The following is a 108,033-nucleotide window of genomic DNA, read 5'->3' as shown; positions in this document are numbered from 1 at the left end:
CCAAAAAGCCACTAGACATCCCGTCCAAAAACCTCCTGGACTCCGCGTCCAAAAAGTCCCTAGACATCACATTCTTTGGCTAAACGTTCTTTGGCTAAACGCGGTTTTAGGCCGAATTTCGGCTCTCGACCACGAGCTCTAGGCCACGGGCTTCGTCCTCGTTTGAGAACCAGCCGGTGGCCTTGGTCGGGCTACGCCGCAAGCGGTGGCGCGTTGGGGAAAGCGTCGGTGCTAGTCTCATTGCGTCCGCGGGTGAAATTGGATAGCCGAAAGTTTAATTGCTGGGATTCTGTAAACTCTGTGTGATTAGATTCACACGCCCCGACAGCGCTTCAAAAAGACCTTCCGGGCGTTATAGGAGCCACCGATAACGCCCGGTCGGGGCCGTTTGGAACACTGCTGCTCCGTCAGAGCCCGAAGGCTCCGCCACTGACGAGGATCACGATACCGAGGCCGATGAGAACGATGGGAAAGAGGATGCCCTCCCAGCGTTCGAGCACTTCCGCGATCGGGGGGCGGGTTGCGACGAACTTTGCCAGGGCCACCAGGACCGCAACGAGCGCGAGGAAAATAACGCAGTAGGCGACTACTGCGAGAGGTTCCACGCTGAGGAATACAGGGGTGTAGACGCCGATGTTGTCGCCACCGTTGGCAAAGGTGACGCCTGCGACTGTCCCCACGCCAACCTTCTTGCCGGCAATCTTGGCCTCGTCGTCATCGTCCTCATCGTCTCCGCGCCAGGCCTCCCATGCGGCCCAGAGGCCGAGGCCCAGCGGGATTAGACCGAAGTACGGGATGGCTGTCGAGGGCAGGAATGCTCCGGCGCCCATGGTCACTAGAACCGCGGCACCGAGGATGCCCGCGAATCCGAGGTACTGGCCGGCCAGAATGCGGGCGGTAGTGCCGCGCTGGCCTGCCCCTCGCGCGAAGAAGAGGGAGAGCACGATGATGTCGTCGATGTTGGTAGCTGCGAACAGGCCTATCGCCTGCAAGACCGAGGTGAGGATCATGCGTCCTCCCCAGCTGCGTAGCACCCGGGAAGCGAGCAGGCGGGATCGATGCACGGGGCGTCTTCGTCTACTGCCAAGGTGGCATCGACCAATGTGGTCAGCGCCTGCGCCAGGTGCGGATCGGCGATCTCGTATCGTGTCCGACGCCCCTCGGGCTCGGAGACGACAATCCCACAATCGCGCAAGCATGTCAGGTGGTTGGACACGTTCGGGCGTGTCAGGTCCAGATCTCGGGATAGTTCCGCCGGGTAGGCGGGATGGTCGAGCAGGGTCAAGATGATCCGGGATCGAGTGGGGTCGGCCAGTGCACGACCCAGGCGGTTCATCACGTCGAGACGCGAAGCAATAGTCAGCATGCGCTGAACTATACAGCGATCGCTGAACTAGTCAAGTTCCGGGTAGCGGTGCAGCTGTGTGCGCTGCTGAAGAGACAGTGAAAGTAGCAGAGATGGCGCAGATTCCGGCAAAGTTGCGAAAACAGCTGAACCACGCTCGTTTCTGATGATCGGCCCATGTGCGATTTGTGCCGCGCCGAAGGCAACCGAATTGGCTCGAAGTGGTGCTGTTGCAAAGTTGGGGCAGTAGAAAGACCGACGTGAAATAATCAGAGCCATGGGCATCTTCTCCGGTCGGCATTTCCCCCGTGACATCATCCTGTGGGCGGTGCGGTGGTACTGCCGCTACGGCGTGAGCTACCGCGACCTCGAAGAAATGATGACCGAGCGGGGTGTGCCAGTCGATCACACCACGATCTACCGCTGGGTGCAGAAATACGCCCCTGAGCTGGATAAGCACACTCGCTGGTACCGGCAGGTACCCGACTGGCAGGCCCGGTCCTGGTGGGTGGATGAGACCTATATCCGGGTCGGCGGCACGTGGTGCTATCTCTACCGGGCTATTACCGCCGGTGGGCAGACCTTAGACTTCTACCTCTCACCAAAACGGAATGTGGCTGCGGCCAAGCGTTTCCTGGCCAAGACGCTACGATCGAATACGACAGCCGGGTCCCCGCGGGTCATCAACACCGACAAGGCACCAGCTCTGGCCAAGGCAATATCCGAGCTGAAGGCGGAGGGAATCTGCCCTCAGACGGTGGAGCACCGGCAGGTGAAATACCTGAACAACGTTCTCGAGGGAGATCATGGCCGACTTAAAAGAATCCTGGGACCGAAGGGGGCGTTCAAAAACCGAATTTCCGCCTACCGGACGTTGAAAGGGATGGAAGCGATGCATTCATTACGGAAAGGTCAGGGCACGATGTTTGCTTATGGGCACCCCAATCCGGACGCGGTGATCGTCAACCGGGTCTTCGAGACGGCCTGAGAACGCCAGCACGCAGCGGCCATCAGGAAATGAGAAACTGGGTCGTCTCGGCTCTCCGCCCAACTTTGCAACAGCACCTATCATATATAGTACATGCCAGCTAAAGGCTTTCATCTTTACACAGCGTTGGATTTGTACTCGCGCAAGGTTGTGGGATGGACTGTCCAACACCGACAGGAAAAGACCATCGCTACACGCCTGATTGAACAAGTCATTGCTGACCAGGAGCTCAACGGTCACAGCGTTGAAGTCGTACACACCGACAACGGCAAAGTCATGACCTCACACATGATGAAGGACATGCTGGATGAACACGGCGTGCAGCTGTCATTAATTCGGCCGAATGTTTCGAATGACAACCCATTTGAAGAGTCATCACATCGCACAATCAAGCATCACCGCTATGCGTTAGAAACCTATGATGATATCCAGCATGCGCAGAAAGTCATCGGCAGGATTATCGACGAATACAATAACCGTGACCGCCACAGCGGGCTGAATGGATACACACCTAGTGAAGTGTATTCAGGCACGTGGCGTGACATCCTTGAGCATCGCCGAGCAAAGGAAACCGTCTACTACGCGACGCACCCGCACCGCAGACCCAGACCCCGGAAATCCGTCTACAAGCCACCACCTAAAACGGTAGAAATCAACAACGGCAAACCCCTAGCGCCCGAGACATCGAGCGCGTAAAGTAACAACCACGTCAAACAGGGGGATGTTCACAACTCAAAGGCAGGCGCCGATCGAGGGCAAAGGGACCAAAGTAAGAGGACCAAACTAGAAGGACCACCAAGCGAGCCTTTCCACATCCCCGGCCGGCTGGTTACTTATAGGCCGAGAAGCCCGTAATCTTCTTGCCCATGATGAGGGACTGCACAGTGTCGGTGCCCTCGTAAGTGTGCATGGCCTCGATGTCCGCGAAATGGCGAGCAATATCATTTTCCAGCAAAATGCCGACACCACCGAGCATGTCACGGGCGTCGGCGGCGATGCGGCGAGCAGCGCGGGTGTTGTGGAGCTTCGCCGCCGAAGCCTGTTCCGGTGCCAACGTGCCAGCATCCTCGCGCTGGGAGACCTCGCGGCAGGTCAGCATCATCTGGCTCAAATCGAGCACCATATTGGCCAAGCGCTGCTGAATAATCTGCGCCTTCGCCAACTCCCGACCAAATTGCACTCGCTCCAGCACATACGAGCGGGCAATCTCGTAGCAGGCCACCGCGGAGCCAAGCGCCATCCAGGACACACCAATGCGAGTCGCAGTCAGAACACGCGACACATCCTTGAAGCTGCGGCAGCCCGGAAGCTGGTTGGCGGCGGGAATGCGGCAATCAGTCAAGGTGATGTGCGCCTGGTGGATGGCGCGCAGGGAAAGCTTTCCCTCAATGACAGTCGCCGAGTAGCCCTCCGTCTCCTGCGGCACGATGAAGCCACCCACGTTGCCATCCTCCATGCGCGCATAGATGATCGTGATGCCGCCGGAAGCGCCGTTGCCGATCCACTTCTTTTCGCCGTTGAGAACCCACTCATCGCCGTCACGCACCGCGGTGGTCTCCAAAGCGATGGAATCCGAACCGTGCGCGGGCTCGGTCAACCCGAAGGCACCCAACAAAGAGCAAGCAGCCATCTGCGGCAAGTACGAAGCCTGCTGTTCCGGAGAACCAAGCATCGAAATTGAGCGCATGGCCAGCCCCGCCTGCACCGCAATCACCGTGCCCATCGAAGCATCGGCACGCGTGACTTCCATGAGCGTCAAGCCAGCGCCAAGCGTGGACATCTGTTCATGGCCTTCCACCGAAAGCCCATCGGTCATCACGTCCAGCTCCCCCAGACGCTGAACCAAGTCCAGCGGATACTCCGCGGCCTGCCAGTGCCGGTTAATCACCGGGTAGGAGTAGTCGCGGAACTGCGCCGCGCGCTTCCACCCCGCAGCATCGGCCTCAGAAAGGCTGTCAAAGACACCCAGGAAATCAGTGGTGGACTCGAAGAGGTTGTGGGACATGGTCAATTCTCCAACTAACAGGCAATACGAATGGCGATTAGCGTTAATTGTGACCTGACTCTCCCCAGGCTGTCAAGTGTCTCATCACAACGCGCGGCACAGCCGGGATTCGGAACGATAACCAGACTTCAGGGCCAGTATCTCCCCCAGCCAACCTTCACCCTGCCCCCGCAGGTATACTAACCGCCATTAGCTCATTGAGGAGGACGCCCGCCATGGCCAACCAGAGACGCCGCGACCAAATCGCCGCCGCCGCACTCGACCTCTTTGACCAGCGCGGTTACCACGCCACCGGCATGGAGGACATCGCCAAAGCCGTCGGCATGCGCGCCTCCAGCCTGTACAACCACTTCTCCTCCAAACAGGAACTCCTCGCCGAAGTCACCATCACCGCCATGGAGGACCTCCTGCGCGCCAACGCCGCTTGCCTCGCCGGGCTGAACGATCCCCGCGACAAGCTCGTCGCCACCATGAAAGCCCACGTCATCTACCACGCCACCCACGCCCGGCGCGTCCGCGTGGTCAACAACGAGCTCACCAACCTCGAAGAGCCCCACAAATCCGTCGTCCTGCAGCTGCGCCGCGATTATGTCGCCCGCTGGATGGCCGTGGTCAACGAGGGCGACTTCCACGCGGAAAACCTCAAAATCGCCTGCTGGGCGCTCATCGACATGGGCATCGGCGTCGCCCAATGGTTCAGCCCCGACGGTGATTACACCGCCGAGGCTTTAGGTGACATGTACGGTCAGTTCGCCCTGCGCCAACTTACCTAAGAGCTTACCTAGGGCGCGCAGCCAATCTGCTGCTCTTCCTCACGCCCATCCGGGTACTGCACGCGCACGCGGGAGTAGACCTCGGCGTGGTATCCACACGCCACGCGCTTGTCGACGACCACCTTCACCCGATCCTCATTGAACGTGCCTTCCGCACAATTGGGGTCACAGTCATTCTCGATGGCCACGCCATCCGCCTCCGCAGAATCGTCTCCCCAGCGCTGCCAGTCCAACTCGTTGACCAGGTAGTTATTATCCGCGCACGCTAGTGAGATGCGGTCCGGGCCCTCCAGACCCGTCACGGACACGCAGTCCAAGATGGCGGTGGCATCGATGGTGGTTTCCACGTCCGGCCCCACCAGGCCCACCACGCGCACCAGCTGACCGGTGGCGGGCAGGACGGAGAAGGAGACGCGGTCGGAATCGCGAATCACGGTGACCAGCTGGTCCTCGCCTTCGCCCTCGACGGTGCCGACCTCGTTGCCGTCGGCGTCTGCCAGCATGTCATAGGCAATCTTTTGCTGCTCGCTGCTCAAGCCCGGCTGGAGCAGCAGTTCCAGCGCGCCCAGCGCGCGGTTCGGGAAGGAATCCGCCAGCTTCTCCAGCCCGGCGCGGTCGGACGCGATGACGAGGTCCTCCGGGTTGATGGAAGGTTGCGGGTCAAAGCCCGGGACCTCTCCTTGCGAGGAGACCTCCACGGCGCCGCCGGCATCCACCGCATATTCGGTGATTGCCGTGGCATCGCCGAGGGTATCGACGCGCTTCATGTATTCCTTCGCGGTCACGCCCTTATCCACAGCATCGGGCTGGGTTGCGGCTGCCTCGCCGGCCTGGGTCAGAATCTCCGCGGCCGAGGCCACGGGCTCCGAGTTATTGAGCAGCGGGAAGGCACCTCCGACAAGCACGAACACCGCCACGACAGCCGCGGCAATGGTCCACGTGGGCCGGCCCTTCGTTATCTTTGCGAGGGTCTCTTCGGAACGGGCGAGGGAGGCGTCGTCAAGCGCTGTGTCAGGAACGGGGTTGGCGGCGCGGAGCATATCGAGAGAGCTAGGCATCGGTTTCTCCTGTGAGTTCGGAAAGGTGGGTACGCGCGCGGTGCAGGCGAACGCGCACGTTATTGCGGGAAATGCCGAGGACCTCGGCGATATCGGGGTGGTCGAGGCCCTCCCAGGCGTGGAGCGTGAGAATCTCGCGCTCCGCGTGCGGCAGCTGCATCAGCGCGCGAGTGATGTCGAGGTTGGCATCGACGGCGTCATAGCCCGCGTAGGATTCCAGCTCATGATCATCGAGGTTCTCTGTCTCCCGGCGGGTGCGGTAAAACTCGCGCATCACGTTGCGGGCGATGCCATAGAGCCACGGCAGCGGCGTGCCGCGCAAAGAGTCGAACCCGGACCAGGCCCGCTCGAAGACGTCGGCAGCCAGCTCTTCGGCGTGGCTCGGTGGGACGCGGCGGCGCAGATACGCCAGCACCGCCGGGTAATGCTCGCGAAACAGGCGGGAAAACTCCCGCTTGCGCGAACCAGGCAAGGTAAGGACAGACACTAATAAAACTCCAGAATGCTAATGGGCTCACTGAGTATGTTGCACTAGACGCCCGAGCGTTACAGGGAAGCGGTGAAATGGTTTACTAAAGGGGATGGAACCACTCGAGCTCTCCGCCCTGACGGGCACGCAATCGCGCACCTACGGCACGCGCAAGATCACCAAAGACATGATCTCAGCACCCGTGCATGTGGCTATTGCGCTGTGGGATGAGCGCTGGGATTCCGCCGAAAACGGAACTGTCGACGGCTGGGTCATCGCCGTCAACACCAAGAAGACGCGCTTCGTGCGCAAGGGCCAGATTAAAAAGGGCGACATCGTTGAGGTGGCCGTCCGCGAATTCGAAAAGGCCACCAAGGGGCTCCGAGGACGCAGGTGGATCGTCACCGGGCGCCGGCAGGCGGGGTTGCGGGCCGCGCTGGAAAAGCGTGGCTATGCCGTAACAGGGAGTTTTGCGGAGGAGAATAGGGCGTCGAAAAGCGCCAGCTCCGTGCGGCGCAAGCAGGCCGGAATCACCGCGCGCCGCGCAAAGAAGGAAGGCGAGGCCCCGCGCAAGAAGCAAGTAGTAAAGGTGGACACACCGAAGGCGCACTGGTGGCCGAACTTCTCGACGGCCTCCTCCTGGCCCGAGGGGGCCACCGTGCGCATCGCCACGGATGCTTCCTCGGACACGGTGTTCAAGGGCTCGATGTGCTTCGTGGCCAGCAACGGCGACTACCGGTTGCGCACGCGCGAGACGACGGCCAGCACCGATGAGCTCGAGCTCGAATCCCTCACCTTGGCGCTGAAATACCTGCTCAAGGTCGGTGCAACCAAGGCGATCATCGAGTCGGACTCAGTAGCTGCTCTGGAAGCGGTGGAGCAGATTCGGAAGAAGGGCTCGAAGGCGGTGCGCTCGCGGGGCATGTGGCGCGGGCTGTCCTCGGGCTCGCGCTCGCGCTTCCAACAGGCGTGGCATGACGTGGAGGGAGTCTGCGAGGTGACCATCCGCCGCGTGTTGGGGCATGCGGGCGACCCGCTGAACCGGGCGGCGGACCAGATTGCGTACATGGGCCTGCGGGCGATTGCGCATCCAATGAAGCAATCGCAGGCAACGCTCAAGGAAGGAATCACGAAGGCGTTGGCCAAGCTCTAATTCGGGCTTTGGCTCACTGGTGACATAGGCTAAGCCACATGAGCAATCCCTTTGACTCCAACCCTTTTGAGGAGCCGGACAAACCTCTCCCCGGCCGTGGGTCGAATCCTTTCGCGGAACCCGCGCGCGAGTCAGACGCGAAGCCTTCGGCGAACCCTTTCGTTGACTCGCATGAGGCGCCGAGTGTGGAGCCCTTTGCCGAACCTATCGCAGAGCCCTTTGCCGAGCCGGAGCGCGCCTACGCCCCAGCTCCGCTGCCTGACCATGCCCCTGCCCAGCAGCCAATGGAAGGCACGATCCACAGCTTCTCCTTTTTCAAGGGGCTGTTGAGTCTGTTCTCGCTCCTCGTAGGCTTCACCGGAATTACTGACGGCGATGTGGCAATGGGCATCGGCTTCGCCTTGCCCGGCGCCTGGTACTTCATCAAGTCCCTACAGCAGAAGGCCAACCCAACCACGCCGCAAAAGCGCCACTGGTTTGTCATTTGGCTCATCGCCATCGTGCTCATGTTCTTCGGTGCCTAGTCCATAGGCCACTACGCGACGACCCGCCGCCACACGATGCGCAGCAGCGAATGCGGAGTCGCCACCACCTCGCGCAGGTAATTCCACAGGCGGTCTTTCCGCGGAGTGCCAACACCATGCATGCGAACCCGAATCCCCAGGTGCCAGGCCCACAGGCGGGTGCGCAGCACGTGGAAGTCATTGGTCACGACGCGGAAATAGTCATAGTCCGGGCACAGCGCGTGGGCGCGCTCAAGGTTTTCGTTGGTGCTGGTAGCCAGCGGCTCCACACGGATCCGCTCTGGGTCCACGCCCCGCTCGATGAGGTAGCGCGCCATCGGCTCCGCCTCCCCGAAACCGGACACGATGATCGGCTCCTCCGGCAGCACGCGCGCCAGCACCCCCGCGCGGTCCAAGCGGCTGCGCAGCAGCGAGCCGGGCTCGCCGCCCTCCACGCGCGCGCCCAACACCAGAAGCGGAAACTGCATGCCCGCTAGCTTAGCGTGCATACTAGTCAGCATGAGCATGTGCGTAGTCGGTTCCATCAACGCTGACCTCGTGGTCCACACCGCGCGGCACCCGCAACCGGGCGAAACCCTCTTAGGTAGCGGCGGCACCATCACCGCGGGCGGCAAGGGAGCGAACCAGGCGGTCGCTGCCGCCCGTCTGGGTGCTCAGGTCAGCTTCGTCGGCGCGGTGGGCAGCGATGCCTACGCCGCGCCCGCGATGTACTACTTGCAGGCCAGCGGCGTGGACCTCACGCACGTCGAAGCCAGCGAGGAGGTGACGGGCTTGGCGGTCATCACCGTGGATAAGCAGGGAGAAAACACCATCATCGTGGTGCCGGGGGCCAATGCGCTTGTCGACGCTCCCTTCGTCACCACCCACTCCTCCCCCATCACCGAATCGGAACTCATTCTGCTCCAAGGCGAGGTTCCGGCGGAAGGTTTTGCCAAGGCCATAGAGCTGGCGACGGGGCGCGTCGTGGTCAACCTCGCACCGGTCATCGAGGTTGAAAAGGAAGCGCTCCTGCGTGCCGATCCACTGCTAGCCAACGAGCACGAGGCCGGGCTCATCCTGGAGCAGCTGGGCCTTAGCGGCGAGGGCGCGCCGGAGGAGCTGGCGCGGCGCCTCACGGAGGCCGGCTTTGCCTCGGTGGTCCTCACGCTGGGCGCGCGGGGAGCCCTCGTGGCCGAAGGGGCTGAGCTTGTCGACGTCCCCTCCCCGCAGGTCACCGCCATCGATACTACCGGCGCGGGCGATGCCTTCGCCGGCGCGCTGTGCGCGAGACTACTCCACGGCGACGACCTCGTGGAGGCCGCCACCTATGCCGCTCGAGTTGGGGCTTACGCCGTCACCGGAGAAGGAGCGCAGGCGTCCTACCCCGATCTCAAGAGCAAGCTTCCCAGCTAATTACTCACCGAGGAGCTGGGAGCGCAGGTTCTCGTCCTTCTTCTCCACTTCGGCGGCCATGTTCTCTTGGTAGGCCACCATCTTGTCCACCAGTGCCGGGTCACCCGCGGAGAGAATGCGCACGGCAAGCAAGCCGGCATTCTTCGCTCCGCCGATGGAGACGGTGGCCACCGGCACGCCGCCCGGCATCTGCACGATGGAGAGCAGCGAATCGAGCCCATCAAGATCCTTCAACGCGCGCGGGATGCCAATCACCGGAAGCGGCGTGGCCGCGGCGACCATGCCCGGCAGGTGAGCCGCGCCACCGGCGCAGGCGATGATGGCCTTGAGGCCGCGCTCGTGCGCGGACTTGGCATAAGCCAGCATCTTCTCCGGGGTGCGGTGCGCGCTGACAACGCCTACCTCGAAGGGCACGCCGAACTCAGCGAGCACCTCTGCGGCGGGCTTGACGGTGGGCCAATCGGAATCAGAGCCCATAATCAGGCCGACGAGTGGTTCCATAAAACTCTCCTTAGTAGATAGGTTTCACGCTCGCTGCGGGCTTAAGCCCACTGCGCGTGGACGAGGAAGTGGGCGGCATCGTGGGCGATGCGGCGGGTTTCCGCCACGTCCTCACCGACTACGTTGACGTGGCCAATCTTGCGGCCCGGCTTGTGGTCCTTTCCATAGAGGTGGACCTTCGCCTCTGGGTAGCGCTCCATCACTTCGCGAACGCGCTGCGGCATGGGCATCTGCGGATCTTCTTCGGCGCCCAGCACATTAGCCATCACCGTGACCGGAGCCAGGGCTGCGGTAGAGCCCAGCGGCAAGTCCAGTACGGCACGCAGGTGCTGCTCAAACTGGGAGGTCACGCAGCCATCCTGAGTCCAGTGGCCGGTATTGTGCGGGCGCATGGCCAGCTCGTTGACGGCGATATCCTCCTCAACAATCGCGCCCGGCGCGCCGGAGGCGGAAGCAATGATGGAGCCGGCGTCTTGCTGCGTGGCGAAGGCAAAGAGCTCCACCGCCAGCACGCCGGTAACGCCAAGTTCGGTGGCCACCTTGATGCCCACCTGCATGGCGCGCTCGGTCAACTCCGGCGAAAGGTTCGGGGCGGGGGCAAAAGCCTCGGCGCAGATGCCGTCCCGCTGCACGGATTCGGTGACCGGCCAGACCTTCACCTCGCCGGAGGGGCGGCGGGCGACGAGCACGGATAGCTCGCGGGTAAGGGCAACTTTTTCCTCAGCCATCAGCGGGGTGCCTGCCGCGAGAAGATCTTCTACCAGCGGCTCCAGCTCCTCCGCGGAGGGGAACCACACGCCATGGCCGTCGTAGCCGCCGCGGCGGGCTTTGAGGCACACATGACCGTCGACAAGCGCGGCGAAATCCCGTGCATCCTCCACCGATTCGATGGCGGCAAAGCGCGGCACTGGGGCGCCCAGCTCGGCCAGTTTCTGGCGCATGAGCAGCTTGTCCTGCGCGTAGAGGAGCGCGGAAGGCTGGGGCTGGACGTTGAGGCCGTCGGCGATGAGCGCCTGCACGTATTCGGTGGGTACGTGCTCGTGCTCAAAAGTGATTGCATCCGCGCCTTCTGCGGCGGCGGTGAGCACGTCGAGATCGTGGTAGTCACCGAGCACCACGTCCGGAATCACCTGTGCGGCGGACTTGTCTGGCGCGGAGGCCAGCACGCGCAGGTGGATATCGAGCTCAGCCGCGGCCGGCTGCATCATGCGTGCAAGCTGGCCGTCTCCATAAACAGTAACGAGGGGTTTGTGTTGTTCACTCACTCTTTCAATACTAGCCTTGGGGCCATGATCGTCCGGCATACCATCTTTCAGAACTCCCTCATGACCGCGCTGTTGGATGGCATTTACGACGGCGAAATGACCATCGGCGAGCTCTTGGGCAAGGGCAATTTCGGCATCGGCACCTTCGATGCGCTGGACGGGGAGATGATTATCCTCGACGGCGTATGCTACCAGCTGCGCGGCGATGGCACCGCGACGGTGGCTGACTTGGACCAGGGAACCCCCTTCGCGGTGGCCACGAACTTTGTCCCCCGTATTAAGGTGGCCGCGCCCAAGGGATTGAAGTGCGAGGAGCTATCGGCCTTCATCGATGAGGTCGAGCCTTCCGCCAACTACATGTACGCGGTGCGTATCACCGGACGCTTCAGCAATGTGGTCACCCGCACGGTGGTCAAGCAGAGCAAGCCTTATCCACCGATGGCTCAGGCAGTGGGCGGCGATAAGGAGCTGCGCTTTGACGACGTCGAGGGCATCATCGGCGGTTTCCGCACGCCGGTCTTTGAAAAAGGAATTTCCGTTCCCGGATGCCACGTGCACTTCATCGACGCTGCGCGTACCTCCGGCGGGCACGTGTTGGACTACACGGTGGATGAGGCCACCATTGAGCTCTGCCCCGGAACGGACCTCGATCTGCGCTTACCACTGACCCATGAGTTCCGCTCCGCCAACCTGGCCCCTGATGACTTGGACCAACAGCTGCACACGACGGAGATTAAGGACTAACCCCACACCGGTTGCTCGTTGAGAATGTCCTCGACGCGCTTTGCTTTGGGGATGGAGGGGAAATACATCGGCTTGTCATAGCCGTGGAGTGCCAATGAGATCCCGCCACGGCGACGGCGGGCACCACGAATATCGGTGAGCGGGATCGAATCAACGCGCTTGCCTTCGCGGGCGATGACGCGCAGGTTGGTCACGATGAAGCGCTTACGGCGGGCTTTCACCAAGGGAAGGACGAAGCGCCAGGCAGCAAGCAGGGCCCATATGGCTACCAGACCATTGCGAAGCGCCAGGTCAATGCCGTTATAGTCACACCAGCCGATGGCGATCCAGCACACCCCGGTAATCACGACGAGCTCTAGAAAAGGAAAGAGCAGCGTGCGAAACGGGGCGGTCATGTCCGCGCGAACAACTTCGCCGCGGCCCATCTGCATGAGGTTCATGGGGCTCATGGTACCTACTGCCCCGGAAACACCGTTCTTTGCCGAGGCCTCCCCTGCCCACGGCAGGCTCTGGGGTGCTTTAGAGCCGAGCCCCACAAATGGCATCTCACAGAAGGCATTAGTCAAAAGGTGTCTTTGGGGTCAAAGACACCTTTTGCGGGCCTGTAGATGGCGTTTTCAGGGGCAAAGACGCCTTTTGACTAATGCCATTTGATAGATGCCATGTGGAAAGCACCGTAGCTGAGTGCCCTTGTTGAGTGCAGCGCCTTCTATGGTGCTTCGCCGGTAGATGCCAAGACGCAATGCAGCTCGGACGGCTAATTATCAGCTGGGCGCAGGTGGATGACATCACCCGCGGAGTAGTACTCACCGCCGACGTTGATGCGGCCATCATCGGCCACGCCCTCGACGGTGCCAATGACGTCGCCGGTCGGGGCTTCGAGGCGGACTTCCTGCCCGATGGAAGAACAGACCTTACGGTAATCAGCCATTAGCTGTGGGTCCTGCTGCTCCCACTGGGTAATGCGGCGACGCAGGTTCTTCAGCACGGTGACCGCCAGCTGCGTGCGGTCGGTCTCAAGGCCTTCGAGCGCGAGCGATGTCGCGGCCTCGATGGGCAGTTCCTCGCGGGTCAGGGTGACGTTGATGCCCATGCCCACGACCACGCGAGCTGAAGGCGGGTTCGCAGACTGCGTCTTGGGCGCGACCTCGGCCTTGTTGATCTCGGCCTTATTAACTTCAGCCTTGTTGATCTCAGCCTTGTTCACCTCGGCCTTGTTGATTTCAGCCTTGGAAACTTCCGTCTTCGGAGCAGATTTGAAGGCCTCGCCCACCGGGCCGGCTTCGGCGAGTATGCCGCACAGTTTCTTGCCATCAATCTGCACGTCATTCGGCCACTTGAGTACTGCTTTCTCCACCGAGTCAGTCACCGCCAAGCCGGCGGCCAAGGGCAGGGTGCCAAGGTGATCAAGCGAATCCGGGAGAATCAGCACGGAAAAGATAAGCTGCGCCCCCGCCGGGCTCGCCCACTGGCGACCCAAACGGCCCTTGCCGGCAACCTGTTCGTTGGCCAGCAGTACGGTGCCATCAGCCACCTTCTCCGCCTGCATGAGATCGGTATTGGTGGAGCCAGTGGACTCGGTGTAATCGATAACAGCGAAGTCGCCGCCCAGCGCCTCGCGAATTCGGTCCATATCAAGTGCAGTCATGCACCCTAGGTTACCCGCCGAGCAGTGGCCTTCTAGAAGTAACTAAAAGTAATCCGGGTTGGCCAGAATTGTGCGAGCGGTGGCATCGTCAAGACAGGTAGTCAGCACCGCCTGGGGCAACGCGTGAGTAACCTGCTCAGGTGTCACGGTGATCTGCCGCGTATCCGCCAAGAAAGAAACAGTATCCCCAATCAATTTGTCATAGTCCGCGCGGTCTTGCGCCCCGAGGCTATCCGGCTTTCCTTCAGTTACCAGCACATAGCGGGTTGCTGGGGTGACCCACTCACAGACCCACTCGCCATATTCCTGCAATTCCGAGTCCGAGACCTCCAGCCCCATCCCTTTCATGCTGGCGCGCATGGTGGAGCGATCTACACGGCCATTGTCCACCAACTGTGAACGGACTTCAGATGCGTCGACAGTATCGGCAAAAATAGCGCGGAACACGGTATCGCGCTGCGCCTCTGCAGCCGAGGTGGTCGGCGATGTCGCGGACTCCTTCGAGGGCATCGTCGGGGAAGGCTCTTCCGAAGAAGATTTGGTAGTGGAGGTCGATGACTCCGTAGTGGTCTCTGAAGATGCCGAAGACGCATCAACGGTCCCAATAGAAACGGTTGTCAGTGGCGCAAAGGACTCAGTGGATTCCGTACTGGAGCAACCGACCAAGAGCAGCGCGAGGAGAGGGGCGAACTTCTTCATAGCGAATTCCAGCCTAATGCACCTGCCGCCAGGTGCTAGTGTGAATCCATGGCAAAGGTCACTTTTGAGAACGTCGGCATCACCTATCCCCGTGCCGAGAAACCCACGGTCAAAGACCTCAACATCGAGATTGCGGATGGCGAGTTTCTAGTCCTCGTCGGCCCGTCCGGCTGCGGTAAGTCCACCACCTTGCGCGCCCTCGCGGGGCTGGAGCCGGTATCCAGCGGCCGCATCCTTATTGACGGCAAAGACGTCACGGGACTGGAGCCCGGCGAGCGCGATATCGCCATGGTCTTCCAGAACTACGCGCTCTACCCGCACCTCACCGTGGCCCAGAACATGGGGTTTGCCCTCAAGCTGGCCAAGAAGCCCAAGGCTGAAATCACAGCCAAAGTAGAGGAAGCCGCGAAGACCCTTGGGCTCACGGAGTACCTGCAGCGCAAGCCCAAAGACCTCTCCGGTGGTCAGCGCCAGCGCGTGGCCATGGGCCGCGCCATCGTGCGCGAGCCGAAGGCCTTCCTCATGGATGAACCCCTGTCCAACCTCGACGCCAAGCTGCGCGTACAAACCCGTGCGGAGCTGGCCAGCCTCCAACAGCGCCTCGGCACCACCACTGTCTACGTCACTCACGACCAGGTGGAGGCCATGACCATGGGAGATCGCGTCGCCGTGCTCAAGGACGGTGAATTGCAGCAGGTCGCGCCACCGCGCGAGCTGTACGACGCTCCTGCTAACGAATTCGTCGCCGGCTTCATTGGCTCCCCTGCGATGAACATCTTCGACTACAACGGCGGACGCGTCGGCGTACGCCCAGAGAAGATGTTCATTAACAAGGGGCCGATTGGCTTCCAGGGCACGGTGGAGTTCGTGGAAGAGCTGGGCTCCGAATCCTTCGTCTACGTCATGGTGGGCGAGCAGCGCTTCGTGGCTCGCGCGAGCGACGACGTTCCGCAACGCGGTGAGAACGTCGTGCTGACCTTTAACCCCCGCGAGGCACACCGCTTCGATCCGGAGACCGGCCAGCGCATCGAAACTTAAGCAGCAACACAAACAGGGGTGATTTCACCCCCGCTTGGAGTGAATTAAAAGCCAAAACCACGTGCGATGTGGGGATGATCCCCTATTTTGTAGTCATCAGAAGTTTTCCGAAAGGTGAATATTCAATGAAGAAGCCGTTTCTCCCCAGCTCGCTGCGTTCCGTCCGCCGCGGCGTTGTCGTCACCACCGCTGCCCTCGCACTGACCTTGGCAGGTTGCTCGTCGAGCGACGAGGGATCGTCGTCAAGCACTGGCTCCGATGCCTCCTCGACTGATGGTGACGGCCGCGGCCCCATCACCTTTGCCATGGGCAAGAACGATACCGACAAGATCACGCCCATCATCGAGGCATGGAACGCCGAGCACCCGGACGAGAAGGTCGAGCTCAAGGAGCTCGCCGGCGAGGCCGACGCTCAGCGCGAGACCCTCGTACAATCCCTGCAGGCGGGCAACTCCGACTACGACGTCATGGCGCTGGACGTGGTCTGGACCGCGGACTTCGCCGCTAACCAGTGGCTGGCACCGTTGACCGGTGACCTCGAGGTGGATACCTCCGGGCTGCTGGAGCCCACCGTGGAATCCGCCACCTACAACGACACCCTCTACGCGCTGCCGCAGAACACCAACGGCCAGCTGCTCTTCCGCAACACCGAGTTGGCGGACAAGGCTCCGGAGAAGTTCGAGGACATCGCGTCTGCCTGCGAGGCCATCAAGGACGATAGCTCCTGCCTGACCACCCAGCTCAAGCAGTACGAGGGCCTCACCGTCAACACCGCCGGCTTCATCGAGGGCTGGGGCGGCTCCATCTTGGATGACGAGGGCAACGTGACAGTTGACTCGGACAAGTCCAAGGAAGGCCTGCAGGCGCTTGTCGACGCCTACGAAGACGGCACCATCTCCAAGGACTCCACCGCCACAACGGAGGAGGAGACCAACTTGGCCTTCACCGAGGGCAAGACCGCATTCGCCATCAACTGGCCGTACATGTACACCAACGCTGAGGAAAAGGGCGTCAAGTTCGAGGTCCAGCCGCTGGTGGGCAAGGACGGCGTCGGTGTTTCCACTCTGGGTGGCTACAACAACGGCATCAACATCAATTCCGAGCACAAGGCTACGGCCCTGGACTTCATGAAGTTCATCATCAACGAGGAGAACCAGAAGTCCTTCGCTGAGGCTTCCTTCCCGCCGGTACTGGCTTCCATCTACGACGATGAGTCCCTGGTGGAGGAGTTCCCGTACCTTCCGGCTCTGAAGGAATCCCTGGAGAACGCCGCACCGCGTCCGGTTTCCCCGTTCTACACCGCCATCTCCAAGGCCGTGCAGGATAACGCTTACGCGGCATTGACCGCGGGCAAGTCCGTCGATGACGCAACGAAGGACATGAAGGCAGCCATCGAGGCAGCCGCGCAGGGTTAATGCTCCCAGCGTGAATGGGGCGCGAGTAAGTCCACGAGACTTGCCCGCGCCTCTTTCTTTGATCTGGGTCTCGTGCACAGAGGATGTCTCGGCCACCCGCTATGATTTTCCCCAACCCCCGATAAACCCCTCCCCCTATTAATCAGAAAGGCAGGCACCGCATGGCTGGAGCACCGGCTACCGCGCAGCCCCGCAGACAGTATCTGCGCGTCGCTGCGCTCATCGCACCGGCGCTGATAGCGCTGGCCGTGGTCATCGGCTATCCCATCGTGCGCGCTGTGATGTTGTCCTTCCAGGGCAACAAGCGGCTTAACCCGACTACGGGTGTATTCGAGGAAGGCTCATTCGCAGGCCTCGAAAACTACCTGTACTGGCTCACCAATAAATGCATGTCTGCCACCGGCCAGGCCACCACATGCCCGGACGGCGTCATCGCCACCGATTTCTGGCCGGCGCTCAAAATCACGCTCTTCTTCACCGTGGTCACGGTGGCACTGGAGACGATCTTGGGCATGTTCATGGCGCTGGTGATGAACGGCGAGTACCGCGGGCGCGGCCTCGTGCGCGCGGCTGTGCTGGTTCCCTGGGCCATTCCCACCGCGGTTACTGCGAAGCTGTGGCAGTTCATGTTCGCGCCGGACGGCATCATCAACGCGCTCATCGGCTCGAACATCGCGTGGACCACGGACCCGTTTTATGCCCGCCTCGCGGTCATCATCGCCGATGTGTGGAAGACCGCCCCGTTCATGGCGCTGCTCATCCTGGCCGGTCTGCAGATGATTCCGCGCGATGTCTATGACGCCGCCCGCGTCGATGGCGCATCGCGCATCCAAACCTTCTTCACCATTACCCTGCCGCTGGTGCGCCCGGCGCTCATGGTGGCCATCCTCTTCCGCACGCTGGACGCGCTGCGCATGTACGACCTGCCGGTCATCATGATCTCCGCCTCCTCCAACTCCCCGACGGCCACCATTTCCCAGTTGGTGGTGGAGGACATGCGCCAGGGCCACTTCAACTCTGCCTCCGCGCTATCCACCCTCATCTTCCTGCTCATCTTCACCGTCGCGTTCATTCTCGTTCGCTTCCTCGGCGCTGATGTGTCCGGTACTGCTCGCCAGAAGAAGGAGAAGAAGTCATGAAAAAGCTCGGACACTACCTTGGCATCCTCTTCATCATGTTCTGGGGGCTCGCGCCCTTCTACTGGATGGTCGTCACCGCCCTGCGGCACAAGTCCCATACTTTCGACACCACCCCGTGGCCCACGCACGTAACCCTGGATAACTTCCGGGACGCCCTAGCCACGGACAAGGGCAATGACTTCCTCAATGCGCTGGGGAACTCTTTGATCATTTCCTTGGTCACGACCGCGGTGGCGGTCCTTATCGGCGTGTTTACCGCCTACGCCTTGGCACGCTACGACTTCCCAGGCAAAGGTATTGTCACCGGCATCATTCTGGCTGCCTCGATGTTCCCGGCCATCGCGTTGGTGACCCCGCTGTTCCAGCTCTTTGGAAACCTCGAATGGATCGGCACCTACCGCGCGATGATCATCCCGAACATCTCCTTCGCGCTACCGCTGACGGTCTATACGCTGCTGAGCTTCTTCCGCCAGCTTCCCTGGGAGCTGGAGGAGGCTGCCCGCGTGGACGGCGCTTCCCGCGGTCAGGCCTTCCGCCTCGTGCTCCTGCCCTTGGCCGCGCCCGCGCTGTTTACCACCGCCATCATCGCTTTCATCACAACGTGGAACGAGTTCATGCTGGCCAAGCAGCTATCCACCACCGCCACTGAGCCGGTGACCGTGGCTATCGCGCGTTTCTCGGGCCCCTCGGCCTTCGAGTACCCCTACGCCGCCACCATGGCCGCGGGCGCACTGGTGACGATTCCGCTGATCATCATGGTGCTCATCTTCCAGCACCGCATCGTTGCCGGCCTCACCGCCGGCGGTGTTAAGGCCTAATGCGCCGCGCTCTGCTGTGGGACACCGCGCTGGGTTTCGTTGGTTTCTTTGCGTTCCTGGCGCTGGTGCAGGCAGTCCTCAACCTTTTTCACCCCTCCCCCGCTATCTGGCCGGGGCTCCTCGCGGGCGCGCTGTGCCTGGCGGAGTTTCTGCTGTGGCGGGCTAAACGGAAGGATCTCCGATGACCTGGCACGACAACGCCATTTTCTACCAGGCCCTCGTGGGCTCGTACAAGGACACCCGCGGCGAAGGCGTCGGCACGCTGCGCGGCGTTATTGAGAAGTTGGATTACCTCAAGTGGCTCGGCGTGGACTGCCTGTGGCTCTCCCCGTTCTATGCCTCCCCGCTGCGCGATGATGGCTATGACATTGCCGATTACTACTCCATCCACCCTGATTACGGCACGATGGAGGACTTCGAGGAGCTCGTCACCGAGCTCCACGCGCGTGGCATGCGGCTGATGACGGACCTGGCGTTCAACCACACCTCCACCGATCACCCGTGGTTCCAGGCCTCGCGCACCGATCCGGAAGGGCCGTACGGTGACTACTACGTGTGGGGCGATGATCCCCTGCGCTACCCAGAGATCCGCATCATCTTCACCGATACGGAAACCTCGAATTGGGCGTGGGATCCGGAGCGCAAGCAGTACTACTTCCACCGCTTCTACTCGCACCAGCCGGACTTGAACTATGACAACCCGAAGGTCCGCGAGGAAGTGTTCAAGATCCTCTCCTTCTGGCTGGACAAGGGCGTGGACGGCTTCCGCCTCGATGCCATTGCATACCTCTACGAGCGCGATGGTCTGGGTGGCGAGTCCCTGCCGGAAACAGTCGAGTTTGTGGAAAGAATCCGCGCTTTCATCGACGAGAACTATCCCGAGGCCATCATGATCGCGGAGGCCAACCAGCCGCCGCAAGACACCATGGAGTTCTACGGCACGGGCAATCGCTTCCACATGGTGTTCAACTTCCCCGTCATGCCGCGGCTCTACCAGGCCCTTGCACTGGGTGACGCCACACCGGTCTACGAGATCATGGCGGAGCTTCCGGAGCTGCCCCAGGGATGCCAGTGGGGCACCTTCCTGCGCAATCACGACGAGCTAACGCTGGAGATGGTCAACGAGGACCAGCGCGCCATCATGTACGAGCACTTTCTGCCGGATGATCAGATGCGCGCTCACGTGGGTATCGCGCGGCGGCTCGCCCCGCTGTTGGGCAACGACTACCGCAAGATTGAGCTCTTCTATTCCCTCCTCATGACGCTACCGGGCGCGCCTTTCTTGTATTACGGCGATGAGATTGGCATGAACGACGCCCCCGAGCTGCCCGACCGCGATGCTGTCCGCACCCCTATGCAGTGGGAGCCGGGCGAGGGCGCAGGTTTCAGTACATCCGCTCAGACGCGCCGCCCCATCGTTGGCGGGATTGGTATTTCGGTGGAGGAGCAGCTTGCCGACGACTCCTCGATCCTCCACCGCATTCGCAGCCTCATCCAGCAACGCAAGGCGCATCCGGAACTCGGCACCGCGCCTTTCGAGGCGGTGGAGACCGGCCACGCGGGCGTGCTGGGATTCCAGCGCGGTGAATTATTGTGCTTGCACAACTTCACCGAAGAAGCCGTAGACTTAGGACCAGTCGAACTGGGACCCTTCGGTTATGCCTGGCTTCCGGTGGAGGCTTAACGGTCTTTTAACGAAAACGGTAAACAGAACATGAACAGTCGATGTATTGTGCTGTAACTTTTGAGGTTTTTTAGCGTTTTATGACCAATTAAAGATACATAATGCCTGTTTGCCGAGGTCACCGGCCTTTAGCGCACAATTGGCACCATTACCTTTCGGGACTATCGTCAACCGCGGTTAGCTCGCAGTCGTCGCGCCACCCCTTTGGCCCCGACACGCTGACCCCTCTTTGCAGATTATTGCCCTAGTCCTGAAAGGGATCACGCTCGTGTCAGCGACTCTTATCATCTTGGCCATCGTGGTCATCACGGCACTGGCCTTCGACTTCACCAACGGTTTCCACGACACAGCCAACGCTATGGCGACGTCGATTGCCACCGGCGCACTGAAGCCGTTCACCGCCGTTGCCATTTCCGCCGTCCTCAACCTCATCGGCGCATTCCTCTCCGTCAATGTGGCCGCCACCGTGGCCAAGGGAATCGTCAACCTTGACCAGTACGATGTCTCCGTCCCCGCCGACGGCGACGCCCTGCTCATGGTCGTCTTCACCGGCCTCATCGGCGGCATCACCTGGAACCTATTTACCTGGCTCCTTGGTATGCCGTCTTCATCCTCCCACGCCCTCTTTGGTGGCCTCATCGGCGCTGCCTTCGCAGCCCTGGGCACCGGCGGCGTGGCGTGGTCCTCCATTGCCGGCAAGATCATCATCCCGGCTATTGCCTCCCCACTCATCGCCGCTCTGGTTTCCGCCTGCGGTACCGCCCTGGTGTACTGGGTGACCAACACCATCCCGAGCAAGGTCAAAAACGAGCACTTCCGCCACGGCCAGATCGTGACCGCCTGCCTCGTATCCCTGGCCCACGGCACCGGTGACGCACAGAAGACGATGGGCGTTATCTTCCTTGCCCTCGTTGCCGCTGGCGAGGCCAACTCCGATTCCCGCATCCCGACCTGGGTCATCGTGGCCTGTGCCGTCGCGATTGCCGCCGGCACCATGTCGGGCGGCTGGCGCGTCATCCGCACCCTGGGCAAGGGGCTGGTTGAGATTGAGTCCCCGCAGGGCATGGCCGCTGAGGCCACCTCCGCCGCCATCATCCTAACCTCCGCCACCGGCGGTATGGCGCTGTCCACCACCCACGTGTCCACCGGTTCCATCCTGGGTACCGGCCTGGGCCGCAAGGGGGCGAAGGTTCGCTGGGGCGTCGCCATGCGCATGGTGGCCGCGTGGCTCATCACCCTTCCGTGCGCCGCCTTCGTCGGCTTCGTTACATGGTGGATTGCCAACGGCGTTGGCGCAGCCACCAACACCATGGTGGGTGCCATCGTTGACCTGATCATCCTGCTGGGAATGGTCGCCCTCATCCTCCTGCGCGCTCGCCGCAACCCGGTTGACGCTAATAACGTCAACGACGACTGGGACGAGGACTCCGAGTCCGTCGACTCCTCGATGTCTCACCGCGAAAAGGTCGCCGCAGGCGTTTCGACCGGCAACGCCCCCGGCGCCGCAGACGCCGTCAATGATGTGGTCAAGTCCCACACCGCCAACAAGGACAACTAAGGATTCCAATCATGACCGCAATGGAAATCGTCACCGCCCTCATCCGTGTGGCTGCACTAGCTCTCGCCTTCGGCGCGGGCATCCCGCTCCTCTTCGCTTTGGGCATGCGCTGTATGACCGGCGACCCCATCCGCAACGCCGAAGGCGTCGTCGTTGATGACACCGCAGCCTCACCCCAAATGAAGATGCTTGGCTGGACGGTATACGCCGTTCTTGGCTTCGTCATCCTTATCGCTATCACATGGATTGCAAAGGACTCCATCGCCCACTACTTCGGCTGGGAGCCTTTTGCCGGAATCGCTGGCGGACACTAAGCCCCTAACACCCCTCCCACCGACAGCCCCGTCGCCCTACACGGCGGGGCTGTCTTTTTGTCTTTATTAATTCTCCCCCGCGGTGGGAAGCTCATGAGTGTCCCTGGTCACACATCAGCCAAGGTAAACAAAAAGTTAACTTAACTTGAAATCTATGTAGCGTTTTGGGCGTTTACGCGATATAGTTGGTGAATCCCAACGGTACGGTACCCCGTACCTTTACTACGAGAGGCAAAAAAGGGGCGAGCAAGAATGAATACTATTTCCGGCTTTATTTCCACCATTGCTAACACATTCAAGACCGCCACCGGCACCGGTCTTGACACCATTACCGCTGCACCCATTGCAGCACAGGTGGCAGAAGATCTACTCAAGCACGATCTCATTCCGGCAACCCATACCGACATCGAGGAAAGCTTCGCCGCCCTCACGGGCGACTTCCCCCGGGAAGGCGACCTTGCCGAGGTAGAACTTTTCCTCGACAGCTTCGGATGGCTTGCATAAAATCCTTCACCAAACCCCGTCCCCATGGGCGGGGTTTTCTCATGCGACCACCCTTCAAACGGCGCATTTCGCGCCCACTACACTGTCAGCCATGCACCCAACACGCCGTTTGCGAGGATTCCCTCATCTTTTCCACCGCCCCTCACCTGCCCGAACGTAAAATGTGAGCGAAATCACCCGTGCGCCGCTATACATTCCCATACAAAACTTCTCTACACTGCCAAACATGACTATTTCCTCACATTTGTCGGAGCTTGACTCCCTGAGCGCCGACACCACCGCAGGCAAGATCGCTGAACTGAAGAGGCGTCGCGAAGCAGCGGCGCAGCCCATGGGCGAGAAAGCCCACGAAAAGGTCCACGCCCAAGGCCGCCTCACCGCACGTGAGCGCTTGGACTATCTCCTCGACGAGGGCTCCTTCGTCGAGACCGATATGCTCGCCGTGCACCGCACCACGGACTTCGGCATGGGCAAGAAGCGCCCACTGACCGATGGCATCGTCACCGGCTGGGGCACCATCGACGGCCGCGAGGTCTGCATTTTCTCCCAGGACGGAACCGTCTTTGGTGGCGCACTCGGTGAGGTCTACGGCGAGAAGATGATCAAGATCATGGAGCTTTCCATCACCACCGGCCGCCCGCTCATCGGCCTATACGAGGGTGCCGGCGCCCGCATCCAGGACGGCGCCGTGTCCCTGGACTGGATTGCCAAGACCTTCTACCAGAACGTCAAGGCTTCCGGCATCGTCCCGCAGATCTCCGTCATCATGGGCGCGTGCGCCGGCGGCAACGCCTACTCCCCTGCCCTGACTGATTTCGTGGTGATGGTGGACAAGAAGTCCAAGATGTTCGTCACCGGACCAGACGTCATCAAGACCGTCACCGGCGAAGAAGTCAGTCAAGAAGAACTCGGCGGCGCGGGCGTCCACATGCACAAAGCAGGAACCTCGCACTACACCGCCGCCAGCGACGAGGAAGCCCTGGATTGGGTCCACGACTTGCTGACCTACCTTCCCTCCAATAACCGCCAGCTGACCCCGGTTGAGCCCTACGAAGACCTGGGCGAAGAAACCGCCGACGACCTCATGCTGGATGAGATCATCCCGGATTCCCCAAACCAGCCCTATGACGTCAAGGAGGTCATCGAGGCCCTCACCGATGACGGTGACTTCCTGGAGATCCAGGCCGACCGCGCCGATAACGTGGTCACCGCCTTCGGACGCATCGAAGGCCGCACTGTTGGTTTCGTTGCTAACCAGCCCCAGGTCTTCGCCGGCTGCCTCGACATCGATTCTTCCGAGAAGGCCGCCCGCTTCGTGCGCACCTGCGATGCCTTCAACATCCCTATCATCATGCTTGTCGACGTCCCCGGCTTCCTCCCCGGCGCCGACCAAGAACACGACGGCATCCTGCGCCGCGGCGCCAAGCTGCTCTACGCCTACGCCGAAGCCACCGTTCCCAAGATCACCGTCACCCTGCGCAAGGCATACGGCGGCGCCTACTGCGTGATGGGCTCCAAGGGGCTGGGCGCGGACATCAACCTGGCATGGCCCACCGCCCAGATCGCGGTCATGGGTGCAGCAGGTGCCGTCGGTTTTATCTATCGCAAAGAGATCAAGGCAGCCCATGAGAAAGGCCTCGACGTGACGGAACTGACCAAATCCTTCGAGCGCGAATACGAAGATCACATGCTCAACCCGTATAAGGCAGCAGAGCGCGGGCTTATCGACGCCGTCATTCTCCCCTCCGAAACCCGCAGTGCAATCGCTAAAAACCTGCGCTTCTTCACGGACAAGAATGTCGCGCGCCCATCGCGCAAGCACGGAAACATCCCGCTCTAGGCCGCGCTCGTTTCAGCACAAATCAGTGCAGCAGAAGCACTGTATTACACTAGTGTTCCATGACTGACTTGAAGACGACCGCTGGCAAGATCGAGGACCTGAGCGCCAAGCTCACCGAGTCCCGGGCGCCGCAGGGAGAAGTCCCGGCAGCCCGCAGCGCCATCGAGGCGCTCTTTGACGCCGGCTCCTTCGTGGAGACCGACGCCCTTGCTCGCCACCGCTCCACCGAGTTCGGCCGCGAGCACATCCGCCCCTACACCGATGGTGTCGTCACCGGCTTCGGCACCGTCGATGGCCACAAGGTCTGCGCCTATGCGCAGGACGCCTCGTTGTTCGACGGCACCATGGGCGAGGTCTATGGCGAAAAGGTCACCAAGCTCTATGACCTGGCCATTAAGACCGGCGTGCCCATCGTCGCGCTCGTTGCCAGCGATAAGCCCCGCGCCCAGGAGGGCATCGTCTCCTCCGCCATGCAGGCCCGCATCCTCGCCCGCGCCACCACCGCCTCCGGCCTCATCCCGCAGATCACGGCGGTTTACGCGGAGTCCAAGGAGGCCTCGCTCGTGGCCGCGCTGTCCGATGTCGTCATCGCCCCCGACGGCGACGTGCAGGCGGACGGGGAGCACGAGGTGAGCGTCGCCAAGCGCGTGCTCTCCTATCTGCCCTCCAATAACCGTGCCGCCGCGCCCCGCACCGAGGCCACCATCGTTGCGGGTTCGGTGGAAGACAACATCAGCGAGGCCGACCACGCGCTCGATACCCTCGTGGGCGATGACGGCGCCGTGGATCTCGCCGACGTGGTCACCGCTACCTGTGAGGATGTTTTCGAGCTCGGCGCCTGGGTGCGCGGGGTCTTCACCGGCTTCGGCCGCGTGGAGGGACGCACGGTGGGCATCATCGCCAACCGCGACTCTCTCGATGCCGCAGCCGCCGCCAAGGCCGCGCGTTTCATTCGCCTGTGCGATGCCTTCAACACCCCCATCGTCGAGTTCGTCGACTCCCCGGCTCTGGATGTGGAGAAGGCAGCGTTGGCCAAGCTCGTGCATGCTTATGCTGCGGCGAGCGTGGGCAAGATCAGCGTGATCGTGCGCCGCGCGCACGGCACCGGCTACATCGCTTTCGGTTCCAAGGAGCTCGGTGCGGACCTGTCCTATGCGTGGCCGACGGCCGAGATCGCCGTGGCCGATGCCCCTGAACTGGCCGCTGAGCTGGAGCTGAGTGAGGACGAGGCCGCAGCCTACCTCACCCCGTACCAAGCCGCTGAGCGCGGTCTCGTCGATTCCGTTATTACCCCGGCAGCCACGCGCGGTTCCCTCATTGAGGGACTGCGCCTGCTGGATCGCAAGATTATTCCGACCCTGCCGAAGAAACACGGCAATATCGTTTTGTAGAGGTTTCCCCATGACCGCTTCCCTGTTTACCGTTCTCAACGGCAACCCCACCGACGCTGAGGTGGCGGCCCTGACCACGGTGCTCAGCCAGCTCGACTCCGAGGCGCGTGCCAAGGCCGCCGATACCCGCTCCGAGCGCGACCTGTGGGGCCAGCCGGGCGACGTGTTTAACCCGTCCGCCTTCCGCAACGTCCGCTACTACTAAGCACATGCGCCTGGTTCTGGCTTCTCAGTCCCCGTCCCGCCTGTCCATCCTGCGGGGTGCGGGCGTGGAACCCGTCATTGCCCCGGCCCACGTGGATGAGCGGGCCATCGAGGAGCGCCTGGCGGGTGCTGAGCCCGCCGAGATCGTCTGCGCACTCGCCACGGCCAAGGCAGAGGCCATTGCCCCGGACTATCCCGAGGACGTCGTGGTGGGCGGGGATTCCATGCTGCTTCTCGACGGCTCCCTCCAAGGCAAACCCCACACCCCCGAGGCCACCGTGGAGCGCTGGCACGCGCAGGCCGGCCGCGCCGCGGAGCTCATCACCGGCCACTGCGTGCTGCGCGGCGAGGAGCGCTTCGTGGAGGCCTCGCGCACGACGGTGCACTTTGCGGAAGCTACTGCCGCCGATATCGAGGCCTATGCTCGCACCGGCGAGCCGCTGGAATGCGCCGGCGCCTTTACCCTGGAGGCCCTCGGCGGTTGGTTCATCGACCGCATTGAGGGCGATCCTTCCTCCGTCATCGGCCTTTCGCTGCCGGTGCTGCGCCGCGCTCTGTATTCCTTTGGACTCAACGTTTCCGACTTCTGGGCCCAGCCCTAATTCGGGGCGAGCCCTTCTAGTTGCGGGTGAATCCATCCAGCTGCGGGCGAACCTTTCTAGGTTCGCCCCCTCGCTGCCACATGGCTAGAGTGGGACGGCATGGAAATGAAAGATATGCTCGCTCCCCCGCCCATCAAGCTGCCGGCCGATCCGGGTGCTGACAGCACCTCCGATCTCACCGCAGGAATTGTCGCCCACCCGGATTCCCCGCTGCTGTGGGCACTGCTGGCGGAGCAGGAACTAGACAAGCACAAGGGCGCTGAACCCACCGCTTTCATCACCGCCTACGCTTATGCGCGTACCGGCTACCACCGCAGCCTCGACCGCCTGCGCGGCAATGGATGGAAGGGCTGGGGCCCTGTCCCCTTCTCCCATGAGCCTAACCAAGGCGTGCTGCGCGCGATTGCCGCACTGGGCCATGCTGCAAAGGCCATCGGTGAGGACGCGGAGTATGACCGCATCCGTCAAATGCTTTCCGACGCCGACCCCGAGTCCGTCGCCACGCTGCTGGACTAAGCAGCCAGTAGCGCCGTTGCGCGCTATCCCGCCTACCCCGGTCCGCCACATGGTTCTAGTCAACTGGTTCTACTCAAAAGGTTTAGCTGGGGGCAGGTGAACCATCTAGGTGCCCACAGATGGTTTGTTTAGGGGCACACGAACCTTCTGACCCGAACCATATGACTGGAACCATCCGTGGCGGCTAACGGGCCTCTCCGACGGGCATAGGGCTTTAAATACAAAAATCCCGCGGACCTCAAATAATGAGGCCGGCGGGATTAGTCTGTCTGCCCTAAAGCAGCGCAGGGATTGGTATGCGATTAAGCCTTGTCGCCGTCTGCCTTAGCAACAAGATCACCGGTGTTCTGCGCGGTGCGGATGTTTGCCACGAAGAACTCCAAGATCAAGCGGAACTGGATGACATAGAAAAAGAACGCGATTCCGCCAAAAATGACAGCGCCCAGGAACGCCAAGATTCCGCTGACAAAGCTGTCAGCAAAAGCCACGAAAGAGAAGAGGATCAATCCTGCCCAGGAGAGTCCTGCCAAAATGACGAGCAGAATGTAGATGAAGGAGGAGAACTTCAGGGTGACAAAGCTGCTGAAGGAGAAGTCAAACAGCGCCTTGAAGAAGCCCGTGCTCTTAGAAGAACCACCGTTCTGTGCGGCCTGCTGCGGGTACTGATTGTTCTGTGGAGAGGCAGCAAAGGGCGAGTTCTGCTGACCGAAGCCCTGCTGTTCCTGCGTACCAAAGCCCTGCTGGCTTTGGGAGCCGAACCCTTGCTGCTCCTGTCCACCAAAGCCCTGGTTCTGCTGCTGGTAGCTACCAAAACCGGACGTGGAGTTGGAGTGAGAAGCCTGGGCGCCGAAGCCATCACCAGACTGCTGCCCAAAACCCTGGCTCTGGTTGGATTCTGCCTGCGCACTGCCGCCAAAGCCTTCGCTGCCAAAGCCGCTGTTGCCGTAACCGTGGTTGCCGTAGCCCTGATTCGAGTTCGTCGCCTCAGCGGAGTGCTCGGCGCCAGCACTGCTATCGGAGTTGTAGGAAGCGTAGGAGGCGCCAAAAGAGTCATGGTTAGCGCGGGTGTCATGGCTTTCAGACTTGTTGTCAGATGACTCCGTGTTGGCAGAACCAGAGGCGGACTCAGACGCAGCAAAGCTGGAGCCAAAAGTGCTGTCCTTGGCCTCACCTTCAGACTCCGGCTGCGAATTCTGGGAAGACGCACTTCCGAACGAGGAGGTCTCAGCGGAGCTCTCGGAGTAATCGCCGTAGCCGGCCTGGCCGCCCCAGCCGAAGTTGGAGTTCTGTCCCTGGCTGTTCCACCCAGAAGCAGAATTATCGCTGCCGGACTGAGAGCTACCGTAGCCGCCAAAGCTACCGAAGCTGTTGTTCCCAGCGTTGTCGCCGTGGGAACCGTGAGCGTTGTAGTCGCCAGCGTTGTTATCGTTCTTGTCGCCGTTCTCACCAAACTGGTTGGGGTTCGTCATAGTTTTTAGACCTTTCGGAGAATCATTGATTTTCGCAGTGCGCTACAGCACGATACTGTCATAAATTTTTTACCCCACCGAACGTACCTGAGATCTTGCTCACCGGCAGCGCGAGTTAGGCAAATGCACCCCAGAAAACGACAGTTTCCCCCGCCACGGCAGGGGAAACTCAACAGGATTAGTGCGAAATAAATCGCTTAAGCGTGCTTGGCCTCCACGCGCTTGATGGCCTCAGCAGCCACCTTCTCCTGAATGCCCATGTCCAGCTCAGAGGTGAAGCCCACGCAGGAGCAGTTGATCTCACCAAGGACGTAAGTATCTTCGCCGTTTTCGCCGTCAGCCAGCATGAAGTCCGCGGTCCAGATCAGCGGGATGTTGTCACCGCCGAGCTTCTCTGCGATGACCGGGCGAACGTCAGCGAACATATCGACGAGCTCCTGCCACTCCTCCGGCTTTTGGTAGGTGTACTTGGCGCCGGAGAACAGGGTGGCGGAGAAGGCATCGCCGCCCTCGGCCGGCTTCTTGTGCACCACGAAGACCGGGTCCGGGCCCACGAGAAGAATACGAATCTCACCCTCAACGATGCGCGGCATGAAGCGCATGTCCACGAGCATGCCGTTGTCACCCACGATGTACTGATCGCAGAAGTCCATGAACTCGCCCAGCTCGCGCTCCTCGGAGTGGTTGTCCACAGCCTCGGTGCACTTGATCTTGGTGTCGAGCGACAGAGCCGTGCCCGGCTCGACGGACTCGGCCAGCTTCTCGTCGGCAAGGCGCACGCGCCAGATGCCGGAGCCGGTGGAGCCACGGTTCTGCTTAAGCACGCGCTCGCCGTAGGACAGGGAGGTCGGGAAGGTGTTGTGGAAGGACTCGACGTCGTAGTAGGCGGCGGTATCGGACGGGACCAGGTCGGTGTCGTTGAGCTTGACCAGGGCATCCTTAGCGCCGTAGGCCATCATCTCGTACGGGGTGGACATGCCGACCAAACCAGCGTCGGACAGCTTGGAGAGCAGGTCAAAGTAGCCCTTTTCACCGCCCGGGATGTTGCCCGGGTTCACGCGGGAGATGTAGGCATCAAAATTCTCGGATACATACTCGAAGAGCTTCTCGGACCACTCAGGGCGGTAGAACACGACCTCTGCATGCCAGCCTGCATCCTTGATGCAGTCGACGATTGGCATGGTGTCCTTACGGTGTCCGTTGATCTGCTTGTCTGATCCGCCCTCAACCTCGAAGACGACGATTGCCTTGTGCACAGTAATTCCCTTTCGCTAGGGGGTTGATGAGTGTCACTACTTAAAATAACCCAGGTTTGGCCCGCGCGCTCCCCTACAAAATCGGCCCAACAGAAGGTTAAAAAGCGAGCTTAGCGCACTTTTCAGCCCCTGACCTGCATACTTGTTATAACCAGTAAGTGCGAAGCGGCACAACCCGCCCAAGAAATGTATCCAACACCACAAAAGGCTCTCCCCCGTGACCACTTTTCGGCCAAGCACGCTAGAGTTGAAGCGAACGTTCCCCCTTAACGAGAAAGGCAGGTGGACCGTGGCCGAATTCGACCCGAATCCCCCTTTCCAGGAATACGCGCACCCCGAGCGTCTCGTGTCCGCACCGTGGCTATCCGCGCGACTGGGCATTAACGGCCTCCACGTGATCGAGGTCGATGAGGATTCACTCCTCTACGATATCGGCCACATCCCCACCGCTATCCGTATCAACGTCCAGACGGAACTGCTCGATAGCACAACGAGGGACATCATCAGCGCCGAAGACTTCACCGCCCTCCTTCGCTCGAAGGGCGTCGAGCGCGATGACACCGTCATCCTGTACGGAGACAAGTCCAACTGGTGGGCCGCGTTCGCCCTGTGGATCTTTGAACTGTACGGCCACGAAGACGTGCGGCTTCTCGACGGCGGCAGGGACGCCTGGATGTCCGAAGAACGCGATACTTCCTTCATGGTTCCCGAACCATCCGTTTCCTCTTATCCGGAGGTTTCCCGCGAAGAATCCTCTCGCATCTTCGTCGATGAGCTGCGCGGATCCACCGCCACCGTTGTCGACACCCGCAGCCCAGACGAGTTCTGCGGCGAAGCCGCCTTCAAGAACGGAACCGGCGAGTCTGCCTACGGCACCACCTTGACGCACGGCCATATTCCCGGGGCCATCAACTTGGAATGGGATCGCGCGGTCTACCCCAACGGCTGCTTCCGTACACTCAGCGAGCTCAAGGTCAACTATGGTGAGCTAGAGCCCGCAACGGAAACCGTCCTTTACTCGCATGTCGGCGCTCAGGCCGCGCACACCTGGTTTGTGCTGAAGTACCTGCTCGGCTTCGACACCCCGCGCGTCTACGATGGCTCGTGGGCAGAGTGGGGCAACATGGTTCGCATGCCCGTTGAGCGCTAGCAACACGCCGAAATAAGCCCGCATCCTCGCTGGTGCGGGTTTATTTTTTGACACGAAACCAAGACGTGACGGTATCCTCATGTTTTGGTGTGCAAGAATAGTACGCAGTCCTATCAGAAAAATTGGAGGAGGGTTCCTGCCGTGGCAGTTGAAACCAAGAACATCACCAAGGTCCTCGTGGCCAACCGCGGTGAGATTGCGGTCCGCGTCATCCGTGCGGCTCGCGATGCCGGCATCGCATCCGTAGCGGTTTATGCCGAGCCCGATGCTGACGCCCCATTCGTCACGCTTGCCGACGAAGCCTTCGCACTCGGCGGCCAAAACTCCGCTGAGTCTTACCTCGATATCAACAAGATTCTCGACGCCGCCTCCAAATCCGGCGCCGACGCTATCCACCCCGGCTATGGCTTCCTCTCCGAGAACGCCGACTTTGCCCAGGCCGTCATCGACGCCGGCCTGATCTGGATCGGCCCCTCGCCGCAATCGATTGCGGACTTGGGTGACAAGGTCACCGCCCGCCACATTGCCGAGCGTGCCGACGCGCCCATGGCACCGGGTACCAAGGATCCCGTCGCCAGCGCCGAAGAGGTCGAGGCCTTCGCCGACGAGCACGGCCTGCCCGTTGCCATCAAGGCTGCCTTCGGCGGCGGTGGCCGCGGCATGAAGGTCGCTCACACCCGCGAGGAGATCAAGGACCTCTACGAGTCCGCCACCCGCGAGGCCACCGCAGCCTTCGGCCGCGGCGAGTGCTTCGTTGAGCGCTACCTGGATAAGGCCCGCCACGTCGAGGCGCAGGTCCTGGCTGACCAGCACGGCAACGTCGTCGTCATGGGCACCCGCGACTGCTCCCTACAGCGCCGCTTCCAGAAGCTCGTCGAAGAGGCCCCTGCCCCCTTCCTCACCGATGAGCAGCGCGCCTCCATCCATGAATCCGCCAAGCGCATCTGCCGCGAGGCCGGATACTACGGCGCTGGTACGGTGGAGTACCTCGTAGGTGCGGATGGACTCATCTCCTTCCTCGAGGTCAACACGCGCCTCCAGGTGGAGCACCCCGTTACCGAAGAAACCACCGGCTACGACCTCGTTCGCGAGCAGTTCCGCATCGCCGAGGGCCGCGAGCTTTCCATCGCCGAGGACCCGACCCCGCACGGCCACGCCTTCGAGTTCCGCATCAACGGCGAGGACGCCGCTGCGGGCTTCATGCCGGCTCCTGGAACCATCGTCTCCTACTCCGAGCCTTCCGGCCCGGGCGTGCGTATGGATTCCGGCGTGCGCGAAGGTTCCGTCATCGGCGGACAGTTCGATTCCATGCTGGCCAAGCTCATCGTCTGGGGCCCGGACCGCGAGACCGCCATCGCGCGCGCACGCCGCGCGCTGTCCGAGTACCGCATCGAAGGCCTGCCCACGGTTATCCCCTTCCACCAGGCAATCCTCACCGATCCTGCCTTCACCGCCGAGGACGGCAACTTCACGGTCTACACCAAGTGGATCGAGGAAGAGTGGGTCAACGAGCTGCCCGAATACACCGACACCGCCGAAGCACCTGAGGATGAGGACCAGGAAGCACCCCAGAAGTTCGTCGTCGAGGTTGGCGGCCGCCGCATCGAGGTTGCCCTGCCGGGCAACTTGCTCTTGGGTGGCGGCAACAAGCGCAAGAAGTCGAAGAAGCGCCGCGGTAAAGGCGCAGCAGCCAACGTGTCCGGTGACGCCGTGACCGCACCGATGCAGGGCAGCGCCATCAAGGTCGCCGTCGAAGAAGGCCAGGAAGTCGAAGAGGGCGAGGTCGTCGTCGTCCTTGAAGCCATGAAAATGGAGAACCCCGTCAAGGCCCACAAGTCCGGCACCGTGACCGACCTCAAGGTGTCCACCGGCACGCAGATCAACAAGGGCGAGCCGATTCTGGAGATCAAGTAATTTGCCGATGCTTCCTTACGGCCAGGGAGCACTGCAATAACCTTGCTTCAGTCAGCAACGTTACATACTCTTTGTACGTGATACCCCGGTGGAGCTCTGCTCCGGGTCACTGACTCGCTGAGTACAACTTACCGGGGTGCTGACTTGTCGCTCTGAGGGGATGCAACAGTGGCGCATCAGGATAGCGCCACCAACTCCACTCGAACCACTCAGTGAGTAGCTAGATTCAGAGATCAAGTAGCCTCGAAAGGCATGAGCGTTAACGATTCTGAGTTCGGTGTACGGTTGGCCAAGGAGCACGACCGTACCTACCTCTCCCGTCTCCTTTTCCTCGCCGATGTCCTCGGTGACGAGGACGCCCATATCGGGGATTTCCACACGCCTGACGTGGGGCTGTACATCGACGAATGGTCGCCCCATGTCGACGGCGGCGTCATCGCAGTCTCCAGCCATCGCGTCCCCGTCGGTGGTGCGTGGCTGCGCTACTACACCACTGAAGCGAAGGGTGCCGCCTACACCGGCAACCCCGAGGCCGATCCTTTTGATGAGTCTCAGTGGGCCACCGACCTAGATCCGGAGGAAATCCCCGAGCTCTTCATTGCTGTGGAGTCTCGCTACAGGGGCCTAGGCGCTGGGCGACGCCTCCTGCGCAACGCCTGCGACCTCGCCGAGGCGCAGCAGGCTCCCGCCGTATCGCTGTGGATTGAGCCGGAGAACACTGGCGCCCGCAAGCTGTATGAATCCGAAGGCTTCGTCGACATCGACGTGCCCGGCCGCCCGGATGCTCACGTGATGCTCAAGCGCTTCTAGTACGCAAACCGACAAAAGGTGTCGACTATACTCGACACTTCCTCGGTTTCTTGTAAAAGTGTCGACTATACTCGACGCCTTCGGCGGCGCGCCGACGACAGCGCCAAGAGCGACGTTGCTCACCCACCCATGACCCAAGTCGGGTGACAACGACCGTTTCCGTAGAACGCTGCACGTATCTTCGCGAAACGGATTACCTTCTTCGCACCCCTCGCAACGCACAGCATCTGCATGCCTCCATCGACATGCTGGAGACATCTGCCAAAAGGCGTCTGGTAAAAGGCATCTGCCAAAAGGCGTTTTCACGGCTAAAAACGCCTTTTACTCATTGCAGATGGCGTTCTTGGACCCAAAGATGCCTTCTGCCAGATGCCTTTTACGAGGCACGCCCTCCTGACTTAGGCCAATGCAGTGCGGAAAAATCCCACCCCACCGCTGAAAACCACCGGTGAGCAGCGCCAAGAATGACGCTGCTCACCCATCCATGACCTAAGTCGACTTTTAGTTGATAACGGCGATGAGGTCGCCGCCCTCCACCTTGGTGGCGGCGCCAATGGCGACGCGCTCGATGGTGCCATCCTTGGTGGCGGAAATAGAGGCTTCCATCTTCATGGCCTCGATGACGGCGATCTGGTCGCCGGCCTTGACCTCGTCGCCAGGCTTGGCGGTCGGGTTCACCACGCCGGCGAACGGTGCGGCCACGTGGCCCTCGTTGGACGGATCGGCCTTCTCCACGGTGGCGACGGTGGACTCGACGTTGTTGTCGCGCACCTTGAGCGGGCGGATCTGGCCGTTGACGTTGAGCACGACGTTGCGGATGCCCTTCTCGTCCGGCTCACCCATCGCGTCAAGACGCACGGTGATGGGCTTAAGATCCGCGCGGTCGTTGGAGCCCTCCGGGAAGTGGTGAACAATGTAGTCCTTACCTTCTTCCAGACCGTAGAAGAAGACCGTGTCCGTCAGCGCCTCGGTGTTGCCGTAGGTGCGGCGGAACTCGTTGAACTCCTCGAACTGCTTCGGGAAGAGCAGGCGGTTGAGGGAAGCGCGGCGCTCGGTGGAATCATCCGAAGCCAGGTGCTTCTTCTCATCCTCCGGCACGGGCTTGACGGTGACGTCGCCAGGCGCGCGGCCCTCCAGGACCTTATCGCGCAGCGGCGGCCAACCACCCGGAGGCGTACCGAGCTCACCGCGCAGGAAGGCGATGACGGAATCCGGGATGTCGTACTTGGTCGGGTCGGCCTCAAAGTCAACCGGGTCTACGCCAGCGCCCACAAGGTGCAGGGCGAGGTCACCGACCACCTTGGAGGACGGGGTCACCTTGGTCGGGCGGCCGAGCATCTCATTCACCGCAGCGTAGGTGTCCTCGATGATCTCGAAGCGATCCTCCAAGCCCAGAGCGGTAGCCTGCGCGCGAAGGTTGGACAGCTGGCCACCTGGAATCTCGTGGCGGTAGACGCGGCCGGTCGGTCCAGGAATACCCTTCTCGAAGGGCTGGTAGAGCTGGCGGACGGCCTCCCAGTACGGCTCAAGGTCGGAGACGGCCTTGAGGGAGATGCCGGTATCACGAGAGGAGTTCGAGAATGCCGCGATGATGGCGGACAGCGAAGGCTGGGAGGTAGTGCCCGCCAGCGGCGCGGAAGCACCGTCGACGATGTCGGCACCAGAAAGCGCTGCCGCGTAGTAGGTGGCCAACTGACCGCCAGCGGTGTCGTGCGTGTGCACGTGAACCGGCAGGTCGAACTCCTTGCGCAGAGCCATAACCAGCTTCGATGCGGACTCCGGACGCAACAGGCCCGCCATGTCCTTGATGGCCAGGACGTGAGCGCCGGTGTTCACGATCTCCTCGGCCAGCTTGAGGTAGTAGTCCAGCGTGTAGAGCTTCTCATCCGGGGAGCACATGTCGCCCGAGTAGGCCATAGCGACCTCGGCCACGGTGGTGTTGGTCTCCAGGACGGCGTCGATTGCCGGGCGCATCTGGGTGACGTCGTTCAGCGCATCGAAGATGCGGAAGACGTCCACACCAGACTTGGCGGCCTCCTGCACGAAACCGGTGCACACATCGTTGGAGTACGGCGAGTAGCCCACGGTGTTGCGGCCGCGCAGCAGCATCTGGATGTTCTGGTTCGGCATGGCCTCACGCAGCAGATCCAGGCGCACCCACGGGTCTTCCTTGAGGAAGCGCATGGCGACGTCGTAGGTCGCACCGCCCCATGCCTCCACCGAGTACAGCTCCGGGGTCATGCGGGCGACGGCTTCAGCGGCGGTGACCAACGCGGTACCGCGCACGCGGGTGGCCAGCAGGGACTGGTGGGCGTCACGGAAGGTGGTATCAGTGACGGCCAGAGCGTCCTGCTTGCGGATCTTCTCCGCCCACTTCTTCGGGCCCAGCTCCAACAGTTCATCGCGGGAACCGCGGGGCAGCTCAGAGTTAAAGTCCAGGTCCGGCAGCTTGTCGAAGGGGCGCAGGGTGGTCGGGCGCTCGCCGTTCGGCTTGTTGACGGTCACATCAGCGATGTAGTCGATGATACGGCCAGACTCATCCACGGCCGGCGGAGCCTTGAGCAGGTCCGGGTGCTCCGGAATGAAGCTGGTGTCCACGCGGGTGTTGACGAAGTCCGGCTCGCGCAGCAGGGCGCGCAGGAAGCCGATGTTGGTGGCCACGCCGGCCACGGTGAACTCGTTGAGCGCGCGCTGTGCACGTGCCACGGCCTGCTCAAAGTTGACTCCACGGCAGGTCATCTTCACCAGCAGGGAGTCGAAGTTCGGGGAGACCTCAGCGCCGACGGCCGTTGCGCCGTCGAGACGCACGCCTGCGCCGCCCGGCGAGCGGTACTGGGTCAGCGTGCCGGTATCCGGGCGGAAGCCATTGGAGGGATCCTCGGTGGTGATGCGGCACTGGAGCGCCGCGCCGGTGATGTGGATGTCCTCCTGCTTCAGGCCCAACTCCTCGAGGGAGAAGCCCGCCGCAATCTGCATCTGGGACTTCACGATGTCCACGCCCGTGACCTCCTCGGTCACGGTGTGCTCGACCTGCACGCGGGGGTTCATCTCGATGAAGACGTGGTTGCCCTTCTCATCGACGAGGAACTCGACGGTGCCGGCGCCTTCGTAGTTGATGTGCTTGCAGAACTTCACGGCGTCCGCACAGATGCGGTCACGCAGCTCTGGGTCCAGCGTGGGTGCCGGGGCGATCTCGACGACCTTCTGGTGACGGCGCTGCACGGAGCAGTCACGCTCAAACAGGTGCAAGACGTTGCCGTGGGAGTCAGCCAGAATCTGCACCTCGATGTGCTGCGGACGAATCACCGCGGTCTCGAGGTAAACGTTGCCATCGCCGAAGGCTGCCTCAGCCTCGCGGGAGGCCTCAGCACACTTGGTCTTCAGCTCCGCCTCGTTCTCGATGAAGCGCATACCGCGGCCGCCACCGCCGGCCACTGCCTTCACGAAGACGGGGAAGTTAAAGTCCTTGGCGTATTCCGCCAGCTTGTCGACGTCCGTCGAGGGCTTCGAGTCCTTCAGAGTCGGCAGCCCCGCCTCCTGGGCAGCGGCAACCGCGGCGGCCTTGTCACCGGTCAGGTCCAAGGTCTCCGGGGTGGGACCGATGAACTTAATACCGTTGTCACGGCAGGCACGCGCCAAATCGGCACGCTCCGATAGGAAGCCGTAACCAGGGTAAATGGCATCCGCGCCGGACTTCTTGGCGGCGCGAATGACCTCATCGATGTCGAGGTATGCCTTGACCGGCTGGCCCTCGGTACCGATGCGCACTGCCTCATTGGCAAAGGCGCGATGGAAGGAGTTGCGGTCTTCCTTTGGATAAATTGCAACGGTCTTGGAGCCGACCTCAAAGGCAGCGCGGAAGGCGCGCACGGCAATCTCACCGCGGTTGGCCACCAAGATCTTAGAGAAGGACTTGTGGGCGGTATCAGACACTGGGAGTGATCCTTTCAGATAAGCACAATACGAACTTAAGGATAGTGTCCGAGGCGACAACGCGCGCGGAAATCGACATATCGGTCAACAGATTTCGAATAGGTTCTCGCCAGACTCCTAGGCACACCCCTAGAAGACTCACCCCTTCATGAACAGCTCCCCTTCCCCCCCCCCTTTAAACATGCAGCGGCCAAATAGGAGAAGAGTTACTTCGCTTTTAAAAAAATATAAACCTATTGACATGTTCTACCCTCCGTTTCTATCCTTCAATCAGGTTCATAAGAACCAACTTCATCCTTCACTTCCAAAGACCGCACGGTGAAGACAGAAAAGAGCTTATGAACTCAGTCACCATTTCTAACGTCCACAAGTATTTAGGCGAAGGCGCCCAGCGCACGCATGTTCTCAAAGGCGCAAGCCTAGAAGCTGGTGAAGGCGAGTTTCTCGGCATTTCAGGAAAGAGCGGCTCCGGTAAAACAACTCTCCTGCGCGCGGTTGCAGGTCTTCTACCTATCGATGAAGGCTCAATCTCGGTCTTCGATACCTGTGTATCCACCGCTGCTCCCAAGAAACTACTCGCCTTGCGCCGCAACACAATCGGCTTCGTCCATCAAGACGACCTGTTGATGAATGAACTCACAGCGCTCGAAAATGTCATGCTTGTGCTTGCCGCAGCGGGATTCGACGAGACGACGGCACACGACAAGGCTTGCGAGGCCTTAACCCAGGTAGGACTTGCAGAACTCGCTCAACGATTTCCCGCAGAGATGTCGCGCGGCCAATGCCAAAGAGTAGGAATCGCCCGAGCACTGTCTGGGAAACGGCGAATTCTCTTGGCTGATGAGCCGTCTGCTGCGCTCGATTCTGAAAACTCGCACGGCATTTTTCGACTCTTCAAGAAGCTGGCATCAACTGGCACAACCGTGATAGCGACCAGTCACGATCCCATCATGTTGGACTATTGCGGCACGGCCTACACGCTGATCGACGGCCAGCTTGGGAAAGCAGCCCCGAATGCTCAATGAACTAATCACGAAAGTCGTGCATTCTTCGAAACGGTATCGTTTCGGCGCAGCGGCAATCGCAGTGTGCTTAGGATTATTCGCATTTGCTGTCTCGGCTGATCTCTTCATGACGTTGTCCCCGCAGCAGAAGGCGCAGTCAGAATTGGGAAACAACGCCGTGCGGGTGGACGTGCCTGTGTACACGCGGGCGGGCGTGGTTGAACAGACGCTGCCGCAACTTGATTCCCCAGAGAGGGGCTTTACTACCCAACTCGAGACTTACGATCTCTATGTCGATAGCAATCCATCAGCTTCCCTTGTCTACAAGGAGTCTCACTGGGAAGAGCAAGCTCCCGATTTTGGGTTGGCATTGGTTCAGGGCCATTGGCCCAGCGCTCCTGGCGAGGTAGTAGTTACCGAGGACGTGAACTTCAACGTCGGAGAACACACAACCGCATTCAACGGCACGCTACCGCTCCGCATCGTTGGCGTTGTATCGAATTCCTTCCACAGCCAGGAGAAAGCGGTGTACGGCGCATCGGGAACATGGAACACCATCGACGCCGACGCTTATTCCATGACCTCCGCTTCGGTCCGGCCGATTGTGTTCGGTTCCGAAGGAACGACTCCTGCCGAGCTCACCGACTTCATTAGCAGTCAGCTCGAAACTACAAACCTCGTTGATCGCGCCGCGCTTGACGACGCCTTTTCGACCTCACTCCTCACCCGCGAAAGCCTGCTCGCCACGCCGCCTTCAGGGTTCGCCGATAGCTATTCTTTCTTCTTCGGCCTGTTCGCCATTGTCATACCGTGTGCTTTGATCCTCTTTTTGTGGCGAGTCACGTACCTAGTTCTTCACCCGTTGAACCGGCGGTTCTTCGAGCTAGGAATCTCGCCCTTCCTGTTGTGGAAGTCCAGCACATCCACCCTGCTTCGTTCAGCCCTGATGTACTCCGTCTTAGGCCTCGTTGTAGGTGCAGGCCTGGCGCAATGCGTGCGCCCATTCATTTCGGGACTTGCAGGGTTGCCTGATCCTGGAGTCCTCATTCCGTGGAAATGGTTAGTGCTTCTTCTCGCTAGCTCGCTTGCAGCACTCCTGATTGGCGGTATTACCACCGCGCCGTCGACCCAGCCGCATCCGTTCTGGAAAGATATCCCGCTGCCGGCCCTATCGGCATCATTCTTGCGTTGGAGTGCTATAGCTATTGTCCTTGTGGCCGCACTCTTTACGGTCGCTTCAGCACTGCTGGGGCCAGACGTGTTCGAAACTTGGGCGCCATTGCCAACCGTGGCATTGTGCATCGTCTTTTCTCTTCTTCTCGCACGCTGTCCGCGAACCAGCCGGCCCTACACTCCAGCAGGCGTGGCCCTGAGACTTGCAGAGAAGCACCGGCAGCTTATTGGCACGGGTCTGACGTTGTTGGTCCTGTGCATGGGAACCGCAGTGTTTAGCAGTTCGATGTCAGCCAGCTTCACAGCCAGTGAGAATGACAGCTTGATGTCAACGATCGCCCCAAACCAGGCACACATTTTAGAGAAGACAGATGACGGGCTTTCCACGCGTGCTGAATCCGTTCAGCACGTAGCCACTGCGTTGGATGTGCCCGCCCCAGTTCGTGTTTCTTATGTCCAAGCCACACTGGACATGCCCACGGAGATGTCGGGGACCTTTGGCGTACTGAGCGTCGAATCCGTTCATGACGTAGAGCAACTCTTAGATCGAGAGCTTACTGCCTCAGAAAAAGAAGTCCTTAAGACTGGAGCATTAGTCCGTGATCACAGATTCATCAACCAAGACCACGTTTCAATCAGCACAAGCAAGAACTCAGGCCCCACATCACTTTCAGCGCTGAGTATGGACTTCGGGCCACACTGGGAGAAGCTAGCTGGAGGATTTATCCTTGCATCCACGGCGCAGAAACTAGATGCATCGGCAGGTAGGACACAATGGGTCTTTACGGGTCTCCAGGAAGACCAAGAAAAGCGCTTTCTTGATAGCGCTGCACAAGCCCATATCCCCCACGAGCTCGTACTACTGCCGCTGATTCAAACCTCTTCGACACCGCGGGCATTCTATATCAGTTTGGCAGCCGCGCTGCTCAGCGCGTTAGCCGTAACCTTTGTTTTCTCGCGGCAACTTGCTTGCGCCACCGAAGCAATCGAGACCACCTTCAAAGTACTAGGCCTCGATTCTTCCTGGCACCTAAGAATCGTTGTACTCACTACGGCCACACTGGCATGTGCCGCGATCATTACTGGCTGTCTCGCTGGAATCCTCCCGCTTGCCGGAATGGTCTACGCAATGGGAGATGGCCTCACTTTTGCCATCGATTGGAATGCACTTCTTGTTGCCGCAGGCGCAATAGCATTAGGCGCTGCATGTGGCGTCGGCATGTCATGCCTTCGCCACATGCAGCGCCCGTCGTCAAGCGCAACCGCTAATTAGATCTGCTTCGGCGGAACGGAGCGCTGCTCCTTGCCGTTGTAGGCAGACAGCGGGCGGATCAGGGAGTTGTTCTCGTTCTGCTCCACGATGTGTGCGGTCCAGCCGGTGATGCGGGCCATCACGAAGATCGGGGTGAAGAACTCAATGTCGAAACCAAGGATGTGGTACGCGGGGCCAGCCGGGAAATCCAGGTTCGGCTGAATCTTGATGGAGGTGTTCTCGTACATGGTCTTCGCCATGTTCTCGTACATCTCCACCCACTGCTCCTGGCCGTGGTCCTTGGCCAGCTCGCGGAAGGCAGCCTCCATGGTCGGAACACGGGAGTCACCGTTCTTGTACACGCGGTGACCGAAGCCCATGACGAGCTCCTTGTTCTTGAGCTTGTTGAGCGTCCACTCCTCTGCCTTGGCCGGGTCACCGACCTCCAGGAAGTTCTTCATCACGGCCTCGTTAGCACCACCGTGCAGCGGGCCCTTGAGGGCGCCAATGGCGGCGGTGACGGCGGAGTAAGTATCGGACATCGTGGAGGTCACCACGCGGGCGGCGAAGGTGGAGGCGTTGAAGGAGTGCTCGGCGTAGAGGATGAGGGACTTATCAAAGGCCTCAATATCGGAGCGCGACAGGGCCGGCGAACCTTCCTCCTCACCGAAGACCATCCACAGGAAGTTCTCCGCAAAGCCCTTCTTGCGGGAAGGCTCGATGTAGCCCTCACCGCGGCGACGGCGGATATCGAGGGCGACGATGGTCGGCAGCTTCGCCATGAGCTCCAGCGCGGTGCGGCGGATGTGCTCAGAATCCTTGGTGTACTCCTCCGGGTCCTGGGAACCAATGAAGGAGACTGCGGTGCGCAGAACGTCCATCGGGTGGCAAGACTTCGGCATGGAGGTGATCAGGTCAATGAGGTGGCGGTCCAGGTGGCGCAATGCCTTCTCACGAGCGGAGAAACGAACCAGCTCATCCTGGGTGGGCAGCTCGCCGTTCCACAGCAGGTAGGCAACCTCCTCGAAGGAGCAGTAGCGTGCCAGCTCCTGGACCGGGTAGCCGCGGTAGGTCAGGGAGTTGGTCTCCGGGACAACCTTGGACACGGCGGTCTCATCGACGACAACGCCGTACAGGCCCTTGCGGATTTCTGGGGTTTCAGACATGGTGTTTTCTCCTTTTATTGGGTTCTAGTGTGAGTTTCAGGCCGTGTGCCCTAGTCGAAGGTGGGCTTGTAGCTGTCCTTGGAGTAGGTGAACACGCTCTGGTCGAAGGCGTTGTACTCGTCGTAGCGCACCAGCTCATACAGGCGGGAGCGGTGCTGCATGCGGTCGAGCCATTCCTCGGATTGCAGGCCGGTTTCCTGCATGTCGCGGAGGAATTCTTCGGTAGCGCCCATGGCCACGCGCAGGGTGGATACCGGCCAGATGACGGCGTTATAGCCCAGCTCCTCGATGCGCTTGGCGGACAGCAGCTCGGTCTTGCCGAACTCCGTCATGTTGGCCAGCAGCGGGGTGTCCACGGCGGCGCGGAACTTTTCAAAGTCCTCCGGCGAGTACAGGGCCTCAGTGAAGATGAGGTCCGCGCCGGCGTCGGCGTAGGCCTTGGCGCGCTCGATGGCCTCATCGATGCCGTGGATGCCGGCGGCATCGGTGCGCGCACAAATGATGAAGTTCTCATCGCGGCGCTCGTTGACCGCGGCGGTGATGCGGCGAACCATAAGGTCCGTCGGCACCACTTCCTTGCCATCGAGGTGACCGCAGCGCTTCGGGTTGACCTGGTCTTCCAGGTGGCAGCCGGCCAGGCCGGCGTCCTCCAGCGCGGCAACCGTACGGGCGGCGGACATGGGCTCGCCGAAGCCCGTGTCGGCGTCGACAAGCACAGGCAGGTCCGTGGCGCGGGCAATGTGCCCGGCGCGCTGCGCCACCTCAGTGAGGGTGGTGAGACCAATGTCCGGCAGACCCAAATCATTAGCCAGCACCGCGCCGGAGACATAGACGCCGCCGAAGCCGCCGATGTCCTGGATGAGCCGCGCGGTCAACGGGTTGAAGGCGCCCGGCAGCGTGGTAATTCCCGGTGCGTTCAGCGCCTCGCGGAAGCTCTTGCGCTTGTCTGCATTGCTGGTAGTAGAGCCAAATAGGCCAGCCATTTAGAACAGTCCCTTCGGGGTCTCGGGTGCGGTGGCGATAGCCTCGTCGGTGAGGCGAACGTTGAGCTCGCTCAGGTCGGTGAGGTTTTCCAGGTTCTGGGCGGCAGCGAGGAAGCGCTCCTGTTCCTCCTCCGATACCTTGCCGGCGGCGAGCTTCTTGAACTTGTTGATGTACTCCTCGCGGCCGAAGGGGCGGGCGCCGAGCGGGTGGGCGTCGGCCACCGCGCGCTCATCCTCAATCACGGTGCCGTCCTTGAAGGTAATGACAGCCTTGCCGCCGAAGGCCTTCTCCTCCAGGTCGTTGGAGTGGTAGCGGCGGGTCCACTCGGGGTCCTCGACGGTGGAAATCTTGTGCCACAGGTCGATGGTGTCCTGGCGGTGCTTGCGCTCGTCGGAGTAGGAGGTCTCGTAGTCCCACTCGCCGTCCTGCAGGGCCACGGCGAAGATGTACATGATGGAGTGATCCAGAGTCTCACGGGAGGCGTTCGGGTCCATCTTCTGCGGGTCGTTGGCGCCGGTGCCGATGACGTAGTGGGTGTGGTGCGAGGTGTGCAGGACGATGGACTCGATGTCCTCCACCTTCAGGCCCTTCTCAGCCAAGGTCTTCTTGAGGGCAAAGGCCATGTCAATCGGGGCCTGTGCCTGGTACTCCGCGGAGTGCTCCTTGGTGTAGGTGTCCAGGATGGCGCGCTTTTCCTCGCCCTCAGCCGGGAGAGGGACGGTGTAGGTGCGCTCCGGAGAGTGGAGCATCCAGGCGATGAAGCCGTCCTCGCCTTCCCAAATCGGGGCCGGGGCACCCTCGCCGCGCATGGAGCGGTCTACTGCTTCGATGCCCATCTTGCCGGCAAACGCCGGTGCATAGGCCTTCCAGGAGGAGATGAGGCCCTTGCGGGACTGGCGGGTGGCGGTGGTGGTGTGTAGCGCCTGGCCGATGGCCTGGTAGATGGTGTCGACGTCGAGGCCGAGCATGGTGCCGATGCCCGCGGCGACGGAGGGGCCGAGGTGCGCCACGTGGTCGATCTTCCACTCGTGAAGGCAAATGCCCTTGACCAGGTTGACCTGGATTTCGTAGCCGGTGGCGATACCGCGGATGAGCTCCTTGCCGGTCAGCCCCTTGTGCTGTGCCACGGCCAGGATTGGCGGGATGTTATCGCCCGGGTGGGAGTATTCGGCGGCGAGGAAGGTGTCGTGGTAGTCCAGCTCGCGCACGGCAGTGCCATTGGCCAGGGCTGCCCACTCGGCGGAGTAGGTGCCGTCAACACCAAAGATGGTGGCTCCGCCTTTTTGAGCCGGGTGGGCCTGAGCGATGACTCGGGCGGAGGTCACCGGGCGGCGGGTGGCAGAGGCCACGGCCACGGAGGCGTTATCGATGATGCGATTGATGATCATCTCGGTGGTCTCGGCCGGAACCTCAACGGGATCTGCTGCGACCTTGGCAATCTTGTACGCCAGGTGCTCTTCGATGGGGAAGTTCTCAGCGGACTTGTGGGTACGTACTTCGTGGTTAATCAACGGGGTTTTCCTCCTAGACAACAACGGCTGCGATAGCCATCACACTATCCCCCGCCCGTGTGGCCTGCCACATGTGTAAACTGTGTTTATCTGTTGCAGGGTTTTGCGTTGTTTGCAAACCTTGTGTAATTACCTGTTGGGGCGGCTTTTTGGGAGGACGCACACAATGAGCAAGCACTACGCGGGGGCAAGAATCCACGCACTACGCAAAGAACGCAAACTCACCCAAGCGGCCATGGCACAACAACTGGGGATGTCCACCAGCTATCTCAACCAGCTGGAGAATGACCAGCGCCCCCTCACCGTCACCGTCCTCATGCAGCTGACACAACGCTTTGGCGTTGACGCCACCTACTTCGCGGGAGACCGCGACCTGCGCGCGCTCGCCGAGCTGCGTCAGCTCTTCCCCGAGGCCTCCGACACCACACTCACTGACTTAAGCGGGCGCTTCCCCGAGCTACTCCCCAGGCTTGTCGCCGCCGCCGCACACACCCCCGCGGAAACCGGCCCTTTCGAAGCGGTCCGCGACTTCTTCTACGACGCCCACAACTACATTCACAGCCTGGACGTCGCCGCCGAGGAGCTGTCCGATTCCCTCGGTGACCGCGTCCTGCGCCGCGGGCGCTTGGCCTCAGTCCTGCAGGACGAGTTCGGCGTTACGACACGATTCTCCTCAGCCTCACCGCGCCGACGGACCTTCCACGACCGCGAGCTGCACCTGCGCGCAGGACTCACGGAAGCCCAGCTCGTCTTCGAGATGGCGCTCCAGTACTGCCTCCTGGCCTACCCGGAGCATTGCGCGGAACTCGTGGCTGAACTCCCCAGCGCCGAAGCCCGCTCCATCGGCACCTATGGTCTGGCCCAATACTTCGCGGCGGCCGTCACCATGCCCTATACGCAGCTCCTCACCACCGCGGAGGAGACGCGCTACGACATTGATGTGATCGCGGCATCCTTTGGCACTGGTTTCGAGACCACCGCGCAGCGCTTGTCGACGCTTCAGCGGCCCCACCACCAAGGTGTCCCTTTCTCCTTCATCCGGACCGACCGCGCGGGCAACATTTCCAAGCGCCAGTCCTCCACCGCCTTCCACTTTGCGCGCAGCGGCGGCTCGTGCCCGTTGTGGGTGGTCCACCGTGCTTTTGAAACGCCAAACCGCATCACGCGCCAGGTGGCTTCGATGCCCGATGACCACACCTACCTGTGGATCGCGCGCTTCGTCCAAGGCCAGGCTCAGGCTTGGGGCACGCCGCGCAAGGAATTCGTCGTGGGGTTGGGCTGCGATATTGCGCAGGCGGATCGCGTGGTTTACGCCGATGCGCTCAACCTCTCCCCTTCCGAGGCAACCCCCATCGGCCCCGGTTGCGCCGCCTGCCCACGCCCGGCCTGCCCGCAGCGCGCCTTCCCACAGGCGGGGCGCTCCGTCAGCCTCGACCTCAATGCCACTCCGGTTTCGGCTTACGCGACCTCGTAGTTTTCACCAATTCGCCCACGCTTTCGAATTTCCTGCAGCAATGTCCAGGTGGCTTGCCAAGATAGGACTCGCTCGGCACCACGCCGGGCTCTCGTCTCTCACCTAAGCAGGAGGTTCTCTCATGTCCAACCCCTATGCAGCTCACCAGCGACTACGGCGAGCGGTTCACCATGGAAGAAGCCCAGCATGCGGTGAGCACACTGGGCTTATAAAACCGAGCTGAAGCTAGAACAGAGCTGGAGCCTGCCTACTCGAGGTCGTCGTGGGCAACGAGGCGGCGGGCTGCCTCGGTGATGGTGCCGGACAGCGACGGGTAGACCGCGAAGGAATCCGCCAGCTGGTTCACGGTGAGCTGGTTGGTTACCGCCACGGCGATGGGCAGGATGAGCTCGGAAGCGGTCGGGGCGACGATGACGCCGCCGATTACGCGGCCGGAGGTCGCGCGGCAGAAGAGCTTGACAAAACCGTGCTGGAGAGAGCGCATCTTGGCGCGCGGGTTGGTGTTCAGCGGCATCGTGATGGTGCGCGCGGCGACCTCGCCCGCCTCAATCTCCGCCTGGGTAAAGCCCACGGCAGCGATCTCCGGGCGGGTAAACACGGCGGTGGCGACCGTCTTCAAGCGCAGCGGGGATACACCCTCACCCAGGGAGTGGTACATGGCGATACGCCCCTGCATCGCGGCAACGGAGGCCAGTGGGAAGAGGTCGGAGCAGTCACCCGCGGCGTAGATGCCGGCAACGTTGGTGCGGGAAACGCGGTCAACCTCGATGTGACCGGACTTCGTGGTAGCCACGCCAACGTGCTCGAGGCCCAGGTTCTTCGTATTCGGGATGGAACCGATGGACATGATGACGTGGGAGCCGTGGATCTCGCGGCCGTCCTGGGTCTTCACCACGACGTTTCCGTCCTCGGTGCGGGAGACCGTTTCGACGCGGCAGTTCTTTTCCAGCTCCACGCCGCGCTCAGCCAGGACGGTCTCGAGGACGTCGGCAGCATCGGCGTCATCATGCGGCAGAATGCGGTCGCGAGAAGCCACCATGGTCACGCGCACACCCATCTCCGCGAAGGCGGAAACGAACTCGGCACCGGTCACGCCGGAGCCGACGACGATGAGGTGCTCCGGCTCCTCCTTGAGGTCATAAACCTGCTGCCAGGTCAGGATGCGCTCGCCGTCCGGCTGAGCGCCCGGCAAGATGCGCGGGGTGGCACCGGTGGCAACGAGGACCAGGTCCGCGTCGAGGGTCTCGGTGGTGCCATCAGTGTGGGTGACATCAACCTTGTGCGCGGCACCCTTCACGCCGTGCTGGTCCTCGGAGAATGCGGCGCGGCCATCGATGACCTTGACGCCGATCTTCTCCAGGCCCGCGCGCACGTCGCGGGACTGGTTGCCGGCCAGCGCCTGCACGCGGCCGTTAAGCGCCTCCAGGCTCAGCTTCAGCGAGCCGAGCTGGTGGTTCAGGCCCATATCATCCGCGCGGCGGAAGTCGGTGCGAATGTTGGCGCCGGCAATAAAGGACTTCGACGGGACGCAGTCCAAAAGAACGGAGGAGCCACCGGGGCCCTGTTCCTCAACCAACGTAATGTGCGCGCCGTACTTGGCGCCGGCAGTCGCAGCCTCGTAGCCTGCGGGGCCGCCGCCGATAATTACGATGCGGGGGGCTTCCTGTGACACTGTCGCTCCTTTTTTAAAAATCTGCCTATAAGAACTCTGGGAAATCCTTGTCACAGTGTAGTAGTTAGAAAACTAATCCTCCACGTTGGCAAACTGTTCCGCCACGGAGCCGAAGAGTTTGACGCCCACGCCGATAGCCCTCTCATCGGGGGCCAAATCACCCATATGCAGATCGTGCTGCTCGCCTTCGCCGGACCAACAACCCAGGCGGGCCATGGAACCGGGGACCTTCTCCAAGTACCAGGAGAAGTCCTCGCCGCCCGAGGACTGCGGCGCTTGGACCACGGCTTGCGGGTCGATGGCCTGGGCAGCGCTGGCGAGGAGGGCGGTGGAGACGTCGTCGTTCAGCACCGGCGGAACCCCACGGTGATAGACCAGCTCATGTTCCACGCCCAGGGGCGCCAGGACCTGCTCCACAAGCTCAGAGAACAGCGTTTGCATCTCGCGCCAGATCCCGATATCCGCCGTGCGCATGGTGCCAGACACCGAGCCGGTCTCGGGAATCGCGTTCGGTGCATAGCCGGAATTCACCTGACCAAAGACCAAGACGGTGCCGGTGCGTGGATCGACGCGGCGCGAGAGCAAACCCGGCAGGTCCGTCAGCAGCTTGCCCAACGCATAGACGACGTCCGCCGACAAGTGCGGGCGCGACGTGTGCCCACCCGGGCCGGAGACGTTGATTTCCACGACGTCAGTCGCGGAGGTGATCGCCCCGGCGCGGACGCCAATGCGCCCGACGCGCAGCTTCGGCTCGACGTGGACGGCAAAGATGGAGTTCACGCCTTCGAGCGCACCCCACTCGATGACGTCGGTGGCGCCGCCTACCCAAACCTCTTCGGCAGGTTGGAAGATGACGCGAACGCCGAAGTCCAGCGGGTGCTCACGGTTGAGATCCGCCAAGGCACAGGCCGTGGCTAGTGCAATGGTGGTGTGCATGTCATGCCCGCAGGCATGCATGACGCCGGGGACCTCGGAGGTGTACTCAAGGCCCGTGACCTCCGTGACCGGGAGCGCGTCGATGTCGGCGCGGAAGGCCAGGCGCCCAAGTTCCGTATCGGGCCCGATGTCCACCATGAGGCCGGTTTCGGGGAAAAGCTGCGGCTCCAGACCGTACTCACGCAGGGTGCGAGACAGGAAGCGCGTGGTTTCCACTTCCTTATTGGAGGTCTCCGGGTGGCGGTGAATATGGCGGCGCCACGCGATGACCTCCGCGCGGTGGTTGCTGAACCACTCACTGACGTAGTCCGAGATCACTGCTTCCTCCTCCGTGGTGTCCTGTTGGGAAGAGTCTACAACTAGACCATGCGGTTCAGTTAGCCGGGCAGGTCACACGCCGGATATACTAAGCGGTCTACCTTCGCTACAGGTCGATATTGCGGGGACCGTAGAGGCGGTCGCCGGCGTCGCCAAGCCCCGGCACGATGTAGGCGTCCTCGTTGAGGGCCGGATCAATCGCCGCGGTAACCAAGCGAACCGGCAGCCCCGAGTTGGCCAGCGCATCGACGCCCGGCTGCGCGGACACCATGCAGATCGCGGTGATATCGGTGGCGCCGCGGTCCGCGAGGAGTTTCAGGGAATGCAGGAGGGAACCGCCCGTGGCGAGCATCGGATCGACGACAAAGACGCTACGCCCGCTGAGATCCTCCGGCAGGGCCTCCAGGTAAGGCACCGGCTCATGGGTTTCTTCATCGCGCGCCATGCCAATGAAGCCAACTTGGGCATCAGGGATCATCGACAGCGCCGGGTCAATCATGCCCAGTCCAGCACGGATGATGGGCACGATGATCGGCGGATCCTGCAGACGGGTACCGTCGGCCGTGGCGACGGGAGTGACACACTCAAAGTGCTCAACGGGCAGGTCGCGCGCCGCCTCATAGACGAGCATGGTGCCAAGATCCCGCAGAGCTGCACGGAAGGCGGCATTATCGCTGCGGGCATCGCGCATGAGTGTGAGCCGGGAGGCGGCGAGGGGGTGGTCTACTACGTGGATATCCATGCCCTTCACTGTATAAGAATCGGCCGGGAACCGATCAGCGGGCAGCACAGTCTAATAAGCCATGACTAGCTTCCACACGTTTAATATCGACACCGAACACACCCGTAGGCTGGCGCATGAGCTTGCCGCCATCTCCCAGGCCTCCTCCACTCCCCCTCCTGAGCTACCGGTCGATACCGTTCTGGGCGGTTTCACTGGAACCTTTAACACCGCCATGGAGAACCTTGCTGCCCGCCTTACCCAGGTCAGGGCGGATGCCGGTGCCGTGGCGGACTCCAGCTTCCGCATGGCCCGCGAAGCGGAAGACGCCGATGGTGCTCTCGCGAACGCGTGCGGGGGTCTGTGATGTTGGAGTCAGCACTCGCCCACATTGCCCGGATTCAGCCGGCGCAGCTTCCCGACGTCTCCCTGCCCACTGTGCCCGATCTCACTGCTGCAGGGCCGCTAGCGGAAATTGCGCATGGGGATCCACGGGCGTTGTTAGACACTGCACGCCAAGCCACTGAGGATCTCTCCACCGCCCGCTCAGCTCTGGATACTGCCCGCGGGCTCATCGCGGCGACAGTCAGGGACCTCATCGGTCTGGGCTTCGAGCTTCTCCAGCGCGGACTACCTATCGCTCTCGGGTTGCTTATCCCAAATCCTGCAACACAGGCTGCGGCGCGTTCAGCATTGCAAGCCCTGGCCATGGAATACGTTGGCAAAGCGATGCTTCGCGTCAAGCAGCTGGCTGGGGAGCTCCTGCAAGCAGCAGCTCCCCTCATCCCCATTGGCCAGCGTGCTGTTCGCCCCTCGGTGCGCGGCCCGCAGGAGGAAGGCGTGGTGCGCCACGCACTCACCGCGTCCTCCACCGCAAGCGAAGGAACCACGCAAGGGCAGGCAGCGACACAGGCCGCCTTGTCCCAGGTGGGGACTCCCTATGGGTGGGGCGGTACCGGCAATGGCAGCTTTGATTGCTCTGGGTTGACGCAATGGGCTTGGCGCCAAGCGGGGGTGGAGCTGCCGCGCACCGCAGAAAGCCAGACCGTGGGCCGTCAGGTAAGCGCAGACGAACTGCAGCCCGGTGACCTCATCGTGTGGGATGGTCACGTGGCCATGTACTCCGGCGGCGGACAAATGGTGGAAGCGGGCAGCCCTGTGCAAACCAATCCGCTGCGTACTAACAACATGGGGATGGCTTTCAAAGGGTTCTGGAGGCCTACAGGGTAGACTGTTTGCCCATGAACACCCGCGCGATTGTACCCATCCAGCTCTCCCTTTCTGAGGGTGATTTTTATACCCTCTGGGCGCCGAAGTGGCGCCAGAATGGTTCCGAGTGGCAGGCCTTCCTCGGTGATGACGAGTCCGTCTTGCTCTTTAACACCGAAGCCGAGATGCTGTGCTTCCTCGAATCCGGCTCGAAGCACGACCTGCTCGATCACCCAAAGTGGGAGGCCTTCAATTCCCAGGCGGCGGACCGCGTCGTTCCGGAGAAGAAGCACGTATACGACCTCATCGGCATGCCAAAGCACTTGGCTGGCCGCCCCAGCCACGAGAACGTGTCCACCGTCGCACGCTGCCTAGAAATTGCACACGCGCTGGCAGAGGTCGGGGCCGCGGAGCACACCGTGATTTTCTTCGCTTCGCATTCCATTTTGCGCAACCCCGCCCGCGGAGCCGATCACTATGCCGGTGACCAAGGCATGGGCGAATGGTCCGGCGTAGGCCGCGTTATTCATAGCAACTGGCGTGAGGTCATCGAGGACCTCGACAAGGTAGTCAAGGTCATCCCTTCCTCCGATTTCAGCCAGGAGGCAACCGCGGATGCCGCTACCCGCATCTCTGCCGCCAGCGAAGCCGCGGAAGAAGCACGCAAGAAGGCCGAAGAAGAGCGCGAGGCGGCAGCGAAATCCGCCGATCCCTACGACAATTCCCCGTGGGCAGCCGCAGGCATCGACCCGATTAAGATCACCGCCAACCAGCGGACGGTCTACACCCTGCGCACCTACCTCAACGGCAAGCCGGTGTTCCTGGGCAAGTGGGGCGAGATCTTTACCTTCCCCAGCTCCAAGGTGCTCGTGCGCTGGATCATGGAGAACGACGACCATGACCTAGCAAAGGTTTCCACCTGGGAGGAGGTCGTTGCCGCGGCGAACGCGGGCGAGCTCGAGGTCACCGTCCACCCGGATAACCAGTACACCTTCAATGGCATCGTGCGCGACATTGAAAAGGGTCCGGAGGCAGTCGATACGGATCAGATGAGCCGCTGCTACGAGGTCTGTGCCGACGCTGCCGACTGGGCCGGGGATGACTCCATCAACTCTTATATGCTGCAGAACCCGCGCTTCCAGGACTACCTGGGCTACATGCTCGGCTCCACCGAGCACGCGGGCTACGTCCCCTCCAAGCCCTACACCGAGCACGCGGAGTCCTGGAAGGGCCTGGAGGAAATGCTGACGAAGCGTTTCTCCCGCTTCTAGCTTCTACTTGGAAGACTCGCTGTCTTCTTCCGCATCGGAATCGCTCATTTCTGAAGCGTCTTCCGCGAATTCCGGATCCGCCAGTTCCTCATAGGCGGGCAGGATCTCCTGCTCGATGAGGCGCTGGCGGTCTTCTTCGCTAGCAAAGGAATTCTCAATGGCCTTGATGGTGAGGTCGAAGAACTCCTCGAGGCCATAGCCGAAGGTCTCGCTCAGGGCGAGGAAGACATCGCTGAGCTTCTCGCCCGCCACCGTGCAGGTAAAGCCGAGCTGCTGCAGCAGCGGCAGAGGGTGATCGACCAGCTCCTCTGCGGGCAATTCCTCTAGCGGCGCGAAGGTCAGCGCGATGCGGCGATCCCGCACCCACGCAGAGGCCTTGCCCGGGCGAACGCCGTCAAGGTCGGCACCGAAATCATCGATGAGATCCGTTGCGTGGACCAAACGCGTCGCACCGGCGTGCACGGCTGCCACGGCATCCTCGTACGAAGCCACGTCCCGCTCCCAGGGAATGAAATTTTCACGCAGCTTCTCCGCTGCGGACAGCTCAGTCAGCGCTGCACCGGCAACAGCCTCGCCGGCATCCACATTGTCGGCCGCGCCCTCCACGATGATCCGCGCATCAATACCGGGAACATCAAGACCCTCTTGCGCCGCAGCCAGCGCCTCGGCGGCGCCGAAGGGGAAAGCACTGGGGCGCAGGCGGAGCTCGGCGTAGACCACGTGGTCGTCGGCAAGCGCCTGCACAGCAGCGTGCGTGGCCGCGCGGAGCTCGTCCGGGGTGGATGCAACCGTGGGCAGCGGCGCCAACAGCGTCACTTTGGGCAGACGAGCGAAAATCTCGGCGCCGGAATCTTTGTTTTCGGGGCTAATCAGAGGTGCGTCATGCATGAGGTTCATCCTAGGACGGGGTCTAGGATTAAGCACGCTATGAAACATGTCCCCGCGCTCCTCACCGTCATCGCTCTGGCCGCCACGCCGCCGGCGTTTGCAGAAGAGGAAGAGTCATCATCGCCCACGCGCACCACTGCGCCGGATACTGACTTGTGCCCGCATTCCCTCGTGCCTGAGGAGCCGACGACCACCTCGGAGCGGTTGGCTCCCGGCCAGGCAGCGCCCACTCCCCTGCCCGCGGTTGAGGGCGCTGCGTGCGGTGTCACCGCGCCGTCGGGTTTTCGGGTCAATAAGGACGTCGTGGCCTCGGCGTGGATGGTCAGTGACGTGGACACGGGCGAGATCATCGCCATGAAGGACCCCAACGGGCGCTACCGCCCGGCCTCCATCATCAAAGCACTGTTAGCGCTCGTGGTCATCGAGGAGCTTCCCTTGGACCAACGCATCACCGCCACGCTTGACGACGCCTCCGTCGAAGGCTCCGCCGTCGGCCTCGGCCCGGATGGGGTCTATACCGTGGAGCAGCTTCTCCAGGGTTTGCTCATGGCTTCCGGCAACGATGCCGCACACGCTCTCGCGCAGGCCATAGGCGGGGATGAGGAGGCGCTGGAGAAGGTCAACGCGAAGGCGAAGGAGATTGGCACGCGCTCGACGGTGGCGGCCAGCTACTCCGGGCTGGACGCGGCGGGTATGTCGACGTCCGCGGCGGATATCTCGCTGATTTACCGCGCGGCTTTTGCCAACGACACCTTCGCGCGCATCGTCGATACTGAGCACGTGGAGTTTCCCGGCTGGGGTGACATGCCCGGTTATGAGCTGTGGAACGATAACGGGCTCTTCCTCAATGATCCGGATGGTATCGGCGGCAAGACCGGCTATACCGAGGACGCGCACCACACTTTCGTCGGTGCGATCAACCGCGATGGGCGCCGCCTCCAGGCGGTTCTCCTCGATACGACCGTTGAGCATGGTTTCCGCGCGTGGGAGCAGGCGCAGATGCTTCTCGACGAAGCCTCCGACGTCCAGCCCGGCGACGGCGTGGGGCAGCTCGATGATTTCGCGGCTGGGAGGCATGAGCCTTCGGAGTCGCAGGAGCCCAGCACAGCGCCCACCACGCCTTCTGCCACCGCCACCGCTGAGGCCCCGGCGACGGCGTCGTCCTTCGCGGACTCGCAGGGCTGGATCGGGTGGCTGGTGGCGGGCCTCGTCACCCTCCTCGTGGTGGCGGTGGCTACTTTTTCACTACTTCGGCGTTAGCCATGATGTCGTGCTGGCCGCGAAGCGCGTTCTTCGGGCCAATCGTGGTCACCACGTAGAGGGCTCCGAAGAAGGCAATGAGCGGGCCGACAAGCGGCACGAGGGAGGCCACGCGCCACCAGTTGCGCTTAATGCTCTGCTGCCAGGTGAGCTTCTCGCGGGTGGTGACATCGCGCACCGTGTATCCAGCTATCAGCTTCGCCGGCGTTGCTCCTACGAGGACCTCGAAGCAGATGTAATAGGCCACCGTGATGATGCCCGAGATGCTGGTGAGCCAGACCTCATTGAAAGCGGAGTTGTACACCCCGAGACTTACGAGGAGGGACACACCGATCGCCGCAATGACGTAGTCGATGACGGCCAAAAGCACGCGGGTGCCGGGGGTTGCACGCGGGGCGTCGTGCGCGGGCGCGGGAGCGTGGTGGCTTTCGTCCCAGCGGCCGGTATTCGCGTAGTCCTCCAGTTGCGCCCAAGTAAGCCGGGCGCCTGATTCTACCTTTTGGTCATAGCTTGCCCGGGTAGAAGGCTCGCAGAGGATGCGGGCGGCAACGGCGAGCTCCTCGCGCTCCGCATCCTCGGGGAGGTAGCCGAGGCCTTCGAGGCGGGCGTCGGCAGCCGCCAGCTGCACGCCGAGTTCGCGTGAGGTCGCGCGCGAATCCAGGGTGAAGTGTTCATACAGGTTCGGAGCGAAAGATACTGGAAGCATCGGCCTACTTTCGGCGCAGCAAGGCCCATGCGCCTGCGGCCGCCGCGCCGAGTGCGGCACCGGCACCCAAGGCCACGCCCGGGTTCGGGCCCCGGCGGATCTCATTGCGGACGCGGATAACCGCCTGATCCGGAACCGGCGGGACCATCAGCTCAAGGGATTCCTCGGTGGTGGCCGTCCACGCGGAAACGTAGAGCACGACGCGCCAGACCAGGTACATGACCACCATGAGGACAATCACAGGGCCGAACACGGCACCGGCTGGGTTGCCCGCCGCGGAGGACATGATGACGGTGGACAGCTGCTTGATGGCTTCAAAAAGCACCGCGCCAATGGCCGCGCCCATCAAGCCCGACTTGGTGGGCACCTTCGTGCGCGGCAGGAAGGCCACCATCCACCAAAAGACCAGGAAGTTAGCGATAAGACCAATCACGATTCCGGCGATAACAAGCACCGCTCCCATGCCAGGGAAGGACTCGATGCCGACCCACTCGAAGATCTTCTGGGTCAGCCCGGACGAACCCGCTGCCGTCACGCCGAAGGCGATGATCATGGCCACGAGCAGGCCGATGAGGCCCAGCAGGTCGCTGAGCTTATGGGTCACGAAATTGCCCGGTGCGTCGGTGGGGTCCTGGTTCCACATGGCAGAAATGCCGATGCGCAGATTATTCATCCAGCCGAGCCCGGACCACAGGGTGGTCAGGCCACCGATGCCGTACATCGCGCCGCGCTGCTTAATCGCGGTGTGGAGAAGCTCCGTAATCGAATTACCCAGATCGCCCGATACGGCGTTGGTGATCTGCTCCTCCAGCTGCTGCATGAGGTCGGGGCGGTTCGCCAGCACGGTCGCGGCGGCGGCCACGGTGAGCATGAAGATGGGAAAGAGAGCTAGAACCGAGAAATACGTAATTCCGGCCGCGAACTGGTTGCCGCCTTGGCTACCGTAGCGGTCCAGCATCTTCATAATGTGGTCGATGAAGCCGGACTTCTCACGGACTTTGTCTACCGCGCCCGGTTCATCGGCGTGAGCTCGCTCAATGCCGTAGTCATCGGTCTTCTTCTCATCAGGTCGAGTCGTTGGCGCCACTGGCGTTCCCCTTAAAAGTTAATTACAGAAACCTCTACACAGTCTTCATCATGCTAGCCAACTCAGCCGCGACGCGCGGGGAGGAACCCCACCGCCTCGTAGACCTTGTCCACGAGGGGGGTGGCGATCTCCGTAGCGCGCTCGGCGCCCTGGGCCAAGATGCGCTCGAGCTCGCCGCGGTCTTCCATGAGCTCGTCGTAGCGAGCCTTGAGCGGAGTGGTGAAGGCCTCGAGCGCCTCGGCCGTATCGACCTTGAGGTGGCCATAGCCCTGACCGGCATACTTGTCCACGAGATCCGGGATGCTCTCCCCCGTCAGCGCGGACTGGATGGCCAGTAGGTTGGACACGCCCGGCTGCTTCTCACGGTCAAAGGCCACCACGCCGAGGTCATCGGTCACCGCGGACTTGATGCGCTTGGCGGAGGTCTTGGGAGCATCGAGCAGGTTCACGATGCCCTTCGGGTTGGCCCCCGACTTCGACATCTTGGACGTCGGCTCTTGCAGGTCATAAATCTTGGCCGAGCCTTCCGGAATGAAGGCCTCCGGCACGCGGAAGACCTCACCGTACTTGTTGTTGAAACGCTCCGCCAGGTTGCGGGTGAGCTCGAGGTGCTGGCGCTGGTCCTCCCCCACCGGCACGTAGTGCGGGGAATAGAGAAGGATATCCGCGGCCATCAAAACGGGGTAGGTAAACAAGCCCACCGAGGTGCGGTCCTGGCCCTGCTTTTGAGACTTGTCCTTGAACTGGGTCATGCGGGAGGCCTCACCGAAGCCGGTCAGGCACTGCAAAACCCACGTCAGCTCCGCGTGCGCGGGGACGTGGGATTGGACGAAGAGGGTAGATTTCGCCGGGTCGATGCCCAACGCGATCAGCTGCGCAGCACCCGCCACAGTGCGGTGGCGCAGCTCCTCCGGGTTCTGCTCCACCGTGATGGCGTGCAGGTCCGGGATGAAGTAGAAAGCCTCGTGCGAGTCTTGCAGGTCAATCCACTGCTTGAGCGCTCCGAGGTAGTTACCCAGGTGGTAAGAGTCCGCCGTGGGCTGAATGCCAGAGAGGACTCGGGAAGCGGAGTTCGATGCAGAAGTGGAGTCAGTCATGGTTGACCACTCTACTCTGCCGCCTCCGCTGGGGCGGCGCTGCGTCGGTTAAATCTTGCGGGAGGTCGGGCTAATAACGTCCATCATGACGGCGAAACCGGCCACCATGAACGCGCCGCCAACGCCCTGGAGGACGATCGGGCCAAGGAAGGCAAAGGACGGTCCGACGATGGTCCACCACCAGATACCCAGGGCAAGCAGAATAGCGCCGAGGACAAAGTAGATGATTGCGCGGGTCATGAGCATCTCCTGCGAAATAGAAAAGGACGTTAAGACGGGATTATCGTACCACTACTTGGAGTGGGCTACTTGTACTCGACCAGAAGCGGAGAGTGATCAGACCAGCGCTCCTCCACCGTCGGCGCCTTCTCCACCCAGGTGCGCTGCGCGCGCTCCAGCATGGCCTTCGTGGCCGCCTGGTAGTCAATGCGCCATCCGGCATCGTTGTTGAAAGCCTGGCCACGGTAGGTCCACCACGTGTAGGGGCCATCCGCCGCCGGGTACAGGCGCCTGGCGACGTCAAACCACTGCGGATCCTTGGCCGCCTCCCAAGCGGTCTTGGTTTCGTAGTCCACCACGCCGAGCCAGTCCCCCAGCCCCTTCTTGTCCTGCGGCTGCTCATCCGGGAAAGAACCGAAGACGCGGTCCATGAAGGCGCGCTCCTCCGGCAGGTGGCCGGACTTTTTCTCGTTGGCCTTATTGTTCTTCAGGTCCTGGGCGCGGTGGCAGATGTTCCAGTCACCGCCGATGACGGCCTCCGGGTAGGTCACGGCCATCTCATCCAGAACGTCAGAGAATTCATCCAGGAAGAGGTATTTCTCATCCTGCTTCGGGGAATCGGTATCACCGGAAGGCAAATACAGGGAAGCCACCCGCACGCCTTCCACGGTGGCGGCGATGAAGCGGCCGGATTCGGCGAAGGAGCCGAAGCCTACGGAGACGTCGCCAAGCGCATGCTTCGATAGGATACCCACGCCCGCGCGGCCCTTGGCGGCAGATTCGGCCTGTACCAGGTTCCATCCGGCCTCCAGAGCCGGGGCCAAGGCCTTCTGGGTCTGCTCGGGGTTGGCGCGCACCTCCTGCATGAGGACGACGTCGGCCGGTGTGGTCTCCAGCCACGCGTTCATGCCTGGGTTGTTCTCATTGCGCTGTTTGCAAGCCGCGCGGATGCCGTTGACGTTGACGGAGGCGATGGTGAAACTCATGCCGGACAGTCTAACTCTGTTCAATAATCTTCACGGAAGGGGCTAGACGGCGCTTGTCCCACATTGTGACAACCCAGGTGAGACAGCCTGCCACCGCCAGGCCCGCACCGGCCAGCGCGGTGGAGTTATAGGAGTAGCCCGCGCCCACGACTGCGCCGCCGATGGCCGCGCCCGCCGCATTGGCGATGTTGAGGGCGGACTGGTTCAACGCCGCCGCGAGGGTCTGTGCATCCCCCGCCACGTTGACCAAGCGCAGCTGCAACGACGGCACAAGGATGGAGCCGAAGAAGGCCAAGACGCCAAAGACAATCGTGCCCGCCCACGCGCTGTGAGCCACGAAGTAGAAGGTCACCGACACGCTAACCATGCAGATAAGGGCAAAAATGATGCCGAATTCCAGGTTACGGTCCGCCAACCAGCCACCGGCGACGTTGCCTGTGGTCATGCCGATGCCATAGGCCATGAGCACAATCCACGTGTGGCTCGGGTCCATGCCGGCGACGTCCGTCATGGTCCACGTGATGTAGGTATAAACGGCGAACATGCCGCCGAAGCCAACGGTGCCAAGGAAGACGGTGAGCAGAACCTGGCTGTTTTTCAGCGCGCCAAGCTCAGTAAACATATCCGTTTGCGGCATACGCGTCATGTGCGGGAAGAGGAAAAAGAGCAGGATCATCGTCAGCCCCGCAATGGCCACGACCAAAAAGTACGCCGCATGCCAGCCCAATCCTTGGCCTAGGGCCTGGGCCGCGGGCACTCCGATCACGGTGGCGATGGACAGGCCCATGCCCACCATCGACATGGCAAAACCTTGGCGGCCCGGCGGCGCCATCGATACCGCCGCCAGGTTAGCTACGGAGAAGTACGCGCCGTGCGGCAGGCCAGCGATGAAGCGCGCCACCAGCAGAACTCCGTAGTTCGGGGCCACGGCCGTGAGCAGGTTGCCCACGAGCAAGAAGCCAATAAGCAGGATAATGAGGCGGCGGCGTGGGAGCTTGCCCGTGAGTGCTGCGATGACCGGCGCACCCACGACGACGCCGAGCGCGTAGACGGAGATGACTACCGACGCCGTGTCTTCCGTAATCCCGAAATCATCCGCGATGAGCGGCAGCAGGCCCATCGAGGTGAACTCCGTGGTGCCGATGGCGAAGGCGCCCAGCGCCATGGCGATCATGACGATGGTGCGGCGGGTTGAGGAGATTTCCGTTTGGCGCGGGACGGGACGGCGTTGGATGCGGGGAGCGGAGTGCGGGAGATTCACGTGCGCGTACCTTAGTCCCTTTCCCGCGCGCAGACGAGAAGGCCCTAGCAATCACACAGCCCCGCCCCGCTGGTGGCGCGAGTCACAGGGGGACCGGCACCGCGAGAAAATAAGACAGGTATCCTGTGAGGTTGAACAGTTTTCAACTTCTTTAGGAGAACCATGGCAAAGATTATCTGGACCCGTACCGACGAGGCGCCGCTGCTGGCGACCTACTCCTTCAAGCCGGTCGTGGAGGCCTTCGCTTCCACCGCGGGCATCGAGGTAGAAACCCGCGACATTTCCCTGGCCGGCCGCATCCTGGCCCAGTTCCCTGAGCGCCTTGGTGACAAGAAGGTCTCCGATGCCCTGGCTGAGCTTGGCCAGCTGGCTAAGACCCCGGAAGCCAACATCATTAAGCTGCCGAACATCTCCGCTTCCCTGGTGCAGCTGAAGAAGGCTATTGCTGAGCTGCAGGCAGCCGGTTTTGATCTCCCGGAGTACGAAGAGGCTCAGGAGAAGTACGACGCCGTCAAGGGCTCCGCCGTCAACCCGGTTCTGCGTGAGGGCAACTCCGACCGCCGCGCTCCGATTGCGGTCAAGAACTTCGCTAAGAAGAACCCGCACAAGATGGGCGCTTGGTCCGCTGATTCCAAGACCAACGTGGCCACCATGGACGCTAACGACTTCCGCCACAACGAGAAGTCCGTCATCATGCCGGAGGAGGACACCCTCTCCATCGTTCTGAAGACCGCCGAGGGCGAGCAGACCCTGCTGGAGAAGCTGCCGGTCCTCAAGGGCGAGGTTATCGACGGCACCTTCATGTCCGCCAAGGCACTCGATGAGTTCCTCAAGGCACAGGTTGCCCGCGCCAAGGAAGAGGGCGTTCTCTTCTCCGCTCACCTCAAGGCCACCATGATGAAGGTTTCTGACCCCATCATCTTCGGCCACGTCGTGCGCGCTTTCTTCGCTGATGTCTTTGAGAAGTACGGCGAGGAGCTCGAGGCCGCTGGCCTCAATGGCGAGAACGGCCTGGGCGCTATCTACGAGGGCCTGGACAAGCTGGAGAACGGTGCTGAGATCAAGGCCGCTTTCGACGCCGCGCTGGCCGCGGGTCCGGACCTCGCGATGGTCAACTCCCACAAGGGCATTACCAACCTGCACGTTCCATCTGACGTCATTATTGACGCCTCCATGCCGGCCATGATCCGCACCTCCGGCCACATGTGGAACAAGAACGACGAAGAGCAGGACACCCTCGCCGTCATCCCGGATTCCTCCTACGCCGGTGTCTACCAGGCTGTCATCGAGGATTGCAAGGCTAACGGTGCCTACGACCCGACCACCATGGGTACCGTCCCGAACGTCGGCCTCATGGCACAGAAGGCTGAGGAGTACGGCTCCCACAACAAGACCTTCAAGGTGCCGGCTGCGGGCACCGTTGAGGTTCGCAACTCCAAGGGTGAGGCTCTTATCTCCCACGACGTGGAAGCTGGCGATATCTGGCGCGCCTGCCAGACCAAGGACGCCCCGATCCAGGACTGGGTCAAGCTGGCTGTCAACCGTGCCCGCCTGTCCGGCATGAAGGCCATCTTCTGGCTCGACCCGGAGCGCGGCCACGACGCCAACCTCATCGAGCTGGTCAAGAAGTACCTGCAGGATCACGACACCGAGGGCCTGGACATCTCCATCGAGGATCCGGTCACCGCAACCAAGATTTCCGTGGAGCGCATCCGCAAGGGCGAGGACACCATCTCCGTGACCGGTAACGTCCTGCGTGACTACAACACCGACCTCTTCCCTATCCTGGAGCTGGGCACCTCCGCGAAGATGCTGTCCGTGGTTCCGCTCATGGCTGGCGGCGGCCTGTTCGAGACCGGTGCCGGCGGCTCCGCTCCGAAGCACGTCCAGCAGGTTCAGGAGGAGAACCACCTGCGCTGGGACTCCCTCGGTGAGTTCCTGGCCCTGGCTGAGTCCTTCCGCCACGAGCACAACACCAACGGCAACGCCAAGGCTGGCGTGCTGGCCGCAGCGTTGGACAAGGCCACCGAGACCCTGCTGGATGAGGGCAAGTCCCCGTCCCGCAAGGTAGGCGAGAACGACAACCGCGGCTCCCACTTCTTCCTGACCCTCAACTGGGCCAAGGAGCTGGCTGCGCAGACTGACGACGCCGAGCTGGCCGAGGCCTTCAAGCCGGTTGCTGAGGCCCTCGAGGCCAAGGCTGGCGAGATTGAGCAGGCGCTTCTCGACGTCCAGGGCTCCCCCGTCGACCTCGGCGGCTACTACGCCCCGAACGAGGAGAAGCTCAACCAGACCATGCGCCCGGTCGCTGCCTTCAACGAAATCATTGACGGCCTGAAGAAGTAATTCTGCGCTAGGCGCTTAACAAAAGACCGCTTCGTCTCCTCCCCGGAGTTCGAGGCGGTCTTTTCTTGCTTCATTAACCACAAACAGGCCTAAAACAGCACTCCGCGACGCTATTTTTACCCGTTGAGCTGCGAAGACTTTTTCTTGACTGTTTCTTGCTTCTCGCGCATACTTTTACTCATGACTCCCATCAATACTGCGCCTGAGGAACAACTTGTAGCCCGCGTGAAACGGTTTACAACGCTTCCGGCTGAGCTACCGTGGCTCGAGTTCAAGGTAAACAAGCTATCCTCCGGCGCGGAGATTGCGAAATATGCTTGCGCCTTGGGAAATTCGGCGCGCCTGCATGATGAGCCTGCGGGATATCTCGTGTGGGGTGTCAACGACGACCGAACCATCGTCGGGACGACCTTTAATTGGCAGCTCACCAAAGGGAAGGGAAACGAGGATCTCCTTCCTTGGCTCAACCGCGTCATTAGCCCAGCCCCTGAACTGACCTTCGACGAGATCACGGTTGATGGACATCTCGTTGTGCTTCTGCGCATCCCCGCCGCATTGTCCGCCCCGTATTCCTTCGAAGGGAAGCGGTATTTCCGCAAGGGCAGCTACATGAAAAACCTCATGGACTTTCCCAATGAGGAACGTCAGCTCTGGCAAAAACTCAACCAGTTCGAATTTGAGAACACAGTAGTGGCCGAGGGCCTTGAGCCCGAATCGATTACCGACCTGCTTGATCCTGAGGCTTTCTTCCTTAATAGACCGGAACTCCCACATACGACAGGCGCCGCCCTCATCGACACGTTGAGGAGCGCCAAAGCCATCTCCTACTCACACGAGCAAGGCTGGCATATTCCGGCTTGGTCCGCGCTCATGTATGCGCGCTCTCTTCAGGACTTTCCGGAGCTGCGCGGGCGCGCTCCCCGCGTCCTACATTTCAACGGTCCTTCACGCACGGAGGTGGAACGAGAATGGGAATTCACCGAAGGCTATGCGTCTTCCTTCACCCACATAGTCACGCTCTTCAACACCATTCGTCCAGGTGGCGAACATATTGATTCCAGTGGTAAGCGCGTAGTGACTCCGTTGTTGCCAACGGTAGCCTTCCGCGAGGTGCTAGCAAATGCGCTCATGCACCAGGATCTTGAACAGCGTGGCCGGTTCTTAACCGTGGAGATTTTCAGCGATCGGGTCGAAGTAACCAACCCAGGCACCCCGCTTATCGACCCCCAACGGTTCATTGACTCGGCGTCCACCACACGCAATACCCATCTCGGTGAAGCTTTACGTCTGGCGCATTTTGTCGAGCAACGCGGAAGTGGCTGGGATAAAATCGTCTCTTCACTCGAAGCCGAGCACTTCCCACCTGCTCTCATTCGCGCCAACGGAAGTACCACCGTCTCCCTCAGCGCCTACCGCCCCTTTGCGCTGATGACTATGGAAGAAAAGACCCAAGCCGTCTATCAACACGCTTGCCTTCGCTTCCTCGAGAACCTCCCCGTTAACAATTCCTCAATCCGTCAGCGCTTCGGGCTGAAGAATTCACAAGCCGCTCAGGCCACACGCCTGCTTGCCGCCACCGTCGAGGAAGGACTCATCCATGCCTACGATCCCAACGCCGGTCCGCGTTCGTTGCGCTATGTTCCGTTCTGGAGCGAATAGGGATCGCTTTCTTGCTTCATTAACCACAAACAGGCCTAAAACAGCACTCCGCGACGCTATTTTTACCCGTTGAGCTGCGAAGATTTTTTCTTGACTGTTTCTTGCTTCTCGCGCCTTATCTCGCGGGATTTTCATCCTTTGAGCACCGAGGACCCCAGTTAGTTAAAAAGTTTTTCAATACCTGGGAACCGAGAAACCCTCGCCTCCGACTACTAGTGCAGTTGATATCAGCACCTGTCCATCGCCCCTCCTGAACGCCCCGCGAACGTTCAGCAGAGGCCCTAATCAATAGACCCCGAAAGAGCACTACTTATGAGTCGGACGGCTCTGCGATCCTTCATTCAACGCATCCACTTTTATGGCGGCATGTTCGTCGGCCCCTTCATCCTCATCGCGGCATTGACCGGCTGTCTTTATGCCGTGGCGCCCTCCCTGGAGAAAGTGGTCTACCACGACGTATTGACGGTGCCTACCGTGGAGAATCCGCTGAGCCTGGAGGAACAAATCCAGGCCGCACAGCACGAGCACCCTGACATGCCGGTCACTCAGGTCTGGCCGGCCACGACACCGACGGATTCCACGCGCGTGCTGGTCTCCGATGAAAGCATCGACGAGAGCCTGCAGCGCACCGTCTTCATCAACCCCGCAACCGCCAAGGTCATCGGGGACTACCCCACCTACTCGGGCCTAGGCGAGATGCCGCTGCGCCGTTGGATTTCCTCCCTGCACGAAAGCTTCCACCTGGGCAAGGTCGGTGAGCTCTACTCGGAGCTAGCCGCTTCGTGGTTGTGGGTCATGGCCTGTGGAGGCCTCTACATGTGGTGGATTCGCCGCCGCCCGAAGAACAAAGCAACCGCGAACGCCGCACAGCAGCAGCCTAAGCACTCTGCCCGCTGGAAGGCCACTCGCCTGCACTCCACTGTTGGCGCGTGGATCTTCATCGGTCTGCTTGGCCTCTCTGCCACCGGCATCACCTGGTCCGGTCTGGCCGGCGGGAACGTCGATTCCCTCGTCGAGCGCATGCACTGGAAAGCCACTCCCATCAACACCGCCCTGCACGGCACCACCACTGAAACGCATGAGCACACCGGGCATGAAGGCCATGAAGGGCATGGAGCGTCGTCAAGCGCGAGCGTGGCTGCCGACGCCGAGCGCGTCCTCGCCACCGGCCGCGCCGAGGGGCTGACCGGACCGCTGCGCCTGTACCCGCCGGAGGATGCCCACTCCGCCTGGCAGGTCAGCGAACGGTGGGTGGAATGGCGCACCACCTCCGATGCGCTCTCGGTGGATGGCGCCACCGGAGAGGTCATCGACCGGCAGCCTTTCTCCAGCCTGCCGCTGTTTAGCAAGCTCAGCAGCTGGGGCATCTACCTGCACATGGGCATCATGTTCGGGCTGCCACTGCAGATTGCACTGCTCGCACTGGGGCTGGCCACCGCCGCGCTGGTGGTGCTGGGCTACTACATGTGGTGGAAACGCCGCCCACGCTTCCTCCCGACTGCCCACTTTTCCTGGGCCGCCACAGGGTTGGGCGCGCTATTCGCCGCCACCGCCGGAGTCTTCCTGCCGCTCTTAGGAATCACCTTGGCAGCTTTCCTGGTTCTCGATGTCATTCTGGTGAACCGTGCCACAACCCAGCGCAAGGAACGCACGCCGGTCCCGGTCGGATAGTTTAGTGAAAGCGATCACATAGGGCGGAGCTTATTAGGTACGGTAGTTTCTTATGACTAACCCACTGCTGACTCCCTCCACGCTGCCCTACCAGCTCCCGCCGTTTGCGAAGATCAAGGTCGAGCACTACCGCCCCGCCTTCGACGAGGCACTCTCGCTTCACGACGCCGAGATCGCCTCCATCACCGACAACCCCGCCGCCCCCACGTGGGAAAACACGGTGGAGGCGCTCGAGCGCTCCGGGCAGGACCTCGACCGCGTTATGGCGGTCTTTGGCAACCTCTCCGGCACGGACGTCACCGAGGAGATGGAGGAGATCGCCGCCGACATCTACCCGCGCTTGTCCGCGCACTATGACGCGATCTACCAGAACGAGGTGCTCTACGCGCGCATCAAGGAGGCCACGCCGCCTGCCGACGACGCCGAAGGCCAGCGCCTCCACGACCACCTCCTGCGCACCTTTGCCCGCAAGGGCGCCGACCTCGACGCGGCTGGCAAGGCCCGCCTGTCCGAGATCAACCAGCGCCTCTCCGCGCTCTCTGAAGAATTCGGCCGCAACCTCATGGCGTCTACCCGCGAGCGCGCGGTCTCCTTCACCGAGGAAGAACTCGAGGGCCTGCCCGCCGAGCGCATCGCCTCCGCCAAGGCCGACGCCGAGGCGATAGGCCGCGAGGGCTATGTCATCCCGCTGGAGCTGCCGACCGTGCAGTCCGAGCTGAGCCGTCTGGCGCGGGAGGATGCGAGGGGGAGGTTGTATGGGGCGTCGGCAAGCAGAGGCTCCGAGAACAACATCCCGGGTCTCATCGAGGCCGTCCAGCTGCGCGCCGAGCGCGCCGAGCTGCTGGGCTTTGCCACGCATGCCGACTACGTCATCGCCGAGGAAACCGCCGCGACTGCCGACGCCGCCCGCACCATGCTCTTCGACCTCGCCCCCGCCGCCGCGGCCAACGCCGAAGGCGAGCAGAAACTCCTCGCGGAGGAAGCAACGCTTAACGGTCAAGGTTTTAGCGCCGCGGACTGGCCTTATTGGGAATCCAAGGTCCGCGCCCGCGACTTCTCCCTCGATGAGGAAGAACTGCGCAAGTACTTCCCGCTGGACCAGGTCCTGGAGAAGGGTGTCTTCGCCGCCGCCGAGCGCCTCTACGGCATCACCGTCACCCCACGCGATGACCTCGAGGGCTACGCGGAGGGGGTTCGCGTCTGGGAGGTGATTGACAGAGACGTCAATCACGAGAGTAAGGGGATCGGCCTTCTTCTTACTGACTACTTCGGGCGCCCCACCAAGCGCGGCGGCGCGTGGATGAGCGAGTTCGTGGGCCAATCCCGGCTGCTGGAGCGCAAGCCGGTCATCGTCAACGTCATGGGCATCACCAAGCCCGCCGACGGCTCGCAGCCGCTGCTAAACATGGACGAGGTCCGCACCGTCTTCCACGAATTCGGCCACGCCCTGCACGGCCTGCTTTCCGACGTCCGCTACCCCACCTTCGCCGGCACCAACGTCCCGCGCGACTGGGTGGAGTTCCCCTCGCAGATCAACGAGAACTGGGCGCTCGATGAGAGACTGGTCAAGGAATACGCCCGCCACGTGGAGACCGGCGAACCTATTCCGGACGAGCTTCTCGCTGCCATCTCCGCCGCCTCCGAATTCGGCCAGGGATTCGCCACCTCGGAGTATCTGGGGGCATCGATCATCGACCTCGCATGGCATTCCCTGAGTGCTGCCGAGGCTGCCAAGTTGGAGGCCACCCCGGAGGCCGTCGCCGAGTTTGAGGCCGAGGCCCTGCGCGCGGCCGGGCTGGACAACGAGCTCATCGCGCCGCGCTATCGCTCGACGTACTTCAACCACATCTTTGCCGGCGGCTACTCGGCGGGCTACTACTCCTATCTCTGGGCCGAGGCGCTCGACGCCGATGGTTTCGAGTGGTTCAAGGAGCAAACCGACCTCCGCGAGGCCGGTCAGAAGTTCCGCGATGTCATTCTGTCGAAGGGCGCGTCCCGCGACTTCACGGAGGCTTACCGCGAGTTCCGCGGCCGCGACAAGGACGTCGCGCCGCTGCTCAAGCGCCGCGGTCTCGCCGGGGCCTAGTGCCGACTAGTTATCCACAGATTTCGTCGGATGGCTAGTTCGGGGCTTGGCGGCGGGATGGGGTGCTTTTAGGCTGCGGGGTATGAGATTGCAGACCTTCTTCGCCGCCCTCGGCCGCGCCATTGACTTGGTGGCCGAGTGCGCGGGTCTGTCTGAAGCTGACCTAGTCGCCCTCGGCGCCGCGCCTGCCGACGCCACCGTGTTCCTCTCCCTCCACCACACCTACTTCGGGCACACCTCATCGACGAAGAAGCAGCGCACGGCGGTCGAAGCCGCGCGCCGGCGGGGACACGGGCTGGTGACCTTGCAGCTTATCGAGCACTTCGTGGCCAAAGTTCGGGACCACAACAAAGCATGGGATTTGCGCGTGGAACTGTGCCAGACCAGCGCGGAGCTGGTGGAAAAGGTAGCGCGCAAGCGCCTGCGTCAAATGCGCAAGCCCCGCACGTATGCCGAGCGCGCCAAGCTCACCCAGCATGGCAACGGCCTGGCCACGCTCACGGTGACGGCGGACTCGCTCCAGCTGACGGGCGTATTTGAGGGTATCGACCAGGAACGCCCCGGCGAGAGCTTCCTCGAAAATCTGGAGGGCGGCGTCGTCAAGACTGAGGTTGCCACCATAGCGGTCCTGCAGCTCGATGACTACGCCGAGCTGCTCAAGGGCAATACCGACAAGGACGGCGAGGAGTTCATCGTCCGCACCACCAGTGGCGCGACGATGACCGGCTCGCAGCTGGTGGAGCGCGCTTTGCTGGACAAGGGGGTTATCGTGGCAGTCAGCCGCGAACACGGTCCGCTCGATGTCTTCCGCTTCCAGCGCTTCGCCACCGCCAAGCAGCGTCTCGCCTTGGCCGCGGAGAATCCCTGCTGCGCCTGGGAGGGCTGCAAGGTTCCCTTTGAGAAGTGCCAGATTCACCACATCAAGGCTTGGGCCCGCGGCGGGCCCACCAACATCCTCAACCTGGTGCCGCTGTGTCCGTACCACAACGGGGTCAACGACGATGATCCCGATGCCCCGCCCTCACGCGGCCGCATGGATCGCATCGGCGGGCGGGTGGCATGGATCCCGCCATACGACGCCTCGCCAGTCTTCACCAGCGCCTTCAACTAGCCACCACGCCCACCTTGGCAGCGCCCAGCTTGGCAGCACTCATCTTGGCAGCGTAAAGCCGGGCAAGGTGCATGATTGAACCGAACCCCGCAGGAAATCACCTCCTCGCGGGGCATTCGGTGTGCCGGCTTACCTCATGGAACTGATCATCCGCTCAAGCCTGTCCTGCAGGAATTTTGGCCGTGCCGGTTGGCCGGGCGGGCGGGCGGTTTAGCCGGCGTTGCGCAGCGCGGTGGCTAGCCCGTTCATCGTGACCTGGATGGTCTTGGACACTAGGAACTGGTCATCGCCGCGGCGGTAGCGGCGCAGCAACTCCAACTGGACGGCGTTGAGCGGAAGCAGGTAAGGATAGCGCCGCTTGAGTGAACGTGCTTGGCGCTGGTTCTCACTGACCAACTCTGCGTTGCCGGTGACCTTAAGGTAGACCTCGCGGGTGCGCTCAAATTCCTCGGATATCAGGCCAAAGATACGGTCTGCGGTGCCCTTGTCGTCGACCAAGTTGGCGTACAGGCGCGCCAGCTGCATCTCCGCCTTGGCCATGACCTGCGCCATGTTGGCAAACACGGAGCGGAAGAAGGGCCACGTACGGTACAGCTCGCGCAGCTCCTCCCAGCGCTTCTCTTCTCCAGCTCCGGTATCTGCTCCAGCCTTCTCGGTCGCTGCTACATCCGCTGTGGCATCTACCGCTCTTGCTGCACCTCCGGAGGCTGTCGATCCTCCAGAAGGTTGCTGAACCCACGCCGTCACCGCGCTGCCCACGCCGAACCAGCCCGGAATGTTGGTGCGGGATTGTGACCACGACAGCACCCAGGGAATCGCACGCAAATCCGTAATCGCGGTGGTCTGCTTGCGCGAGGTCGGGCGCGAGCCCAGGTTGAGCTCGCCAATCTCGTGCAGCGGGGTGGACTGGGTGAAGTAGGTGATGAACCCGGGGTCGTCGACAAGCTGGCGGTAGGCCACGCCACTCAACGCCGCCAGCTCGCGCATGATCTCGTAGGCGCGCTCCGGATCCGTAATGGGCTCGGTATCCAACAACGATGCCTCCAGCGCTCCGGAAACAAACGCCTCCAAGTGGCGGCGCGCAGTCTCCGGCGCACCATACTTCGCAGAAATCACCTCTCCCTGCTCGGTGATACGCACCGAACCCGACACCGCGCCCTTCGGCTGCGCCAAAATCGCGTCATACGTCGGGCCACCACCGCGGCCCACCGCCCCGCCGCGACCATGCGCCAGCCGCAACTCCACGCCGTGGCGCGCGCAGAGCTCAACGAGGGCCAGTTCGGCGTCGTACAGCGCCCAGTTCGCCTGCAAATAACCGCCGTCCTTGTTGGAATCCGAATACCCCAACATCACCTCTTGGACATCCCCGCGCGAGCGCAGATGCTCGCGGTACACGGGCACCTGCCACAGCTTCTCCAGGATGCCGGCGCCGGCCTTCAGATCCTCGATGGTTTCAAACAGCGGCACCACATCGACCTCGCTCAGTCCCACCTCCTTGAGTAGCACCATCGGCTCCAGAATGTCGGAGACCGTTCCCGTCATGGAGATGATGCAATGCGACACCGACTCCGGCCCAAAGTCCCGCACAGCGCGCGCCGCCGCACGGAAGATGCCCAGCTCCTTCGCGGTATCCTCGGTGAATTCCTTCTCAGCACCGGGGAAAAGCAGCGGCCGATTGGTCTGCAGCTCGCGCACGAGCAGCGCGACCTTCTCCTCCTCCCCCAGCGCGCGGTAGTCCGGGGTGATGGTAGCCGCGGCGAAAATCTCGGTGAGGACGTTCTCGAAGGACTCCGAATTCTGGCGCATGTCCAGCGTCGAAAGATGGAATCCAAACGTGGTTACCGCCGAGCGCAATCGAGCCAAGCGGTCATCGGCGATGATGTCGTCATTGAACTGGCGCAGCGAGCGGTCGATCACGTCCAGGTCACGTTTGAGTTCCTCCGGCGACGCATAGGCGCTTGGCGACGCCTCCCCTTCCAACCTCGCCAGCACCTTCTTCCGGATGCCGAAGATGGCCCGGCGGTAGGGTTCGTCGACGCGGGATTTTTCGTCGTTGTGGGAGGCGTCGGCAAGCGCGCCCAGCTCTTTGGAGCTGGAGGAATAGCGGTCTGATAGGGAGAGCTCGCGCTCCAGCTCGCCGAGCTCGTCGGCGTAGTACTGCAGCACCGTCGCCGCGGCCTTGCGGGTGGCATAGGTCAGGGTGTGCTCGTCGACGTACGGGTTGCCGTCATGGTCGCCGCCAATCCAGGAGCCGGGGCGGACGACGGGGGAATCGGGAAGCTGCTGGCCAAAGGTCTCACGCATGGCGTGGCGAATGGCGCGGTTGAGGGCAGGGACCTGGTCGAGCAGCGACAGCTTGTAATAGCGCAGGCCGACGTCAATCTCGTCTTCGAGGGTGGGGCGGGCGATGCGAATCAGCGCGGTCTGCCAGAGCAGCGTCATGCGCAGATACATTTCTTTCTCGATTGCCGCCATGTCGCCGCCGCGGTGTGATTTCTTGAGGAGAGTCTTGATGCGGGTTTGCGTATCAAAGACGGTGCGGCGGCGGGTTTCGGTGGGGTGCGCGGTGAGAACGGGGGCGACGTGCGCGCCGCGGATGACGGAGGAGGCGTCGGTTGGCGTGACGCCTTCTTCCTTGAGCTTGGCGAATGTCTTGCGCAAGGAGACGGGCGCTTCAACGGACTCGTCATCCAGATCCTCTACGAGGTTGGCGATGAGCGCGAAATAGCTGAATGCACGGGCCACGAGGTTGACCTTGGTGATGTCGAGATCGCGGAAGATGGCGACGAGGTCTTCGGGCTTTGCATCGCCGTGCGCCACGTCGAAGGCCATGCGGCGGGTCGATTCGACGAGCTCGAAGACGTCCTCGCCTTCCTGCTGCGCGATGACCCGGCCGAGCACCCGGCCGAGGAAGCGGATATCTTCGCGGACTTGTTCAGGGGCGGGTGTGCTCACGGCAAAGTGCCTTTCTGGGCGTGATGTGTTCAGCTGGCACATCTCAATGTATCCCAGATCACTATTGAGCGATAGTTATTTAAGGAAAGAGCTTCCGGGCAGAATTAGTTAGCGAACGAGGGAAGCGAGCCACGCGGCGTGGAGGCGCGAGTCGCCGTTTTCTTCCGGATGGAAGCTCAACGCCGTGACGCATCCTTGGCGCACGCCCACAATCACCTCGCGCCCTGCGGCAGGACGAGTTCGCGCCCCGACACCACTTCCCTCGCCACCGGAAACAATGTCAGGTGCAGGGAGGGGCACGGTGGCGATGACCTCGACGCCCTCACCCGCGCGGGTAACGATGGGCGCGCGAATGAAGCTCGCCTCGATGGCTAGAGGCTCGCCGACTCCTGAGGCTCCTACACCGGACCACTGGCTTTGCATCGCGACGGGCACGGTGCGCTCCTCGGAGAAGCGCTGGTTTCCGAAGGCGTTGCGGCGCACGGTGACGTCGATAAGCCCCAGCGTCTGCTGGCCCGGGGCGGGGTTTTCCAGCTCGCGGGCGCTGTAGATGAGCCCCGCGCAGGTGGCCAAGACCGGCAGCCCATTTTCGACGGCGCGGCGCAGCGGCTCAGCGACGCCAAAAGAGCGCGCCAGCTTATCGATGGTGCTCGACTCGCCGCCCGGCAGAATGATTCCGTCCAGCCCGTCGAGATCCTGCGGCAGGCGCACCCGGCGCGTTGCAGCGCCGAGGCTCTCCAGCACAGCGATGTGCTCTTCCACTCCGCCTTGCAGCGCGAGCACGCCAACGAGCGGTCGCGTCGTGTCCGCCGCCGTCATCGTGCCCTGTGCGCACTCTATGTTCTTTGCGCGCACAGGTCCTACCAGCCGCGCTCAGCCAGGCGGTGCGGGGCGGGGATGTCGTTGACGTTGATGCCCACCATGGCCTCGCCCAGGCCGCGGCTGATCTTAGCCAGCTCTGCCGGTTGGTCGTAGAGGGTCGCCGCCTTCACGATGGCCTCCGCACGCTTCGCGGGCTCGCCGGACTTGAAGATGCCGGAGCCGACGAAGACGCCTTCGGCGCCCATTTGGCGGACGAGGGCGGCGTCGGCAGGCGTAGCCACACCACCAGCAACGAACAGCACGACCGGCAGCTTGCCGGTCTCCGCAACCTCAGCAACCAGGTCGTACGGTGCCTGCAACTCCTTGGCCGCCACGTAGAGTTCGTCGCGGTCGAGGTTCTGGAGGCGCGCGATTTCGCCCTTGATGGTGCGCAGGTGCTTGACGGCCTCGGAGACGTCGCCAGTGCCGGCCTCACCCTTGGAGCGGATCATGGCCGCGCCCTCGGTGATGCGGCGCAGGGCCTCGCCCAGGTTGGTAGCACCGCAGACGAAGGGCACGTCGAAATCCCACTTGTTGATGTGGTTGACGTAATCGGCGGGGCTGAGCACCTCGGACTCGTCGATGAAGTCCACGCCCAGCTCGCCGAGAATCTGCGCCTCCACGAAGTGGCCGATGCGGGCCTTCGCCATCACCGGGATGGACACGGCGTTGACGATGCCCTCGATGAGGTCCGGATCGGACATGCGGGCCACGCCGCCCTGGGCGCGGATATCGGCCGGCACGCGCTCCAGCGCCATGACGGCGGAAGCACCCGCGTCTTCAGCAATTCGTGCCTGCTCCGGGGTAACGACGTCCATGATGACGCCACCCTTGAGCATGTCAGCCAGTCCACGCTTGACGCGCGTCGTGGCGCGTCCCTGTTCATTCTTCTGTTCAGTCATGGCTCACATAGTGGCGCAGGAAATTGGTCCAAGACAAGAGCCATTTCCCGAGTGTTGAATTAGACCACTTATGATGGGGCCGTGTCTTTCCGTCTCGACCCATCTGATACGCGCGCGCTGCCGGTGCAGATCGCCGAAGCCCTCCGCACCCAAGTCGCGGCGGGCATTCTGCTGCCCGGCGAGCAAGTTCCGTCGACGCGATCGCTAGCCCGCGATTTGGGCGTTTCCCGAGGCAGTGTGGTCACCGCCTATGAACAGCTCACCGCCGAGGGCTACCTGACCGCGGCGGTTGGATCGGGCACCGTCATCAACCCGCACCTGCCCCACGGGCGCGCCCCGCAGCCTCATCCTGCGCCACGGCCCTCCCCTGCCCCACCGCGCGTGGAGTTGACCCCCGGTTTGCCCGATACAGCCGGAATCATCACCCCCGAATGGAGGGCGGCGTGGCGCAAGGCCGCGGTGGATCCTTCCGGCGATCTCCCCCGCGAGGTGGCCGCGCACCTGCGCCACATGCGCGGGCTGACCGTCGACCCGGCTTATGTCGTCATCACCGCCGGCGCCCGCGACGGGCTGTCGGTGCTGCTGCGCGCGCTGGGCGGCCATTTGCGCGTGGGCGTGGAATCCCCCGGCTACCCCAGCCTGCGCCGCATCCCCCAGGCCTTGGGGCACACGCTTGTCGACGTCCCCACCGACGCCCACGGCGTCACCGTCCCCACCGTTGACCTCGACGTTCTCATCGTCACCCCCTCCCACCAGCACCCCTATGGCGGTTCGCTGCCGGCTGCCCGGCGCGCGGAGCTCGTCGAGTGGGCGCGCGGCAATGACGTGCTCATCATCGAGGATGATTTCGATTCCGAGCTGCGCTACGTGGGCCAGCCCTTGCCCGCGCTGACCGCGCTCGCTCCGGAACACACGGTGTTGCTGGGCACATTTTCCTCGGTGATTTCGCCGTCGATTGCCTGCGGCTACCTCGTGGTGCCGCCGAGCTTGCGCGCGGGCGTGGACCGCGTGCGGGAGGTCTTCGGCCAGCCTGTCGGCGCTATCCCCCAGGCGGCGCTGGCGAACTACCTGGCCAGCGGTGCGCTGCGGCGACATACCGGGCGGATGCGCCGCGCCTACAAGCGCCGCCGCGACCTCGTCCAAGCCGCGCTGGAAGACACCCCAGCTACCCTTCTGCCCATCCACGGCGGGCTCCACGCGGTGTTGTTGTGTGAGGAGGGCGTCGTCCAGCGCGCGGCCGATCTGGGCCTCACGCTGACCCCGCTGCGCGATTATTGGGGCGGCGCGCCCGCCGAGGAAGGCGTGGTCTTGGGCTTTGGGCATTTGAGCGACGTCGAACTCGCCGCCGCGCTGGAGCTGGTCAAGCAGGCTTTAACTAGCTGACACGTAGCTGGCCTGGCGCGTAGCTGCCCTATCGCATACAAGGCTAGCTAGCGCTGGCCAAAGTAACGGTGGCGAGGGTGCGGCCTGTCGGTTGCTCGCTGCCGCCTGCGGGTTCCTCGGTGACCATGACTTTGACTGCCGCGCCGTCGAAGGGCATCCATACCCCATCGTGTGGGTCCTGGCCGATGACCCCCGCCGAAGCCATGCCGCCATCGGCGCTGACTGCCCATACCTGGGCGCCCATGCCATCGGCGAGCTGCGGCTGGCCATCCACCATCGCGCCGGATTTCTCCATCGACGCCGAAGACACGATATCCAGCTGTGCACCCGATGCATCGGCGTTGCCCTGCATGAGATCCTCTGCCCCCATGATGGCGTGCATCGACTTCTCGCCGGGCGATTCAGCCTCTACCCGCGCGCTATCGCTCGTCTGATTCTGCGAGTCATCGGACTGCAACAAGGGCGGCACGGCAACCATGCCTACTACGAGGACCGCCGCCGCAGCCGGCACCGCCACGAAGGCCCGCCAACGGCGGCGCGGAAGCTCGATGACCTCGGTAGCTTCGCCACCGTCAATTTCCGCAAAGACGGCATCTTTCATTCGCACCGGCGGTTCGACCTCGGGGAGGGAATCGAGGAAGTCATCGAAAGTCTCATCAGAAAACTCATGCGTGTTGCTCATCGCCCCTCCCTTCCGAGAATCGCTTTTAGCTTCTTAACACCGTCGCGCACGCGCGTCTTGGCCGTACCCAGCGGTACTCCCGTTGATTCTGCCAGCTCAGCATGCGTCAAGCCATCGAAAAAAGCGAGCGCCACCGCGGTGGAATGCGGCTCCCCAATCTCGACGACGGCCCGGCGCAGGAGGTGAGCCTCCACATTGTTCAGGGCTTCGTCTTCAATCGGCTCAGCAAAAGTGGCGTGCTCAAGCTTCGAGTCGCGGTCATCGCGCTGCACTGCGGCCACATGGCTGCGCAGCTTATCGACGGCCCTCCCATGCGCCAACCTGCCCACCCACGAGCGAGCATTCCCCCGTCGCGGGTCAAACTTCGCGGCGGAGGTCCAGACCTCAACGAAGACGTCTTGAGCAACTTCCTCTGCTAAGGCGGGATTGCGCAGAACGCTCAGGCACACGCTGTACACGGTGGGTGCGAGGGCGTCGTACAGCGCGCTGAAGGCATGCTTATCTGCGGAAGCGGTCTGAACCAAAAGGCGGTTCAGCCGCTCGTGTTCATTGGGGGACATCGCAGGCACGGGTGTTGAGCTTACCTCCAGCAGCGGGGTGGACATGGCAGTTTTACTTAGTCATTTCCTCGCTCGGGGCCATCATCTCCGAGCTGGGCATCATGTCCATGTCTTCCTTCTTGTCGTTGCAGGCGACCAACCCACTGGCGGCAACAGCAAGTGCAGCGGCGACAGTAACAAGCTTCTTCATTTCGGTGCTCCTTCTTCAAGCAATCGGGGCTCGGCTTTTCCGGGCCCTGTATCTGACTATTCGGAGCCGCCCCGCGATGCGGATTGGATGGATTTAAAACCAATCCGTTTTTCACTCGTGCTCCGAACTAGTTGCATACCCACACCGCACACCAAGCGAAGGAGTACAGCATGCTATCAACGCTGTTCATCGGGTTTACCGGTGGCCTTATCACGGGCATCTCGCCCTGCATCTTGCCGGTCTTGCCGCTGGTCCTCGCCGTTAGCGGCGGCTCACGGTGGCGGCCATGGCAGGTCGTGGGCGGACTCGTCACAAGTTTCAGCCTCGTCACGCTGTTTGCCACAACGCTGCTCAATTCCCTGGGCCTGCCGGCCGACATCCTGTGGAAAGTGGGAATCGCGCTGCTCGTTCTCGTGGGCCTGGGAATGGTGTTTCCCCGCGTGCAAGAAATCCTTGAGTGGCCTTTCCAGAAACTCTCGAAAGCTGGCAGCTTGCAATCCAAGGCCCGCGGCAAAGGCGGGTTCGTCGTCGGCTTGGCCATGGGGGTTGTCTTCGTCCCCTGCGCCGGCCCTGTACTCGCCGCCATCTCCGTGGCGGGCGCCACTGGGACTGTCGACGCCCACATCCTCACCCTCTGCCTCTCCTTCGCTCTCGGCGTGGCCATCCCCCTGCTGGCCTTCGCTTTGGGCGGCAACGAGGTGGGCAAACGCGTCGATGCTTTCCGCTCCCACCAGCGCGGGGTGCGCATCACCGCGGGAGTGGTAGTTATCGCCATGGCTGGTGCGATTTCACTCGGCGCGCCCGCCTGGCTGCAGCAGAAGCTCCCCAGCATCAACGCCGACGCCACCCCAGTTGAGCAGGCCGCCCGAACAGCCGAAGGAACCCCAGTGCCCGCGTTCGCGGGGTTGACCGGCTGGTTCAACACGGATCTGCCGGTCGATCCGCGTACCTCTGGCAAGGTCACCCTCATCGATTTCTGGGCCTATGCCTGCATCAACTGCCAGCGCAACAACACGCACCTGACCAAGCTCTATGCGCACTACAAGGACTACGGCCTCGACATCGTCGGCATCCACGCGCCGGAATACGCTTTCGAGCACGAGGCTGCCAACGTGCGCCGCGCGGCCCGCGAGCAAGGAATCGAATACCCGGTGGCGCAAGACAATGACTTCGCCACGTGGAAGAACTTTGGGAATCGGTACTGGCCGGCGCACTATGTCGTCGACAAGCACGGCATGCTGCGCCAATCCCACCATGGCGAGGGCGACTACGCCGAGACCGAGCGCCTCATTCGTGAGCTTCTCCTCGAGCGCGACCCCAGCATAGAGCTACCCGAACCAATCGAGACCGCCGATGCGAACAGCGCGCCGCGCTCGCCGGAGACGTACCTCGGCACCGCACGCGCACAGTATTTCGCCAACGCCGACTACCGCGTCGGCACGCACCAGTTCACCATGAACGAGCCGCCGTTAGGTCAATATTCGCTGGGCGGGACGTGGACGCTGGCCGACCAGCCCATCACCGCCGGACCTCACGCGCGCCTGCGACTGAACTACCGCGCCGCCCGGGTACAGCTCGTGGCATCAGGGCAAGGAACGGTTCGCGTGCATCACGCCGATGGTTCGGTCCGCACCTTTGACATCACCGAGGACGGCACGGTGGATCTCGTCCGGGAACCTGACAATCACACCGAAACAATCGAGCTGGAAGTAAGCGAAGGGCTCTCGCTGTATTCCTTTACTTTTGGCTAGCGTGGGAATCATGAAGCTATCTCTGCATGGACAATCCGCCGTGGCCGTCGAGGCACCCCAGGGTCGCATCGTTATCGACCCCGGTCCCCTCTCTGACCTGAGCTGCCTCGAAGGCGCCGAAGCGGTGCTGCTCACGCACGCACACGGTGACCACCTCGACGTCGATGCCGTGCGCGGGAGCGGCCTGCCGGTGTGGGGAACGCGGGAGGCTATCGACGCCCTCGGCTCCGGCACCATCGTGCATGCTGGAGAGACGTTTACAGTTCTGGGCCTTGAGATTCACGCGGTGGGCGGCCTCCACGAGGAGATCCACCCCAATATCCCGCGCCCGGAGAACCTGGGTTATTTCTTCGGCGGCGTGCTGCACCCCGGCGACCAGTGGGTTGTCTCGGAAGGACTCACGGTAGACGTGCTCCTGCTCCCCATCGCCGGCCCGTGGGTGCGCGGGGCGGATGCCGCGGATTACGCCATGCGCATCGGTGCGCGGCTTACGGTTCCCATCCATGACGCCGTGCTTTCCGACGCCGGCAAGCAGATCACCGACGGCATGCTCCAACGCGCCGGGGTGAGCGGCTATCGGCGCCTGCGGGTTGGTGAAAGCATCGAAATCTAAGCCGAACCAACCGCTCGGTCTATTTTTATTCTCGGGCTTGCCTGCGGTTTCTAGAAAACCACTAACGGCACTGAACCGCTTGGTCTAGCCTTTCCTGACATGAGCACCAAATACGATAATTCCAAAGTCAACGAGTGGTCCTTTGCCACCCGCGCCCTCCACGCCGGCCAGAACCTGGACGGCTCCACCAACGCACGCAACGTGCCGATTTACCAAACCACCTCGTATGTCTTCAACGACGCCGAGCACGCCGCCAACCGCTTCAACCTCTCGGATGCCGGCCCGATTTATACCCGCCTGACCAACCCCACGCAGGACGCGCTGGAGGAGCGCCTCGCTTCCCTCGAAGGTGGCGTGGCCGCCGTGGCTTTCGCCTCCGGCCAGGCCGCCGAGACCGCTGCCATCCTGAACCTGGCCTCCGCCGGCGACCACATCGTCACCTCCCCGCGCCTCTACGGTGGCACCTCCACCCTCTTTACCGTGACCTTGAAGCGCCTCGGCATTGACGTCACCCTCGTCGAGAACCCCGACGACCCGGCCTCCTGGCAGGACGCCGTCCAGCCCAACACCAAGGCTTTTTACGGCGAGACCTTCGGCAACCCAGTCGCCGATGTCCTCGACATCCCCGCCATCGCCGAGGTAGCCCACAAGAACCAGGTCCCGCTCATCGTGGATAACACCATCGCCACCGGCGCGCTCGCCCGCCCGCTGGAGCTGGGCGCAGACATCGTCGTGGTCTCCACCACCAAGTTCTACAGCGGCAACGGCTCCGCCATCGGTGGTGCCATCATCGACGGTGGCTCCTTCGACTGGACCGTCGAGCGCGACGGCGAGCCCGTCTTCCCCTACTTCGTCACCCCGGACGAGGCCTACCACGGCCTCAAGTACGCCGACCTGGGCGCACCGGCCTTCGCCGTCAAGGCGCGTGCGGGCCTGCTGCGCGATACGGGTGCCGCCATCTCCCCATTCAACGCCTGGCTGACGCTGAATGGCATTGAGACGTTGCAGTTGCGCGTCGAGAAGCACAATGCCAACGCCCAGGCCGTGGCCGAGTACCTGGAGTCCCACGCCAAGGTCACGAAGGTCAACTACGCCGGCCTGGAGTCCTCGCCTTACAAGGCCACCAAGGAGAAGCTGGGCTATGACTACACCGGCTCCGTGCTCTCCTTCGACATCGACGGCGGCCGCGATGAGGCGTGGGTGTTTATCGATGCGCTGAAGCTGCACTCGAACCTGGCCAACATCGGCGATACCCGCTCCCTGGTGGTGCACCCGGCGACCACCACGCACTCCCAGTCCGACGAGGCAGCGCTCAAGGCCGCGGGCATTACGCAGGCCACGGTGCGCCTGTCCGTCGGTATTGAGGACGTCAACGACATCATCGCCGACCTCGAGCGTGGGTTCGCGGCCATTGGTTAGCGCCATCCCGGAGCTCGCGCCCGAAGGCGAGCTCGCCGTCGTCCCCATCGGTGACTTCACCACCGAAGCAGGCGCCGTGCTTGCCGACGCCTCCCTGGCCTACCAACGCTGGGGCGCTTTCGCCGGCGACCCGGACGGCGTCAACAATGTCTTGGTGGTCGAGCACGCGCTGACCGGGGATTCCAACGTGGCGGACTGGTGGTCCGACCTGGTGGGCCCGGGCAAGGCCCTGGACACCACGCGCTGGTGCGTTATCGCGACCAATGCGCTGGGTGGCTGCAACGGCTCGACGGGGCCAAAGTCGCTGCACCCGGATGGAAAGCCGTGGGGCGGGCGCTTCCCGGCGCTGTCGATTCGGGACTTGGTGGAGGCCGAGCACGACTGCTTGAAGGAGCTGGGTATTTCGCGTGTGCACGCGGTGCTCGGCGGCTCGATGGGCGGGGCGCGGACTCTGGAGTGGAGCTTGCTGCACCCGGAAAGCGTGTCGGCGGTGTGTGTGATTGCGGTGTCGGCCAGGGCTTCGGGCTGGCAGATTGGCATCCAATCCGCGCAGATTTCCGCCATTGAGCGCGACCCGTTTTGGCATGGCGGCAATTACTACCTCACGGACAAGACTCCGCGGGATGGCCTGGCGGCGGCGCGCCGTATCGCGCACTTGACGTATCGCGGCGAGCAGGAAATCGACGAGCGCTTCGGCGCTACCGCACAGCAAGGCGAGAATCCCTTGGGGCCGCACCGCCAGCTGAACCAGCGTTTCGCGGTGAACTCCTACCTGGATTACCAGGGGGCGAAACTCACCGAGCGCTTCGATGCGGGTTCCTACGTGGTTCTCACGGAGGCGCTGAACCGGCATGACGTCGGCCGCGGGCGCGGCGGGCTCATCAAGGCGTTGGCGGCCTCCCAGGTACCAACGATGGTGGTGGGCGTGGACACGGATATCCTCTACCCCTATCACCAGCAGGAGCACATCTCCCGCAACGTCAACCAGCTGCTGGCGATGGCCAAGATTGTCTCACCCGTGGGCCACGATGCTTTTCTGACGGAGACCCGGCAGATGAACCGTATCCTGCGCAACTTCCTGCTGCTCTCGGCGCCAAATGGCTTAGACGTGGGCCCTGCGTACGTGGGCGACGAGTATTACATTTAAGAAGCCGTTTGGCTCTTTCCGGGAGCCAAACGCGTTACGATCCAAGCGCGTCGATGGAAAAGGCCATGAACACCATCGCCGCGCCCAAGATGCCTGTAAAGCAGGCGTCGAAGCGCCGGGAGCGCACCGCGAGCACGCCGACCCGCGAGGAATCGCAGGTCAGGCGGACCACCGTCAGCCACACCAGCGCCCCGCCCAGCAGCAGCGTGGCGCGGCGCCAGTGCTCGAACACGGCATAGAAGCCCGACACCACAACCGCCGCCACGAACAAGCCGATGGCCAACCACTGAAGAGCCGGCGGCAGCGCCGAGGGCTTCAGGTGCGCATCGTGCGGGTTCGATAAAGACACCGGCGGCGCAGTTTTCCCGCGCGGCTGTGCTGGTTGGTCAGACATACTCACTACTCGAGCGCTCGACTTCACGCACTACTGAGCGGCGAGCTTTTCGGCGCGCTCGACGATGTTGCTCACCAGGAACGCGCGCGTCAGCGGGCCCACGCCGCCCGGGTTCGGGGAAACGTAGCCGGCCTTCTCCCACACGTCCTCAGCCACGTCGCCGGCGAGTTTGCCGTCAACGCGGGACACGCCGACGTCGAGAACCGCAGCACCTTCCTTGACCATGTCGGCGGTGAGCATGTGTGCCTTGCCAGCGGCCGCGATGATGACATCGGCCTCACGGGTCTCCGCGGCCAAGTCCTTGGTGCCGGTGTGGCACAGCGTCACCGTGGAATTCTCGCTGCGGCGAGTCAGCATCAGGCCAATTGGGCGGCCCACGGTCACGCCGCGACCGATGACCACGACCTTGGCACCATCGAGCTCCACGCCGAAGCGGCGCAGCAGGTGGATGCAACCGTTCGGCGTGCACGGCAGCGGGGCGTCCTCGTTGAGCACCAGCTTGCCCAGGTTGATCGGGTGCAGGCCATCGGCGTCCTTGGCCGGGTCGATGAGCTCGAGCACGCGGTTTTCATCCAGGTGCTTCGGCAGCGGCAGCTGCACGATGTAGCCGGTGCACGCATCGTCATTGTTGAGCTCTTCGATGACGCGCTCGAGTTCTTCCTGGGTAACGTCGCCAGGCAGGTCCTTGCGAATCGAATTGATTCCGAGCTTCTCGCAATCGCGGTGCTTCATCTTCACGTAGGAATGCGAACCCGGATCATCGCCCACCAGGACCGTGGCCAGTCCCGGGGTAATCCCCTTCTCCTTGAGGACGGCCACGCGCTGGGCCAGGTCCTCAAAAATCTCGTCGCGGTACAAGTTGCCATCTAGTTTGGTAGCGCTCATGCCCACCATCCTAGACTGATGCCCATGAGCAGCTTGCACATCGTCTTCGACAACCCCGTGATCCCCACCAACACCGGCAACGCCATCCGCACCGCCGCCGTCACGGGCGCGAGCCTGCACCTCATCGAGCCGCTCGGCTTCAACTTCGAGGACAAACACCTCAAGCGCGCGGGCCTGGACTACCACGACCTGGCGGATCTCAAAATCCACAAAGACTTCGACGCCTGCATGGAGGCCCTCCCCGGCGCGCGGGTCTTCGCCTTCACCACCCACACAGATAAGTGGTTCACGGACATCGACTACCAGGAGGGGGACGTCCTCCTCTTCGGCACCGAGCCCACCGGCCTGCCGGAAGAGCATGCCTTCCACCCGCGTGTCACCGAACGCGTGCGCATCCCCATGATGCCGGCTAGGCGCTCGATGAATTTATCTAACGCGGCGTCGACGGCCGTGTACGAGGCCTGGCGCCAGCTCGGCTTCCGTGGCGCGGTGTAGACAAATTCGGTCGCGAGGAACATTGGGCCTGACCTACACTGCCATTAGCTGTGAACAGCCTGCTTGTTTCCTGCCCTCGCTACCGAAAGTTTCTGTATGTCTCTCTTCACCACCGCCCCTTCTCTTAGCCGCCGGTGCCGTCTGCTCGCGGTCCTCAGTGCCGCCGTGCTGATTTCCAGCTGTTCTGACACAGATGCCGGGCCCACAGCGAACTCGGAAAGCACCAAGGAAAACTCCGCTGGCGCAGAAATATCTGAGATTCTTGCAGCTCCTGTTTCGACATCCGCGACGAACAGCGGCTCAATTTCTACTAGCACCGTAACGACCAGCCAGCAACAAACCTTGGCAGAGCCACCAGTTCAGCGGGCCGCGATCGACCCAGGCAACGATTCTTCCGGACAGCGCGGCCGCGATGACAACAGAGGCATTTATTATCACAACTCTGTTGACTGGGAATGGTTAAAACAGCCAGGTGAAATCGTCCCCGGCGGAAGGATTTTTAACGAGACGAGAAATAGCATGTGCTCGACAGGTTTTCTCGCTTCCCGGGGAGAGCGTTTATTCATTATCACCGCGGGACACTGCGGCAAACTGGGTGACCAGTTTTACGTTCAGGATGCCCAGAATAATTGGGCGTATGTAGGAGAAATGGTCGAGTCTTACCTCCAAGAGGACGCCCACGGAGGCATCTACGGCACTGACATCGGCCTCATTGAACTCCTCGGAGACGCCCGCTATACCTCCTCCCTCCCACTTGATCTGCCAATGCAAGGGTGGATCACTCCACAGGAAGCTCAGCAAAGAAACATGATGATTTGTCGGCTCGGCGCAACGACCGGGTACTCGTGCGGAGAGTTTGAAGACTTCGGAAATGGTGGACTTTTCTATTTTCGTAGTATCACCGATCGTGGCGATTCGGGTGGAGCCGTCTTTGCTGCCAACAATTCCGGTATGTGGGCACTCGGGGTCAACTCGAACGTCAGCGATAACAACAAGACCCGCGTAGGCGCCATGGAGATCGGCAGCGCCATTAATCACTGGGGGCTGACCATCCACGGATAGCTCTAACGCTTCCGTGGCGCGGTCTAACAAGTCGCGGCACAATGTGGGTGGACTTTCACAACAAAGGAGAAACCTTGCCTAGCCTGCGCCCACTTCTTGATTCCCTCACTACCCGCGTCGAAGCTTCGTCTGCCGCGCACGCCGCGCAGATCGCGCGCGTGGATCCCGTCCACCGCCCCGGCGCGGTCAACCTCGTGCGCTACATGGAATTGCGTTCCCAGGACGCCGTCGAAATCCAGGAAGGCCTCACCGCGTTGGGCGCCACGAGCCTCAGCCACCCGGAGCCCGCAGTGCTCGAGCGCCTCCACGCCGCGCGCAACGTGCTCGACGCCTTCGATGGCCAGGCGGCGACCTATCCCGTGCAGCCGATTGCCACGGCCTATGCGGACGCGGACGATATCCTCGATGCCAACACCGAAGCCCTCCTCGGCCCCACCCAGGAGGACACCCACGCGCGCATCATGGTGACCCTTCCCACCGAGGCCGCAGATGACTATGAGCTGGTCCTCGGTTTCGCCCGCGCGGGCATGGAACTAGCCCGCATCAACTGCGCCCACGATGGCCAGGATGCCTGGCAGAAGATGGTGGCACACGTCCACCGCGCCGCCGAGGAGGTGGGGCGCGAGATCCTGATTTCCTGCGATATTGCTGGCCCCAAGGTCCGCACCGGCAGCATCGAGCCGGGTCCGCAGGTCATTCGCGTGCGCGGCGAGCGCACCGCGGCAGGTGAGCTGCTGAGCCCGGCAACGCTCGTGCTTCACGACGCCCCCACCACCGCCCGCGCCCACGGGGTGGCGGGGGAGGCGTCGCCAAGCGCGGCCCGCCCGGCGGTAGCGCTGGAGGTGGATGGTGAGTGGTTGGCGCGACTGCACCCCGGCAGCGAGGTGCGCTTCACGGAAGCGCGCGGGCGCTCGCGTGTGTTCACCGTGGAGAGCGCGGAAGCAGGCGTGGCGGTGCTGCACGGTGACCGCAACTGCTACCTCGCCGAGGGAACGGTGTTGAGCCACGGCGGGGACACCACGCAGGTGCATGGAGTTCCGGCCCTGAAGCAGAAGATTCGCCTGCACCGCGGCGAGGAGTTGGTGCTGAGCACTTCGCAGGAGCCGGCGCGCATCGTTGAGGGCGAGGTGACCACCATTGGGTGCACGCTGCCGGAGGTGGTCGGTGCGCTGGAGGTGGGTCACCGGGTGATTTTCGATGATGGCGCAATCTCCGGCCGCGTCCGCGAGGTGCGGGACAACGGCGCTGAGCGCGAGGCTGTCATCACCGTGGAGCACGCCGGGCCCACCGGCACCAACCTGGCCGCATATAAGGGAATCAACCTGCCAGATACTGACGTCCCGCTGCCCAGCCTCACCGAGGAAGACATCGAAGCGCTGCGTTTTGTGGCCACGCACTGCGATATCGCAGCGGTTTCCTTCATCCGCACTCCAGCTGATGTGGCCTTCCTCTATGACACGCTCGAGGAGATTGCCGCCGAGCAGGAGTCCGAGGAGATGGCGCAGCGCGTGCGTGACCTGGGCATCGTGCTCAAGATTGAGACGGTGCCGGCCTATGAGCAGCTGGGAAGCGTGTTGCTGGAGGGCATGCGGCATGCCAAGTTCGGCATCATGATTGCGCGCGGTGACTTGGCCGTGGAGTTGGGATTCGAGGAAATGGTCCAGGTTCCAGGGCGCATCATGAAGGTCGCGGAGGCGGCCCACATCCCGGTCATCATGGCCACGCAGGTGCTGGAGACCCTGGCCAAGACGGGGCTTCCCTCCCGCGCGGAAATCACGGACGCGGGCTATGCGCTGCGCGCGGAGTGCGTCATGCTCAACAAGGGCCCTCACATCACGGAGGCCATCCAGATTCTGGACCGCATGTCCCGCAAACTGGGCCAGTCGCGGCTGAAGAACCGCCAGAAGCTACGCCAGGTGAGCAGCTGGACCAACTAATTCAGGCAGCACATATGAAACGCGGCGCCCCCGAGCGCCGCGTGGTGAGGATCACCTAACCGAAAGCGGCGAAAAACTAGACAAGCCTATATTTGCTTAGGGTAACCTATAACGGTAACGCTTTGAGAGGAAGAGAGCTCACCGTGAAGTTGTCTGGGTGCCCACGGCAAACTGCTGACGCCATCCCCATGGGGTGCACCATCACCTTGGGAAACGAGTGCATTTCCTGCACGTGCGATGCCGCACTAGCGGTGCGCCTCGGTGAGCTGGGCATCCGCCCCGGCGCCACGTTGACCATGGGCCCGCGCGTGGCCGGTGGCGCACGCGTTGTGTCGGTGGGCAGCTGCCGCTATGCCATCGACAAGACAACGCTGCAAGCCATCGAGGTTTAAATCATGGCCACCACGAAACCCAGCTGTCACGGCGATCCGGGCGGCGCGGTAGCTCCTGCCGGAGCACCCATCATCGCGCTCGTCGGCTCCCCGAATTCCGGCAAGTCCACGCTCTTTAATGCTCTGACCGGCGCGAAGGCGCAGACCGGCAATTGGCCGGGAACCACCGTTGAGGTCAGCCGCGGTGCGTGGAAGCTGGGTGAATCCACCGCCGATCTCATCGACTTCCCCGGCACCTACTCGCTCGATCCGCTCAGCCCCGATGAGGCGCTCACCCGCGCCATGCTCATCGATTGCCCCGATGATGAGCGCCCCGACGCCGTCGTCGTGGTCGTCGATGCCAGCGCCGTCGCGCGCGGCCTCAACGTGGCCCTCCAGTTGGCGGAGCAGCCCTATCGCCTCATCATCGCGCTGACGAAGACCGACGTGGCCCTCAACCAGGGTCAAGTGGTTGACGCTGCTGCACTCACCGAGGCCACCTCCATCCCGGTGGTGGAGGTTGATGGGCGTAAGAGAGAGGGCGTCGAGAAGCTGCGCGAGGCCGTCGTGGAGTCTTTGGCGCACCACCCGGTGCAGCTGCGCGAGGACACCGGCCTGGAGGGCCGCTTCGCGGAGCTGGATGCGGCGGCGAAGGCCTCGGTGAGCGAGGTCGAGCATGCCACGCCACTCTCCCACCGCCTCGATGCGGTAGCCCTTCACCCGGTCGTGGGGCCGCTGCTGTTCCTGGCCGTGATGTGGCTGGTCTTCCAGATCACCACCACGGTGGCCGCTCCCCTCCAGGATGGCCTGGAGGCGTTGGTCTCCGGCCCCTTGAGCGATTGGGCGCGGGCGGGGCTTGAAGCCATCGGCTTAGGTCACCCCCTCGTTACGGGCTTGCTTGTCGACGGCCTCATCGGCGGCGTCGGCATGGTCCTCACCTTCGCCCCGCTCATGGCGCTGATGTTTTTGTGTTTGGCGGTGTTGGAGGATTCCGGCTACATGGCGCGTGCGGCGGTGGTCACAGATCGTCTTATGCGGGCCATCGGCCTGCCAGGTAAGGCTTTTATCCCGATTGTCGTGGGCTTTGGCTGCAACGTGCCGGCGATTTCGGCCACGCGCGTGCTGGGCAGCCCGCGGCATCGCATTATGACGGCGCTGCTCATCCCGTTTACCTCGTGCTCGGCGCGCTTGGTGGTCTTCGTCATGCTTTCGGCCACGTTCTTCCCAGAGCACGCCGGCAGCGTGGTGTTCATCATGTACGTCATTTCCATCGCGCTGCTCGTGCTCGTTGGCTTGGCGCTGCGAAAGACGCTGTGGCGCGCGGTGCCTGAGGAAGCGCTGGTTATTGACTTGCCAACGTACCAGCTGCCCACCGTGCGCCTAGCGCTGAGCGTGATGTGGACGCGGTTGAAAGGCTTCCTGCAAACCGCCGGTGGCATCATCGTGACCACCGTGGTCGTGGTGTGGCTGCTCATGGCCATCCCGGTTGGGGCCGCGGTGCACGAGACTACCTTGGGCGAGCCACCAGCACCGGAGGATTCCGCCTACGGCGCGGTCTCGCGCACCATCGCCCCGGCCTTTGCCCCGGCTGGTTTCGACTCGTGGTCCCTGGCTGGTCCGCTGGTCACGGGTTTCGTGGCCAAGGAGGCGCTGATTTCGACATGGGCGCAGACCTACGCCGTCGACGACGTCACCGACGCCTCCGCGGAGGAACAATCCCACAGCGCGCTCAGTGACCATGTGCGTCAAGATTTCAACCGCGCCTCCGGTGGCCATCCCCTCGCCGCGGTGTGGGCCTACATGCTCTTCCTGCTGGCCTACACACCCTGCGTGGCCACGATTGCCGCGCAGCGCCGCGAGATTGGCTGGCGCTGGACGCTCTTCGGTTTCGGCATTCAGCTGGCCACCGCGTGGGTGCTGGCAGTGGCGGCCTTCCAGATTCTGAGGGTGTTTATCTAGTGTCCGCCTCGCCCATTCACGCCGTGCAGCAAGCCATCGAATCCGGTGTGCGCTCGCGCGTAGCCATCGCGGCGCAGACCGGGCTGGAACCCGGCACGGTGGACCTCATCCTGGACCACCTCACCGCCAGCGGGGTTCTCGATATGGAACCGCTCGGCTCCTGCCCCGCGGGCGGATGCGGGTCTTGTTCGGCGGCCTCGGCGTGTGCCGGCCCCAGCAGCACCCGCGGACCGGTGCTGCTTAAGCTTCGTCGCCGCTAGGGGCTGGCGCCGACTCGAGGGCGGGGAGGCGGCGGGAACGCAGGCGGGTGAGGAGCGCGGAGGCGTCGGCAGGCGTGAGGTCCTGGCCGGCCATCTTGACTGGGCCCGCCACGAGGTCGAAGCGCACGGTACGCACGCCCGCGAGGTGACCCAACGGCCCCACCTTCAGCGTGAGCTCCTGGATGTGCGGGGTGCCAATCACCATGACGCGGCGGTTGATGCGGCCGCGATGCACGATGGTCACGGGAAGCGGGGAATCCACGAGCGTCACCGACTGCTGTTTGCGGTCGATGGGGCTGATCCACGTCGCCCGGCGCGGGGAGGTATAAGTGGGCTGGGTGTGACCTTCGGGGCGCGCATAGTCCTCAATCTGCGCGCGGTCTAGATCGGAGATGAGGGCTAGCAACTCCAGCGCCTGCTCCCGGGTGCCCACCGGCAGGATGCGCGTGGAACCTGACTGCTTGCCGCCGCCCTTCGCGCCATACCCGGCCACCGAGACGTGCACCTCGTACCAGCCGAAGCGCCTCCACAGGAAAGGCTGGCTCACCCGAACGCCGTGGATGCGGCTGATGCGGATGGTTTGGCGGCGGCGGTCGGCAAGACCGTAGGAGACGTTGAGGGCGTTGGCGGGGGCGTCGTGAAGCGCGGTGAACGTCCACGAGGAATCCACCAGACTCCACACCCGCCCCACGAAGCCCACGATGATAGGCAGCAGCGCGGTCCACATCCCGGGGAGGAAGAGCAGGCCGCCGATGACGAGTGCGGTAACCAACGTGGGCAGGCGCAAAGCCTCAGCGGCAATCGTGCGCAGGATGGGAATCTCCGGAATCAAGGCGGCGGGAGTTTCCGGCGCTGGCTCACTGGCAGACCCCTTATTTGTGCGCCGCAGCAGCTCCGCGCGCAGCTCTTCTGCTTTCGCCTTGGGGAGGTACTCAATCTTGATTACAGAGGCGTTACCGCCCGCGGTCTCCACACGGACTGCGGCCAAGCCCAATAGGCGCGCGATGATGGATTCCACGACATCCACCGCCTGGATACGCTCGTAGCGCGCGGAACGGAAAGACGTTGAGATGACGCCGTGGCGCAGCGCGACTTCATCCTCGGTGAGCTTGTAGCCGAGCTTGCGCCACCAAATTCCGGAGACGAGCCAAATCACCGTGCACACCAGCACGAAGGCACCGATGCCCAGCAGGGTGCCGCGGCCGACCTCGCCCAAGTGTCCACCCTGCACGTAGGACAGGACATCCGACACCATGGAGGCGTTGACGTTCACCGCGAGAACGGCCACCAGCGCCAGAATCAGCGACCAAAAACGCAACAGCGGGGTAAGGCGGTGGACGCGGGTGTAGCCGTCGGCGTCGATAAGCGCGCGGTCCTTCACAGCCCACTCATCCTCTCGCGGGCCTTGACGGCGAGGCGCTCGCGCAGGGCGTCGGCGTCGGCAGCAAGGAGGCCGGGGATGGTGGCGTCGCTGCTGGGCGACGCCGTGTGCAGTTTCACCTTTTTCAGCCCCATCGCCCGCTCGACGGGGCCGGCGGTGACGTCGACGAACTGGATGCGGCCGTAGGGCACGACGGTGAAGGTGTGCCAGATTTTTCCGCGGGTGACCAGTAGTTCGTCGGCGGTTTCCTGCCAGCCTAAGTTTTTGACCTGTGCGGGGATGAGCCACAGTTCGTAGAGCGCCCACACGAGAAACGTGCCGGCGACCCAATAGAGCCAATCCCACCAGAAATACGCTGCGGCGGCAGCGAGGGCGGCGAGGATAATGTCCCAGCTCAAATTCGTGATGTAGCGGGCTTTCGTGAGTGACGGGGATACGGGGTTCATGCCAACACACTAACATGAACCCTTGACAAGTTGTTGGGTTTATACAACACTGTGGTGCATGTCCCCAAAGAAAAAGCCAACCCGCCCACTATTTAACCGGGTCCGCGTGCTTCGCGTTGAACGGGACATGACGCGCGCACAGCTTGCCGACACCATCGGGGTCAACCCCCAAACCATCGGCGCACTTGAGCGCGGCGACCACTCCCCAAGCCTGGATCTCGCCTTCAATATCTGCGAGGTCTTTGACTTACCCGTGGAAGCCGTGTTCTCCCGGACCGAATTCACTCCCATGTCCTCCGAAATCTACCGAAAGGACTAACTCGCTCATGTCCGCCGTCACCATTCCCGATTCCGTTAAGACCCGCAAGCGCTACATCACCCTGGCCGATCTCTCCTCCTGCCTCATCATCCTGTCCCTCCCCCTGCAGTTCTGGGACTCCTTTACCTCACTCATGGTGGCCTGCCTCGGAACGCTGCTCACCGCGCTGCTGACCGCCCGCCTGCGCGGAGCGATAGGTGCCGCAGACCTGCCCACGACGGAGCTCGATGAGTACCAAATGCAGCAGCACGTCGAAGCCCGCGACGACGGCCTCAAGTTCTCCCTCGCAGCACTCGTCATCTTGCTGCCAGTGACTGGCCTTATCGCCTGGGGTGCCCGAACCATGCCCATCATGGACGGCGTGTTCGTGTCCCAGCTCTACCTCAAGATCATCCTGCTGCTCATGGTGTGGGTGCCATTCTCGGTGGCCCGTTCCCTGGCGGGAAAGATGAACCGCGACGAGCTCATCTCAAAGGAATAAACCTCTTAGCGGAAATCCCGCGAGCCGCGCGAAAGGGCCTCACCGAAGGCCAGCGGCTCCAGCTGGTCCGCAGCAACCGTGACCGCCCCGGAGGCATTCTGCACGATGCCGCGCACGATGAGCGCGGGCGCTGTCCGCGCGGTGACTTTATCCCAGGCCCACAGGCCGGGCGTAACCATCACGTTCATCAGCCCGGTCTCATCCTCCAAACCGAAGAAGACCACCCCGCCCGCTGTCTGCGGGCGCTGGCGGTGCGTGACCACCCCGGCGATGCGCACGCGAGTGCCGTCCTCCACGCCCGGCAAATCCGCCGCCGATAGGATGCCGCGGGCCTGCAATTCCCCACGCACCTGCTCCATCGGCTGCTGGTTGTGGGTTACGCCGGTGCTGGCCACGTCCGCCGCCATGAGCTCAAAAGCGCTCATCCCCGGCAAGGACGGCGCCTCAATCGCAGACAGCCCCGGCAGCATCCCCGCCCGTTCCGTTGCGGCCACGCCCGCCTGCCACAGCGCTTGGCGGCGATCCACCCCAAAGACGTCCAAGGCCCCCGCCACCGCGAGGGCTTCCACGTGATCGACGGTGAGGTCGGCGCGGCGGGAGAGATCGGGGACGTCGCCAAACGGCGCAGCCGCCTCAATGCGGTCGGCGGCCTTATCCCCCAACCCCTTGATGAGGTTAAGCCCCAGGCGGATGCGCGCTTGACCGTCCGCGCCCACCACCACGCGCGCCTCGCGGCCCGACTCGTTGACGCTGACCGGCAACACCTCCACGCCGTGGCGGCGCGCATCCTGGATGAGGGACTGCGGTGAGTAGAAACCCATCGGCTGCGCGCGCAACAAGCCAACGCAAAACTGCGCCGGGTAATAGCGCTTAAACCACGCCGAAAAGTACACCAAGGAGGCGAAAGACTGCGAGTGGGACTCCGGGAATCCGTAGGCGGCGAAGGCCACGATCTTGGCCCACAACTTGTCCGCCACTTCCCCAACGATCCCGTTGGTCTTTTCCAAGCCCTCATAAAAGCGCTGCTTGAGCGCCGCCATCTTGGCTGGCGAGCGCTTCGAGCCCATCGCGCGCCGCAAGTCATCCGCCTCCGCGCCGCTGAACCCAGCGGCATCGACCGCAATCTGCATGAGCTGTTCCTGAAAGAGCGGAATCCCCAGCGTCTTGCCCAGGGACTTCTCCAGCACCGGGTGGTCATAGGTCACCGGCTCCTTGCCATCGCGGCGGCGCAGGTAGGGGTGCACCGACCCGCCCTGAATGGGACCCGGGCGGATGAGCGCGACCTCCACCACGAGGTCGAAGAAGACCCGCGGCTTGAGCCTCGGCAGCGTGCTCAGCTGCGCGCGCGATTCCACCTGGAACACACCCACCGCATCCGCGCGGCAGAGCATGTCATAGACTTCCGGGTCAGCCAGGTCCAGCTCCCACAGGTTGACCACCCTGCCGGTGCTTTCCTCCACCAAGTCCATCATGTGATGCAGGGCTTCGAGCATGCCCAGGCCCAGCAGGTCGAACTTCACCAGCCCGGCCGCGGCACAATCATCCTTATCCCACTGCAGCACCGAGCGGTTTTCCATGCGCGCCCATTCCACGGGCACGACATCCGCAATTGGCCGGTCGCACAGCACCATGCCGCCGGAGTGAATGCCCAGGTGGCGCGGCTGCCCTATAAACTGCTCGGCCAAGGATTCAACGTCCGAAGGCGCGGGCGCGATCCCCTTCGACCAGGCATCGGCCGAACCCTGCGGGTAGCCCAACGCGCGGGCGGCATCCCGCAGCGCGCCTTTGCGGCGGTACGTAATCACGTTGGCCACCTGCGCGGCGCGCTCGCGGCCATGCTTGGCGTAGACGTACTGAATGACCTCCTCGCGCCGCCCCGATTCAATATCGATGTCAATATCCGGCGGGCCATCGCGGTCCGGGGAGAGGAAGCGCTCAAAAAGTAGGCCCGCGGAAATCGGCTCCGCATTCGTAATCCCCAGCGCGAAGCACACCGCCGAATTCGCCGCCGAGCCCCGCCCCTGGCACAGGATGTTCTCCCGTTTACAAAAATCCACGAGATCACACACGATGAGGAAGTAACCGGGAAAGCCTAGCTGCTTAACGACGCCCAGCTCATACCGCATCTGCTCCCACGCCCGCTCCCGAATCTCCTTAGGCCGCGTGGCATAGCGCGCTGCCGCGCGCTCGAAGGTGAGGTGTTCTAGCCAGGACATCTCGGTATGGCCTTCCGGCACGTCGAAATCAGGCAGGCTCGGGGCCAGCGCCTCCCAGGTGAAGCTGCATTCCTCAAGGACGCGGACGGTTTCCGCGATGAGCTCGGGGCGCTCCGGAAACAGCTGCGCCATCTGTTCCCCGGAGCGCAGCCAGGACGAGCCCATGGGGTGGGAGTTGGGGGAGGCGTCGACAAGCGCGAGGCGTCTAGACAAGGCTTCTTTCGCGCCGGCCAGCCGCGCGTGTTGCCGCGTGGCGGCAGCTGGGCGGGTAGAAGCGATGGCGCGCGAAACCGGCAAGGAATCCAGCAGTAGGTGGTGGTCCGTGTCCTCCGGGAGCTGGGTACAGGCATACTCCAGAACCATGCTGTCTATTTTTATTCCATCGACCAGAAGATCGAAATGCTCAGCCCACTCCCAGCCCACCAGGAACAGGCATTCATCCTGCAACTGCGCACCAATCTCCGCCAGGGAAGGATAGGACACAGCCCCCTTCTCCCCCGCCTCCATGTGCGCGCGGGAGATGAGCCGGGATAAACGCCGATAGCCCTCCGGGGCGCGAGCCAGAACGGTCAGGGGGGCCGGGTCGAGACTGAGCTCCGCCCCAAAGACTGCGGGCAGCCCCACCTTGGCGGCGGCCTCCGCAAATTTCATGAGGCCATAGAATCCATCCCTATCTACCAGTGCAATCCCCCGCAAGCCCAGCTCGACGGCGCGCGCCACCAGCTCCTCCGGCTCGGAGGCGCCGTGGAGGAAGCTATACGAGCTCACCGCATGCAGCTCCGCGAAAGGCACGGCGGAATGCCCGGCCTCCGGCTCCTCCGCCGCCCCCGGAAGGTGGTTCACCGGTACCGGGATGGGCCCCGGACGGCCAGAGAGAATCCTCTCCACCCGGGACCACGGCAGCGCCTCACCCCCATTGAATCTCATAGCCCCACACACTATATTCGAACATGTATTCCAGTCAAGGTTTTCGTTGAACAAATACTCGGATAGACAAAGCGGTTCAATCGTTGCTAGTTTTTCGTGCAGTGCATACTCCTGCGGTGATACGACTTGCCGCACAAACCAAGAAGGGACACTAGGAACCCACTATGAGCATCCGTCGCGTACTTGCTGCCACCTCGGCAGCCTTCATCGCTGCAACCGGCCTGGTTGCTTGCTCCTCGGACTCCGCCGAGTCCGAGAACTCCGGTGAGGCCATTACCAAGGACTCCACCATCACCATCGGCACCACCGACGCCAACATGGAAGAGTGGGCCGTATTCCAGGACCTGGCCAAGGAGGCCGGCTTCGACGTCAAACTGGAAAACTTCGCCGACTACAACACCCCGAACCAGGCTCTGGACCAGGGCAAGCTGACGACCAACAAGTTCCAGCACCTGAAGTTCCTGGCTGAATACAACAAGGGCAACGGCACCGACCTCGTCCCGCTGGCAGCTACCGAGATCTACCCGCTGGCCATCTACTGGAAGGACCACAAGGACCTCGGTGACGTCGAGGGCCAGGAAGTCGCCATCCCGAACGACTCCACCAACCAGGGCCGCGCCATCGGCCTGCTGGTCCAGGAAGGCCTGGTCACCCTCAAGGAGGGCAGCCCGCTGACCCCGACCCCGCTGGACATCGATGAGAAGAAGTCCAAGGTCAAGGTCACCCCGGTGGACGCCGCCCAGACCCCGGCCGCCTACGGCGAGGGCAAGCCTGCCGTTATCAACAACTCCTTCCTCGAGCGCGCCGGCATTGACCCGCAGTCTGCCGTTGCTCAGGATGACCCGGACTCCACCGAGGCCGAGCCTTACATCAACGTCTGGGCCGTGCGTGCCGACGACGCCGATAACGAAACCCTCCACGAGCTGGCCAAGCTGTGGAAGGACCAGAAGGTCACCGACGCGGTCCTGAAGTCCTCCGGCGACACCGCCGTGGCCGTGGACCGCTCCCAGGAGGAGCTCCAGGAGATTCTGGACCGCCTCGAGGAGCAGGTTTAAGCAGCCTTCACTGACTAACTAGCAAAGGACGAATCATGCGCATCCGCCGTCTCGTAGCAGCCGCTGTAGCTAGTCTCGCTGCCGCTACCAGCTTGGTCGCCTGCTCGTCTGCAAGCTCCGATTTCGCCGCTGGTACCGCCGAGGATCCCATCATCATCGGCACCACCGACGCCGAGCTTCCGGAGTGGGGCGTGCTCAAAGAACTCGCTGCTCAAGAAGGCATCGAGATCGAGATGAAGAGCTTTACCGACTACGCCACCCCCAACCAGTCATTGGCTGAGGGGAGCACGGACACCAACAAGTTCCAGCACTTAAAGTTCCTCGCCGAGTACAACGTGGGCAACGGCACAAACCTTGTCCCGGTTGCGTCCACGCAGGTCTACCCCATGCCTCTGTTCTGGAAGGGCCACGACAGCATCGACGGCATCGAGGGGCAGGACATCGCCATTCCGAATGACGCCACGAACCAGGGCCGCGCCATCAACCTGCTGGCAGCCAACGGTTTGCTGAAGCTCAAGGAAGAGGACAAGCTCACCCCGGATCCCGCCGATATCGACGAGTCCGCTTCCAAGGTGACCATCACCCCGGTCGATGCCTCCCAGACTCCGTCCGCCTTCGGCGAGGGCAAGCCCGCCATCATCACCAACTCCTTCTTCAAGCGAGCGGGTATCAACCCGGCCGACGCCGTGCTTTACGACGACCCGGAAAACCCCAACGCCGACCCGAAGATCCTGTTCGACCCCTACGTCAACGTGTGGGCTGTGCAGGAAAAGGACAAGGACAATGAGAAGGTCAAGAAGCTAGCTGAACTCTACCTCTCTGATGAGGTGAAGGCCGCGGTGCAAGACACCACGGGTGGCACCACCATCTTCGTGGATAAACCCCAGTCAGAGCTTCAGGAGATTCTGGAGCGCTTGGAAGAGGAAGCCTCCTCTAGCTAAGCAAATCTCCCCCTCCCCCGCGCTCACGCTCGTTTGCGTGACCCGGGGGATTTTGCCCGTTACTCCCTGCTTATTCACTACACGGACACGTACAAAGGAAAACCACGTGACTGAACACACTGGCGCCCACCAGGGCACCCGGATTGAATTCCGCAACATCACCAAAGTCTTTAAAAACAAGAAAACCACCACCACCGCACTCGATAATGTCTCCCTGACCGTCGAGCCCGGTGAGATCATCGGCATCATCGGCTTCTCCGGCGCGGGCAAGTCCACGCTGGTGCGCATGATCAACGGCCTCGATAAGCCGACCTCAGGGCAGCTGCTTCTCGACGGCACCGACGTCGTCCCCCTCCCCGAATCCAAGTTGCGGGGCATTCGCCGCAACATCGGCATGATCTTCCAGCAGTTCAACCTCATGTCCTCGCGCACCGCGGCGGGCAATATTGAGTACCCGCTGAAGCTGCAGGGCGTCGAGAAGCAGGAGCGTAAAAAGCGCGTCCAGGAACTGCTGGAATTCGTCGGCCTGGCGGACAAGGGCGATAACTACCCGGAGCAGCTCTCTGGCGGCCAGAAACAGCGCGTCGGCATCGCCCGCGCCCTGGCTAATAACCCTTCCCTGCTGCTGGCGGATGAAGCCACCTCAGCGCTCGACCCCACCACCACCCATGAGGTTCTCGACCTTCTGCGCAAGGTCAACCGCGATTTCGGCATCACCATCGTGGTCATTACCCACGAGATGGACGTCGTGCGCTCCATCGCAGACAAGGTCGCCGTCATGGAAGGCGGCCACGTTATTGAGTCCGGCAGTGTCTATGAGGTCTTCTCCAATCCCCGAACCAAGGTGGCGGAGAAATTCGTGGCCACCTCGCTGCGCAACACCCCGGACGTCGTCGAGGCCGATGACCTCTTGGCCCACGAGGGCCGCCTGTTCACCATCAACCTGACGGAGAAGTCCGGCTTCTTCGATGCCGCGGGCAAACTCGCGGACGAGGGCGTGTCCATCGCCGTGGTCCACGGCGGTATCACCACCTTGCAGAAGCACTCCTTTGGCAAGATCACCGTCCGCCTCAACGGCCCGGACGCCGCCATCGAAGACTTTTACGCACACATGCAACGCACCACCGAGATTGAGGAGATTCAACGATGAACGTCACCTACCTCGCGCAGGCCAATTGGGACCGACTGGGCAGTACGCTTGTCGACGCCATCAAGGACACCCTCATCATGGTCGCCACGACCCTGGTGCTTGCGGGCATCATCGGCCTCGTGCTGGGCATTCTGCTCTACACCACGCGCCCGGGCGGCATCCTGCAGAACAAGCCCATTCACTTCGTCATCAACATTCTGGTGAACTTCATTCGCCCGATCCCGTTCATCATCCTGCTGGCCTTTGTCCAGCCGCTGACGGTGGCGGTGCTGGGAAGCTCCATCGGCCGTGAACCGGCCACGTTCGTCATGGTGATTGCGGCTACCTTCGCGGTGGCGCGCATCGTGGAGCAGAACCTCGTGGCGCTGGATCCGGGCGTGATTGAGGCGGCCCGCGCGATGGGCGCTTCGCCGTGGAAAATCATCACCACGATCATCATTCCGGAGGCACTGGGCCCGCTGGTGTTGGGCTACACCTTCCTGTTCATCGGCATCGTCGACATGTCCGCGATGGCGGGCTACGTCGGCGGCGGTGGCTTGGGTGACTTCGCCATCGTCTACGGCTACCGCGCCTTCGAGTGGGAGGTCACCGTGGTGGCTACCCTCATCATCATCGTGCTGGTGCAGGCAGCGCAGTTCTTTGGCAACTGGCTTTCGGCCAAGATTATGCGCCGCTAACCACGCCAACCCCTATCTATACGCTGCGCTTTTCGACGCGACGCGCGACGTAGATTCGAGAGGTCTTCGGTTTGTCTCCGCAGGAGGAGACAACGCCGGAGGCCTCTTTTTCTTCCAGCTCCACGTCCCATGCGCGGCCGTCGCGGTGTCGCACAGCGGCAGTACCTGCCGCTGCGGTATCTGTCGCGTCGACGGTGAGGTCGCCGTAGTGGAGGGTCTCGGAGGCGTCGAGAAGCTGGCGTGCCACCGCGAGCTCCGCTACCTGGCCCCGGGGCGTGGTGAGGCCGGAGCCACGGTTGGCGGGGTAGAAATACTCGCCGTGCAGCGCCTTGCCCACGAGTTCACGGCCGGCCTCCACGTTGAGGCGGCCAAAGGAATAGCCCCACGGCATCAGCAGCACCGACGGCGCGAAGCGGTGGCCTTTGGTGTGGGAGGTTTCCCACACGGTCTCCTCAAATTCGCATGCCAGGGAGGCAGCCAGCGGGCGCCCCTTGATGGCGCAGCAGGCATCGCGCTTGGCGTGGGTGCACACGAGCACCAGCGGCAGGCACGTGCCGGTGGGATGCTCAAGATCCAGGTCAAGAATGTCCTCCGGGCCGTTCAGGGTGTAATCCTGCACCAGCCCCTCGCGCGCCCACACGACGAAACAACGGAAGTGCCCCGTCCTCCGTTCATGCCCGGCGCGCCCCGGGCGGCGAATGAGCTGTAGGCCCGCCACGCCCTTGAGCTTGGCCTTGAGCTTCGCAGTCAAGCCGGGGTCAAAGGTACGTCCGTCAAGCACGTCGCGAGACCACGCCGTGGGCCACTCAAAAAGGACGTACACAGATTCTTGTTTTGCGGTACCGGCCAGGGGCTCGACCTGGACGTCGGAGCAGAAGGTCATGGCGCCATCTTAACTGGCATCACTTTCTTCACAACAATGTGGTTACGATGCCTAGCTCGATGCATATAATTCCCCGTAGTGCCACTACGCTCGAAACCATGCCGAAACACAGTCTCTTGCGCACAGCCGCCCCAGTGGCCGCACTCGTTGTCTCGGGTGCGCTCGCGCTTCAGGGATGCGCTCCGTCTTCCTCCCCGGACGGCAGCCCCGACGGCCCCACGAAGACTCTCGACGCCACCCTGTCCGGCGCCTCCACCTCCACGGCTACCGTTACTCCCACTGCCCCCTCCCCCGCCGCACCGGCTGGGCTGACCCCGCTGGGGGACGCCAACCTGGAGATGAAAACCCTCCGCCCACCGGCCCCCTCGGAGCTGGTGGTGACCGATGTCCGCGTGGGTAAACACGAGGGCTTTGACCGCGTAGTCTTCGAGTTTGTCGGGGATGGTTCGCCGGGCTGGTTCATCGATTACACCGATTCCCCCGCCCAGCAAGGCTCCGGCAACCCGATTGCTTATGAAGGCTCCGCCGCGCTCGACGTCAGCATCGACGGCACCGCCTACCCCTTCCAGCTCAACATGGAAGACCCGAACATCGGCACTGTAAAGGGCGCCGGCGGGCTGGTTACCCAGGTGGTCAGCAGCGGCACCTTCGAGGCCCGCTCGCAGTTCGTTATCGGGCTTAATGAACGCCACCCGTATTCGGTCCAGGTGCTCAGGGGGCCGACGCGCCTGGTCATCGACATCTTGAACTAAGCCGTTCAGGCATAGGTTGCCTCCACCGACCAGCGCCCGCCTGCCCACACCAGCAACCAGGCGCGCTGGCCTTTGTCGTTTTCCCCGACGACTTGCAGACGCGCGCAGCGCTGCGCCGCACCCGCCTCCCACCACCCGGTATCCACGGGCCACGGGCCGGCCCACCCAGTCACCCGGTAGCGGTGCTGGCCCCACCCCAGACCTGCTGGAGCCCCGGAAAGGAGGGCCTCGGCGGTGACGATGATGTCCTTCGAGGAGACGTCGATAAGCCGAATCCGCGCAGCCGGGTGCGCCAGGCTCGCCGGAAGCGGCGCCGGGATGCGCCCCGGCCACGTGCCCTCCGGCTGCGGGTCGCGCTGCTCGCCATAAGGGACGTACTCGATGCGCTCGGCCACCCCCCGCCCGGCCGCCGGGCGGGGCTGCAGCACGCGATCCACCCCCAGCTGGGATTGCACGCGCGCGATGACACGCTTAGCCTGCTCGGCGGATTCACCCGCGCCCCACAAAAGCCCGTCCCCCGGCGGGGCGACCTCCACCGGTTCCAACGCCAGCTTGGCGATGCCCCCTCCCTCACCCGGCGCACTCCCAGCCCGCGCAGTACTCAGCCAGCCGTCGAGCTGCCAGCGCACACGATCCGCCGTGGCGGCCTCGCTGAGCGCTTCCTGGGTACGCCAGATCCGCTCCAGGCGCTCACCGCCCTCAAACTCCGCGGCAACGCGCAGGCGCAGGCACACCACGCCGGCCTCCTCGAGAGCCGCGTGGAGGCGAGCCGCCAGCTGACGCGCGGCGAAGGCCGCGGCATCCACGCGCTCCAAGGGCTCCTCGAAGCCCTGCTCCACGCCCAGGTCAGGGCGCGCGAGTTCCGGTGCCACGCGCCGATCCGGCGCAGCCGCGGCCACCGCGTGGCACCGCCGCCCGGCCTCACCGAAACGGGTGGTGACTTGGCGCAGCGGCAGGCTCGCCAGCTCCCCTAAGGTGCGCACACCCAGCTGCTCTAAAGAATGAACCACGTCCGCCGCACAGCCCAGCGCCACTTCCGCCGCCAGCACACCCACCGGCTGCTTAGCCAGAAAGTCGCGCGACCCTCCTACCGGCACCACCGCGCCCAGGTTGCGGTGGCGGGCGGCAATCAGCGCGGTAGCAATCTCGTCCGCGACGCCGACAGTGGCGTCGAGGTGGGATCTGGAGGTGGCGTCGACAAGCATCTCCACCGCCTTCGCCTCACTGCCGTGGAAACGCCCGGCCGCGCCCGCGTCCACGATGACCAGCCCAGGGCGCAGCACCTCCACCGACGAAGCCACCGCGTCCAGGCCCGCGGCAATCTCCGCGAACACCACCCCGTCCCGGTCCGGGTTGGCCTCCTCCACGCGCAACTCCGGCAGGACGGCTTGGGCTTGGCGCACGCGCATCCCGCGGCGCACCCCCGCCCGGCGCGCCGCCGCGTTGCACACCGCCACGCGGTGCTGGGCGGCGATGACACACGCCGCCCTCTCGGCATCCTGCAGCGCCTGGATGGGCCAATCCGGGAACCACAGCGCCGCGACCCTCACACTGCCTCCAAGTGCGGGCGCGTGTCTGGTCGCTGCCCGCACGTGAGCACTCCACGCCGCGGGCGCATGCTTGCCGACGCCACCCGCACCCCTATATCAACCCCCCGAATCCGCCCGCTGCCCCGGCCCAAGCCATGCACCGCGACGACCTCCGCACCGATCTCCACGGCCGTGCCCGGCAGCCGGGTCCCCACGGTGAGCAGGGCCGCCTGCCCTGCCCGCACCTTCGCCAGCACGGGGCGCGCCCGGGTGGGACTCAGCGCACCTGTCCCCTTGTGCACGACGAGGTCCAGCCCCTCACACAGCACGCTAGTTACCGCCCAGGGCTCCGCGCCCGGGTCGGGCACCGTGATGACCCGGGAGACATCACCATCCTCGGCCACTTGTGCGAGTAATAGATCCGGCCAGCCCACTACCCCGACGTGTCCGCCCACCGCGCTAACATGAGTTATCAGCTCCACCACGAGCGCGGCGCATTCCGCGCAGGCGGTTGCCCGTTTACGCGGCAGACCACCACCCGGGAGCAGCTCAGATAACTTTTCAGGGACGCCAAGAAGTTCCGCATCCGGCTGCACCTGCACCGAATCATCCGGGGTTTCCAGGCGTTGAATCTGGGCGCGTAGAACCGCAATCTGGTCGGCCCGTGAGCCGCCCGCTACGCGAACACCTGTTTGATTCATGGCTCCTATTATGAACCTCTCCCCGGACACGCGCAATTGCGCTGGTAGCGTTAGGCGCCATGAATCCCCTCCGCGCGCACACCACCCCAATCCCCACTCCGCCGTGGGTACGCCTCGGCGCCTCGCTGCTGGCTGGTGCCGCCGTGGCGGCAGGCACCAGCCGCATCCACTTCGGGCTCGCCATGGGGCTCAGCCTGCTTCTCCTCATCGCCGCCTGCGCGCTCGTATTCCTGCACCCCTACCGCGCGGACCTGCGCGATTATGCCCAGCGCCACAACGTCACCATGCTGCCCAACGCCGCACAGCTTATTCCCCTCATGGTGCTGTGGTTGATGGTTATGCTCTCCCCGCTCCTCGCACTACCTGCCTGGGGCAGCGCGCTGGTGTGGGCGCTCGTCGCGGGCGCGGCCTTCCTGCTCTTTCCCCACGTCGACGGCTCCCGCAAGCTCGCCTACGCTCCCCCTGCCTAGGCTGCGACTTAAGCCAAGTCGCGCGAGGTGGCCCAGCGCGTGAGCTGGTGGCGGTTGGACTGCTGGGTCTTGCGCAAAATATTGGAGGCGTGCGTTTCCACCGTCTTAACCGAGATGAACAGCTGCTTGCCAATCTCGCGGTACGTATAGCCGCGCGCGAGCAGCCTCAAGACCTCCAACTCGCGGCGCGTGAGCGCATCCACCGCCGGGTCTTGCCCCTCCTCCGGCTCCGGTGCGGGCGATCCGGAGGCAAAAGCGTCAAGGACAAAGCCCGCCAGGCGCGGCGAAAAGTATGCGTCCCCGCTATGCACCTGCACCACCGCCTCGGCCAGGTCCGGGCCGGAAATATTCTTCGTCACGTAGCCGCGCGCGCCCGCCCGAATCAGCGCAATCACATCCTCCGCCGCATCCGACACGCTCAGCGCCAAAAACACCGGCCGCGCCGGCTGATTAGCCGTCGCGTTAATAACGGCGAGGCCGCCGCCATCGGGCATGTGGACATCAAGAAGCACCACGTCCGGGGAGGTACGCGCAATGCCCTCCAGCGCCTCCGCGACGGTGCCCGCATCGCCCACGATCTCAATCTCCGGGGCCGCCGCCAACTCGGCGCGCACGCCCGCGCGGAAGACGGAATGATCATCAACCAAAAAGACCTTCACCATGCTCATAACGCTACCGCCAGCTCCACCTCGGTGCCCTCCCCCGGGGTCGAGGAAATCCGCACGCGCCCACCAGATCCCTCTACGCGCGCGCGAATACTGTCACGAATCCCGTGCCTATCAGCGGGAATAGCATCCACGTCGAAACCCACCCCGCGATCACGCACAAAGATACTCAGCTCGCCCGCCAACAACTCCGCGTAGACATCCACCGCGTCCACGCCCGCGTGCTTGCCGGCATTGACCATAGCCTCGCGCGCCGCCTGAATAAGCAACTTCGCGGACTCCGTCAGCTCCGCATCCTCACCCACCGTCACAGCGGATACCCGCATATCGAAGAGGTCCTCCACCTCCCCGCACGCCGCTTCGAGGGCTCCGAAGCAGGTGGTGGGGGCGGCGGAGGGGGCGTCGAAAAGCCAGGCGCGCAGCTCGCGTTCTTGGGCGCGCGCCAAACGCGTCACCTCACGCGAATCCCCCGCCCGCTTCTGAATCAGCGCCAGCGTCTGCAGTACCGAATCGTGCAGGCGGGCGGCAATCTCGGCGCGCTCCTCCGAGACCGCCTTGGCCGCCTGCTCCTGCGACAGCGAACGCCAGAGCTTCAGCACCAGCGGCACCACCAACGCACCAAAGCCCACCAGCGTCAGCGCCGTGGCCAGGATCGCCGAACCCGATCCGCTCTCCCACGTCACCGCCGCCACCACGACACCACCGATGACCAGGACAGCACCGGCCGCCACAGCAACCAGGCCCACCGGCGTGTTCAGCCCGCGGTCATACGCCAACCACGCCAGCACCGCGCCGACGGCCACCACCGCCAACGGCACCGCCACGCTTAGCGACGCCCCCGAAACCCCCAACACACCCACCGCACTACCCGCCAGCGCCAGGAACACCAGCACGAGGGAGAGGGGGCTGCGGCGGGTGGAGGGGGCGTCGTCAAGCGCGGGCGTGAAGATCCACAGCCCGGCATAGGCCATCGCCCCCACCCCACCCAGCAGGGTCAACGCGGTCAAGGCGATGCGCGCGGAGAGCGCCGAAACCCCCAGATTCTGCGCCAACCCCGCTGCCACGCCGGCCACCACGCGGCCAGATTGGGGGCGTGACATCACGGGATAAGGCGCCGCGTTCTCGGCGGGGACATAGGGCGAAGTCATACTAGACATAGTCCCACGCACCACCCCTCCGGCACATCGGGGACAACCCTGAGGTCTAAAAATCAGGGCGATTACCGATACCGCCGCGAAGCCCCGCGCGGCACCATAAAAGTATGACGAAGAACAGCACTTTCAACCAGATGTGGACAACCCGCCCCGTCCGCCTTCCCAAAAAGCAGGGCGGCGACGCCCAGCTCGCCGGTGTCTGCGAAGGCATCGCGGTGCGCTACCAGCTCGATCCGACAATTGTGCGCGTGGCCTTCGTGGTCGCAGCACTCGCTTTCGGCGGGGGCATCGCCGCCTACCTCGCCGCGTGGGCGCTCATGCCGCGCTACGGATCGCCCTACTGCCCGCTCGATGCAGCCTTGGGCAAGGATGGCGTCAAGGAGGAGCAAGAGCTCGGTTGGATCCTGATTATCGGCGTCCTTCTGACGTTTAGCTCCGGCCCACTGTTCCTCAGCGGGCAATTCCTCGCCGGCCTTCCGCCCGCTACACTGACCTTCGGCCTGCTGGCGCTGGCCTGGTACGCCCTTCACCAACGCGAACCGCTACCCCCTAGCGGGCTGCTGGCCGCCGAACAGCCGGTGCGCGAGGAACCTGTCAACCTCAATTCTTATACCCCGGCGGGCGGCCACCCCTTCCCGCCCGGCCGCAGGACCCCACCGTCCTGGGATCCGCTCGGCGTGGTTCCCGATGCCTGGGACCTGCCGGAGCCGGGCCCGCGGGAGGAACCGAAAAAGAAGCGCGGTTCGCAGTGGGTTGAGGGCGCGATTGCTCTCGGTGCCGTAGGCGCCGCCCTGACGATTGCCTTCCTTGGAGTCACCTTCGTCTCCGAGGCCGACGAGTCCGGCTTCAGCGCCCGCTTCAACGTCGGTGAGCAAGACATCGCGCCCACCCATGAAGATGAACTCGAGGACTACTACGACCTGGGCATCGGCGAATCGACGGTGGACTTCAGCCAGCTCCACGACCTCACAACCAAGCACGACGTCACCGTCGACGCCGGCATCGGCGCCGTCGAGGTCATCCTCCCGAAGGACATCCCCGTCGCGCTGACCTGTGATGACGGCCTGGGAGAGAGCAACTGCACCGAACGCCAAGACCCTGACGCGCTGCTGACCATTCACATCGACGCAGGCATCGGCGAGGTCACGGTCACCGGCTAAACTGGCCACCCATGATTCACTTCGGCAACGACTACCACCGCTTAGCCCACCCCCGCGTCCTCGAAGCCATTGCGGAGGCGGATGGGGCTTATGCCGGCTATGGCGCCGACGAGCTCTGTGCCACGGCCGCTGAGCGCATCCGCACTGCCTGCCAAGCGCCGAACGCTGAGGTGCATTTCATGGTCGGTGGCACGCAGGCCAACGCCACCATCATCGCCCACCGCCTGCGCCCCTGGGAGGGCGTTATCGCGGCGGATAGCGGGCACATCGCCACCCACGAGACGGGCGCCATCGAGCACACCGGGCACAAGGTCATCACGCTGCCGAAGCAGCTGGGAAAGATCACCGCCGCGCAGGTGCGCGCCTGCATGGAGGAATACCGCGCCTCCGGGGTGGAAGAGCACATGCCGGAGCCCGCACTGGTCTACATCACACAGCCTACCGAGTTCGGCACCGCCTACTCCCGCGCCGAACTCGTGGCCCTGCGCGAGGTCTGCGACGAGTACGAGTTGGGCCTGTTTGTCGACGGCGCCCGCCTCGGCTATGGCCTCTCCGCTTCGGATATCACCCTGCCGGACCTTGCCGCGCTTGTCGACGTCTTCACCATCGGCGGCACCAAATGCGGCGCCCTCTTCGGCGAAGCCATCGTCTTCCCCGCGGGTGCGCCGCGCTTTCGCAATGCGATGAAGCAAAACGGCGGCCTGCTGGCCAAAGGTTGGCTGCTGGGCGCGCAATTCGCCTCCCTCTTCAGCGCCCCCGCTCCTGAATCCGCCGATGTGCTCCCCGGAACCAACGCTTCCTACGCAGACGCTAGCGCAACTACCCCAGACGCTAAGGCACATAGCGCAGCAGCAACCACCCTCTACGAACACATCTGCGCCCGCGCCAATGCCCAAGCCCAGCGCATCGCCGAGGCATTCCGCACCACAGGCATCGACATGCTCTTCGACTCCCCCACCAACCAGCAATTCGCGCTGTTGACACGCGAACAGGAAGAGAAGCTCGCGCAGGACTTCGTGTGCCAGTTCTTCGAAGAACACGAAGGCCTGCGCGTGGTGCGTTTTTGTACGGCGTGGTCGACGGAAGAGGGGGACGTCGATAAGCTCTGCGCTGCGATTTCTGCGCTCAAGTAGCGAGGTTCCCCAACCTGGTTTAGGCTGTGAGCTATGCAACTGGGGGGTTACATTCAAGCACTAGCGCGCGGGCTCGACGTGGTCGAGCAATGCGCCGGTGTCACGCGCGCGCAGCTGGTTGAGATGGGTGCGCGGCCGGATTTCGCGGAGAAGCTCCTGGGGCTGCACGCGGTGTATTTCGGGGACACGATGTTCCGCTCCCGGCAGCGCAAAGCGCGCCGCACGGGCCACGACGTGTTCACGCTCCTCGATATCGAGCGCTATTGTTCCAAGCTCAAGGCCCGCAAGGCGTGGGAGTTGCGCCAACTGCTGGCTGCCACCCCGCGGGAGAAAATCCCCATGGTGGCGAAGGCGAAGCTCAAAGAGTGGCGCCCGCCCAAGGACCCAGCGCCGGGCGTGCGGGTAACGCGGCGTGCGGGCCGCAACCACACGCTGAGCATTACGGATTCCTCGCTCAACATCTCGAAGCTGCTGGCCGTGTTGAAGACCACCGACAAGGACTTGCTCACCGCGGCGCATACCGTGTTCCGCGGCGGGGGCGGCTCGGGCCAGAAGCTGCAGTCCAACGTCATCGTGCACTTGGATGAGCTGGACCGCATCGTCGACGGTGATGGTGAGGAGATTGAACTGCAGCTGACCAATGGGGCCACGATGACGGGTGCGGAGTTCGTGCGCGAAAAGCTTGCCGACGTCGGCCTCATCACCCTCGTCCATCCTCACCACGGCCCCGTGAACCTCTACATGGCGAGCCGCTTTGCCAACTTAAAGCAGCGCCTCGCGCTGTCTGCAGAGCACCCGACATGTGCCTGGCCCGGGTGCAACGCGCCTGCCGACGACTCGCAGATTCATCACCTCACCCGCTTCCAAGATGGCGGGCCGACAAACATGGCCAACTTGGTGCCGCTGTGTGCGTATCACAACGCGGTCAATGACGATGATCCGGAAAAACCCACCGGCCGCGGGCACCTCGACCGCATCGA

General features: G+C 62.8%; 102 protein-coding genes. 59 read left to right on the top strand and 43 right to left on the bottom strand.

Going from position 1 to position 108,033, the window contains the following annotated elements; all coding sequences use genetic code 11:
- Window positions 1-407: 407 nt before the first annotated feature.
- Window positions 408-1,010 (bottom strand): cadmium resistance transporter, encoded by a 603-nt coding sequence (locus HMPREF2808_RS07070; RefSeq protein ID WP_070523118.1) that lies wholly within the window; start codon window positions 1,008-1,010, stop codon window positions 408-410.
- Entirely contained in the window at window positions 1,007-1,366 is a 360-nt protein-coding gene (locus HMPREF2808_RS07065; RefSeq protein WP_070523117.1) for a Cd(II)/Pb(II)-sensing metalloregulatory transcriptional regulator CmtR, read from the bottom strand. Before HMPREF2808_RS07065 ends, HMPREF2808_RS07070 begins: the two co-directional genes overlap by 4 nt.
- Before the next feature lie 256 nt (window positions 1,367-1,622).
- Here HMPREF2808_RS07065 and HMPREF2808_RS07060 point away from each other — a divergent pair, with 256 nt between their 5' ends.
- Window positions 1,623-2,333 (top strand): IS6 family transposase, encoded by a 711-nt coding sequence (locus HMPREF2808_RS07060; protein ID WP_070523113.1) that lies wholly within the window; start codon window positions 1,623-1,625, stop codon window positions 2,331-2,333.
- 93 nt (window positions 2,334-2,426) lie between these two features.
- Window positions 2,427-3,029 (top strand): DDE-type integrase/transposase/recombinase, encoded by a 603-nt coding sequence (locus tag HMPREF2808_RS07055; protein ID WP_070523112.1) that lies wholly within the window; start codon window positions 2,427-2,429, stop codon window positions 3,027-3,029.
- A 133-nt stretch (window positions 3,030-3,162) separates the two neighbouring features.
- On the opposite strand, the gene HMPREF2808_RS07050 is transcribed toward HMPREF2808_RS07055, so the two are convergent.
- A complete protein-coding gene (locus HMPREF2808_RS07050) occupies window positions 3,163-4,338 on the bottom strand; it encodes an acyl-CoA dehydrogenase family protein (RefSeq protein ID WP_070624316.1) in 1,176 nt (391 codons plus the stop codon).
- A gap of 215 nt (window positions 4,339-4,553) precedes the next feature.
- Here HMPREF2808_RS07050 and HMPREF2808_RS07045 point away from each other — a divergent pair, with 215 nt between their 5' ends.
- Entirely contained in the window at window positions 4,554-5,111 is a 558-nt protein-coding gene (locus HMPREF2808_RS07045; protein WP_070624315.1) for a TetR/AcrR family transcriptional regulator, read from the top strand.
- 8 nt (window positions 5,112-5,119) lie between these two features.
- Here the strand turns inward: HMPREF2808_RS07045 and HMPREF2808_RS07040 are convergent, their stop codons facing one another.
- A complete protein-coding gene (locus HMPREF2808_RS07040) occupies window positions 5,120-6,169 on the bottom strand; it encodes a hypothetical protein (protein WP_070624314.1) in 1,050 nt (349 codons plus the stop codon).
- Window positions 6,162-6,656, bottom strand: coding sequence for an RNA polymerase sigma factor (locus HMPREF2808_RS07035; protein ID WP_070521314.1), 495 nt, complete (start codon window positions 6,654-6,656; stop codon window positions 6,162-6,164). Before HMPREF2808_RS07035 ends, HMPREF2808_RS07040 begins: the two co-directional genes overlap by 8 nt.
- 94 nt (window positions 6,657-6,750) lie before the next feature.
- Between HMPREF2808_RS07035 and HMPREF2808_RS07030 the strand changes: the two genes are divergently transcribed.
- Both HMPREF2808_RS07030 and HMPREF2808_RS07025 read left to right on the top strand, forming a co-directional pair.
- Window positions 6,751-7,791 (top strand): ribonuclease HI, encoded by a 1,041-nt coding sequence (locus HMPREF2808_RS07030; RefSeq protein ID WP_070624313.1) that lies wholly within the window; start codon window positions 6,751-6,753, stop codon window positions 7,789-7,791.
- Between the two features lie 38 nt (window positions 7,792-7,829).
- Entirely contained in the window at window positions 7,830-8,315 is a 486-nt protein-coding gene (locus tag HMPREF2808_RS07025) for a hypothetical protein (protein ID WP_070563958.1), read from the top strand.
- An 11-nt stretch (window positions 8,316-8,326) separates the two neighbouring features.
- Here the strand turns inward: HMPREF2808_RS07025 and HMPREF2808_RS07020 are convergent, their stop codons facing one another.
- Window positions 8,327-8,782 (bottom strand): YdcF family protein, encoded by a 456-nt coding sequence (locus tag HMPREF2808_RS07020; RefSeq protein WP_070624322.1) that lies wholly within the window; start codon window positions 8,780-8,782, stop codon window positions 8,327-8,329.
- Window positions 8,783-8,813: 31 nt separating this feature from the next.
- On the opposite strand from HMPREF2808_RS07020, the gene HMPREF2808_RS07015 reads away from it, so the two are divergent.
- Window positions 8,814-9,707 carry a ribokinase gene (locus HMPREF2808_RS07015; RefSeq protein WP_070624312.1) on the top strand — a complete coding sequence of 298 codons (894 nt, stop codon included), beginning with the start codon at window positions 8,814-8,816 and terminating at the stop codon, window positions 9,705-9,707.
- Here HMPREF2808_RS07015 and purE read toward each other — a convergent pair whose 3' ends face one another.
- The gene (gene purE, locus HMPREF2808_RS07010; RefSeq protein WP_070531038.1) at window positions 9,708-10,208 is read right to left on the bottom strand and encodes a 5-(carboxyamino)imidazole ribonucleotide mutase; all 501 of its coding nucleotides are present in this window, start codon (window positions 10,206-10,208) and stop codon (window positions 9,708-9,710) included. It lies immediately after the preceding gene.
- A 41-nt stretch (window positions 10,209-10,249) separates the two neighbouring features.
- On the bottom strand, window positions 10,250-11,512 hold the full coding sequence (locus HMPREF2808_RS07005; protein ID WP_083309041.1) for a 5-(carboxyamino)imidazole ribonucleotide synthase: 1,263 nt from the start codon (window positions 11,510-11,512) through the stop codon (window positions 10,250-10,252).
- Here HMPREF2808_RS07005 and budA point away from each other — a divergent pair.
- On the top strand, window positions 11,498-12,217 hold the full coding sequence (gene budA, locus HMPREF2808_RS07000) for an acetolactate decarboxylase (RefSeq protein ID WP_070624310.1): 720 nt from the start codon (window positions 11,498-11,500) through the stop codon (window positions 12,215-12,217). The genes HMPREF2808_RS07005 and budA overlap by 15 nt on opposite strands.
- On the opposite strand, the gene HMPREF2808_RS06995 is transcribed toward budA, so the two are convergent.
- The 3 genes from HMPREF2808_RS06995 to HMPREF2808_RS06985 all read right to left on the bottom strand — a co-directional run bounded on the left by HMPREF2808_RS06995 (window position 12,214) and on the right by HMPREF2808_RS06985 (window position 14,564).
- Window positions 12,214-12,657, bottom strand: a complete 444-nt coding sequence (locus HMPREF2808_RS06995) for a hypothetical protein (RefSeq protein ID WP_010189338.1) — start codon at window positions 12,655-12,657, stop codon at window positions 12,214-12,216. The genes budA and HMPREF2808_RS06995 overlap by 4 nt on opposite strands.
- 317 nt (window positions 12,658-12,974) lie before the next feature.
- On the bottom strand, window positions 12,975-13,865 hold the full coding sequence (locus HMPREF2808_RS06990; RefSeq protein ID WP_070624309.1) for a biotin--[acetyl-CoA-carboxylase] ligase: 891 nt from the start codon (window positions 13,863-13,865) through the stop codon (window positions 12,975-12,977).
- A 42-nt stretch (window positions 13,866-13,907) separates the two neighbouring features.
- Window positions 13,908-14,564: a hypothetical protein gene (locus HMPREF2808_RS06985; RefSeq protein WP_246818527.1), complete on the bottom strand. Its 657-nt coding sequence runs from the start codon at window positions 14,562-14,564 to the stop codon at window positions 13,908-13,910.
- Between the two features lie 48 nt (window positions 14,565-14,612).
- Between HMPREF2808_RS06985 and HMPREF2808_RS06980 the strand changes: the two genes are divergently transcribed.
- From HMPREF2808_RS06980 to HMPREF2808_RS06915, 14 genes are all read left to right on the top strand, one after another.
- Window positions 14,613-15,602, top strand: coding sequence for an ABC transporter ATP-binding protein (locus HMPREF2808_RS06980; protein WP_070528117.1), 990 nt, complete (start codon window positions 14,613-14,615; stop codon window positions 15,600-15,602).
- 125 nt (window positions 15,603-15,727) lie between these two features.
- Window positions 15,728-17,017, top strand: a complete 1,290-nt coding sequence (locus HMPREF2808_RS06975; RefSeq protein ID WP_070624308.1) for an ABC transporter substrate-binding protein — start codon at window positions 15,728-15,730, stop codon at window positions 17,015-17,017.
- A gap of 161 nt (window positions 17,018-17,178) precedes the next feature.
- Window positions 17,179-18,156, top strand: a complete 978-nt coding sequence (locus tag HMPREF2808_RS06970) for a carbohydrate ABC transporter permease (protein WP_070531051.1) — start codon at window positions 17,179-17,181, stop codon at window positions 18,154-18,156.
- A complete protein-coding gene (locus HMPREF2808_RS06965; RefSeq protein ID WP_070564882.1) occupies window positions 18,153-18,974 on the top strand; it encodes a carbohydrate ABC transporter permease in 822 nt (273 codons plus the stop codon). The genes HMPREF2808_RS06970 and HMPREF2808_RS06965 overlap by 4 nt, the downstream gene beginning before the upstream one ends.
- Complete coding sequence (locus HMPREF2808_RS06960; RefSeq protein WP_070564885.1) at window positions 18,974-19,159, top strand: hypothetical protein; 186 nt, start codon at window positions 18,974-18,976, stop codon at window positions 19,157-19,159. Before HMPREF2808_RS06965 ends, HMPREF2808_RS06960 begins: the two co-directional genes overlap by 1 nt.
- Window positions 19,156-20,658 carry a maltose alpha-D-glucosyltransferase gene (gene treS / locus HMPREF2808_RS06955; RefSeq protein WP_070564887.1) on the top strand — a complete coding sequence of 501 codons (1,503 nt, stop codon included), beginning with the start codon at window positions 19,156-19,158 and terminating at the stop codon, window positions 20,656-20,658. The genes HMPREF2808_RS06960 and treS overlap by 4 nt, the downstream gene beginning before the upstream one ends.
- A gap of 268 nt (window positions 20,659-20,926) precedes the next feature.
- The gene (locus HMPREF2808_RS06950) at window positions 20,927-22,216 is read left to right on the top strand and encodes an inorganic phosphate transporter (RefSeq protein WP_070597162.1); all 1,290 of its coding nucleotides are present in this window, start codon (window positions 20,927-20,929) and stop codon (window positions 22,214-22,216) included.
- 11 nt (window positions 22,217-22,227) lie between these two features.
- Complete coding sequence (locus tag HMPREF2808_RS06945) at window positions 22,228-22,530, top strand: hypothetical protein (RefSeq protein WP_070564892.1); 303 nt, start codon at window positions 22,228-22,230, stop codon at window positions 22,528-22,530.
- A gap of 252 nt (window positions 22,531-22,782) precedes the next feature.
- Complete coding sequence (locus HMPREF2808_RS06940) at window positions 22,783-23,034, top strand: hypothetical protein (protein WP_070564895.1); 252 nt, start codon at window positions 22,783-22,785, stop codon at window positions 23,032-23,034.
- A 226-nt stretch (window positions 23,035-23,260) separates the two neighbouring features.
- Complete coding sequence (locus HMPREF2808_RS06935) at window positions 23,261-24,874, top strand: acyl-CoA carboxylase subunit beta (RefSeq protein ID WP_070531065.1); 1,614 nt, start codon at window positions 23,261-23,263, stop codon at window positions 24,872-24,874.
- Between the two features lie 59 nt (window positions 24,875-24,933).
- On the top strand, window positions 24,934-26,265 hold the full coding sequence (locus HMPREF2808_RS06930) for a carboxyl transferase domain-containing protein (RefSeq protein ID WP_070624307.1): 1,332 nt from the start codon (window positions 24,934-24,936) through the stop codon (window positions 26,263-26,265).
- Window positions 26,266-26,275: 10 nt separating this feature from the next.
- Window positions 26,276-26,470: an acyl-CoA carboxylase subunit epsilon gene (locus HMPREF2808_RS06925; protein ID WP_070528100.1), complete on the top strand. Its 195-nt coding sequence runs from the start codon at window positions 26,276-26,278 to the stop codon at window positions 26,468-26,470.
- Between the two features lie 4 nt (window positions 26,471-26,474).
- Window positions 26,475-27,071 (top strand): Maf family protein, encoded by a 597-nt coding sequence (locus HMPREF2808_RS06920; protein WP_070564901.1) that lies wholly within the window; start codon window positions 26,475-26,477, stop codon window positions 27,069-27,071.
- Between the two features lie 99 nt (window positions 27,072-27,170).
- Window positions 27,171-27,587: a DUF3151 domain-containing protein gene (locus HMPREF2808_RS06915; protein ID WP_012714873.1), complete on the top strand. Its 417-nt coding sequence runs from the start codon at window positions 27,171-27,173 to the stop codon at window positions 27,585-27,587.
- Window positions 27,588-27,889: 302 nt separating this feature from the next.
- On the opposite strand, the gene HMPREF2808_RS06910 is transcribed toward HMPREF2808_RS06915, so the two are convergent.
- A complete protein-coding gene (locus tag HMPREF2808_RS06910; RefSeq protein WP_070564904.1) occupies window positions 27,890-29,056 on the bottom strand; it encodes a DUF4282 domain-containing protein in 1,167 nt (388 codons plus the stop codon).
- 197 nt (window positions 29,057-29,253) lie between these two features.
- Window positions 29,254-30,312, bottom strand: a complete 1,059-nt coding sequence (locus tag HMPREF2808_RS06905) for a Cj0069 family protein (RefSeq protein WP_070564907.1) — start codon at window positions 30,310-30,312, stop codon at window positions 29,254-29,256.
- Window positions 30,313-30,601: 289 nt separating this feature from the next.
- On the opposite strand from HMPREF2808_RS06905, the gene HMPREF2808_RS06900 reads away from it, so the two are divergent.
- From HMPREF2808_RS06900 to HMPREF2808_RS06890, 3 genes are all read left to right on the top strand, one after another.
- Window positions 30,602-31,462, top strand: coding sequence for a sulfurtransferase (locus HMPREF2808_RS06900; RefSeq protein WP_070564911.1), 861 nt, complete (start codon window positions 30,602-30,604; stop codon window positions 31,460-31,462).
- Window positions 31,463-31,603: 141 nt separating this feature from the next.
- Entirely contained in the window at window positions 31,604-33,376 is a 1,773-nt protein-coding gene (locus tag HMPREF2808_RS06895) for an ATP-binding protein (protein ID WP_070597161.1), read from the top strand.
- 252 nt (window positions 33,377-33,628) lie between these two features.
- Entirely contained in the window at window positions 33,629-34,186 is a 558-nt protein-coding gene (locus HMPREF2808_RS06890; RefSeq protein WP_070531085.1) for a GNAT family N-acetyltransferase, read from the top strand.
- A gap of 501 nt (window positions 34,187-34,687) precedes the next feature.
- Here the strand turns inward: HMPREF2808_RS06890 and HMPREF2808_RS06885 are convergent.
- The gene (locus HMPREF2808_RS06885; RefSeq protein ID WP_070597160.1) at window positions 34,688-38,119 is read right to left on the bottom strand and encodes a pyruvate carboxylase; all 3,432 of its coding nucleotides are present in this window, start codon (window positions 38,117-38,119) and stop codon (window positions 34,688-34,690) included.
- A 338-nt stretch (window positions 38,120-38,457) separates the two neighbouring features.
- Here HMPREF2808_RS06885 and HMPREF2808_RS06880 point away from each other — a divergent pair, with 338 nt between their 5' ends.
- Together HMPREF2808_RS06880 and HMPREF2808_RS06875 are read left to right on the top strand one after the other, a co-directional pair.
- Window positions 38,458-39,144, top strand: a complete 687-nt coding sequence (locus HMPREF2808_RS06880; RefSeq protein ID WP_070597159.1) for an ABC transporter ATP-binding protein — start codon at window positions 38,458-38,460, stop codon at window positions 39,142-39,144.
- Window positions 39,134-41,569: a BatD family protein gene (locus tag HMPREF2808_RS06875; protein ID WP_070597158.1), complete on the top strand. Its 2,436-nt coding sequence runs from the start codon at window positions 39,134-39,136 to the stop codon at window positions 41,567-41,569. The genes HMPREF2808_RS06880 and HMPREF2808_RS06875 overlap by 11 nt, the downstream gene beginning before the upstream one ends.
- Here HMPREF2808_RS06875 and HMPREF2808_RS06870 read toward each other — a convergent pair.
- Genes HMPREF2808_RS06870 through prpD form a run of 3 tightly spaced genes read right to left on the bottom strand, consistent with a single transcriptional unit; the run spans window position 41,566 to window position 45,209 of the window.
- On the bottom strand, window positions 41,566-42,714 hold the full coding sequence (locus HMPREF2808_RS06870; protein WP_070597157.1) for a bifunctional 2-methylcitrate synthase/citrate synthase: 1,149 nt from the start codon (window positions 42,712-42,714) through the stop codon (window positions 41,566-41,568). The genes HMPREF2808_RS06875 and HMPREF2808_RS06870 overlap by 4 nt on opposite strands.
- 50 nt (window positions 42,715-42,764) lie before the next feature.
- Complete coding sequence (gene prpB / locus HMPREF2808_RS06865) at window positions 42,765-43,697, bottom strand: methylisocitrate lyase (RefSeq protein ID WP_070563895.1); 933 nt, start codon at window positions 43,695-43,697, stop codon at window positions 42,765-42,767.
- On the bottom strand, window positions 43,698-45,209 hold the full coding sequence (prpD, locus tag HMPREF2808_RS06860; RefSeq protein ID WP_070563892.1) for a 2-methylcitrate dehydratase PrpD: 1,512 nt from the start codon (window positions 45,207-45,209) through the stop codon (window positions 43,698-43,700).
- A 166-nt stretch (window positions 45,210-45,375) separates the two neighbouring features.
- Between prpD and HMPREF2808_RS06855 the strand changes: the two genes are divergently transcribed.
- Window positions 45,376-46,683: a short-chain fatty acyl-CoA regulator family protein gene (locus tag HMPREF2808_RS06855; protein ID WP_070530634.1), complete on the top strand. Its 1,308-nt coding sequence runs from the start codon at window positions 45,376-45,378 to the stop codon at window positions 46,681-46,683.
- A 134-nt stretch (window positions 46,684-46,817) separates the two neighbouring features.
- A complete protein-coding gene (locus HMPREF2808_RS13025; RefSeq protein ID WP_083299228.1) occupies window positions 46,818-46,895 on the top strand; it encodes an Ltp family lipoprotein in 78 nt (25 codons plus the stop codon).
- Window positions 46,896-46,930: 35 nt separating this feature from the next.
- On the opposite strand, the gene HMPREF2808_RS06850 is transcribed toward HMPREF2808_RS13025, so the two are convergent.
- The 3 genes from HMPREF2808_RS06850 to upp all read right to left on the bottom strand — a co-directional run bounded on the left by HMPREF2808_RS06850 (window position 46,931) and on the right by upp (window position 50,351).
- Window positions 46,931-48,355 carry an NAD(P)H-quinone dehydrogenase gene (locus tag HMPREF2808_RS06850; protein ID WP_070530636.1) on the bottom strand — a complete coding sequence of 475 codons (1,425 nt, stop codon included), beginning with the start codon at window positions 48,353-48,355 and terminating at the stop codon, window positions 46,931-46,933.
- A 72-nt stretch (window positions 48,356-48,427) separates the two neighbouring features.
- A complete protein-coding gene (locus HMPREF2808_RS06845; protein WP_070563889.1) occupies window positions 48,428-49,609 on the bottom strand; it encodes a M20 family metallopeptidase in 1,182 nt (393 codons plus the stop codon).
- Between the two features lie 106 nt (window positions 49,610-49,715).
- The gene (gene upp, locus HMPREF2808_RS06840) at window positions 49,716-50,351 is read right to left on the bottom strand and encodes a uracil phosphoribosyltransferase (protein WP_070624306.1); all 636 of its coding nucleotides are present in this window, start codon (window positions 50,349-50,351) and stop codon (window positions 49,716-49,718) included.
- A 61-nt stretch (window positions 50,352-50,412) separates the two neighbouring features.
- Here upp and HMPREF2808_RS06835 point away from each other — a divergent pair, with 61 nt between their 5' ends.
- The 3 genes from HMPREF2808_RS06835 to HMPREF2808_RS06825 are packed head-to-tail and all read left to right on the top strand — an operon-like array spanning window position 50,413 to window position 52,810.
- Window positions 50,413-50,697: a hypothetical protein gene (locus tag HMPREF2808_RS06835; protein ID WP_070563886.1), complete on the top strand. Its 285-nt coding sequence runs from the start codon at window positions 50,413-50,415 to the stop codon at window positions 50,695-50,697.
- Entirely contained in the window at window positions 50,697-51,560 is an 864-nt protein-coding gene (locus HMPREF2808_RS06830) for a C40 family peptidase (protein ID WP_070563883.1), read from the top strand. Before HMPREF2808_RS06835 ends, HMPREF2808_RS06830 begins: the two co-directional genes overlap by 1 nt.
- Window positions 51,561-51,571: 11 nt before the next feature.
- Window positions 51,572-52,810 carry a hypothetical protein gene (locus HMPREF2808_RS06825; RefSeq protein ID WP_070530645.1) on the top strand — a complete coding sequence of 413 codons (1,239 nt, stop codon included), beginning with the start codon at window positions 51,572-51,574 and terminating at the stop codon, window positions 52,808-52,810.
- 3 nt (window positions 52,811-52,813) lie between these two features.
- Here the strand turns inward: HMPREF2808_RS06825 and HMPREF2808_RS06820 are convergent, their stop codons facing one another.
- Window positions 52,814-53,698, bottom strand: coding sequence for an amidohydrolase family protein (locus HMPREF2808_RS06820; RefSeq protein WP_083299224.1), 885 nt, complete (start codon window positions 53,696-53,698; stop codon window positions 52,814-52,816).
- 39 nt (window positions 53,699-53,737) lie between these two features.
- Between HMPREF2808_RS06820 and HMPREF2808_RS06815 the strand changes: the two genes are divergently transcribed.
- The gene (locus HMPREF2808_RS06815) at window positions 53,738-54,958 is read left to right on the top strand and encodes a D-alanyl-D-alanine carboxypeptidase family protein (protein ID WP_070563877.1); all 1,221 of its coding nucleotides are present in this window, start codon (window positions 53,738-53,740) and stop codon (window positions 54,956-54,958) included.
- On the opposite strand, the gene HMPREF2808_RS06810 is transcribed toward HMPREF2808_RS06815, so the two are convergent.
- The 6 genes from HMPREF2808_RS06810 to HMPREF2808_RS06785 form a co-directional block, all read right to left on the bottom strand.
- Window positions 54,933-55,664: an RDD family protein gene (locus HMPREF2808_RS06810; protein ID WP_070563874.1), complete on the bottom strand. Its 732-nt coding sequence runs from the start codon at window positions 55,662-55,664 to the stop codon at window positions 54,933-54,935. The two genes, HMPREF2808_RS06815 and HMPREF2808_RS06810, sit on opposite strands and share 26 nt — an antisense overlap.
- A gap of 4 nt (window positions 55,665-55,668) precedes the next feature.
- A complete protein-coding gene (locus tag HMPREF2808_RS06805; protein ID WP_070563871.1) occupies window positions 55,669-56,751 on the bottom strand; it encodes a YhjD/YihY/BrkB family envelope integrity protein in 1,083 nt (360 codons plus the stop codon).
- 62 nt (window positions 56,752-56,813) lie between these two features.
- Window positions 56,814-57,848 carry a tryptophan--tRNA ligase gene (gene trpS / locus HMPREF2808_RS06800; RefSeq protein ID WP_070530655.1) on the bottom strand — a complete coding sequence of 345 codons (1,035 nt, stop codon included), beginning with the start codon at window positions 57,846-57,848 and terminating at the stop codon, window positions 56,814-56,816.
- Window positions 57,849-57,896: 48 nt separating this feature from the next.
- Window positions 57,897-58,088, bottom strand: a complete 192-nt coding sequence (locus HMPREF2808_RS06795; protein ID WP_049157254.1) for a hypothetical protein — start codon at window positions 58,086-58,088, stop codon at window positions 57,897-57,899.
- A gap of 65 nt (window positions 58,089-58,153) precedes the next feature.
- Entirely contained in the window at window positions 58,154-59,053 is a 900-nt protein-coding gene (locus tag HMPREF2808_RS06790; RefSeq protein WP_070563868.1) for an exodeoxyribonuclease III, read from the bottom strand.
- A 10-nt stretch (window positions 59,054-59,063) separates the two neighbouring features.
- Entirely contained in the window at window positions 59,064-60,314 is a 1,251-nt protein-coding gene (locus HMPREF2808_RS06785) for an MFS transporter (RefSeq protein WP_070564922.1), read from the bottom strand.
- A gap of 162 nt (window positions 60,315-60,476) precedes the next feature.
- Here HMPREF2808_RS06785 and HMPREF2808_RS06780 point away from each other — a divergent pair, with 162 nt between their 5' ends.
- From HMPREF2808_RS06780 to HMPREF2808_RS06760, 5 genes are all read left to right on the top strand, one after another.
- The gene (locus HMPREF2808_RS06780; RefSeq protein ID WP_070624305.1) at window positions 60,477-62,660 is read left to right on the top strand and encodes an NADP-dependent isocitrate dehydrogenase; all 2,184 of its coding nucleotides are present in this window, start codon (window positions 60,477-60,479) and stop codon (window positions 62,658-62,660) included.
- 123 nt (window positions 62,661-62,783) lie between these two features.
- Entirely contained in the window at window positions 62,784-64,319 is a 1,536-nt protein-coding gene (locus HMPREF2808_RS06775) for an RNA-binding domain-containing protein (protein ID WP_141746454.1), read from the top strand.
- Window positions 64,320-64,631: 312 nt separating this feature from the next.
- Entirely contained in the window at window positions 64,632-65,990 is a 1,359-nt protein-coding gene (locus HMPREF2808_RS06770) for a PepSY-associated TM helix domain-containing protein (protein WP_070564928.1), read from the top strand.
- Window positions 65,991-66,042: 52 nt separating this feature from the next.
- Window positions 66,043-68,076 carry a M3 family metallopeptidase gene (locus tag HMPREF2808_RS06765; protein WP_070564931.1) on the top strand — a complete coding sequence of 678 codons (2,034 nt, stop codon included), beginning with the start codon at window positions 66,043-66,045 and terminating at the stop codon, window positions 68,074-68,076.
- An 82-nt stretch (window positions 68,077-68,158) separates the two neighbouring features.
- The gene (locus HMPREF2808_RS06760) at window positions 68,159-69,187 is read left to right on the top strand and encodes an HNH endonuclease signature motif containing protein (protein ID WP_083299225.1); all 1,029 of its coding nucleotides are present in this window, start codon (window positions 68,159-68,161) and stop codon (window positions 69,185-69,187) included.
- Between the two features lie 210 nt (window positions 69,188-69,397).
- On the opposite strand, the gene ppc is transcribed toward HMPREF2808_RS06760, so the two are convergent.
- From ppc to pdxS, 3 genes are all read right to left on the bottom strand, one after another.
- Window positions 69,398-72,184, bottom strand: coding sequence for a phosphoenolpyruvate carboxylase (gene ppc, locus HMPREF2808_RS06755; RefSeq protein WP_210386958.1), 2,787 nt, complete (start codon window positions 72,182-72,184; stop codon window positions 69,398-69,400).
- Between the two features lie 66 nt (window positions 72,185-72,250).
- Window positions 72,251-72,961: a pyridoxal 5'-phosphate synthase glutaminase subunit PdxT gene (pdxT, locus tag HMPREF2808_RS06750; RefSeq protein WP_070564937.1), complete on the bottom strand. Its 711-nt coding sequence runs from the start codon at window positions 72,959-72,961 to the stop codon at window positions 72,251-72,253.
- A 41-nt stretch (window positions 72,962-73,002) separates the two neighbouring features.
- Window positions 73,003-73,905 carry a pyridoxal 5'-phosphate synthase lyase subunit PdxS gene (pdxS, locus tag HMPREF2808_RS06745; protein WP_070521426.1) on the bottom strand — a complete coding sequence of 301 codons (903 nt, stop codon included), beginning with the start codon at window positions 73,903-73,905 and terminating at the stop codon, window positions 73,003-73,005.
- 81 nt (window positions 73,906-73,986) lie between these two features.
- Here pdxS and HMPREF2808_RS06740 point away from each other — a divergent pair, with 81 nt between their 5' ends.
- Complete coding sequence (locus HMPREF2808_RS06740) at window positions 73,987-75,288, top strand: MocR-like pyridoxine biosynthesis transcription factor PdxR (protein WP_070624303.1); 1,302 nt, start codon at window positions 73,987-73,989, stop codon at window positions 75,286-75,288.
- Window positions 75,289-75,331: 43 nt separating this feature from the next.
- Here the strand turns inward: HMPREF2808_RS06740 and HMPREF2808_RS06735 are convergent, their stop codons facing one another.
- Genes HMPREF2808_RS06735 through HMPREF2808_RS13505 form a run of 3 tightly spaced genes read right to left on the bottom strand, consistent with a single transcriptional unit; the run spans window position 75,332 to window position 76,720 of the window.
- Window positions 75,332-75,970, bottom strand: a complete 639-nt coding sequence (locus HMPREF2808_RS06735) for an anti-sigma factor (protein WP_070521432.1) — start codon at window positions 75,968-75,970, stop codon at window positions 75,332-75,334.
- Window positions 75,967-76,575, bottom strand: coding sequence for a sigma-70 family RNA polymerase sigma factor (locus HMPREF2808_RS06730; RefSeq protein ID WP_070597152.1), 609 nt, complete (start codon window positions 76,573-76,575; stop codon window positions 75,967-75,969). The genes HMPREF2808_RS06735 and HMPREF2808_RS06730 overlap by 4 nt, the downstream gene beginning before the upstream one ends.
- Before the next feature lie 7 nt (window positions 76,576-76,582).
- Entirely contained in the window at window positions 76,583-76,720 is a 138-nt protein-coding gene (locus HMPREF2808_RS13505) for a hypothetical protein (protein WP_167595548.1), read from the bottom strand.
- A 170-nt stretch (window positions 76,721-76,890) separates the two neighbouring features.
- On the opposite strand from HMPREF2808_RS13505, the gene HMPREF2808_RS06725 reads away from it, so the two are divergent.
- From HMPREF2808_RS06725 to HMPREF2808_RS06710, 4 genes are all read left to right on the top strand, one after another.
- Window positions 76,891-78,471 carry a cytochrome c biogenesis protein CcdA gene (locus tag HMPREF2808_RS06725; RefSeq protein ID WP_070597151.1) on the top strand — a complete coding sequence of 527 codons (1,581 nt, stop codon included), beginning with the start codon at window positions 76,891-76,893 and terminating at the stop codon, window positions 78,469-78,471.
- A 10-nt stretch (window positions 78,472-78,481) separates the two neighbouring features.
- A complete protein-coding gene (locus tag HMPREF2808_RS06720) occupies window positions 78,482-79,084 on the top strand; it encodes an MBL fold metallo-hydrolase (protein ID WP_070521612.1) in 603 nt (200 codons plus the stop codon).
- 99 nt (window positions 79,085-79,183) lie between these two features.
- Window positions 79,184-80,503: an O-acetylhomoserine/O-acetylserine sulfhydrylase gene (locus tag HMPREF2808_RS06715; protein WP_070521440.1), complete on the top strand. Its 1,320-nt coding sequence runs from the start codon at window positions 79,184-79,186 to the stop codon at window positions 80,501-80,503.
- The gene (locus HMPREF2808_RS06710) at window positions 80,496-81,650 is read left to right on the top strand and encodes a homoserine O-acetyltransferase MetX (protein WP_232755591.1); all 1,155 of its coding nucleotides are present in this window, start codon (window positions 80,496-80,498) and stop codon (window positions 81,648-81,650) included. Before HMPREF2808_RS06715 ends, HMPREF2808_RS06710 begins: the two co-directional genes overlap by 8 nt.
- A gap of 34 nt (window positions 81,651-81,684) precedes the next feature.
- Here HMPREF2808_RS06710 and HMPREF2808_RS06705 read toward each other — a convergent pair whose 3' ends face one another.
- Together HMPREF2808_RS06705 and HMPREF2808_RS06700 are read right to left on the bottom strand one after the other, a co-directional pair.
- Window positions 81,685-81,999, bottom strand: coding sequence for a DUF3017 domain-containing protein (locus HMPREF2808_RS06705; RefSeq protein WP_046648384.1), 315 nt, complete (start codon window positions 81,997-81,999; stop codon window positions 81,685-81,687).
- A 75-nt stretch (window positions 82,000-82,074) separates the two neighbouring features.
- Window positions 82,075-82,929: a bifunctional methylenetetrahydrofolate dehydrogenase/methenyltetrahydrofolate cyclohydrolase gene (locus HMPREF2808_RS06700; RefSeq protein WP_070624302.1), complete on the bottom strand. Its 855-nt coding sequence runs from the start codon at window positions 82,927-82,929 to the stop codon at window positions 82,075-82,077.
- Between the two features lie 24 nt (window positions 82,930-82,953).
- On the opposite strand from HMPREF2808_RS06700, the gene HMPREF2808_RS06695 reads away from it, so the two are divergent.
- The 6 genes from HMPREF2808_RS06695 to HMPREF2808_RS06670 all read left to right on the top strand — a co-directional run bounded on the left by HMPREF2808_RS06695 (window position 82,954) and on the right by HMPREF2808_RS06670 (window position 89,013).
- The gene (locus tag HMPREF2808_RS06695; RefSeq protein ID WP_070521448.1) at window positions 82,954-83,424 is read left to right on the top strand and encodes a tRNA (cytidine(34)-2'-O)-methyltransferase; all 471 of its coding nucleotides are present in this window, start codon (window positions 82,954-82,956) and stop codon (window positions 83,422-83,424) included.
- Window positions 83,425-83,520: 96 nt separating this feature from the next.
- Window positions 83,521-84,486: a S1 family peptidase gene (locus HMPREF2808_RS13335; RefSeq protein WP_141752585.1), complete on the top strand. Its 966-nt coding sequence runs from the start codon at window positions 83,521-83,523 to the stop codon at window positions 84,484-84,486.
- A gap of 74 nt (window positions 84,487-84,560) precedes the next feature.
- Complete coding sequence (locus tag HMPREF2808_RS06685) at window positions 84,561-86,423, top strand: pyruvate kinase (RefSeq protein WP_083309040.1); 1,863 nt, start codon at window positions 84,561-84,563, stop codon at window positions 86,421-86,423.
- 143 nt (window positions 86,424-86,566) lie between these two features.
- Entirely contained in the window at window positions 86,567-86,815 is a 249-nt protein-coding gene (locus HMPREF2808_RS06680; protein WP_070563834.1) for a FeoA family protein, read from the top strand.
- Between the two features lie 3 nt (window positions 86,816-86,818).
- Complete coding sequence (gene feoB / locus HMPREF2808_RS06675) at window positions 86,819-88,753, top strand: ferrous iron transport protein B (RefSeq protein WP_070624299.1); 1,935 nt, start codon at window positions 86,819-86,821, stop codon at window positions 88,751-88,753.
- The gene (locus tag HMPREF2808_RS06670) at window positions 88,705-89,013 is read left to right on the top strand and encodes a FeoC-like transcriptional regulator (protein WP_246818526.1); all 309 of its coding nucleotides are present in this window, start codon (window positions 88,705-88,707) and stop codon (window positions 89,011-89,013) included. Before feoB ends, HMPREF2808_RS06670 begins: the two co-directional genes overlap by 49 nt.
- Here HMPREF2808_RS06670 and HMPREF2808_RS06665 read toward each other — a convergent pair.
- Both HMPREF2808_RS06665 and HMPREF2808_RS06660 read right to left on the bottom strand, forming a co-directional pair.
- A complete protein-coding gene (locus HMPREF2808_RS06665; protein ID WP_070624297.1) occupies window positions 88,994-90,394 on the bottom strand; it encodes a PH domain-containing protein in 1,401 nt (466 codons plus the stop codon). The two genes, HMPREF2808_RS06670 and HMPREF2808_RS06665, sit on opposite strands and share 20 nt — an antisense overlap.
- Window positions 90,391-90,840 (bottom strand): PH domain-containing protein, encoded by a 450-nt coding sequence (locus tag HMPREF2808_RS06660; RefSeq protein ID WP_070530705.1) that lies wholly within the window; start codon window positions 90,838-90,840, stop codon window positions 90,391-90,393. Before HMPREF2808_RS06660 ends, HMPREF2808_RS06665 begins: the two co-directional genes overlap by 4 nt.
- Before the next feature lie 58 nt (window positions 90,841-90,898).
- Here HMPREF2808_RS06660 and HMPREF2808_RS06655 point away from each other — a divergent pair, with 58 nt between their 5' ends.
- Together HMPREF2808_RS06655 and HMPREF2808_RS06650 are read left to right on the top strand one after the other, a co-directional pair.
- The gene (locus HMPREF2808_RS06655; protein WP_070530708.1) at window positions 90,899-91,159 is read left to right on the top strand and encodes a helix-turn-helix transcriptional regulator; all 261 of its coding nucleotides are present in this window, start codon (window positions 90,899-90,901) and stop codon (window positions 91,157-91,159) included.
- Between the two features lie 7 nt (window positions 91,160-91,166).
- Complete coding sequence (locus tag HMPREF2808_RS06650) at window positions 91,167-91,640, top strand: hypothetical protein (protein WP_070521473.1); 474 nt, start codon at window positions 91,167-91,169, stop codon at window positions 91,638-91,640.
- Between the two features lie 5 nt (window positions 91,641-91,645).
- Here HMPREF2808_RS06650 and HMPREF2808_RS06645 read toward each other — a convergent pair whose 3' ends face one another.
- On the bottom strand, window positions 91,646-94,783 hold the full coding sequence (locus HMPREF2808_RS06645) for an error-prone DNA polymerase (protein ID WP_070624296.1): 3,138 nt from the start codon (window positions 94,781-94,783) through the stop codon (window positions 91,646-91,648).
- 164 nt (window positions 94,784-94,947) lie between these two features.
- Here HMPREF2808_RS06645 and HMPREF2808_RS06640 point away from each other — a divergent pair, with 164 nt between their 5' ends.
- The 4 genes from HMPREF2808_RS06640 (at window position 94,948) to HMPREF2808_RS06625 (ending at window position 98,606) form a co-directional block, all read left to right on the top strand.
- Entirely contained in the window at window positions 94,948-95,838 is an 891-nt protein-coding gene (locus HMPREF2808_RS06640; RefSeq protein ID WP_070624295.1) for a MetQ/NlpA family ABC transporter substrate-binding protein, read from the top strand.
- 35 nt (window positions 95,839-95,873) lie between these two features.
- Complete coding sequence (locus tag HMPREF2808_RS06635; RefSeq protein WP_070624294.1) at window positions 95,874-96,779, top strand: MetQ/NlpA family ABC transporter substrate-binding protein; 906 nt, start codon at window positions 95,874-95,876, stop codon at window positions 96,777-96,779.
- 106 nt (window positions 96,780-96,885) lie between these two features.
- Entirely contained in the window at window positions 96,886-97,929 is a 1,044-nt protein-coding gene (locus tag HMPREF2808_RS06630) for a methionine ABC transporter ATP-binding protein (RefSeq protein WP_070530716.1), read from the top strand.
- Window positions 97,926-98,606 (top strand): methionine ABC transporter permease, encoded by a 681-nt coding sequence (locus HMPREF2808_RS06625; protein ID WP_070530719.1) that lies wholly within the window; start codon window positions 97,926-97,928, stop codon window positions 98,604-98,606. Before HMPREF2808_RS06630 ends, HMPREF2808_RS06625 begins: the two co-directional genes overlap by 4 nt.
- Window positions 98,607-98,622: 16 nt before the next feature.
- On the opposite strand, the gene HMPREF2808_RS06620 is transcribed toward HMPREF2808_RS06625, so the two are convergent.
- Window positions 98,623-99,489, bottom strand: coding sequence for a sucrase ferredoxin (locus HMPREF2808_RS06620; protein WP_070530721.1), 867 nt, complete (start codon window positions 99,487-99,489; stop codon window positions 98,623-98,625).
- A 98-nt stretch (window positions 99,490-99,587) separates the two neighbouring features.
- Here HMPREF2808_RS06620 and HMPREF2808_RS06615 point away from each other — a divergent pair, with 98 nt between their 5' ends.
- On the top strand, window positions 99,588-100,241 hold the full coding sequence (locus tag HMPREF2808_RS06615) for an AMIN-like domain-containing (lipo)protein (protein WP_070624293.1): 654 nt from the start codon (window positions 99,588-99,590) through the stop codon (window positions 100,239-100,241).
- Window positions 100,242-100,246: 5 nt separating this feature from the next.
- Here HMPREF2808_RS06615 and HMPREF2808_RS06610 read toward each other — a convergent pair whose 3' ends face one another.
- Window positions 100,247-101,791, bottom strand: a complete 1,545-nt coding sequence (locus tag HMPREF2808_RS06610) for a DNA polymerase Y family protein (protein WP_070563800.1) — start codon at window positions 101,789-101,791, stop codon at window positions 100,247-100,249.
- Window positions 101,788-102,471: a hypothetical protein gene (locus HMPREF2808_RS06605; RefSeq protein WP_070624292.1), complete on the bottom strand. Its 684-nt coding sequence runs from the start codon at window positions 102,469-102,471 to the stop codon at window positions 101,788-101,790. Before HMPREF2808_RS06605 ends, HMPREF2808_RS06610 begins: the two co-directional genes overlap by 4 nt.
- 59 nt (window positions 102,472-102,530) lie before the next feature.
- Between HMPREF2808_RS06605 and HMPREF2808_RS06600 the strand changes: the two genes are divergently transcribed.
- Window positions 102,531-102,941, top strand: a complete 411-nt coding sequence (locus HMPREF2808_RS06600) for a hypothetical protein (protein WP_070530729.1) — start codon at window positions 102,531-102,533, stop codon at window positions 102,939-102,941.
- 8 nt (window positions 102,942-102,949) lie between these two features.
- Here HMPREF2808_RS06600 and HMPREF2808_RS06595 read toward each other — a convergent pair whose 3' ends face one another.
- Together HMPREF2808_RS06595 and HMPREF2808_RS06590 are read right to left on the bottom strand one after the other, a co-directional pair.
- Window positions 102,950-103,603 carry a response regulator gene (locus HMPREF2808_RS06595; protein WP_029158950.1) on the bottom strand — a complete coding sequence of 218 codons (654 nt, stop codon included), beginning with the start codon at window positions 103,601-103,603 and terminating at the stop codon, window positions 102,950-102,952.
- 2 nt (window positions 103,604-103,605) lie between these two features.
- A complete protein-coding gene (locus HMPREF2808_RS06590) occupies window positions 103,606-104,754 on the bottom strand; it encodes an ATP-binding protein (protein WP_210386959.1) in 1,149 nt (382 codons plus the stop codon).
- Between the two features lie 113 nt (window positions 104,755-104,867).
- Here HMPREF2808_RS06590 and HMPREF2808_RS06585 point away from each other — a divergent pair, with 113 nt between their 5' ends.
- From HMPREF2808_RS06585 to HMPREF2808_RS06575, 3 genes are all read left to right on the top strand, one after another.
- Window positions 104,868-105,920 (top strand): PspC domain-containing protein, encoded by a 1,053-nt coding sequence (locus tag HMPREF2808_RS06585; RefSeq protein ID WP_070624290.1) that lies wholly within the window; start codon window positions 104,868-104,870, stop codon window positions 105,918-105,920.
- An 11-nt stretch (window positions 105,921-105,931) separates the two neighbouring features.
- Entirely contained in the window at window positions 105,932-107,053 is a 1,122-nt protein-coding gene (locus HMPREF2808_RS06580) for a threonine aldolase family protein (protein WP_070624289.1), read from the top strand.
- Between the two features lie 33 nt (window positions 107,054-107,086).
- A partial coding sequence (locus tag HMPREF2808_RS06575; RefSeq protein WP_070624288.1) for an HNH endonuclease signature motif containing protein occupies window positions 107,087-108,033 on the top strand: 947 nt, incomplete at its 3' end.

Origin of the sequence: Corynebacterium sp. HMSC078A10, from assembly GCF_001811565.1 — a bacterium.
Lineage (GTDB): Bacteria > Actinomycetota > Actinomycetes > Mycobacteriales > Mycobacteriaceae > Corynebacterium > Corynebacterium hesseae.
Note: the sequence above shows the minus strand (reverse complement) of the source record. Positions and strands in the feature narration are given on the sequence as shown.

Coding starts and splice junctions, on each gene's coding strand:
- HMPREF2808_RS06600 (WP_070530729.1), top strand. CDS start 102,531: ATGAATCCCCTCCGCGCGCACACCACCCCAATCCCCACTCCGCCGTGG.
- pdxS (WP_070521426.1), bottom strand. CDS start 73,905: ATGACTGAACAGAAGAATGAACAGGGACGCGCCACGACGCGCGTCAAG.
- HMPREF2808_RS06730 (WP_070597152.1), bottom strand. CDS start 76,575: ATGTCCACCCCGCTGCTGGAGGTAAGCTCAACACCCGTGCCTGCGATG.
- HMPREF2808_RS06940 (WP_070564895.1), top strand. CDS start 22,783: ATGAATACTATTTCCGGCTTTATTTCCACCATTGCTAACACATTCAAG.
- HMPREF2808_RS06615 (WP_070624293.1), top strand. CDS start 99,588: ATGCCGAAACACAGTCTCTTGCGCACAGCCGCCCCAGTGGCCGCACTC.
- HMPREF2808_RS06975 (WP_070624308.1), top strand. CDS start 15,728: ATGAAGAAGCCGTTTCTCCCCAGCTCGCTGCGTTCCGTCCGCCGCGGC.
- HMPREF2808_RS06695 (WP_070521448.1), top strand. CDS start 82,954: ATGAGCAGCTTGCACATCGTCTTCGACAACCCCGTGATCCCCACCAAC.
- purE (WP_070531038.1), bottom strand. CDS start 10,208: ATGGAACCACTCGTCGGCCTGATTATGGGCTCTGATTCCGATTGGCCC.
- HMPREF2808_RS06735 (WP_070521432.1), bottom strand. CDS start 75,970: ATGAGCAACACGCATGAGTTTTCTGATGAGACTTTCGATGACTTCCTC.
- HMPREF2808_RS07055 (WP_070523112.1), top strand. CDS start 2,427: ATGCCAGCTAAAGGCTTTCATCTTTACACAGCGTTGGATTTGTACTCG.
- HMPREF2808_RS07045 (WP_070624315.1), top strand. CDS start 4,554: ATGGCCAACCAGAGACGCCGCGACCAAATCGCCGCCGCCGCACTCGAC.
- HMPREF2808_RS06970 (WP_070531051.1), top strand. CDS start 17,179: ATGGCTGGAGCACCGGCTACCGCGCAGCCCCGCAGACAGTATCTGCGC.
- HMPREF2808_RS06635 (WP_070624294.1), top strand. CDS start 95,874: ATGCGCATCCGCCGTCTCGTAGCAGCCGCTGTAGCTAGTCTCGCTGCC.
- HMPREF2808_RS06910 (WP_070564904.1), bottom strand. CDS start 29,056: ATGACGAACCCCAACCAGTTTGGTGAGAACGGCGACAAGAACGATAAC.
- HMPREF2808_RS06925 (WP_070528100.1), top strand. CDS start 26,276: ATGACCGCTTCCCTGTTTACCGTTCTCAACGGCAACCCCACCGACGCT.
- HMPREF2808_RS06855 (WP_070530634.1), top strand. CDS start 45,376: ATGAGCAAGCACTACGCGGGGGCAAGAATCCACGCACTACGCAAAGAA.
- HMPREF2808_RS06715 (WP_070521440.1), top strand. CDS start 79,184: ATGAGCACCAAATACGATAATTCCAAAGTCAACGAGTGGTCCTTTGCC.
- treS (WP_070564887.1), top strand. CDS start 19,156: ATGACCTGGCACGACAACGCCATTTTCTACCAGGCCCTCGTGGGCTCG.
- HMPREF2808_RS06870 (WP_070597157.1), bottom strand. CDS start 42,714: ATGTCTGAAACCCCAGAAATCCGCAAGGGCCTGTACGGCGTTGTCGTC.
- budA (WP_070624310.1), top strand. CDS start 11,498: ATGATCGTCCGGCATACCATCTTTCAGAACTCCCTCATGACCGCGCTG.
- HMPREF2808_RS06765 (WP_070564931.1), top strand. CDS start 66,043: ATGACTAACCCACTGCTGACTCCCTCCACGCTGCCCTACCAGCTCCCG.
- HMPREF2808_RS07040 (WP_070624314.1), bottom strand. CDS start 6,169: ATGCCTAGCTCTCTCGATATGCTCCGCGCCGCCAACCCCGTTCCTGAC.
- HMPREF2808_RS06760 (WP_083299225.1), top strand. CDS start 68,159: ATGAGATTGCAGACCTTCTTCGCCGCCCTCGGCCGCGCCATTGACTTG.
- HMPREF2808_RS06815 (WP_070563877.1), top strand. CDS start 53,738: ATGAAACATGTCCCCGCGCTCCTCACCGTCATCGCTCTGGCCGCCACG.
- HMPREF2808_RS06595 (WP_029158950.1), bottom strand. CDS start 103,603: ATGGTGAAGGTCTTTTTGGTTGATGATCATTCCGTCTTCCGCGCGGGC.
- prpB (WP_070563895.1), bottom strand. CDS start 43,697: ATGGCTGGCCTATTTGGCTCTACTACCAGCAATGCAGACAAGCGCAAG.
- HMPREF2808_RS06720 (WP_070521612.1), top strand. CDS start 78,482: ATGAAGCTATCTCTGCATGGACAATCCGCCGTGGCCGTCGAGGCACCC.
- HMPREF2808_RS06990 (WP_070624309.1), bottom strand. CDS start 13,865: ATGACTGCACTTGATATGGACCGAATTCGCGAGGCGCTGGGCGGCGAC.
- HMPREF2808_RS07030 (WP_070624313.1), top strand. CDS start 6,751: ATGGAACCACTCGAGCTCTCCGCCCTGACGGGCACGCAATCGCGCACC.
- feoB (WP_070624299.1), top strand. CDS start 86,819: ATGGCCACCACGAAACCCAGCTGTCACGGCGATCCGGGCGGCGCGGTA.
- pdxT (WP_070564937.1), bottom strand. CDS start 72,961: ATGACGGCGGCGGACACGACGCGACCGCTCGTTGGCGTGCTCGCGCTG.
- HMPREF2808_RS06930 (WP_070624307.1), top strand. CDS start 24,934: ATGACTGACTTGAAGACGACCGCTGGCAAGATCGAGGACCTGAGCGCC.
- HMPREF2808_RS06645 (WP_070624296.1), bottom strand. CDS start 94,783: ATGAGATTCAATGGGGGTGAGGCGCTGCCGTGGTCCCGGGTGGAGAGG.
- HMPREF2808_RS06650 (WP_070521473.1), top strand. CDS start 91,167: ATGTCCGCCGTCACCATTCCCGATTCCGTTAAGACCCGCAAGCGCTAC.
- HMPREF2808_RS06780 (WP_070624305.1), top strand. CDS start 60,477: ATGGCAAAGATTATCTGGACCCGTACCGACGAGGCGCCGCTGCTGGCG.
- HMPREF2808_RS07020 (WP_070624322.1), bottom strand. CDS start 8,782: ATGCAGTTTCCGCTTCTGGTGTTGGGCGCGCGCGTGGAGGGCGGCGAG.
- HMPREF2808_RS13025 (WP_083299228.1), top strand. CDS start 46,818: ATGCAGCTCACCAGCGACTACGGCGAGCGGTTCACCATGGAAGAAGCC.
- HMPREF2808_RS06920 (WP_070564901.1), top strand. CDS start 26,475: ATGCGCCTGGTTCTGGCTTCTCAGTCCCCGTCCCGCCTGTCCATCCTG.
- HMPREF2808_RS06590 (WP_210386959.1), bottom strand. CDS start 104,754: ATGACTTCGCCCTATGTCCCCGCCGAGAACGCGGCGCCTTATCCCGTG.
- HMPREF2808_RS06795 (WP_049157254.1), bottom strand. CDS start 58,088: ATGACCCGCGCAATCATCTACTTTGTCCTCGGCGCTATTCTGCTTGCC.
- HMPREF2808_RS06880 (WP_070597159.1), top strand. CDS start 38,458: ATGAACTCAGTCACCATTTCTAACGTCCACAAGTATTTAGGCGAAGGC.
- HMPREF2808_RS06790 (WP_070563868.1), bottom strand. CDS start 59,053: ATGAGTTTCACCATCGCCTCCGTCAACGTCAACGGCATCCGCGCGGCT.
- HMPREF2808_RS07025 (WP_070563958.1), top strand. CDS start 7,830: ATGAGCAATCCCTTTGACTCCAACCCTTTTGAGGAGCCGGACAAACCT.
- HMPREF2808_RS06945 (WP_070564892.1), top strand. CDS start 22,228: ATGACCGCAATGGAAATCGTCACCGCCCTCATCCGTGTGGCTGCACTA.
- HMPREF2808_RS06835 (WP_070563886.1), top strand. CDS start 50,413: ATGACTAGCTTCCACACGTTTAATATCGACACCGAACACACCCGTAGG.
- HMPREF2808_RS06965 (WP_070564882.1), top strand. CDS start 18,153: ATGAAAAAGCTCGGACACTACCTTGGCATCCTCTTCATCATGTTCTGG.
- HMPREF2808_RS06915 (WP_012714873.1), top strand. CDS start 27,171: ATGGAAATGAAAGATATGCTCGCTCCCCCGCCCATCAAGCTGCCGGCC.
- HMPREF2808_RS06625 (WP_070530719.1), top strand. CDS start 97,926: ATGAACGTCACCTACCTCGCGCAGGCCAATTGGGACCGACTGGGCAGT.
- HMPREF2808_RS06700 (WP_070624302.1), bottom strand. CDS start 82,929: ATGAGCGCTACCAAACTAGATGGCAACTTGTACCGCGACGAGATTTTT.
- HMPREF2808_RS06960 (WP_070564885.1), top strand. CDS start 18,974: ATGCGCCGCGCTCTGCTGTGGGACACCGCGCTGGGTTTCGTTGGTTTC.
- HMPREF2808_RS06585 (WP_070624290.1), top strand. CDS start 104,868: ATGACGAAGAACAGCACTTTCAACCAGATGTGGACAACCCGCCCCGTC.
- HMPREF2808_RS06660 (WP_070530705.1), bottom strand. CDS start 90,840: ATGAACCCCGTATCCCCGTCACTCACGAAAGCCCGCTACATCACGAAT.
- HMPREF2808_RS06605 (WP_070624292.1), bottom strand. CDS start 102,471: ATGAATCAAACAGGTGTTCGCGTAGCGGGCGGCTCACGGGCCGACCAG.
- HMPREF2808_RS06725 (WP_070597151.1), top strand. CDS start 76,891: ATGCTATCAACGCTGTTCATCGGGTTTACCGGTGGCCTTATCACGGGC.
- ppc (WP_210386958.1), bottom strand. CDS start 72,184: ATGTGCCAGCTGAACACATCACGCCCAGAAAGGCACTTTGCCGTGAGC.
- HMPREF2808_RS07070 (WP_070523118.1), bottom strand. CDS start 1,010: ATGATCCTCACCTCGGTCTTGCAGGCGATAGGCCTGTTCGCAGCTACC.
- HMPREF2808_RS06640 (WP_070624295.1), top strand. CDS start 94,948: ATGAGCATCCGTCGCGTACTTGCTGCCACCTCGGCAGCCTTCATCGCT.
- HMPREF2808_RS06825 (WP_070530645.1), top strand. CDS start 51,572: ATGAACACCCGCGCGATTGTACCCATCCAGCTCTCCCTTTCTGAGGGT.
- HMPREF2808_RS13505 (WP_167595548.1), bottom strand. CDS start 76,720: ATGAAGAAGCTTGTTACTGTCGCCGCTGCACTTGCTGTTGCCGCCAGT.
- HMPREF2808_RS07005 (WP_083309041.1), bottom strand. CDS start 11,512: ATGCCGGACGATCATGGCCCCAAGGCTAGTATTGAAAGAGTGAGTGAA.
- HMPREF2808_RS07050 (WP_070624316.1), bottom strand. CDS start 4,338: ATGTCCCACAACCTCTTCGAGTCCACCACTGATTTCCTGGGTGTCTTT.
- HMPREF2808_RS06820 (WP_083299224.1), bottom strand. CDS start 53,698: ATGCATGACGCACCTCTGATTAGCCCCGAAAACAAAGATTCCGGCGCC.
- upp (WP_070624306.1), bottom strand. CDS start 50,351: ATGGATATCCACGTAGTAGACCACCCCCTCGCCGCCTCCCGGCTCACA.
- HMPREF2808_RS06985 (WP_246818527.1), bottom strand. CDS start 14,564: ATGAAGAAGTTCGCCCCTCTCCTCGCGCTGCTCTTGGTCGGTTGCTCC.
- HMPREF2808_RS06580 (WP_070624289.1), top strand. CDS start 105,932: ATGATTCACTTCGGCAACGACTACCACCGCTTAGCCCACCCCCGCGTC.
- HMPREF2808_RS06620 (WP_070530721.1), bottom strand. CDS start 99,489: ATGACCTTCTGCTCCGACGTCCAGGTCGAGCCCCTGGCCGGTACCGCA.
- HMPREF2808_RS06995 (WP_010189338.1), bottom strand. CDS start 12,657: ATGAACCTCATGCAGATGGGCCGCGGCGAAGTTGTTCGCGCGGACATG.
- HMPREF2808_RS06770 (WP_070564928.1), top strand. CDS start 64,632: ATGAGTCGGACGGCTCTGCGATCCTTCATTCAACGCATCCACTTTTAT.
- HMPREF2808_RS06890 (WP_070531085.1), top strand. CDS start 33,629: ATGAGCGTTAACGATTCTGAGTTCGGTGTACGGTTGGCCAAGGAGCAC.
- HMPREF2808_RS06830 (WP_070563883.1), top strand. CDS start 50,697: ATGTTGGAGTCAGCACTCGCCCACATTGCCCGGATTCAGCCGGCGCAG.
- HMPREF2808_RS06875 (WP_070597158.1), top strand. CDS start 39,134: ATGCTCAATGAACTAATCACGAAAGTCGTGCATTCTTCGAAACGGTAT.
- HMPREF2808_RS06935 (WP_070531065.1), top strand. CDS start 23,261: ATGACTATTTCCTCACATTTGTCGGAGCTTGACTCCCTGAGCGCCGAC.
- HMPREF2808_RS07015 (WP_070624312.1), top strand. CDS start 8,814: ATGAGCATGTGCGTAGTCGGTTCCATCAACGCTGACCTCGTGGTCCAC.
- HMPREF2808_RS07060 (WP_070523113.1), top strand. CDS start 1,623: ATGGGCATCTTCTCCGGTCGGCATTTCCCCCGTGACATCATCCTGTGG.
- HMPREF2808_RS07065 (WP_070523117.1), bottom strand. CDS start 1,366: ATGCTGACTATTGCTTCGCGTCTCGACGTGATGAACCGCCTGGGTCGT.
- HMPREF2808_RS06655 (WP_070530708.1), top strand. CDS start 90,899: ATGTCCCCAAAGAAAAAGCCAACCCGCCCACTATTTAACCGGGTCCGC.
- HMPREF2808_RS06980 (WP_070528117.1), top strand. CDS start 14,613: ATGGCAAAGGTCACTTTTGAGAACGTCGGCATCACCTATCCCCGTGCC.
- trpS (WP_070530655.1), bottom strand. CDS start 57,848: ATGACTGACTCCACTTCTGCATCGAACTCCGCTTCCCGAGTCCTCTCT.
- HMPREF2808_RS13335 (WP_141752585.1), top strand. CDS start 83,521: ATGTCTCTCTTCACCACCGCCCCTTCTCTTAGCCGCCGGTGCCGTCTG.
- HMPREF2808_RS06810 (WP_070563874.1), bottom strand. CDS start 55,664: ATGCTTCCAGTATCTTTCGCTCCGAACCTGTATGAACACTTCACCCTG.